This window comes from Rhizobium rosettiformans W3 (assembly GCF_004912135.1).
Classification (GTDB): Bacteria; Pseudomonadota; Alphaproteobacteria; order Rhizobiales; family Rhizobiaceae; genus Allorhizobium; species Allorhizobium rosettiformans.
Genome location: NZ_STGU01000013.1, coordinates 1 through 115,343, shown reverse-complemented (window position 1 = coordinate 115,343; position 115,343 = coordinate 1). Strand labels below are relative to the sequence as shown.

The 115,343-nt window shown below is 61.4% G+C and carries 101 protein-coding genes and 1 pseudogene (1 of these 102 running past the window's edge); 76 read left to right on the top strand and 26 right to left on the bottom strand.

Annotated elements, in window-relative coordinates; translation table 11 throughout:
• The 4 genes in view from FAA86_RS19810 to FAA86_RS19795 are tightly spaced (at most 23 nt apart) and all read right to left on the bottom strand, a layout consistent with a single transcriptional unit that may run on beyond the window.
• Positions 1-1,357, bottom strand: the 5' portion of a protein-coding gene (locus FAA86_RS19810; protein WP_066478977.1) for an ATP-binding protein. It extends 674 nt beyond the left edge of the window; the window shows 1,357 of its 2,031 coding nt (coding positions 1-1,357); it begins with the start codon at positions 1,355-1,357; the stop codon falls past the left edge of the window.
• The gene (locus FAA86_RS19805) at positions 1,354-2,676 is read right to left on the bottom strand and encodes an SIR2 family protein (protein WP_136542781.1); all 1,323 of its coding nucleotides are present in this window, start codon (positions 2,674-2,676) and stop codon (positions 1,354-1,356) included. The genes FAA86_RS19810 and FAA86_RS19805 overlap by 4 nt, the downstream gene beginning before the upstream one ends.
• A 23-nt stretch (positions 2,677-2,699) precedes the next feature.
• Entirely contained in the window at positions 2,700-3,716 is a 1,017-nt protein-coding gene (locus tag FAA86_RS19800; protein WP_136542780.1) for a nucleotidyl transferase AbiEii/AbiGii toxin family protein, read from the bottom strand.
• A complete protein-coding gene (locus FAA86_RS19795; protein ID WP_024898646.1) occupies positions 3,709-4,302 on the bottom strand; it encodes a DUF6088 family protein in 594 nt (197 codons plus the stop codon). Before FAA86_RS19795 ends, FAA86_RS19800 begins: the two co-directional genes overlap by 8 nt.
• A gap of 221 nt (positions 4,303-4,523) precedes the next feature.
• Between FAA86_RS19795 and FAA86_RS19790 the strand changes: the two genes are divergently transcribed.
• The 11 genes and pseudogenes from FAA86_RS19790 to FAA86_RS19745 all read left to right on the top strand — a co-directional run bounded on the left by FAA86_RS19790 (position 4,524) and on the right by FAA86_RS19745 (position 17,749).
• Positions 4,524-5,486: an ArdC family protein gene (locus FAA86_RS19790; RefSeq protein WP_100237024.1), complete on the top strand. Its 963-nt coding sequence runs from the start codon at positions 4,524-4,526 to the stop codon at positions 5,484-5,486.
• Positions 5,483-5,879 (top strand): annotated as a pseudogene (locus FAA86_RS19785) (DUF2958 domain-containing protein). The gene FAA86_RS19790 and the pseudogene FAA86_RS19785 overlap by 4 nt, the downstream one beginning before the upstream one ends.
• A gap of 124 nt (positions 5,880-6,003) precedes the next feature.
• Positions 6,004-8,142, top strand: coding sequence for a ParB/RepB/Spo0J family partition protein (locus FAA86_RS19780; RefSeq protein WP_066704144.1), 2,139 nt, complete (start codon positions 6,004-6,006; stop codon positions 8,140-8,142).
• A 97-nt stretch (positions 8,143-8,239) separates the two neighbouring features.
• Entirely contained in the window at positions 8,240-8,545 is a 306-nt protein-coding gene (locus FAA86_RS19775; RefSeq protein ID WP_009450568.1) for a hypothetical protein, read from the top strand.
• Between the two features lie 417 nt (positions 8,546-8,962).
• Positions 8,963-9,127, top strand: coding sequence for a hypothetical protein (locus FAA86_RS24675; protein ID WP_009450567.1), 165 nt, complete (start codon positions 8,963-8,965; stop codon positions 9,125-9,127).
• 199 nt (positions 9,128-9,326) lie between these two features.
• A complete protein-coding gene (locus tag FAA86_RS19770) occupies positions 9,327-9,875 on the top strand; it encodes a hypothetical protein (protein ID WP_066704141.1) in 549 nt (182 codons plus the stop codon).
• A 65-nt stretch (positions 9,876-9,940) separates the two neighbouring features.
• Complete coding sequence (locus tag FAA86_RS19765) at positions 9,941-10,357, top strand: hypothetical protein (RefSeq protein ID WP_066704139.1); 417 nt, start codon at positions 9,941-9,943, stop codon at positions 10,355-10,357.
• Complete coding sequence (locus tag FAA86_RS19760; RefSeq protein WP_136542779.1) at positions 10,350-10,994, top strand: antitoxin of toxin-antitoxin stability system; 645 nt, start codon at positions 10,350-10,352, stop codon at positions 10,992-10,994. The genes FAA86_RS19765 and FAA86_RS19760 overlap by 8 nt, the downstream gene beginning before the upstream one ends.
• A 161-nt stretch (positions 10,995-11,155) precedes the next feature.
• Entirely contained in the window at positions 11,156-15,478 is a 4,323-nt protein-coding gene (locus FAA86_RS19755) for a strawberry notch-like NTP hydrolase domain-containing protein (protein ID WP_136542778.1), read from the top strand.
• A complete protein-coding gene (locus tag FAA86_RS19750) occupies positions 15,478-16,515 on the top strand; it encodes a DUF7146 domain-containing protein (protein ID WP_136542777.1) in 1,038 nt (345 codons plus the stop codon). The genes FAA86_RS19755 and FAA86_RS19750 overlap by 1 nt, the downstream gene beginning before the upstream one ends.
• A 307-nt stretch (positions 16,516-16,822) precedes the next feature.
• Positions 16,823-17,749, top strand: a complete 927-nt coding sequence (locus FAA86_RS19745) for a DUF2493 domain-containing protein (RefSeq protein ID WP_024899149.1) — start codon at positions 16,823-16,825, stop codon at positions 17,747-17,749.
• Between the two features lie 23 nt (positions 17,750-17,772).
• Here the strand turns inward: FAA86_RS19745 and FAA86_RS19740 are convergent, their stop codons facing one another.
• Positions 17,773-18,273: a hypothetical protein gene (locus tag FAA86_RS19740; RefSeq protein WP_024899150.1), complete on the bottom strand. Its 501-nt coding sequence runs from the start codon at positions 18,271-18,273 to the stop codon at positions 17,773-17,775.
• Positions 18,274-18,502: 229 nt separating this feature from the next.
• Here FAA86_RS19740 and FAA86_RS19735 point away from each other — a divergent pair, with 229 nt between their 5' ends.
• Positions 18,503-18,943, top strand: coding sequence for a hypothetical protein (locus FAA86_RS19735; protein ID WP_024899151.1), 441 nt, complete (start codon positions 18,503-18,505; stop codon positions 18,941-18,943).
• Between the two features lie 567 nt (positions 18,944-19,510).
• Positions 19,511-19,837 (top strand): DUF736 domain-containing protein, encoded by a 327-nt coding sequence (locus tag FAA86_RS19725; protein ID WP_024899152.1) that lies wholly within the window; start codon positions 19,511-19,513, stop codon positions 19,835-19,837.
• Positions 19,838-19,932: 95 nt separating this feature from the next.
• Here the strand turns inward: FAA86_RS19725 and FAA86_RS19720 are convergent, their stop codons facing one another.
• On the bottom strand, positions 19,933-21,174 hold the full coding sequence (locus FAA86_RS19720) for a type II toxin-antitoxin system HipA family toxin (protein ID WP_136542776.1): 1,242 nt from the start codon (positions 21,172-21,174) through the stop codon (positions 19,933-19,935).
• Positions 21,152-21,472 (bottom strand): helix-turn-helix domain-containing protein, encoded by a 321-nt coding sequence (locus FAA86_RS19715; RefSeq protein ID WP_015740146.1) that lies wholly within the window; start codon positions 21,470-21,472, stop codon positions 21,152-21,154. Before FAA86_RS19715 ends, FAA86_RS19720 begins: the two co-directional genes overlap by 23 nt.
• A gap of 329 nt (positions 21,473-21,801) precedes the next feature.
• Between FAA86_RS19715 and FAA86_RS19710 the strand changes: the two genes are divergently transcribed.
• From FAA86_RS19710 to FAA86_RS19585, 26 genes are all read left to right on the top strand, one after another.
• Positions 21,802-22,068, top strand: a complete 267-nt coding sequence (locus FAA86_RS19710) for a helix-turn-helix domain-containing protein (RefSeq protein WP_024899154.1) — start codon at positions 21,802-21,804, stop codon at positions 22,066-22,068.
• A gap of 60 nt (positions 22,069-22,128) precedes the next feature.
• Positions 22,129-22,404 (top strand): DNA -binding domain-containing protein, encoded by a 276-nt coding sequence (locus tag FAA86_RS19705; protein WP_015740148.1) that lies wholly within the window; start codon positions 22,129-22,131, stop codon positions 22,402-22,404.
• 128 nt (positions 22,405-22,532) lie between these two features.
• Positions 22,533-22,865, top strand: a complete 333-nt coding sequence (locus FAA86_RS24985) for a transcriptional regulator domain-containing protein (protein WP_246035132.1) — start codon at positions 22,533-22,535, stop codon at positions 22,863-22,865.
• On the top strand, positions 22,795-23,298 hold the full coding sequence (locus tag FAA86_RS19695; RefSeq protein ID WP_136542774.1) for a DUF2285 domain-containing protein: 504 nt from the start codon (positions 22,795-22,797) through the stop codon (positions 23,296-23,298). The genes FAA86_RS24985 and FAA86_RS19695 overlap by 71 nt, the downstream gene beginning before the upstream one ends.
• Before the next feature lie 136 nt (positions 23,299-23,434).
• Entirely contained in the window at positions 23,435-23,716 is a 282-nt protein-coding gene (locus tag FAA86_RS19690; RefSeq protein WP_010336149.1) for a helix-turn-helix transcriptional regulator, read from the top strand.
• Positions 23,717-23,735: 19 nt separating this feature from the next.
• The gene (locus FAA86_RS19685) at positions 23,736-24,881 is read left to right on the top strand and encodes a replication initiator protein A (protein WP_024899156.1); all 1,146 of its coding nucleotides are present in this window, start codon (positions 23,736-23,738) and stop codon (positions 24,879-24,881) included.
• Positions 24,878-25,531, top strand: a complete 654-nt coding sequence (gene parA / locus FAA86_RS19680; protein WP_136542773.1) for a ParA family partition ATPase — start codon at positions 24,878-24,880, stop codon at positions 25,529-25,531. Before FAA86_RS19685 ends, parA begins: the two co-directional genes overlap by 4 nt.
• Complete coding sequence (locus FAA86_RS19675; RefSeq protein WP_038146356.1) at positions 25,528-25,782, top strand: hypothetical protein; 255 nt, start codon at positions 25,528-25,530, stop codon at positions 25,780-25,782. The genes parA and FAA86_RS19675 overlap by 4 nt, the downstream gene beginning before the upstream one ends.
• Entirely contained in the window at positions 25,779-26,297 is a 519-nt protein-coding gene (locus FAA86_RS19670) for a DUF2840 domain-containing protein (RefSeq protein ID WP_136542772.1), read from the top strand. Before FAA86_RS19675 ends, FAA86_RS19670 begins: the two co-directional genes overlap by 4 nt.
• Positions 26,294-26,839, top strand: coding sequence for a S26 family signal peptidase (locus FAA86_RS19665; RefSeq protein WP_038146346.1), 546 nt, complete (start codon positions 26,294-26,296; stop codon positions 26,837-26,839). The genes FAA86_RS19670 and FAA86_RS19665 overlap by 4 nt, the downstream gene beginning before the upstream one ends.
• A 35-nt stretch (positions 26,840-26,874) precedes the next feature.
• A complete protein-coding gene (locus FAA86_RS19660; protein ID WP_038146343.1) occupies positions 26,875-27,210 on the top strand; it encodes a DUF736 domain-containing protein in 336 nt (111 codons plus the stop codon).
• Positions 27,211-27,214: 4 nt separating this feature from the next.
• Entirely contained in the window at positions 27,215-27,925 is a 711-nt protein-coding gene (locus FAA86_RS19655) for a lytic transglycosylase domain-containing protein (RefSeq protein ID WP_100237036.1), read from the top strand.
• Positions 27,926-28,238: 313 nt separating this feature from the next.
• Positions 28,239-30,311 (top strand): relaxase/mobilization nuclease domain-containing protein, encoded by a 2,073-nt coding sequence (locus FAA86_RS25170; protein ID WP_106754605.1) that lies wholly within the window; start codon positions 28,239-28,241, stop codon positions 30,309-30,311.
• A 175-nt stretch (positions 30,312-30,486) separates the two neighbouring features.
• Positions 30,487-32,475, top strand: coding sequence for a conjugal transfer protein TraG (locus FAA86_RS19645; RefSeq protein WP_136542771.1), 1,989 nt, complete (start codon positions 30,487-30,489; stop codon positions 32,473-32,475).
• Between the two features lie 14 nt (positions 32,476-32,489).
• Complete coding sequence (locus FAA86_RS19640; protein ID WP_100237038.1) at positions 32,490-32,951, top strand: ribbon-helix-helix domain-containing protein; 462 nt, start codon at positions 32,490-32,492, stop codon at positions 32,949-32,951.
• Positions 32,952-33,097: 146 nt separating this feature from the next.
• Positions 33,098-34,090, top strand: a complete 993-nt coding sequence (gene trbB / locus FAA86_RS19635) for a P-type conjugative transfer ATPase TrbB (protein WP_035746328.1) — start codon at positions 33,098-33,100, stop codon at positions 34,088-34,090.
• Positions 34,087-34,419 (top strand): TrbC/VirB2 family type IV secretion system protein, encoded by a 333-nt coding sequence (locus FAA86_RS19630; RefSeq protein WP_009450539.1) that lies wholly within the window; start codon positions 34,087-34,089, stop codon positions 34,417-34,419. The genes trbB and FAA86_RS19630 overlap by 4 nt, the downstream gene beginning before the upstream one ends.
• The gene (locus tag FAA86_RS19625) at positions 34,419-34,700 is read left to right on the top strand and encodes a VirB3 family type IV secretion system protein (protein ID WP_100237039.1); all 282 of its coding nucleotides are present in this window, start codon (positions 34,419-34,421) and stop codon (positions 34,698-34,700) included. Before FAA86_RS19630 ends, FAA86_RS19625 begins: the two co-directional genes overlap by 1 nt.
• Positions 34,701-34,710: 10 nt before the next feature.
• The gene (gene trbE, locus FAA86_RS19620) at positions 34,711-37,218 is read left to right on the top strand and encodes a conjugal transfer protein TrbE (protein WP_100237040.1); all 2,508 of its coding nucleotides are present in this window, start codon (positions 34,711-34,713) and stop codon (positions 37,216-37,218) included.
• Positions 37,215-37,997 (top strand): P-type conjugative transfer protein TrbJ, encoded by a 783-nt coding sequence (gene trbJ / locus FAA86_RS19615; RefSeq protein ID WP_009450535.1) that lies wholly within the window; start codon positions 37,215-37,217, stop codon positions 37,995-37,997. The genes trbE and trbJ overlap by 4 nt, the downstream gene beginning before the upstream one ends.
• A 20-nt stretch (positions 37,998-38,017) precedes the next feature.
• Positions 38,018-38,305, top strand: coding sequence for a putative entry exclusion protein TrbK-alt (trbK-alt, locus tag FAA86_RS19610; protein ID WP_100237041.1), 288 nt, complete (start codon positions 38,018-38,020; stop codon positions 38,303-38,305).
• A 3-nt stretch (positions 38,306-38,308) separates the two neighbouring features.
• Positions 38,309-39,676 carry a P-type conjugative transfer protein TrbL gene (gene trbL / locus FAA86_RS19605; RefSeq protein WP_038148834.1) on the top strand — a complete coding sequence of 456 codons (1,368 nt, stop codon included), beginning with the start codon at positions 38,309-38,311 and terminating at the stop codon, positions 39,674-39,676.
• On the top strand, positions 39,673-40,362 hold the full coding sequence (gene trbF / locus FAA86_RS19600) for a conjugal transfer protein TrbF (RefSeq protein WP_136542770.1): 690 nt from the start codon (positions 39,673-39,675) through the stop codon (positions 40,360-40,362). Before trbL ends, trbF begins: the two co-directional genes overlap by 4 nt.
• The gene (gene trbG, locus FAA86_RS19595) at positions 40,359-41,372 is read left to right on the top strand and encodes a P-type conjugative transfer protein TrbG (RefSeq protein ID WP_136542769.1); all 1,014 of its coding nucleotides are present in this window, start codon (positions 40,359-40,361) and stop codon (positions 41,370-41,372) included. Before trbF ends, trbG begins: the two co-directional genes overlap by 4 nt.
• 29 nt (positions 41,373-41,401) lie before the next feature.
• Complete coding sequence (locus tag FAA86_RS19590; protein WP_425467448.1) at positions 41,402-42,502, top strand: TraB/TrbI/VirB10 family type IV secretion system protein; 1,101 nt, start codon at positions 41,402-41,404, stop codon at positions 42,500-42,502.
• Between the two features lie 2 nt (positions 42,503-42,504).
• The gene (locus FAA86_RS19585) at positions 42,505-42,726 is read left to right on the top strand and encodes a DUF2274 domain-containing protein (protein WP_020818575.1); all 222 of its coding nucleotides are present in this window, start codon (positions 42,505-42,507) and stop codon (positions 42,724-42,726) included.
• On the opposite strand, the gene FAA86_RS19580 is transcribed toward FAA86_RS19585, so the two are convergent.
• The gene (locus FAA86_RS19580) at positions 42,721-43,350 is read right to left on the bottom strand and encodes a TetR/AcrR family transcriptional regulator (RefSeq protein WP_136542767.1); all 630 of its coding nucleotides are present in this window, start codon (positions 43,348-43,350) and stop codon (positions 42,721-42,723) included. The two genes, FAA86_RS19585 and FAA86_RS19580, sit on opposite strands and share 6 nt — an antisense overlap.
• Positions 43,351-43,557: 207 nt before the next feature.
• Between FAA86_RS19580 and FAA86_RS19575 the strand changes: the two genes are divergently transcribed.
• The 13 genes from FAA86_RS19575 to FAA86_RS19515 all read left to right on the top strand — a co-directional run bounded on the left by FAA86_RS19575 (position 43,558) and on the right by FAA86_RS19515 (position 69,934).
• Positions 43,558-44,529, top strand: a complete 972-nt coding sequence (locus tag FAA86_RS19575; RefSeq protein WP_110780663.1) for a LysR family transcriptional regulator — start codon at positions 43,558-43,560, stop codon at positions 44,527-44,529.
• Positions 44,530-44,795: 266 nt separating this feature from the next.
• Entirely contained in the window at positions 44,796-45,698 is a 903-nt protein-coding gene (locus FAA86_RS19570; RefSeq protein ID WP_009450526.1) for a BrxR family helix-turn-helix transcriptional regulator, read from the top strand.
• Complete coding sequence (locus tag FAA86_RS19565; RefSeq protein ID WP_069709526.1) at positions 45,695-46,297, top strand: DUF1819 family protein; 603 nt, start codon at positions 45,695-45,697, stop codon at positions 46,295-46,297. The genes FAA86_RS19570 and FAA86_RS19565 overlap by 4 nt, the downstream gene beginning before the upstream one ends.
• Positions 46,297-46,902, top strand: a complete 606-nt coding sequence (locus FAA86_RS19560; protein WP_010336175.1) for a DUF1788 domain-containing protein — start codon at positions 46,297-46,299, stop codon at positions 46,900-46,902. Before FAA86_RS19565 ends, FAA86_RS19560 begins: the two co-directional genes overlap by 1 nt.
• Positions 46,903-46,905: 3 nt before the next feature.
• Entirely contained in the window at positions 46,906-50,445 is a 3,540-nt protein-coding gene (gene brxC, locus FAA86_RS19555; protein ID WP_136542766.1) for a BREX system P-loop protein BrxC, read from the top strand.
• Entirely contained in the window at positions 50,445-53,897 is a 3,453-nt protein-coding gene (gene pglX / locus FAA86_RS19550) for a BREX-1 system adenine-specific DNA-methyltransferase PglX (protein WP_136542765.1), read from the top strand. The genes brxC and pglX overlap by 1 nt, the downstream gene beginning before the upstream one ends.
• A complete protein-coding gene (gene pglZ / locus FAA86_RS19545; protein WP_136542764.1) occupies positions 53,890-56,397 on the top strand; it encodes a BREX-1 system phosphatase PglZ type A in 2,508 nt (835 codons plus the stop codon). The genes pglX and pglZ overlap by 8 nt, the downstream gene beginning before the upstream one ends.
• A gap of 7 nt (positions 56,398-56,404) precedes the next feature.
• On the top strand, positions 56,405-58,486 hold the full coding sequence (gene brxL / locus FAA86_RS19540; RefSeq protein ID WP_010336179.1) for a BREX system Lon protease-like protein BrxL: 2,082 nt from the start codon (positions 56,405-56,407) through the stop codon (positions 58,484-58,486).
• A 313-nt stretch (positions 58,487-58,799) separates the two neighbouring features.
• On the top strand, positions 58,800-61,157 hold the full coding sequence (locus FAA86_RS19535) for a PD-(D/E)XK nuclease family protein (RefSeq protein WP_246035131.1): 2,358 nt from the start codon (positions 58,800-58,802) through the stop codon (positions 61,155-61,157).
• A 2-nt stretch (positions 61,158-61,159) separates the two neighbouring features.
• A complete protein-coding gene (locus FAA86_RS19530; RefSeq protein WP_205910046.1) occupies positions 61,160-64,360 on the top strand; it encodes a UvrD-helicase domain-containing protein in 3,201 nt (1,066 codons plus the stop codon).
• Positions 64,360-65,574, top strand: a complete 1,215-nt coding sequence (locus tag FAA86_RS19525; protein WP_136542761.1) for a hypothetical protein — start codon at positions 64,360-64,362, stop codon at positions 65,572-65,574. The genes FAA86_RS19530 and FAA86_RS19525 overlap by 1 nt, the downstream gene beginning before the upstream one ends.
• Entirely contained in the window at positions 65,574-67,376 is a 1,803-nt protein-coding gene (locus FAA86_RS19520; RefSeq protein ID WP_136542760.1) for a phospholipase D-like domain-containing protein, read from the top strand. The genes FAA86_RS19525 and FAA86_RS19520 overlap by 1 nt, the downstream gene beginning before the upstream one ends.
• Positions 67,376-69,934, top strand: coding sequence for a DEAD/DEAH box helicase family protein (locus FAA86_RS19515; protein WP_009450515.1), 2,559 nt, complete (start codon positions 67,376-67,378; stop codon positions 69,932-69,934). Before FAA86_RS19520 ends, FAA86_RS19515 begins: the two co-directional genes overlap by 1 nt.
• Here FAA86_RS19515 and arcC read toward each other — a convergent pair.
• From arcC to FAA86_RS19460, 11 genes are all read right to left on the bottom strand, one after another.
• A complete protein-coding gene (gene arcC / locus FAA86_RS19510; protein ID WP_040672458.1) occupies positions 69,918-70,844 on the bottom strand; it encodes a carbamate kinase in 927 nt (308 codons plus the stop codon). The two genes, FAA86_RS19515 and arcC, sit on opposite strands and share 17 nt — an antisense overlap.
• Position 70,845: 1 nt before the next feature.
• Complete coding sequence (gene argF / locus FAA86_RS19505; RefSeq protein ID WP_009450513.1) at positions 70,846-71,847, bottom strand: ornithine carbamoyltransferase; 1,002 nt, start codon at positions 71,845-71,847, stop codon at positions 70,846-70,848.
• A 12-nt stretch (positions 71,848-71,859) separates the two neighbouring features.
• A complete protein-coding gene (gene arcA, locus FAA86_RS19500) occupies positions 71,860-73,086 on the bottom strand; it encodes an arginine deiminase (protein ID WP_136542759.1) in 1,227 nt (408 codons plus the stop codon).
• A gap of 11 nt (positions 73,087-73,097) precedes the next feature.
• Positions 73,098-74,531: a YfcC family protein gene (locus tag FAA86_RS19495; RefSeq protein ID WP_009450511.1), complete on the bottom strand. Its 1,434-nt coding sequence runs from the start codon at positions 74,529-74,531 to the stop codon at positions 73,098-73,100.
• A gap of 361 nt (positions 74,532-74,892) precedes the next feature.
• Positions 74,893-75,543, bottom strand: coding sequence for a CBS domain-containing protein (locus FAA86_RS19490; RefSeq protein ID WP_009450508.1), 651 nt, complete (start codon positions 75,541-75,543; stop codon positions 74,893-74,895).
• 37 nt (positions 75,544-75,580) lie between these two features.
• On the bottom strand, positions 75,581-76,621 hold the full coding sequence (gene adhP, locus FAA86_RS19485; protein WP_040672457.1) for an alcohol dehydrogenase AdhP: 1,041 nt from the start codon (positions 76,619-76,621) through the stop codon (positions 75,581-75,583).
• An 85-nt stretch (positions 76,622-76,706) separates the two neighbouring features.
• Entirely contained in the window at positions 76,707-77,819 is a 1,113-nt protein-coding gene (locus FAA86_RS19480; RefSeq protein WP_136542758.1) for an ABC transporter permease, read from the bottom strand.
• 3 nt (positions 77,820-77,822) lie between these two features.
• A complete protein-coding gene (gene rbbA, locus FAA86_RS19475) occupies positions 77,823-80,606 on the bottom strand; it encodes a ribosome-associated ATPase/putative transporter RbbA (RefSeq protein WP_136542757.1) in 2,784 nt (927 codons plus the stop codon).
• Complete coding sequence (locus FAA86_RS19470; RefSeq protein WP_009450504.1) at positions 80,603-81,670, bottom strand: HlyD family secretion protein; 1,068 nt, start codon at positions 81,668-81,670, stop codon at positions 80,603-80,605. Before FAA86_RS19470 ends, rbbA begins: the two co-directional genes overlap by 4 nt.
• Before the next feature lie 438 nt (positions 81,671-82,108).
• On the bottom strand, positions 82,109-83,143 hold the full coding sequence (locus FAA86_RS19465) for an Lnb N-terminal periplasmic domain-containing protein (protein ID WP_009450503.1): 1,035 nt from the start codon (positions 83,141-83,143) through the stop codon (positions 82,109-82,111).
• A gap of 44 nt (positions 83,144-83,187) precedes the next feature.
• On the bottom strand, positions 83,188-83,580 hold the full coding sequence (locus FAA86_RS19460; protein WP_157174143.1) for an HdeD family acid-resistance protein: 393 nt from the start codon (positions 83,578-83,580) through the stop codon (positions 83,188-83,190).
• A 400-nt stretch (positions 83,581-83,980) separates the two neighbouring features.
• On the opposite strand from FAA86_RS19460, the gene FAA86_RS19455 reads away from it, so the two are divergent.
• The 24 genes from FAA86_RS19455 (at position 83,981) to FAA86_RS19345 (ending at position 106,871) form a co-directional block, all read left to right on the top strand.
• Entirely contained in the window at positions 83,981-84,637 is a 657-nt protein-coding gene (locus FAA86_RS19455; protein ID WP_009450501.1) for a TetR/AcrR family transcriptional regulator, read from the top strand.
• 474 nt (positions 84,638-85,111) lie between these two features.
• A complete protein-coding gene (gene gltS / locus FAA86_RS19450) occupies positions 85,112-86,311 on the top strand; it encodes a sodium/glutamate symporter (RefSeq protein ID WP_009450499.1) in 1,200 nt (399 codons plus the stop codon).
• A 37-nt stretch (positions 86,312-86,348) separates the two neighbouring features.
• Positions 86,349-87,518, top strand: a complete 1,170-nt coding sequence (locus FAA86_RS19445) for an HlyD family secretion protein (protein WP_009450498.1) — start codon at positions 86,349-86,351, stop codon at positions 87,516-87,518.
• Between the two features lie 9 nt (positions 87,519-87,527).
• A complete protein-coding gene (locus FAA86_RS19440) occupies positions 87,528-88,550 on the top strand; it encodes an FUSC family protein (protein ID WP_009450497.1) in 1,023 nt (340 codons plus the stop codon).
• Between the two features lie 145 nt (positions 88,551-88,695).
• Positions 88,696-89,367 carry a TetR/AcrR family transcriptional regulator gene (locus tag FAA86_RS19435; protein ID WP_246035130.1) on the top strand — a complete coding sequence of 224 codons (672 nt, stop codon included), beginning with the start codon at positions 88,696-88,698 and terminating at the stop codon, positions 89,365-89,367.
• A complete protein-coding gene (locus tag FAA86_RS19430) occupies positions 89,364-91,145 on the top strand; it encodes a PHA/PHB synthase family protein (protein WP_136542755.1) in 1,782 nt (593 codons plus the stop codon). The genes FAA86_RS19435 and FAA86_RS19430 overlap by 4 nt, the downstream gene beginning before the upstream one ends.
• Positions 91,146-91,152: 7 nt before the next feature.
• A complete protein-coding gene (locus FAA86_RS19425) occupies positions 91,153-92,568 on the top strand; it encodes a bifunctional enoyl-CoA hydratase/phosphate acetyltransferase (RefSeq protein ID WP_136542753.1) in 1,416 nt (471 codons plus the stop codon).
• On the top strand, positions 92,565-93,740 hold the full coding sequence (locus tag FAA86_RS19420) for an acetate/propionate family kinase (RefSeq protein WP_136542752.1): 1,176 nt from the start codon (positions 92,565-92,567) through the stop codon (positions 93,738-93,740). The genes FAA86_RS19425 and FAA86_RS19420 overlap by 4 nt, the downstream gene beginning before the upstream one ends.
• A gap of 3 nt (positions 93,741-93,743) precedes the next feature.
• Complete coding sequence (fabI, locus tag FAA86_RS19415; protein WP_136542751.1) at positions 93,744-94,517, top strand: enoyl-ACP reductase FabI; 774 nt, start codon at positions 93,744-93,746, stop codon at positions 94,515-94,517.
• 118 nt (positions 94,518-94,635) lie between these two features.
• Positions 94,636-95,754, top strand: coding sequence for an alpha/beta hydrolase (locus tag FAA86_RS19410; RefSeq protein ID WP_009450491.1), 1,119 nt, complete (start codon positions 94,636-94,638; stop codon positions 95,752-95,754).
• Positions 95,755-95,802: 48 nt separating this feature from the next.
• Positions 95,803-96,390 carry an HdeD family acid-resistance protein gene (locus tag FAA86_RS19405; RefSeq protein WP_009450490.1) on the top strand — a complete coding sequence of 196 codons (588 nt, stop codon included), beginning with the start codon at positions 95,803-95,805 and terminating at the stop codon, positions 96,388-96,390.
• Between the two features lie 335 nt (positions 96,391-96,725).
• A complete protein-coding gene (locus FAA86_RS19400; RefSeq protein WP_246035133.1) occupies positions 96,726-97,589 on the top strand; it encodes a universal stress protein in 864 nt (287 codons plus the stop codon).
• A gap of 76 nt (positions 97,590-97,665) precedes the next feature.
• Positions 97,666-98,196, top strand: a complete 531-nt coding sequence (locus FAA86_RS19395; RefSeq protein ID WP_009450488.1) for a DUF1269 domain-containing protein — start codon at positions 97,666-97,668, stop codon at positions 98,194-98,196.
• Between the two features lie 71 nt (positions 98,197-98,267).
• Positions 98,268-99,515, top strand: coding sequence for a Na+-translocating NADH-quinone reductase subunit A (locus FAA86_RS19390; RefSeq protein ID WP_009450487.1), 1,248 nt, complete (start codon positions 98,268-98,270; stop codon positions 99,513-99,515).
• Positions 99,512-100,318 carry an RnfABCDGE type electron transport complex subunit D gene (locus FAA86_RS19385; RefSeq protein ID WP_009450486.1) on the top strand — a complete coding sequence of 269 codons (807 nt, stop codon included), beginning with the start codon at positions 99,512-99,514 and terminating at the stop codon, positions 100,316-100,318. Before FAA86_RS19390 ends, FAA86_RS19385 begins: the two co-directional genes overlap by 4 nt.
• Complete coding sequence (gene nqrC, locus FAA86_RS19380; protein WP_009450485.1) at positions 100,311-101,129, top strand: NADH:ubiquinone reductase (Na(+)-transporting) subunit C; 819 nt, start codon at positions 100,311-100,313, stop codon at positions 101,127-101,129. The genes FAA86_RS19385 and nqrC overlap by 8 nt, the downstream gene beginning before the upstream one ends.
• Positions 101,126-101,785 carry an NADH:ubiquinone reductase (Na(+)-transporting) subunit D gene (locus FAA86_RS19375; RefSeq protein WP_009450484.1) on the top strand — a complete coding sequence of 220 codons (660 nt, stop codon included), beginning with the start codon at positions 101,126-101,128 and terminating at the stop codon, positions 101,783-101,785. Before nqrC ends, FAA86_RS19375 begins: the two co-directional genes overlap by 4 nt.
• Entirely contained in the window at positions 101,782-102,384 is a 603-nt protein-coding gene (gene nqrE, locus FAA86_RS19370) for an NADH:ubiquinone reductase (Na(+)-transporting) subunit E (protein WP_009450483.1), read from the top strand. The genes FAA86_RS19375 and nqrE overlap by 4 nt, the downstream gene beginning before the upstream one ends.
• On the top strand, positions 102,381-103,601 hold the full coding sequence (gene nqrF / locus FAA86_RS19365; protein WP_009450482.1) for an NADH:ubiquinone reductase (Na(+)-transporting) subunit F: 1,221 nt from the start codon (positions 102,381-102,383) through the stop codon (positions 103,599-103,601). Before nqrE ends, nqrF begins: the two co-directional genes overlap by 4 nt.
• 4 nt (positions 103,602-103,605) lie before the next feature.
• Positions 103,606-104,580, top strand: coding sequence for an FAD:protein FMN transferase (locus FAA86_RS19360; protein WP_009450481.1), 975 nt, complete (start codon positions 103,606-103,608; stop codon positions 104,578-104,580).
• 4 nt (positions 104,581-104,584) lie between these two features.
• The gene (locus tag FAA86_RS24670; RefSeq protein ID WP_167495040.1) at positions 104,585-104,746 is read left to right on the top strand and encodes a hypothetical protein; all 162 of its coding nucleotides are present in this window, start codon (positions 104,585-104,587) and stop codon (positions 104,744-104,746) included.
• Positions 104,743-105,138, top strand: coding sequence for a CBS domain-containing protein (locus FAA86_RS19355; RefSeq protein ID WP_009450480.1), 396 nt, complete (start codon positions 104,743-104,745; stop codon positions 105,136-105,138). Before FAA86_RS24670 ends, FAA86_RS19355 begins: the two co-directional genes overlap by 4 nt.
• 31 nt (positions 105,139-105,169) lie before the next feature.
• Positions 105,170-105,832: a nitroreductase family protein gene (locus FAA86_RS19350; RefSeq protein WP_009450479.1), complete on the top strand. Its 663-nt coding sequence runs from the start codon at positions 105,170-105,172 to the stop codon at positions 105,830-105,832.
• 70 nt (positions 105,833-105,902) lie between these two features.
• On the top strand, positions 105,903-106,871 hold the full coding sequence (locus FAA86_RS19345; RefSeq protein WP_009450478.1) for a calcium/sodium antiporter: 969 nt from the start codon (positions 105,903-105,905) through the stop codon (positions 106,869-106,871).
• Between the two features lie 113 nt (positions 106,872-106,984).
• Here FAA86_RS19345 and FAA86_RS19340 read toward each other — a convergent pair whose 3' ends face one another.
• The 7 genes from FAA86_RS19340 to FAA86_RS19310 all read right to left on the bottom strand — a co-directional run bounded on the left by FAA86_RS19340 (position 106,985) and on the right by FAA86_RS19310 (position 114,989).
• Positions 106,985-108,913, bottom strand: a complete 1,929-nt coding sequence (locus FAA86_RS19340) for a recombinase family protein (protein ID WP_136542749.1) — start codon at positions 108,911-108,913, stop codon at positions 106,985-106,987.
• Between the two features lie 184 nt (positions 108,914-109,097).
• A complete protein-coding gene (locus FAA86_RS19335; RefSeq protein WP_136542748.1) occupies positions 109,098-109,436 on the bottom strand; it encodes a hypothetical protein in 339 nt (112 codons plus the stop codon).
• A 185-nt stretch (positions 109,437-109,621) separates the two neighbouring features.
• Positions 109,622-110,434, bottom strand: coding sequence for a hypothetical protein (locus FAA86_RS19330; RefSeq protein WP_136542746.1), 813 nt, complete (start codon positions 110,432-110,434; stop codon positions 109,622-109,624).
• A gap of 433 nt (positions 110,435-110,867) precedes the next feature.
• Positions 110,868-111,641 (bottom strand): FtsH/Yme1/Tma family ATP-dependent metallopeptidase, encoded by a 774-nt coding sequence (locus FAA86_RS19325; protein ID WP_136542745.1) that lies wholly within the window; start codon positions 111,639-111,641, stop codon positions 110,868-110,870.
• Entirely contained in the window at positions 111,628-113,535 is a 1,908-nt protein-coding gene (locus FAA86_RS19320) for an AAA family ATPase (protein WP_136542744.1), read from the bottom strand. The genes FAA86_RS19325 and FAA86_RS19320 overlap by 14 nt, the downstream gene beginning before the upstream one ends.
• Entirely contained in the window at positions 113,525-114,025 is a 501-nt protein-coding gene (locus FAA86_RS19315) for a hypothetical protein (RefSeq protein ID WP_136542743.1), read from the bottom strand. Before FAA86_RS19315 ends, FAA86_RS19320 begins: the two co-directional genes overlap by 11 nt.
• A gap of 67 nt (positions 114,026-114,092) precedes the next feature.
• Positions 114,093-114,989, bottom strand: a complete 897-nt coding sequence (locus FAA86_RS19310; RefSeq protein ID WP_136542742.1) for a hypothetical protein — start codon at positions 114,987-114,989, stop codon at positions 114,093-114,095.
• Between the last annotated feature and the right edge of the window lie 354 nt (positions 114,990-115,343).

The window sequence follows — 115,343 nt, the reverse complement described above, 5'->3', positions numbered from 1 at the left end:
TCAAGAATTCCAGATCGCTTACAGCCGCACCAACGTCAGCTCCTTCGTGACGTAAAAAGGCATATTCGGTCCTCTCCTGGAGAGATCTGAGCCGCGTGACCATGGAAGAGCAGTAATCTCGGATTTGGCGGTTGCCGTGAGCCTCCTCATAAAGGATCGCGAAATCCAGACATTCGTGCAGCTCATCGAAAGAGAACGGCGTCCGATTGTAGGCTGGTAAGGGAGCATCCTCCCGGAGCTTCTTCCTTACTTCATCCAGAAATGCCGATTGGTTGTTGCCAGAAAAATTTCCGTATTGAAAATTCGGATTGAAGCGGTTCAACAACGCCATATTCAGATCGTTCGTCGGATACTTCTGAAGAAGAGAAACGACGCGCTGAAACTTCGACACTGGGGAGTCGCCATCCGCACCTCGAAAGCACTCGATGATGCAAGTGGCGACAAAGTGCTCGCGCAGAGCCAGAGCGTCTGGCGTGTTGGCATGAAAGAGACTTGTCAGACCTAACGCCGTCCGAAGGACCGGCAGTTGCGTTCGCTCGCTCGCCTGCAAAAGCAGTTCCCACTCTGCCATTTCCAGGAACCAATGCGGCATCCGAAAGCCAGCGGTCGTCCCATCAAGGATTACGCGATGGACGCCGATGCCGCCGTCTTTTGCCAAAGGAGAAAGCGCCTCGTGATACTCGCCATTCACGTCGAAGACGATAAACGTCGCTCCGCGAGCGTGATGTTCGTCCGGTTTGCTGAAAAGGGACTGCAAGACCGAGGCGACCGTGCAGGATTTACCGCTGCCGGTATTGCCCAGGACCGCGACATGACCGCCGAAGAACTCGTTCAGACGAACTTTGACGTCGTAGTCCTCGAACACCACCGACTTGCCGATCGGTAGAACCCGATAGCGCGTGGCCCCTTCGGGTTGGCAAGCGCCGCCATCCGGGCCGACTGACGGCTCGACGGCGGTCTCGGTCTCAAAGATGCGATCGAGCTCGCCATCCAGCGCATACAGTGCGTCCGCATACAGAGACGGGAAAACCGACACACCGAAGCGGAACGCGCCGCCGCGCATCGGCAACATGCCGACGGGCACCACGTCCAGATATTTCGAGGAGCCGGCCCGGTCGAAATCGCCCCGCTCGGAAGGCGTGCTCGCATCGCGCTCACGCAGGCCGACAACCTCGACCACGACATATTCCGACTGCGACGGAATCATCAGGAATGATCCCAGTCGCGCCACATAATGCACGTCGTCGAAGCCGACGACCGTGAAGTTATCGGTGCCGACGTGCATCTCGACGACAAAGCGGTCGGCTGCAACCGAGACCACCTTGCCGATCGCCCGCTTGCGATCGTCGTGGCTCATGCTTCGCCATCCTTCGTCTCGTCGTCCCTTTTCGGCGCCAGCTCCGACAACACCTTGCGGACGGCATCATCAATCCTGTCGCTGGGGCGCTGGGGCATGAAATGCTCGACGATCATGTCGAAGTAGTGCGCCCTCGTCCCGTCGGAAGGGCCATTGCCTCCAATGATCCAAATGCGCGGATCGCGCAGCGCCCGCAGCTTGGCGATCTCTCCCTCCGTGTCGGGCGCCGCAAAGATCACCAAGCGGAAGGTCGGGATCGTCAGAGCCTGATAGATGATGTTGTTCAGGTGCTCGTCGCCGAAGGCGTAGCCGGCCGTGATGAGAACGCTCTGCTCGCGCACGATCCGGGACTGAAATTCCCGGAACAGGTCTGCGTAGGGCGAGCCGAGCGAAGAGTTCTGCTTCGCCGGCGTCGGATAGATCAGCATCTGGTTTGAGGATTCCGGCGGCCAGACCTCCTTGATCGGGAACAGGCCATGATCGTCCTCGGTCCAAGTGACCGAACCATGCAATTTGCAGAGATAGACGAAGGCGTCGACGGCGGTCCATTTGCGGCTGGCGACGTCGAGCTGCTCGGCCAGAGCATAGCGGAAGATCGCCGGGTTGAAGCGGCGTTCTACGACGCCGGAAAAACCGTTGGCATAGGGAATGCCCAGGCGATCCATCGCCAATTCGCTGAAATGATCGTAGTTGGTCGTGAACACCCAGGGCCGGGGCAAGGACCGATCGCGTAGGACCAGTTTCTTGTAGAAACGCTCGTAGAGGTCGCGCACGGTCGTGTCGCCCTCCGTGGCGAAGGCCCCTTGGGTGACACGGGTCCATAGGAAGTCCTGGACCTTCTTGATGATGCCGTCGAGAACAGCGCGATAGGGGTGAAGATCGGGATTCTCGCTCTGGCGCAGCACGAACCGTTGCGCGAACAGCACCTCCATCAAGCGTTCCAGGTTACGGCTGTAATCCTTCGCCAGGTCGACTCCGAGCGCGTCGAGATAGTCGAGTTCGTCTTTGGTCAGCCGCCACGGTGCCGGTACAGCGCCGGCTGTTGGCGGATCGCTGTAGAATCCCCCCGCGCGTGCCTTGATGGTTTCGCCGCAAAACTCCTTGGCCAGCGGCGCCATGGTCGCAATGCCGAGTTCCTTTTTGTCCTTCATCAGGGAAGAACATCCGGCGCCGAGCAGAAATGCGATGTTCTTGGCGTTCATGGCCTCGGAAATCGCCTTGCGGGCGCTCTCGATCCCCTTGTTCCAGTCCAGTTCAGATGGCTCGGCATCGCCGTCCCGCAGAAACTGGAATTTTCGCTCTTCTTCGACTTCGCTCATATACCCCCGGTCCTCCCAGTTTCTTACTTGGCTGCTCTGTTCGCGCGCGCGGCTATATCAGCGCACTGCGCCATGAGCGCTTCGAACGGCTCCTCGTCGTCGAAGAGCAGTCCATCCTCAACCATGCGGGCATAGTCATCCTCCAACGCCTTCGCGCCATCGCCGACCGGCACGAGTTGCAAGCCGCCGCTGACAGCCGCTGCATAGTCGATCGGCGTGCGGTCGGCGGCCTTCTCTGCGAAGAACATCGACTTGTGCCGAGCGACAGCGTTGGCCAGGTCGCGATCGGCAAAAGCGGCTTCCGCGAAGCCGGCTTCGTCCAGTCGGACAACATCGTGCCAATGTCGCGCGAAGCGGTCACCGCGCAGCCGCTCCTGGAGGCAGAAGACGTGGATGGCGGTCGCCTTCTCCCAGAACGTCCGCTCCGCGTGCATGACGCGCGGCCGCGCCGTCGGGAAGAGCAGCCCCTCGATCAGGCCGGCCGCGTCGCAGACGACGTCGCGCAAGCTCGCGGGTTCGCCCGTCGAGCGCGCGCCGAACTCCAGCATGACGCTTGGAGCCACATAGCCGGACCCGGCTGCGGTCGCCTCATAGTCGATGAAGAGCTTCTCATCCTCGACGCGGACGGCCGCCGCCAGACCTTCGACGGCCAGTGCGGTCTCGATCACAGGCTGCACGGTTTCCGCGACCCATGCCGGTAACCGCCGACGGACCTCGCTGGACCAGCGCTTTTCCTCGCTTCGTGTCTTCGGCAGACCCTCGCCATTGTCCCCGACCAGATCGGGCGCAATCGCCCGAATGTCGTAGGTCAGATCCACGTCCTCCGAAAACCGGCGAATGACCTGATAGGCTTTCGACAGCGACGTGCCGCCCTTGAACACCAGATGCTCGCCGAGCGGTGCCGCGTAGAGGGTCGCCAGCGCCCACACCACCCACACATCCTTTTCGAGAAGATGGGTGGGGCGACCCGAACGGTCGGCAGCGACGCCCAGTGCATCACGCCGATCCTCGGCCGAAAGCTGGAGGAAAACGTCAGCCATAGGCCGCCTTTCCGACGCTCTGTGCGAGCCATGTCGGAAACTGCGGCGCGGCGGCGACCAGTTCGCCGAACACGCCGGGCGGCATCTTCCGTTTCAATGTCGTGAGCGCGGCCTCCGCCCTTTCGGGGCCGAGCCAAGCCAGCGCCCGCACGGCCTCCCCTGCGGGGCGGTTGGCCAGGGCCAGTTGCCAGCGCGGCGCGTGCCGCAATTCGACGACCTGCTTGCCGAGGTGCATCTTTCGGCTGCGTCCGGAGGTCAGATAGACCGAGCGGACGGGCACCTGCGTCGTCAAGCCAAGCGCGTTCGCCGCGGCGGCTCCGTTCGAGACGATGATCTCCCCTTTTTGGGTCGCGAGGGCCTCGACAGCCTGCTCGACCGAAGGTGCGCGCGTGCCAAACCGACTGGCGATGGGACGCAGATAGACGCCACGACCGGCGCGGATGAGCTGCCCGCGCTCGGACAGACGCGACAATGCCTGATCCACGGCCGCCCGGTTTCCGAGGTGGAGCAAGCCCTTGGCGGACACGGGCATCCCTTCGGGAAGTCCCGTCGCATGTGCCAGAATCTGTTCGGTCAGCCGTGTCATCGTCTTTCTCCTGTTGGAAATATACGCGAGTTTCTGACAGTTTTCAAGGAAGTCCGGATAGGGGAACGCCTTCCCCTGCGGCCGAGCCTTGGTCTCTGCCTACCCCTTCTGCGGGGAGATCCCCGCAACGCCCCCTTCAGAGTGAGAGTACGGACGGATTTTCCGTGACGGGTTGAGGGCTGGAGGAGAGGCTTCCGGCGCCCGTCGCGGAGATCATCCCGATGGCCAGACAGGGTCGTAACCTCGCGGAAGGTGGCGCGCGCAGCAACCTTTACGACGACATCACCAACAAGATCATCGCCGAGCTGGAGCAAGGGCGGTTGCCATGGGTCCAGCCCTGGGGTGCGTCGCCTGATACCGCCCCGCTGGGCCTGCCGAGAAATGCTTCAACCGGCCGATCCTATTCCGGCATCAATATTCTCATCCTCTGGGGCGCTGTCATCCAGCATGGTTTCCCCGCTCAGGCGTGGTTGACGTTCCGCCAGGCGCTTTCGCTTGGCGGCAATGTCAGGAAGGGCGAGCGTGGCACAACTGTCGTTTATGCCGACCGTTTCACCCCCGAGGACGAGAAGCGCCGTGCCCGCGAAACGGGTGAGGATGCGCATGCCATTCCGTTCCTGAAGCGGTTCACGGTCTTTAACGCCGCGCAATGCGATGGCCTACCCGATGAGATCACGGCAGTCGCGCCGCCACCGCCGCCGGGCCTTATCGAACCTCAGGTCGAGGCGTTGATCCGGGCCACCGGCATCGACTTCCGTATTGGCGGCAATCGCGCCTTCTATATGCCGTCGCTCGACTATGTGCAGGTGCCGCCTCCGCAAGCCTATTTCGAGCCGATCAACTGGCACAGGACGGCCCTGCATGAACTGGGGCACGCCAGCGGCCATCACAGCCGCCTCAACCGCGATCTGACCGGCTCGTTCGGTTCGAAGAAATACGCCTTCGAGGAGATGATTGCCGAACAGACCGCAGCTTTCAGTTGCGCCGCGCTCGGGATCGTGCCGACCGTCCGCCATGCCGATTACATCGGATCGTGGCTGGAGGTCATGCGCGAGGATTCCCGCGCCATTGTCCGCGCGGCCTCGCAGGCCAGCAAGGCGGCGGACTGGCTGCTGTCGCATCTGCTTGCCGAAGACACCGGGGAGTCGGATGCGAGCGAAACCGACCGGAGGGCGGCGGCATGATCCTCCTGACAGGCGCACAGCACGACCGCCTGCTGGCCAATGGTCGCCAGCGCGATCAAGATCACATCCCCGGTCGTGAAGTTCTTCAATCCCATCGGTGAAGGCGTCTGGCTCGCTACCGAGCTGGATGAGGATGGCGACATCATGTTCGGCCTGGCGGATCTCGGCCATCCCGAACTGGGTTCGTGGAGCCTTGGCGAGATGCAGTCAGTCCGGCTGCCATTCGGCATGGGCATCGAGTGCGATCTGCTGTTCACCGGCGATTTCCCGATCTCGGTCTGGGCCGAGGCCGCCCGTGAGACCGGCAGCATCCGCGCCGCCGAGCGTTTGCTCTACGGCGTCGGCGCGAGCTTTTCCCGCACATCCGCCGATACAGAAAACCGGAGTGCCTGATTTCCGGGTTTCAGGTTCTGCGGCTGGCGTCGCTCTCTTCAGAGGAAGAGGGCGGCGCTTCGCTTCGTGACGGGCTGATAGCCGGAGAGAGAGGCTCACCGGCGTCCGTCATGGAGTAACTGACATGGCCACTGCCGTTCAGAAGATCACCCTGTCGTCCTCGCGCGACATTCCCTTCAACAAGCTGGTGCTCAGCCAGTCCAACGTCCGGCGCGTCAAGGCCGGCATCTCGGTCGAGGAACTGGCCGAGTCCATCGCCCGCCGCGGCCTGATCCAGTCCCTGCATGTCCGTCCGGTGGTGGATGCCGGGGGCAAGGAAACCGGCATGTTCGAGGTGCCCGCCGGCGGTCGCCGGTTCCGGGCGCTGGAACTGCTGGTCAAGCAGAAGCGCCTCGCCAAAAGTGCGCCGGTCCCGTGCGTGGTGTCGGAGGCCAGCGCCGATGTGCTGATCGACGAGGTATCGCTCGCCGAGAATATCGAGCGCGCTCCGCTGCATCCGCTCGATCAGTTCCGCGCTTTCCAGGCCATGCGCGAAAAGGGCATGACCGAGGAAGCCATCGCCGCCGCCTTCTTTGTGGATGCCAAGGTGGTGAAGCAGCGCCTGCGTCTGGTTTCCGTCTCACCGGCATTGCTCGACGTCTATGCCGAGGACGGCATGACGCTGGAACAACTCATGGCCTTCAGCGTCAGTTCTGACCATGCCCGTCAGGAGCAGGTCTGGGAAGCGATCAGGGATGGCTGGCAGAAGGAACCCTACCACATCCGACGCCTGCTGACCGAAACCACAGTCCGCGCCGCCGACAAACGGGCGGTGTTCGTTGGTATCGATGCCTATGAAGAGGCTGGCGGCTGCGTGCTGCGTGATCTCTTTCAGCAGGACGATGGTGGCTGGCTGCAAGATCCGGTGCTGCTCGACCGGTTGGTGGGCGAAAAACTGAAGGCCGAGGGCGAAGCCATCGCCGCCGAGGGCTGGAAATGGATCGAGGTCGCCATCACCTTCCCCTATGGTCACGACCATGGCCTACGCCAGATTGTCGGCACCACGGTCGATCTGAGCGAGGAGGAACGCGCCACCCGCGAAGCATTGCGCGACGAGTATGACCGGCTTGAAGTCGAATATGGCGAGGCGGACGAGCTGCCTGACGAGATCGACGCCCGCTTGGGTGAGATCGAACTGGCTCTGGAAACCTTCGAGCGCCGTCCGATGACCTTCGAGCCGGACCAGATCAGCATGGCGGGTGTCTTCATCAGCATCGACGCCGATGGCGCATTGCTGATCGAGCGCGGCTATGTTCGCGCCGAAGATGAAACGCCTGCGGAACCGGAAGCTGAAATCGTTGACCCGGAAACCGGCGAGGTGATCCAGCGGTCAGAACCGGAGGTAAGCCGCATGGGTGCAGTTATCACGCTGGGCGGCCAGGCGGTCGAAACTGAGGAGGAAGACGAGGCCGACATCATCAAGCCGCTGCCCGATCGCCTGGTCAGCGAGCTGACCGCGCATCGCACGCTGGCGCTGCGGGATGCGGTGGCAGTAAACCCGCATGTCGCTATGACGGCACTGCTGCACAGGCTGGCCATGGATTGCTTCATGCCGCATTCCAGCAAGGGATGCCTCGAAGCCCAGGTCCGGGAGGTTCATCTGCCCGCACAGGCCGAGGATCTGCGCGACAGCGCGTCGGCCAAGGCTATCGCTGACCGCCACGAACGCTGGTGCGATCATGTCCCGGCAGACGATGCCGCCCTCTGGGATTGGCTGACCGATCTGGACGATGGGTCGCGCATGGAGTTACTCGCCCATTGCGTCAGCTTCGGTGTCAATGCGCTCTATGAGAAGCCGAACCCTTACAGCGGCACGGGCGTCAGCCAGCACGGGCTGGACATCCGCCTGTCGCAGGCTGACCGGCTGGCCCGTTCGACCGGCCTCGACATGGTGGCCGTGGGCTGGCGGCCGACGGTCGGCAATTATCTCGGCCGCGTGACCAAGCCGCGTATCCTTGAAGCTGTACGTGAAGGGGCCGGAGACCGGGCCGCCGAGTTGATCGGACATCTCAAGAAGGGCGACATGGCCAAGGAAGCCGAACGCCTGCTGGCGGAAACCGGCTGGCTGCCTGAGCCGCTGCGCATGGCGGACGAGGGTATCGAAGTCGACCCGGCATCGGGCATTGCGGCGGAAGCCGACAATCTGCCCGATTTCCTCTCCGGCGATGGCGAGGACGACCCCGCTGACGATGAGGAAGAACAGCATATGGTCGCTGCTGAATAGCACTCATGCGGGGCGGCTTCGGTCGCCCCGTTCTAACCGCTCCGTTTCCGTAACTCGCCCGATCCTCGTGATCGGGCTTTTTCTTTGGAGAGCCGCCATGGCTGCCAGCATCGACGTTGATGAAATATTTGCTCAGGATCGGGAAAACCGTCCGCTGGAGCGTACACTGCCCTGGGAGGAAAGCCGCGACGGCATGACCGTTGTTGTGGAGCCAAAGCCCCATTGGGCCGAAGATATGCGCGTTTTCCGGCTCGATGCCCGTGAATACTGCCGCTATGCCGAATGGACTGCCCATGGCGGCCGTGCGCGCTTCTATGGTCACATCGATACATCGGGCGACGATCTGATGATGAAAGCCCGCGCGATGGTTGCCCGCGAAATTGCCGATGGGCTTTGGAGCTGAAGACCCGATCGCAGGGTCTCTGGCCGTGAGGATGGGATGTCTGCACCGGACGGGCCCAATCCGGCTTCACCATGCAATCCGCCATCCCGATCAGGACAAGCGGCAGCCATCTCTGGCCTGAAGGAACACGATCCTGATGCCAGCATGGTGGCAAGGCTGACGCGGCAGAGCATCTGCGACGGGTATCCGGCATCCTGTCAGATGCGAAAAACCACCCCCGCTTCCATTCGCAAACCTTGGTCCGATCCGTCTCTTTGACATTCAACCCCAAAGGGGTCGGCTTACGCGCGCGTGCCGCCCTCGGGGATTCGGGAAAAGTCCGAACGCCCTCGGGTGATTGCAGATCCGGTCAGACACTTCGGGCGCCTGTCGCGCGGGGGATGGTCCCCCGCCTCCCAAAGACAGGAGCCGGAACCCATGTCCTATGCAGATGCCACCGCCTTCGCCGCCAGCCTTGCCGCCACGCTGATGGTTTCGATCGTTGTGTTCCAGGCCGGAGACGGCACCCACGCCGCGTGCCCTGCCGCCGAGTTCGACGGCGACGACGACATGGTGAAGCTGGAGCTGGACCCGTGGGAATAAGGCGCGAAAGCGCCTCATCCCCGACGGCCCGAGCGCGGAAGCCCGCGCTTCGGGCCTTCAGCGCCTCGCGATGGTTCCCATCGCCGGCAGCGGAACCGGGAACGAGCCCGGTCAGAGAGGAAGAGTGCGGGCCGTTCGGCCGTGACGGGTTGAGGGTCGGAGAGAGAGGCTCACCGGCGCCCGTCATGGAGTGATCCCGATGACCTTTGCCCGTTCCGAAACCTTCCGTTCCATCGGCCAGATTCTGGCTGCCGATGTTCTGCCCGCGCTTTATCGGTCGCAAAAGCTGCCGCTGCGTATCTCATGCCTTGGCGTGGCCAGTTATGACGCCAGTGACGCGGCGAACGGTTTTGACCGCGTGATCCCGCTTGGCGAATGCCCGTCACCGGAAGAGGCCATCCAGGCCGCAGCCTTGCGCCTGTCGCGCGGTGATATTCGCACGGGGCCGGACAGCTTTCCGTATTTTCAGCCGCGCATCATGCTCATTCAGGACCGAGATCAGCGCCTGGTCCTCGCCGGTGAAATCCGCGCCGGCATTATCCTCTGGCAACAGCCAGTCGCATCCGATGCCGAGGCACGCAGGATCGTGACCGAGGCCAGCCGCCTGCGCAGTATGGCATTCCGGGCCTCGGACCCCGGTGATGCGAGACGGCTGCGTTACCGCGCCGCTGCGCTGGAGGCCCGATTGGTCGATCCCTTCTGGCGCGAAACCTCGGCCGATCTACTCCGCCTGCCACAGGCCGCCTGAGCTTCACCCATTTCATCCCATTCGGCTCGGCCATACGCCGAGCCATGTCATGTCCGGAGACCGTCATGGCCGACTATTACATGCACTTTTCCTGCCTGCTCGACGTAGGCACCCCCGCAAACGCCGCCCGCGCGCTCGATCTCTACAACGCTCTGGCAGATGACAATGCCGCTGAGGATCCGCCCTCGGATGGCTTCCTGCTCTCCATCCAGCCAGAGCATGGCGGTACGCAACTCTGGATGCGCGATGATGTCACGGGTGACCCTGAGCATGTCATCCAATTCGTCAAACGCTGCGCTGCCGAATTTGGCCTGAGCGGATTGTGGGGTTTCCAGTACGCAAATAGCTGCTCGAAACCGCGCATCGACGGATTTGGTGGTGGGGCGCATGTCCTTGATCTCGCCACCGGCGAGACAGTGGACTGGATCTATACCGATGGCTGGCTTTCCTCGGTTCTGGAAGGGAGAGCCCCCTATGCCTGAGGTCATCGAAACCACCGTCTATCGCCTCAACGAATTGTCTGATGCGGCAAAGGACAAGGCCCGTGCTTGGTATCGTGAGGGCGGCTTCGACTATGACTGGTACGATGCCGTCTATGAGGATTTCCAGCGCATCGCGGAAATCCTCGGGTTGAACCTCAAGACCCGCACCGTCCGATTGATGGGCGGCGGCACCCGGCAGGAACCCTGCATCTGGTTCCGCGGCTTCTGTTCACAAGGTGACGGTGCGTGCTTTGAATCGTGGTATTCCTACCGGAAACATGCTCCGCGCCTTATCCGGGAGCACGCACCGCAGGACACCGAATTGCATCGTATCGCCGATGCCCTTCAGGGGGTCCAGCGCCGCAACTTCTATCAGCTTCGCGCCGATGCCAGCCATCGCGGCCATTATTATCACGAATACTGCATGTCGATCACGGTCGAGCGCGACAGCCCGACCTGGCAGGACATGACGGCGGATGCCGAGGAGGCGGTCATCGAGGCGCTGCGCGATCTGGCCCGCTGGCTCTACCGCCAGCTTGAGCGCGAGTATGATTATCTGTCCTCGGACGAGGCTGTCGATGAAACCATTGCCGCCAATGAATACACCTTCACCGCAGCTGGTCGCCGCTTCGGATGATCCCGAGAAGACACTGACAAGCGCCCCACCGTCCGGTCGGGGCGCTTTTTTTATGCTGCGCTTTGAGAGTCAGAGGCGGGCCGGAAGGGGTTAAGTCCGGGCGGTCGAGAGAGAGAGCGCTGTTCGGACTCTTCCATTTCTGCTCTCCTGAGGTTTCCGACATGAACATGGTGTTTCCCGTGGCCGATCCGGTCACACCACTGGCGGCTGCGCCCGCGATTCTGGCTGCGGCTAATCTTTTGCTTCCGTCTCTCGAACGCGGTGAACGCATCGATGCCGCCACCTTGCGCCGTGCTATGGAAACGGCCTTCGGCGCGTCCGACGCTACTGGCGTCTGGGACTGGAAGCTGGCCTATGAGGCGTGCGAAGTCGCTACCGTCCTTTTCTTACGCAAATACGGAAAGGCGCTTTTCCGTAAAGCCGCGTCTCCGGCGGCACGGCTCTCCGTGCTGGCGAAGATCGCGGCGCTGTTGCCCACGCAGACCCGGCGTTCCGAGGAAAGCCAAAACCTCCAGCAATTTTCGACGCCGATCCCGCTCGGCCTTACCGCTCTGACGGCTGCCGCGATTACGCCCGATGACAGGGTGCTGGAACCATCGGCGGGCACCGGCCTTCTGGCGATCCTGGCGCAGACCATCGGTGGCTCGCTGATCCTCAACGAACTGGCCGAGACCCGCGCCGATCTGCTTGCCCAGATCTTTCCGGCTTTTGCCGTCACCCGCTTCGACGCCGCCCAGATCGATGATCATCTGGCTCCGGATGCTGTCCCGTCCGTGGTGCTGATGAACCCGCCATTCTCGGTCATGGCCAATGTCAGCGGGCGTGTGTCCGATGCGGCCTACCGCCATATTGTCTCGGCGCTGGCCCGTCTTGCCCCCGGGGGCCGCCTTGTGACGATCACCGGCGCAGGCTTTGGTCCCGAAGCTCCGGCATGGCGGGATGCTTTCATCCGCTTGCAGGCCCGTGGTCGTGTGGTGTTCAGCGCCGCCGTCGATGGTGCGGTCTATGCAAAGCACGGCACCACGTTCGACACGCGGCTGACCGTGATCGACAAACGGCCCGCCGACGATCCGGCCAGTTTCCCGGCCTCGCCGGGGATCGCGCCTGATGTTGCCACGCTGACCGAATGGATTGAGGAGCATGTTCCGCAGCGTCTCCCGGTATCATTGCCGAAGATCGTGGTGCCCGCTTCGGCGACCGCGCCGAAAACCGTGCGAGGCTATCTGGCCCGCGCGACAGCCACACGGCCTGCCGCTGCCCCGGCTAACGATCCCGAAGGCGTCGAACTCACCTATGAGACCGTGGACTGGACGCCACCCGAAGGCGCTCGCCTGTCTGACGCGATCTACGAGGAATATGCGATGCAATCGCTGCGTATCGCTGGTGCACAGCCGCATCCGACCAAGCTGGTGCAATCCGCCGCTATGGCCTCGGTCGCACCGCCCAAGCCTTCCTACCGGCCCATGCTGCCGCCCGACATCTGCGCGCGTCTGTCGGACGCCCAGCTTGAAACCGTGATCTATGCCGGTGAAGCCCATGCCGATCATCTCGCCGGCAGCTGGACCGTGGACGAGCATTTCGACACTGTGAGCGCCGCGCCCGAGGATGCTGCCGGATCGATCCGCTTTCGCCGGGGCTTCATGCTCGGTGATGGAACCGGCGCTGGCAAGGGTCGCCAGTCCGCCGCCATCATTCTCGACAACTGGCTTCGCGGTCGGCGCAAAGCGATCTGGATCTCCAAATCCGATAAGCTGATCGAGGACGCGCAGCGCGACTGGTCGGCGCTCGGCATGGAACGGCTGCTGGTCACGCCTCTGTCACGCTTCCCTCAAGGCAAGCCGATCATGCTGTCGGAAGGCATCCTTTTTACCACCTATGCCACGCTACGCTCCGACGACCGGGGCGAGAAGGTTTCCCGCGTCAAGCAGATCGTCGAATGGTTGGGGTCCGATTTCGATGGAGCCATTATCTTCGACGAAAGCCATTCCATGCAGAATGCCGGTGGCGGAAAAGGTGAGCGCGGAGATGTCGCCGCCTCGCAGCAGGGACGTGCGGGCCTTCGGCTCCAGCACGCGCTGCCCGATGCCCGCGTGGTTTATGTCTCGGCGACCGGCGCCACCACCGTCCACAATCTCGCCTATGCGCAGCGCCTCGGCCTCTGGGGCGGTGAGGACTTTCCGTTCCAGACGCGCGCCGAATTTGTCGAGGCGATCGAAGCCGGTGGCGTTGCGGCCATGGAAGTGCTGGCCCGCGACCTGCGATCCCTCGGCCTCTATACCGCCCGCTCACTCTCCTATGATGGCGTCGAATATGAACTGATCGAGCATCAGCTCACGGACGAACAGCGGCACATCTACGACTCATATGCTGCCGCCTTCGCCGTCATTCATGGGAATCTGGACGCGGCGATGGAAGCCGCCAACATCACCGGCAGCGAGGGGACGCTGAACCGGCAGGCGAAGTCTGCTGCCCGTTCGGCCTTTGAAAGCACGAAGCAGCGCTTCTTCGGCCATCTGCTGACCTCCATGAAAACCCCGACCCTGATCCGGTCCATCGAGGCCGATCTGGAAGCGGGCCATGCCGCCGTCATCCAGATCGTCTCGACGGGCGAAGCCCTGATGGAACGGCGGCTGTCCGAGATCCCGACCGAGGAATGGAACGATATTTCCGTCGATGTCACGCCGAGGGAGTATGTCGGCTCGTATTTGCAGCATTCCTTCCCGGTGCAGCTCTATGAACCCTTCACCGATGGCGAGGGCAACCTGTCGTCACGCCCCGTCTTCCGCGATGGTCAGCCGGTGAAATGCCGTGAAGCCGTGGCGCGGCGCGACGAGATGCTGGAGCAGCTGGGTTCGCTTCCGCCTGTCCCCGGAGCGCTCGACCAGATCGTGCAGCGCTTCGGCACGGATATTGTGGCGGAGGTCACGGGCCGCTCACGCCGGATCGTGCGCAAGGGTATTGGAGCAGCGGCCCACCTAGCCGTCGAGAACCGTGCGCCTTCTGCCAACCTTGCCGAGACTTCGGCCTTCATGGATGATCAGAAGCGCATTCTGGTCTTCTCGGATGCCGGTGGCACGGGGCGCAGCTATCACGCCGAACTCTCGGCGCGAAACCAGCGGCTGCGCGTGCATTACCTGCTGGAGCCAGGCTGGAAGGCAGATGCCGCCATTCAGGGGCTGGGCCGCACCAACCGCACCAATCAGGCGCAGCCGCCGCTCTTCCGGCCCATCGCCACGGATGTCAAAGCCGAGAAGCGCTTCCTTTCGACCATCGCCCGCCGCCTCGACACGCTGGGCGCGATTACACGCGGCCAGCGCCAGACAGGCGGTCAGGGGCTGTTCCGTCCCGAGGACAATCTGGAATCCGCCTATGCCCGCGATGCGCTGCGCCAGCTCTATCTGCTGATCGTGCGCGGGAAGGTCGAGGGATGCTCGCTCGAACGGTTTGAATCCGCCACCGGCCTGAAGCTGATGGACAGCACCGGTGTGAAGGACGAACTGCCGCCGATCACCACCTTCCTCAACCGCCTGCTGGCGCTGACCATCGAATTGCAGGGCATCCTGTTCTCGGCCTTCGAGCAGCTTCTGCAGGCACGGATCGACGGAGCAATCGCATCCGGCACCTATGATATGGGGCTGGAGACGCTGAAGGCCGAAAGCTTCATCGTCACAGACCGGCAGGTCATCCACACCCATCCGGGCACCGGCGCGGAAACCCGGCTCCTGACGCTCACCGAGCGCAAACGCAATCAGCCGGTTACGCTCAATGCCGCCCTGGCGGAACTGGATGATCCCCGCGCAAGATTGCTCATCAACGAGCGATCCGGTCGCGCTGCCGTTCAGGTCCCGACCACCAGCGTCATGCTGGATGATGGTGAGATCGAAAGGCGCGTGCGGCTGATCCGGCCGATGGAAGCGATGAACATTCCGGTGCGGGCGATGGGCGAGACCCATTGGATCGAGGCTGACCGTGCCGCCTTCACCACAGCCTGGAAGGCGGAACTGGCCCAGGTGCCGGAGTTCACCGACAGCATCCTGCATATGGTGACAGGGCTGCTTCTGCCGATCTGGAAACGCCTGCCGCAGGACTCCGCCCGCGTCTATCGGCTGCAGACCGACGAGGGCGAACGCATCATCGGTCGCCGGGTATCGCCGGCCTGGGCCGCCAATGCTTCGACCAGTGGCGTCACCAACAGCCTGACACCGGACGCCGCCTATGCAGCGCTGATCGAAGGTCGCACGATCCTTGATCTCGCCGAAGGGCTGCAACTGCGCCGCGTCCGCGTCATGGGCGCCAACCGGATCGAACTGACCGGCTTTACCGATGCGATGCGTGACCGGCTGCGAGCCTATGGCCTCTTCAGTGAGATCATCTCGTGGAAACTGCGCTTCTTCGTGCCCGTCGATGTAACGGGACCGGAGATCATCGGCAAACTGCTTGACCGCTTTTCGGCCCTGCGCATCGGTGAGCGGGAGGCCGCATAATGGCGCGTCTCAATGCTTCGGAACTCGCGCAGCGTCTCAGCCGACAGGCCGAGGCGGTGTGCCGCCACTATCTGTCGAATGGTCGCAAACAGGGCAATTACTGGCAGGTTGGCGATGTCCGAAACACGGCTGGCCGCTCCATGTTCGTCCGGCTGCACGACAGCGTGAAAGGCATTGCCGGTAAATGGCAGGACTCGGCCACGGGGGAATATGGCGATCTGCTGGACGTGATCCGGAACTCGCTCGGCCTGATCGATTTCACAGACGTTGCCGAAGAAGCCCGGCGCTTCCTCAGCCTGCGGCATCCTGAACCGCAGCCGCCATCCCGTCAGTCTCGCCCGCCAGCACCATCGGGATCATCGGAGGCCGCACGCCGACTCTGGCGCATGACACAGCCGCTCATCGGCAGCATTGCAGAAGCGTATTTGCGCGGACGCGGCATTACGGATTTACGCCAAACCGCAAATCTGCGCTTCCATCCCAACTGCTACTGGCGGCCCGAGGACGATGGCCCGACGCAAGCCTGGCCGGCAATGATTGCCGTCGTCACCGACCTCGATGGCAGGATTACCGGCGCACACCGCACATGGCTGGCCCCGGACGGCTTCGGCAAAGCACCTGTCGATCCGCCGAGGAAGGCAATGGGCGACCTGCTCGGACACGCGGTTCGTTTCGGGGATGCGCAGGATGTCATGGCAGCAGGCGAAGGTATCGAAACCATCCTGTCGCTGCGTCAAGCTCTGCTCACCATGCCGATGGTTTCCGCACTCTCGGCCGGGCACCTCTCGGCCATCCAGTTCCCGCCGCATCTGCGCCGTCTCTATGTTGTCCGCGATAACGATCCGGCAGGTGACAGCGCTCGCGATAGTCTGGTGGACCGGGCGGTTGATGCCGGGATCGAGGCCATCACGCTCTCGCCCATGATGGGGGACTTCAACGAAGATCTCACAACGCATGGGCTGGGTGCCGTTCGAGCAGAGATCCGGGTGCAAATCGCTCCCGAGGACGTCAGCCGTTTCATGGCTTCAAGTGCATAGCCGGTACGGGGCCGTGATCGGGCCGTTCCGATCTTCTCATGCGCATAGGCTGCATCCTGTCATCAGCAGAGGACCGCGCCTTGGCCTTCCAAGAGGGCGATCGGCCCACAAACGCTCCGGTCAGGCAATGGCGGCGCCCGACTGATTTCCGTCGACGGGCAAGCCCGTCTTTACAGCGCGAAACAAATCAGCCGGGCTTTGCCATCAAGGCCCTCGCCAGAGGCTCGTGCTGCCAGACCGGAGCGCCCGTGGGCGTGTCTCGCCATGAAGGCCGCGACGGTCGCGGTCCAACTGACGGAAGCATCCCATGTACGCGCACGACGATTTCGAACCCGATCACAGCACGTCCCCGACCGGCCATGCCATCGAAGAACTCGAACTCTACGGCTACCGCCCCTCCGAAGACGAGGCCGATCCCCGGATCACACCCGAAGATCACGTCATCCAGGGCGCAGTCTCAGACATCTTCGACGCCCTGATTTCCACCATGGCCGACACCAGCCTCGATTTCGACCTCGACGAGATCCTCTGGTCCACCGTCAACACCTTCCACCGCGCCGTCGAGCGGATCGAGACCAAACTCGACGATAACGAGCAGGCACAGAAGCATCTCCAGCGTGAACAGGATGGCAGCGAGGTCAAATCCGTCCAGCTCGAAACCCTGATCGGCGCGGGACAAAGCCTGATCGAGCGCCGCGACAGCATGGAAACCTTCCGCGATGCCGCCGCCGACATCTATCTGCGCACCACCGGAACGCCCTGGTCGCAACGCTCCGGTTCACGTGTCAACCATCGCCAGATGACCTCGGCCATGATCGACAGCCGCGACTTCATCGCCGCCAAACGCCGGGCCGACAACGAGGTGCTGTTGCCCGCCGGGCCAAAGATCGCCTTCTCGGGCGGAGACACGACTGATCACCGGACGATCTGGGCCAAGCTCGATCAGGTCCATGCCAAGCACCCGGACATGGTTCTGATGCACGGTGGATCGCCCAAGGGCGCGGAACGCATTGCGGCCACCTGGGCCAGCAATCGCAAAGTCGCGCAGGTCGCCTTCAAACCTGACTGGGCTAAACATGCCAAGGCGGCGCCGTTCAAGCGCAACGACCAGATGCTCGGCATCATGCCGATCGGGGTCATCATCTTCCCCGGCACGGGCATTCAGGACAATCTGGCCGACAAGGCTCGCAAGATGGGTATCCCGGTTTATCGCTTCGGGACCGGCAGCGCGTGAGCGCTGCCTGTTCAGCATAAGCACTACTGCAATAGCGCCAGGTCGTCCCAACGAATTCGGACATAACGGCCTGAGCGCTTTGGCAATTGCTTGCGGCTGACCATTCGCCCGGAGACCTGGAATTCCGCATTAATTTTGACCACGAGCAGCTTGCTGAAATGCCTTGATGTATCCACCATCACCACGTCTTTGCTCTTGAAAGGAGTGATGGTTTTGATCTCGACATGATCATTTTCGAGCCTGCCGTCCGAACCTTGCGCGTAGGTCTTGTTCAACTTGATGCCGTAGGTGATGGCACCGAACAGCTCACCGATGTCGCCATACACAGATAAATGCAGGCCCGTCTCCAGATGGTAGCTCTCAGCGAGTGAGATCAGGTCCTCAAAATACGGGATCATTGATCGGATGGCGTTTGGATACTTCGCTCCCCATTCCTTGTGACGAAGCTGTTCGTCAATGTCTGACCATGTCACCCATTCGCCGTCATCATAAAATGCCCGATCTGACCAATCGACTTCTGCCATAAACTTTAACCCGCATCCTTCCGCCCAACGATATGGTCATTGTAGAGGTGCAGCAGATACTGGTCCACCAGACGCATAAGCTTTCTCATTCAAACTGCGAGTTTTCGGACAGGCCTGGCCTCGAAAGCCATCGCTTCTCGCGCGGTGAGAGGAATGCTGCTATGCTGTGATTGCGCCATGGTGGTGGTGGAAGGCGCAACCGTCCAACCTTTTGCACGGAGACACCACCATGATCGTTCTCGGAATCCTCGTTTCCATTGCAGCCATCGGTACCATGTGCTGGCTGCTGTTCAATCTCGCCGTCTTCGCCCTGCCGTTCTTTATCGGCCTGAACGCAGGCATATGGGCCTATGGCACGGGCGCTGGCTGGCCTGGCGGCATCCTCATCGGTCTTATCGCTGCGGGTCTGACACTGGCGGTCGGTCAGGGCCTGCTCATGCTGGTTCGTCCGATCTGGGCACGGCTGCTGATCGCTTTGGCCTTCGTCGCCCCGGCGGGCACGGCCGGGTTTTACGCTACGCTCGGGATCGTCAAACACATGATGCCGTCCGAGACCTGGCAGATCATCTTCTCGGTGGTCGGTGCGGTCGCGGTGGGCGTGACAGCATTCCTGCGCGTTGCAGGCATGGCGGCAACCGGCCCTGCGGACGGGAACCTTGCACGCACCTGAACTGGAGTGACCCGTTGAGGCAGGACCAGAAGCGGATACGGATCATCTGCCGTCTTCGTCAGGAGGCGGGCGGGTAGATGGCGTGTAAATCTCTGATCAGCGTGAGGCACAGGCACGGCCCATAGGAGCGCAGGACGTTCAGTGCCAGCATGCGAGGACTGACCGAAAACCGGTTGGGGCAATGCCGATAGCACAGGCCGGAGAAAAGGATGTGCACGGCCTGAAACGCGGGGGACCAGACAAGCCGGTGCGCCGGTCTGGTCATCCTGATGGAGCCTCGAGGTTGCCACCGTCCCCGTTCAACCCCCGTGTCTCGACCGCTCCAAACGGCCTCTTCAATGGCCTGATCTGGCCGAAAACCAGCGCGATGCGCTTCGACCGCTCTAGCGCAACAGCGTCGTCACAACTTTCTTCCCCTGCCGGCAAAGCCGACATTCCGCGCGGAACAAGAAAGTTTCTCCTGTGCTGTCCAGCCCCTTTGGGGTGCGCCAGCGTTCGTCTCCGGCCGGTCGATCGCCATCGAGGCCGCAATGGTGCGGGCTCGGAAACGGAAAACGGAGACTTAAAATGGCAACCATCGGCACATTCAAGAAGACCGGCTCGAACGAATTCACCGGCGAAATCGTCACCCTCAGCGTCCAGGCCAAGGGCGTGCGCATCATCCCCGACCTGCGCGCCACCGGCGAGAACGCTCCCAGTCACCGGGTTCTGGTCGGCCGCGCCGAGATCGGCGCCGCCTGGTCCAAGCGCTCCAACGAGGGCCGCGACTATCTGGGCCTCAAGCTGGACGATCCGAGCTTCAACGCTCCGATCTACGCCAACCTCTTCGATGACGAAGAAGGCGAAACCTTCTCCCTCATCTGGTCCCGCCCCAACGGTCGCCGCGGCGACTAAGGCGCGGCACAAAGGCCCCGACCGCAAGGTCGGGGCCTTTCTCATGTCCGCGGGAAAGTCGTCACGCCACCGCGCCCTGTCGTGTCTAGCACGGATCAGGCGCTTAGGATCGGGATGATGGTTTTGACATGGGCGTCGATGCGTTCCAGCACGGGCGGCGGGACCACTTCGCGCTCCGGCAGTGTCCACCATTTCGTATCAATGCGTTTCACCGTCTCGACAACGGCCTTGAGCACGGCTGGCTCGGGAAGCCTTGCCCGATTGGCAAACGTCTTCCAGCGGGCCGGGGCCAAGCCCTTGAAGGCCCGCTCGCCGCCCAGAGACAGCGCCAGCCCATCTGCCGGAATATAGGGCACGGTCGAAAGCATGTCGTAGATCGGTGCTAGAGCGGGCGTGTCGCCGTCGCCCGGATAGATCAGCGACCAGTTCTTGAGGTGCGTGTCGCCATTGCCCATGACCACCGAGAAGGTCAGCCGCCGGACAAACTCCAGCGCGGCGAACGGCGAGATCGCAACATTCAGCACAGAGGCGATGTCGTGGGAGGCGGCGCCATCATATTTGCGCGCCGGGTACAGGCCGAAAACCTGCGCGAAATCCTCGATATGGATGCGCTGCCCGTCTGCCCCGCGATCAAAACGCCGCACGAGCAGGACCAGCCCCTCGGCAAGTGTTTCGAACTCTTCGGGAATCCCCTCGAACTGGTCTCGGCTGACCAGTTCCCGCTCGGGCACGTCCATGCCGATGGCTTCGGCAAGCGCGAGGTTCGCGAACTCGTTTTCCGACACACCCGGAAAGGCGGTCGAGGGGAATTTTGCAATATACTGGCCCTCGTCATCCCCGAGCGGCAAGGTCAGCCCCCCGCCTTTGCCCGTGTTCTTCATTACCGAGAGCTTCATCTGCACGCCCGCCAGCGAGAAGCGGGCTTTGGGCCGCCCTTGGGCGGGCGCCGCCCCGATGCCCGGTTGACCGTCACTGGGCACCACCCGAACGGCACCCGGCAGGTCCGCGCCCAGAGCTGCCAGGAGATCGAAATCATTCCCCGGCCGCACATTGCCCGCATGGTGTTTTTCCATCGCCTCGCGCAGCCGGTCTTCGGGCAGCAGGTTGGCAAAGAAGGGCGGCAGGCTGCCTGCGACAGGTCGCGGATCCTTGCGCAGGCCCCCTGATGCCGCGCGCAGCGACAGGCTCAGAACCGGAATGCCGCCGGTCGCGCGATAGGCTGGATCAAGGCTGAAGGCGTTGAAATCACCCGGCGTCCTGACGATCATGCCAACCTTCGCACTGTTCAGAAACACGTCCAGCGCGGTGATGGTCTCAGCGGTACGGACGGCTGTCATCGTCGCTCTCCGGTTGCGGGCTGAAGGCCGGATGATCATCCTCGGCCTCGGGGCGCAAAAGCGCCTCGATGGCGGGCACCATCGCCTGCGGGACCAGCATCATTTCCAGCCCAAGCGCCCTGGCAATGTTGATCAATGTCGTGGTGCGCGCCGCCGCCGCCCCCGTCTCGATGTCGCGGTAGCGCGGGCGCGAAATGCCCGCAAGATCGGCCACCTGCTCCTGGGTCAACCCCGCTGCAAGACGCGCGCGGCGAAAATGGTCGCCGATCAGCCCCAGTGTTTCTTTTTCCGCCTTCATGTGATGCCTTTACGGATCATTTCTGTCGCTTTGATCTGAATACGTATCCTGGTCTATTGCGAACGTCAAGGATATGATCTCTAAACGAATCATTCAGATGTCGGCTGCATCGTTTGGGGCTCAATCAATCGCGGAGCAACGCCGAACTAATCCAAGGCAGAAGTGCTGCTCTTTCGAGCCATGGCCAGCGAATCGGGCACATCGAACGCTGTGCTGCGCAAATCGCCTCACGGTGTGCCTCAGCGATTTCATGTGGCGGATTGAGCAAGAACGACTAAAATAGCCGTAGTTCTGGAATGCGCGCCGGTCGCGATGGGAGGTGATCATGCATGATCACCGCTCGACAGTCGCGGGCCGCGCGCGCGTTACTGGGTTGGACGCAGGAGACGCTCGCTGACAAGGCCCGAATATCGTTAACTGCCCTGAAGCGCCTCGAGTCCGAGAACCGGCTGGAGGTGTATGAGACAACGCGGGATCAGGTGCGCCGGGCGCTTGAAGCAGCAGGGATCGTTCTCCTGTCCACGGATCGCGGGCAAGGAGTGTTGCTGGTTCATGACCAAGACGAGAAGAGACACCGACAGATCCGCGACGTGTGATCGGCGCAGGCGCCATCATCGATCCGCTGCAGCGGCCTGTGGCTTGTGGCGACCATCGACATGACGTCCGCGGTCGCCCCCTTCGACGACATCGCGCCTGTTAGCGACGAGCTGACCGAATATGACCGCGCGCATATCAAGCTCTATATGCGGCTGCTCGATGCGGCCGATGATGGGGCGGAATGGGCCGAAGTCGTTAATGTTTTGTTCGGAATTGATCCTGTTCGGGAACCTGAACGCGCCCGGCAGGTCCATGACAGCCATCTGGGACGGGCGCGCTGGATGACACAGAGCGGCTATCGTCAGCTGCTGCGTCATCCGACAGATCGGACCTGACCTCGCCGCCGTCGCACCAGTGATGCCTTCAGAGCATCACCCTATGTCCTTGTTCTGGCTTCCATCTCGGTAGAGGCACCGCAATTCTTTCATGCTCCACCTGTGCAGTTTCAACCAGGAGTGGAGCAATGAGGCCGGATACATCCCGCTGGCGAGACCAGGACCAGTATGAATTCTACGATGCGCTGCCCGTTGAGGGCGTCGCCTGGGAATGCCTGCGCCGTAACGCGTCCTATCAGGCCTGTTTCGATGACCTTGTAGCGCAAGGCGCCGGGCATCTTCCCCTTGCGGATCACGTCCAACATCGCTGGGGGTTGCGATTTCCCGGCAGACCCCGGCTTTTCCGCGCTCGACCAACCGGTCATCTGGTCGCCTGTTGCCAATCCGGACATGCTGATGCTCGGGGCAGCGCCCGATTTTCTTCCGCCTTCTCCGTCCGCCTTATCGGTAGATCTTGCTGATGCCATCTGCGGACCAGAGGGGGTATATGGTGTCTGTGACGCCAGAGACGGCGTTCAATATCTGATCCTCGCCGACACCGATACCAATTCGCAGCCGGCGATCATTCTGCCACTTGACGAAAATCTGCCGGATCGGCTCGAAGCCATTCTCAGGCTCTGGCACATGCTGGCCGGGAAACCCGCGCGCCGCGACCCCAGGATGACGCCGTATCAGCGCCGGCGGTTTCGCCTGATGATGCAAGCTGCCGACGGAAACGCCAACCACGCGACCTATCGTGAGATTGCCATCGCCATCTACGGAGAGGCGCGCGTTCGCGCTGAGCCGTGGAAGACATCGGCTTTGCGCGCCTCTGTCATCGCCCTTGTCCGATCTGCCGCCGCGCTGATCGACGGCGGTTATCAGGACCTTTTGCGCCATCGTCGCAAACCCTGACACTGACGTCTGATCGAGGGTGAGGATTCTACCCCTTCGATCTTCCTCATCCCCCTTGCCGCCGCGCCTTCGCCACCGTGCGCATGTCATGCCGTTGATCGTCAGCGGCATCCTGCACAACCACGGAGGCCACCCCATGCGACCTGATCTCGCCGCCTTGCCGCCACGCTACCTGCGCACCAAGGAAGCTGCCGATTTCCTCAGCCTGTCCGCGCGCACGCTGGAAAAGCACAGAACCTACGGAACGGGACCTGCCTATCACAAGCTCGGCGGCCGCGTTGTCTATTCGGTCGAGGATCTCGCAGCCTGGGTTGCACGCGGATCGGTTACCTCCACGTCGGACCCACGCGGACAGGTTCTCCCGGCGAAACCTCTGCCGCCGACCGCATTCACCTCGCCCAAGCGCATTACGCGCTGAACACGGCGGTCAGCCCTCTATGGCAGCGCAGCACCCATCCGCCTCGGAACGCGGGCAACTCGATCTGTTTCGGGCGCTTCCCGGTGAACTCGCGCCACGAGACGCGCAGGATCTCATGGCTTATCCTTTCTTTTCCCTTTCCAAATCGCACCGTATCCGCCCAATTGACTTTGCGCTGGGCAACGTCTCGATCCGTGTCGAAGCTGTTCCCGATCACGGTATGGCGACGATCTGGGACGCCGATATACTGATCTGGGCGGCCAGCCAGATCGTGGAAGCGCGGGACGCCGGTCTGCGCACGTCGCGCCTGATGGCGGCAACGCCTTATGAAATCCTGACATTCACAGGGCGCGGAACCTCCCTGAGGGACTATCAGCGCCTGAAGGCGGCGCTGGACCGGCTGCAATCGACCACGGTTGCAACCTCGATCCGCCAGCGCGCGAATGGACGGCGACATCGTTTTTCGTGGATCAACGAATGGCACGAGCGGACCGATGCCAATGGCCGCCCGGACGGCATCGAGATGATCGTGCCCGACTGGTTCTACAGTGCGGTTCTGGATGACGCCCTGATCCTCACCATCGACCGGGCCTATTTCAATCTGACCGGCGGGTTGGATCGATGGCTCTATCGCCTGGTGCGCAAGCATGGTGGGCGGCAGAAAAACGGTTGGCGGTTCGACTTCCGTCACCTGCACCAGAAATCGGGCAGTCTGTCGCCGTTCAAGCGCTTCGCCTTCGAGCTGCGCGACATTATCCGCCGCCAGCCACTGCCCGGCTACACCCTGTTCGCCGAGGTCGAAACCGGCGGCCGGATGCTGCTCGCTTTCGAGCCTGTCCCGGCCTGTGGAAAACCTGTGGATAGTCTCGTGCTATCGGGAACCCGGACTATCGTGCCATCAGGAACCGGAGGCTCGTGCTATCGGGAACCCAAACACCTCCTATCCTTCGGTAACAAAAGCGAAAATCGCGCCCTTAACTTAGAGTCTAACACAGAATCTAACTTTGAAGAGCGGCAGCGCGATGTGGAAAAGCTCATCGCGAAGGCTGGTGCGGCCCTCAGATCGGGTGCCCATAAAGGCAAGCTGACACCCCCAAAGCAAGGATCGCCCGCGTCAACAAGCACGCCTGAACTTCCTCTCGGCAAACCGGGAGGACGGCGATGATTGTCGCGCTCCTCAATCAGAAAGGCGGCGTGGGCAAGACGACGCTGGCGCTGCATCTCGCCGGAGCCTGGGCCGCGGAAGGCAAGCGCGTCATCCTGATCGATGCCGACCCGCAAGGCTCCGCACTCGACTGGTCGGAGCGGCGCAGCGATGAAGGGCTGCCAAGGCTGTTCACCGTCATCGGACTTACCCGCGATACCCTGCACAGGGAGGCGCCGGAACTGGCGCGTGACGCGGATCATGTCGTCATTGATGGTCCGCCCCGTGTCGCTGGTCTGATGCGCTCTGCGCTGCTTGCAGCCGATCTGGCGCTGATCCCGGTGCAGCCATCGCCCTTCGACGGCTGGGCCTCGGCCGAGATGCTGGCGCTTCTGAGCGAAGCACGCATCTATCGTCCCGAGCTTGCCGCCCGTTTTCTGCTGAACCGATGCGGTGCGCGCACCATCATCGCCCGCGAAACGGCCCAAACACTAGCGGACCACGATCCACCCTTGCTGGCCACGACCATCGGCCAGCGCGTCGCCTTCGCTGAAGCCGCACAGACCGGACGGCTGGTCTCCGAAACCGATGGCGGCGAACGGGCCGCACAGGAGGTCACAGCGCTGGTGGCCGAGATCGATGGCCTCGGTATCAGGAAGATCGTGCCATGACACGTCTGCCCGTCAAATCCGGCTTCGCATCGCGTCCGGGCAATCCCGATAGCTGGGTCAGAGCCGCCGATGCGCCGGCAACACACAAGACGGCGGCGGAGGCGTTCACCGCCCGTCTGACCATCGACATCACGCCCGAACTGCGCGGGCGCATCAAGGTTACCGCTTTCCGGCGCGGCGTCACCGTCGCCGTGATGCTGCGCGAGCTGCTGGCTCGCGAGTTTCCACCCACCGAAGGAGATCAGCCATGACCGGCAAAACCGCGCGCGCTGCGCATGAACACCCGCTGGCGAACGGGCCTGCCCCGTTCACCACAATGGTCGAACTGACCTTCCAGAAGAAGAAGGTCGAGCGCTGGATACGCTTCGGCCGCAAGAGCTTTGAGCAGATCATCGACCGCCGCCGCAGTCTGATCGGTTTTGCGCCCGAAAGCATCTTCGCCTTCGTCCGCTGGGCCTCCAACGATTACGGCACCATCGTTTCGCGGCTCGACATCCTGCGCGCCGCCGGGCGTGGCGAACCGTACCAGACCGTGCCCTTCGTTCGTCCCGGCGGCGAGATTTTGCTGCGTATCGATGGCTGGCCGAAGGTCCAGCGGGTGCTGGCCCTGATTGATGCCGTGGACGCGCTTGGCGTCGATCCGGCGGATGTTGCGCCGGACCATTGGCGGCACGTCCACAACCATTTGAGTGCCGGTCAGGAACCCAATCCCTACACCCCGGAGCGCCATGCCGCATGGGTCAGCCGCGAGAGAATCGCGCCATGAGCCGCCGTCATATACTCGCCGTGTCCATGCTGGCCGTCGGTACGCTTGTCGCCACGGCGGTTGCCGATCAGCCAACCCGGCTGATCTGGAATGCAACCGCCAGCGCGCCCATCGGCTTCTACATAGTTGCTCCCGCCGATGCGCTCGAAGTTCCCGAACTCGTCGTCATCGCGCCGCCCGAACCGCTGCAGCGGTTCATGGTCGAGCGCGGCTATATCGGGCGGGGCGTGCCGCTGCTGAAGCGCGTCCTCGGCTTGCCGGGACAGCGCGTCTGCCGCAGCGGTGCGACGATCACCGTCGATAACGTCGAGATGGGCGATGCGCTGGAGCACGACCGCATGGGCCGCGATCTGCCGGTCTGGCAGGGCTGCCGCATCATCCGCGACGGCGAACTCTTCCTCATGAATTGGGACATCCGGGACAGCCTCGACGGCCGTTACTTCGGACCTGTTCCCGCCAGTTCCGTCATCGGCCGGGCGCTCCCGCTCTGGACCGATGAGGAAGGCGATGGCCGCTACGAATGGCGGGCGGCCACGCATTGAACCCACGCCAAATCCACCAACACAGGAGACACACCATGCCACAGATCGGTCAATTTGCGCGTGACGCATCCGGCTTCGCCGGTCAGCTCGTCACGCTCACCATGAAGCGCGATCTCGTCATCGTGCCCGCTGAACATTCCGATGCGGAGAATGCGCCGGACTATCGCGTCCATTACATTGAACATGACGGGCCGGAGGTCGGCGCTGCATGGAAACGCACCGGCGAAAAGGCTGGCGAATATCTCTCGGTGCTGCTCGACGATCCCGCCTTGCCGCAGCCGATCCGCGCCAATCTGTTCCGCGATGACGACACCGGCTCGTCATGGTCACTGCACTGGAGCCGCCCGCGGCCCCGCGAAGATCGGGACTGAGATCATGCGATCCCGCGCCCTTCTTCTCTTCACGGCCCTGCTGTCGGCTGGCAGCGGCTCGATGCCGGCCATGGCGCAGGTCACGCCGCAACCCGCGCCTGTTACCGCGCATCCCCATGCTGCTTTCATTGCAGAGGCGTCACAGCGTTTCAGCATTCCAGAGCAGTGGATTCGGGCCGTGCTGCGTGTGGAAAGCGCGGGCGATGTGCGCGCCATTTCATCGGCAGGCGCGATGGGACTGATGCAGGTCATGCCCGATACCTGGGCGGGCCTGCGCAGCCGCCATGGCCTCGGGCGCGATCCTTACGATCCGCGTGACAACATCCTCGCAGGTACGGCGTATCTGCGGGAGATGTGGGACCGCTATGGCAATGTCGCGGCCATGCTTGCCGCCTACAATGCCGGTCCCGGTCGCTATGACGAGCATCTGGCGACAGGTCGCACTTTGCCCGCAGAAACACGCGCCTATGTCGCCACGCTCGCACCTGTTCTCGGCAGTGCGACTGCGCCTGATGTGCCGACGATCGTGCCGCCGCCGCCACCGGATTGGCGCGAAGCCCCGCTCTTCGTTGCGCAATCCGGCGGCATTTCAGCGGCGGTTAATCAGCCATCGAGCGACATCCACGCAACCGCTTCTCTGCGCGATCCCGCCGTTCAGGAGCCGCAGGACAGCGGCATATTCGTGGCCCTTGCGAGCGATGGCGACAAGCCATGAGCATGGCGTTTACGCGCTCGTTCGGTCCATTTCCGGTGTGCAGTCAGGCTTGGGTGCGCCTGGCAGCATTCCCGGCAGGAAGGGCAAAAAGGGAAGGAAAGGCGGAGGGCAAGATAAAGGAAACCGGCACCCTGTCGGGGCGGTTTCTGGGCAAGCCCTTGTCTGCACACTGTTTTGGGACGCGGCGCACGGCACCATGCTTTTGGGCCTCGCGTGCCGCGATATGGCGCAAAGCCATGGCGTTGCTGGGTTTTGACCGGCACTCTAACCGAATATCGGCCGATTTTCCGCCGTCACGGCTTCGGATACGACGATGAGTGGCGACGACGAGAACCGCTTTCTCCCGAAGCCTGGCCGCATCAGGTCGGACGTGCCGAAGGCGGGCAAGGCGAAGAGCTTTCTGACGCAGGCAAAGAAGCTGGCGCGTCAGCATAGCAACCGCCCCGGCAGATCATCATCATTCGCATCACGGACCTACTCGTCGCCTTCATCTGGTTCGGCTGGAAAGAGTGGGAAGGCATCGCGGGCCGGCAAAGGTCCGGGCGTCAAGCGTGGCCGTGGTGCGGCCTTTGTCCGCGTCCGAACGCTGTCGGGCGGCTGGCGGCACAGTGCGGCCGGCGTGCGCCGCGTCGTCGTCAAGACCCGTTATGCCCAGAGCGCGTGGAAGAATGGCAAAGGGGCTGCCCATCTGCGCTACATCCAGCGCGACGGCACCTCGCGCGATGGCGAACGTGGCCAGCTCTATTCGGCGACCGAGGACCGCGCTGATGGAGATGCCTTCCTTGATCGCGGCAAGGATGATCGCCACCAGTTCCGCTTCATCGTCTCGCCCGAGGATGCCGCCGATCTTTCCGATCTCACCGACCACACCCGCGATCTGATGAGCCGCATCGAGGCCGACCTTGGCACGAAACTCGATTGGGTGGCGGTCAATCACCACAATACCGGCCATCCCCATGTCCATGTCATTGTTCGGGGGAAGGACGATCTGGGCGAGAACCTGGTTATCAATGGCGACTATCTCGCCAATGGTATTCGTGAGCGGGCGAGCGAACTGACCACGCTGGAACTCGGCCCCGTGACCGAGATCGAGCAGAGCCGCAAGCTGTCTGCCGAAATCGATCAGGACCGCTTCACGCGCATCGACCGCGCCATGACCGAGGAAGCCGAAGAAAGGTTCCTCGATCTGCGCCACGAACCGGCAGATGCACGCCGCCAGTTCAACCGCACACTTCGCCTGCGCCGTCTCGCCAAGCTGGAAAAGATGGGGCTGGCTACGGAACATGCACCCGGCGTCTGGGAGCTTGGCGCGAAGATGGAACCGGCGCTGCGTGAACTCGGTGAGCGCGGTGACATCATCCGCAACATGCACAAGGCGCTGAAGGCCGATGGGCAGGAACGTGATCCGATGACCTTCCAGCTTCACGATGCCGCACCCGCGGCGCCCATCACCGGCCGCGTCGTGGACAAATATCCCACCGACGAGATGGGCGAGAACCTGACGCTCGTGGTGGACGGCATCGACGGGCGAACACACCATCTTCCCGGCATTGATCCGGCCCGCGTCGAAGATGCCCGGATCGGCAGCATCGTGGAAGTCGGTCCCGCCGATACAGCACAACGTCCCTCTGATCGCACCATCGCTGCGATCTCGGAAAATGGTATCTACCGACCGAGCCGCCACCTCGAACAGGCGAAGTTCGAGGGACGTGTGCCGGGTGGCGATTATGAGGGCTATGTCGATGCCCATGTCCGGCGATTGGAATCGCTACGCCGGGCCGGGATTGCCGAGCGGATCGACGCCGACCAGTGGCACATCCCCGAAGACTTCGAGAGCCGCGCCACCGCCTATGATGCCGGTCGCAACCGGCAGGCCAGCATCCGTGTCGTCTCGACCTTCGATCTGGAAAAGCAGATTGGGTCCGATGGCGCGACCTGGCTCGACCGGCGATTGGTCACACCGGACGCCTCGGACCTTACCCCGGCAGGGTTCGGCCAGCAGGTGCGCGAGGCTATGGACCAGCGGCGTGAACACCATATCGCACAGGGCGATGCCACGCGGCAGCAGAATGGACGCATCCTCTATCGGCGCAACCTGCTCGCCAATCTGCGAGAAAGGGAAGTGGCCCGCGTCGGTGCGGAAATGGCCAGCAGCAAAGGCTTGCCGTTCCGGGCGGCTGCCGATGGCGAAAATATCAGCGGCAAGTTCACCGGGACCGCACATCTATCGAGCGGCAAGTTCGCCATTGTCGAAAAGAGCCACGAGTTCACTCTTGTCCCATGGCGGCCAGTGATCGACCGCCAGCTCGGCCGCGAGATTGCGGGCATCGTGCAGGGTGGATCGGTATCGTGGCAAATGGGGCGAACACGAGGGCTCGGGATTTGAGCCTTTGCCGATCTGGCACCTCGCAAATTGTTCTGTCGACATCGGCATCTGAAAGGGCCTGTCCGATGTGCCGCCGATAGTATCCGGCAACACGGCACCCCTGCTTTTCCTATTGCCGCTTTCGAAAACGTCTATTCTTTGATCGGCTCCGACTCTCTTGCCGATTGGAGCCTGTATGCGTGGTGGCCGAATACTCTGGGGCCAGATCATTGTCGTATTCACCATTGTCCTGGTGATGGTCTGGACTTCGACACAATGGGTGGCCTTCCGCCTTGGCTTTCAGCCCCAGCTCGGCAATCCATGGTTCGATGTTGCGGGATGGCCGGTCTATTATCCTCCGGCCTTCTTCTGGTGGTGGTTTTCCTATGACGCCTATGCGCCCGGTATTTTCACCGAGGGCGCGTTCATCGCCACGTCCGGGGCGTTGTTCGCTATCGCCGCCGCTTTTTTCATGTCGATCATCCGGGCGCGCGAGGCGCGCAACGTCGCCACCTACGGTTCGGCGCGATGGGCCGAAGACAAGGAAATCCATGCTGCCGGACTGCTCGGTCCCGATGGCGTGGTCCTTGGCAGGCACAGCAAGGACTATCTCCGGCACGACGGCCCCGAGCATGTCCTTTGTTTCGCGCCCACCCGATCAGGCAAAGGCGTCGGTCTCGTTGTGCCGACGCTGCTGACCTGGCCGGGAAGTTGCATCGTGCACGACATCAAGGGTGAGAACTGGAATCTGACGGCCGGCTTCCGGTCCCATCACGGCCGCGTCCTGCTGTTCGATCCGACCAATGTGCATTCCGCAGCTTACAACCCGCTGCTGGAAGTCCGTCAGGGGGAGTGGGAAGTCCGCGATGTCCAGAACATCGCGGATATTCTGGTCGATCCCGAGGGCAGTCTCGACAAGCGCAACCACTGGGAAAAGACCAGCCATTCGCTACTGGTCGGCGCCATCCTGCATGTACTCTATGCCGAGAAGGACAAGACGCTGGCCGGCGTCGCGAGTTTTCTGTCCGATCCCCGCCGTCCGGTCGAGGCAACCTTGCGCGCCATGATGGACACACCGCATCTGGGCGAAGCCGGTGTGCATCCCGTCATCGCTTCGTCGGCACGCGAGCTGTTGAACAAATCCGAGAACGAACGCTCCGGTGTGCTGTCCACGGCGATGTCCTTTCTCGGCCTCTACCGAGATCCGGTCGTGGCCCGCGTGACGGCCCGCTGCGACTGGCGCATTGCTGATCTGGTCGGAGCAAAAAAAACCGTCAGCCTCTACCTCGTCGTACCGCCCTCGGACATCAACCGGACCAAGCCGCTGATCCGTCTGATCCTCAATCAGGTCGGGCGGCGGCTGACCGAGGAGCTGGAAACCACCGGAAAACGCCATCGTCTCCTGTTGATGCTGGACGAGTTCCCCGCGCTCGGGCGGCTTGATTTCTTTGAATCGGCGCTTGCCTTCATGGCCGGCTACGGCCTCAAAGCGTTCCTGATCGCGCAGTCGCTCAACCAGATCGAGCGCGCCTATGGGCAGAACAACGCCATTCTCGACAACTGCCATGTGCGTGTCGCCTTTGCTGCCAATGATGAACGCACCGCCAAACGGATCAGTGATGCGCTCGGCACGGCGACAGAAATGCGCGATTCCACCAACTATGCCGGTCATCGCCTCGCGCCATGGCTCGGGCATCTCATGGTTTCACGGCAGGAAACGGCGCGGCCACTCCTGACGCCCGGCGAAATCATGCAGCTTCCGCCAACCGACGAGATCGTCATGGTGGCGGGCGTGCCGCCGATCCGCGCGGCTAAGGCGCGCTATTACGCCGATACGCGGTTTCAGGAACGGGTGTTGCCGCCGCCCGATCTGCGCAAGCCGTCGGTGAAGATGGTAACATCGGCGCCAGACGACTGGACGAGCCGTGTTGTTGCGGCAGCGGCCGGCCACGGACCCGCGTCGAACAGGTCCGACGAAGATCCTGCCAATGCCGGTATCCGTCTTGAGCCGGAGCTTCCCGAGCATGAGGAAATCATCCCGGCACCACCGCCGCCATCGCAGGAGCTCGACTTTCTCGATGATGAGCCCGACGTCGATGCCGCCAAGGCCCGCGCCATGCGTCAGCGGATGCGCATGGTCGCGCGGCAGGCATCTCTCGACCCCAATGACGGCATCGACCTTTGAGAAGGAAGACAGGCATGACGAGCCGCACCCGCATGAACGTCTACTTCTCCCCGGATCTGCTGAAGCAGGTCGAAGGCCTGGCGCTGCGCCGCAATGTTTCCAAATCCGCAGTGATCGAGGCGGCGGTCGCATCCTTCCTGTCCGGTGACACGACCGAACGGCTGGAAGCCGCAATGTCGCGACGCCTGGACAAGCTTGGCCGCCAGTTCGACATGCTGGACGAAGATGTCGCCATCCTCGGCGAGACGCTTTCGCTGTTCGTACAATTCTGGCTCACCATGACGCCGCCGCTGTCAGATAGCGCGAAACAGTCGGCACGCATCAAGGGCAACGAGCGCTTCGAAGGCTTCATGCAGACGCTGGGCAAGCGCTTGGCTTCCGGCGATAGATTCCTGAAAGAGTTGTCGCGGGATATCGATTCGCTTCACGATTTTTCGTCACAAGGCCAGTCCGAAGCGGATGGAAACCAGCTCTGAACTTTCGATCCATCCTATTTACCGTCCTGCGCCGCCGATGCCCGCACACGCGTAAACATCTGTTGAAACGGCCCTAAATCAGGTTCTTTTAATCGACCCCAATCCGGGGTCCGTCTTTTGCGCGTCCCGCCATGAACGGGGCCGCCATGACCGCATCACATCAGAAACCCGAGACGATTGCGCGTGGTGCGCGGATGCTGCGCACCGCGCTCGGTACATCGATTGCCCGGTTTCTGGAAGATCCAGCTGTGGTCGAGGTGATGCTGAATCCCGATGGCCGCATCTGGGTGGATCGGCTCTCCGAAGGGCTGGCCGATACGGGGGAGAGGCTGTCGGCTGCCGATGGCGAGCGGATCGTCAGGCTGGTCGCCCATCATGTCGGCGCCGAGGTTCATGCCCGCAATCCGCGTGTGTCGGCTGAACTGCCCGAGACCGGAGAGCGCTTCGAAGGGTTGCTGCCGCCTGTCGTCACGGCGCCGACCTTTGCCATCCGCAAGCCTGCCGTCGCGGTGTTCACGCTCGACGACTATGTAAACGCCGGGATCATGACCAGTGCTCAGGCCGAGGTGCTGCGCCTGAACGTCGCCACGCGCGCCAATATCCTTGTCGCGGGCGGCACCTCGACCGGAAAAACCACGCTGACCAACGCGCTGCTGGCAGAAGTCGCCAAGACTTCGGACCGCGTCGTGATCATTGAAGACACGCGCGAACTGCAATGCGCCGCGCCCAATCTGGTCGCGATGCGCACCAAAGATGGCGTGGCGACGCTCTCCGATCTGGTGCGTTCGTCGCTACGCCTGCGCCCGGATCGCATCCCGGTCGGCGAGGTGCGCGGGTCCGAAGCTCTCGACCTCCTTAAAGCCTGGGGCACCGGCCATCCGGGCGGGATCGGCACCATCCATGCCGGTTCCGGCATTGGCGCGCTGCGACGCCTCGAACAGCTCATCCAGGAAGCCGTCATCACCGTCCCGCGCGCCCTGATTGCCGAGACAATCGACCTCGTCGCCGTTCTTGCCGGACGCGGCTCTTCCCGCCGGCTGGTCGAACTCGCCCGCGTCGATGGGCTGGGGCCGGACGGCGATTACGCCATCACGCATCCCATCACTTTGGCAACCACCCCGAAAGGAAACCCTTCATGATCCGCACGATTTCACGCGGCTGCCGCATCATGGCAACCGCCGCTGCCACTGTTTCCATCAGTCTGATGCTGGCGCCTGCCGCACACGCCTCCGGCTCCTCCATGCCCTGGGAGGCCCCGCTTCAGTCGATCCTCCAGTCGATCGAGGGTCCTGTCGCCAAGATCATCGCCGTCATCGTCATCATCGCCACCGGCCTGGCGCTGGCCTTCGGTGATACCTCCGGCGGCTTCCGCCGCCTGATCCAGATCGTCTTCGGCCTGTCCATCGCCTTCGCCGCGTCGAGCTTCTTCCTTTCGTTCTTCTCGTTCGGCGGCGGGGCGCTCATCTGATGGCGGGTGGCCTCGAACAGCTCGACGCGGTGCCGGGCTTCTCCATCCCGGTTCACCGGGCGCTGACCGAGCATATCCTGCTCGGCGGCGCACCGCGCTCCATCGCCATCGTCAACGGAACGCTGGCCGGGGCCGTCGGCCTCGGCCTTCGTCTCTGGCTGGTTGGCCTTGCGATCTGGGCAGTCGGTCATTTCCTCGCGGTATGGGCTGCCAAACGCGATCCGCTTTTTGTCGAGGTGGGCCGCAGGCACCTGCGCATACCCGGTCATCTGTCAGTGTGAGGGCGCGGCCATGATGAACCTCACCGAATATCGCCGCACCTCCGCTCGGCTTTCCGACTATCTGCCATGGGCAGCCCTGGTCGGCCCCGGCATTGTTCTGAACAAGGATGGCAGCTTCCAGAGGACGGCAAAGTTTCGTGGGCCGGATCTGGATTCTGCTGTCGCCGCCGAACTTGTCGCGGTCGCCGGTCGGATCAACAACGCCGTCCGCCGTCTGGGTTCGGGCTGGTCGATCTTCGTCGAGGCACAACGCTCCGAGGCTGCGACCTATCCCGATAGCAAGTTTCCAGATGCGGCTTCCGCACTAGTCGATGCTGAGCGCAAAGCCGGGTTCGAGGAAGCGGGCACACATTTCGTGTCAGGCTACTTCCTGACCTTCCTCTGGCTGCCACCCGCCGAAGATGCGGCTCGCGCCGAGACCTGGCTCTACGAGGGCCGTGAGCAATCCGGCGTCAATCCATGGGAGCTGATGCGCGGCTTCATCGACCGCACCGACCGCGTGCTGGCGCTGCTCGACGGCTTCATGCCCGAATGCCACTGGATCGATGACGCGGGCACGCTGACCTATCTCCATTCCACGATTTCCACGAACCGCCATCGTGTTCGCGTGCCCGAAGTGCCCATGCACCTCGATGCGCTGCTGGCCGATCAGCCGCTGACTGGCGGGTTGGAACCGCGCCTTGGTGACAAGCATCTGCGCGTCCTGACCATTATCGGCTTTCCGACAGCGACCACGCCCGGCCTGCTCGACGAGATGAACCGGCTCGCGTTCCCGTATCGCTGGTCCACCCGCGCCATCCTGATGGACAAGACGGACGCGACGAAACTCCTCACCAAAATCCGCCGTCAATGGTTCGCCAAGAGAAAATCCATCGCCGCGATCCTCAAGGAGGTGATGACCAACGAGCAATCGGCGCTGGTGGACACCGATGCGTCCAACAAGGCGCTCGATGCCGACATGGCCTTGCAGGAACTGGGCGCTGACGTCGCCGGCATGGCCTATGTCACAGCAACCGTCACCGTCTGGGACGCCGACCCCCGTATCGCCGACGAGAAGCTGCGTCTGGTCGAGAAGATCATTCAGGGCCGTGACTTCACGGCCATGCCGGAAACTGTCAATGCCGTCGATGCCTGGCTAGGCTCGATCCCCGGACATGCCTACGCCAATGTCCGGCAGCCGCCGATCTCGACGCTCAACCTCGCCCACATGATCCCTCTATCGGCCGTGTGGGCGGGGCCGGAACGGAACGAACATCTCGGAGCGCCCCCCTTGCTGTACGGCAAGACCGAAGGTTCGACTCCGTTCCGGCTTTCCCTTCATGTCGGCGACGTGGGCCATACCCTCGTCGTCGGCCCGACCGGCGCGGGCAAGTCCGTGCTGCTGGCGCTGATGGCGCTGCAATTTCGCCGCTATGATCGCAGCCAGATTTTCGCTTTCGATTTCGGGGGATCGATCCGGGCATCCGCGCTCGCCATGGGTGGCGACTGGCATGATCTCGGCGGTGGATTGACCGAGGGATCGGAGGTTTCCGTTTCCCTGCAACCGCTGGCGCGGATCGATGATGCCTATGAACGGTCATGGGCCGCTGACTGGATCGCCGCGATCCTGATGCGTGAAGGCATGATCATCACGCCGGAGGTGAAGGAGCACATCTGGACGGCGCTGACATCGCTGGCATCCGCCCCGGCGGGGGAACGGACCATCACCGGCCTTGCCGTGCTGCTGCAATCCAACGATCTGAAACAGGCGTTGCGCCCTTACTGCATTGGCGGCGCCTATGGCCGGTTGCTCGACGCCGAGGCCGAACATCTCGGATCAGCCGATGTACAGGCCTTCGAGATCGAGGGGCTGGTCGGCACTGGGGCTGCGCCTGCCGTCCTGTCCTATCTGTTTCATCGGATCGGCGACCGGCTCGACGGTCGGCCAACCCTGCTCATCATCGACGAAGGCTGGCTGGCGCTCGATGACGAGGGGTTCGCCAACCAGCTGCGCGAATGGCTGAAGACACTCAGGAAGAAGAACGCTTCCGTCATCTTCGCCACGCAATCGCTCTCGGACATTGACGGCAGCAATATCGCGCCCGCCATCATCGAAAGCTGCCCGACGCGGCTGCTTCTCCCGAATGAACGCGCCATCGAGCCGCAGATCACGGCAATCTACCGCCGCTTCGGCCTCAATGACCGGCAAATCGAGATCCTCGCGCGGGCCACGCCAAAGCGGGACTATTACTGCCAATCGCGGCGCGGCAATCGCCTGTTCGAGCTTGGCCTCAGCGAAGTCGGCCTCGCGCTCTGCGCCGCATCATCCAAATCCGATCAGACCCGTATCGCCGAACTCGTCGCCGAGCATGGGCAGGACGGTTTTCTCGCGGCCTGGCTGCGCCATCGCGGCGTCGAATGGGCCGTCGATCTGATCCCGAACCTCACAAATCTTGTCGAACGGACAGAGCCCGCTCGGCCGGTCGCGCCAGACCAAATCCATCCAGATGACAGCCAAGAAAAGGAGACCCTGCCATGATCCGTATCCCCGTTTCCCGATATGTCAGTGCATCCGTGCTGGCGCTGACGCTCGCCATGCCTGTTGCACTGTCGCCCATGCTGGCAAGCCCCGCTCACGCTTTTGGCTTCGGCCGCATCGTCTATGATCCGACCAACTATGCGCAGAACCTTCTGACTGCCGCACGTACGCTGGAGCAGATCAACCACCAGATCACCTCGCTTCAGAATGAAGCGCAGATGCTCATCAATCAGGCGAAGAATCTCGCCAGTCTGCCATATTCCTCGCTCCAGACTTTGCAGCAGAATGTCCAGCGCACGCAGCAGCTTCTGGCCCAGGCGCAGAACATTGCCTTCGACGTGCAGAACGTCGATCAAATGTTCCAACAGAAATACGGCAAGGTTTCGCTGTCCGCGACCGACGCCCAGCTCGTCGCCGATGCGCGGTCCCGCTGGCAGAATACGGTCGGCGGTTTGCAGGACGCCATGCGCGTGCAGGCTGGTGTCGTCGGAAATATCGACACCAACCGCGCTGAAATGTCCGCCCTTGTCGGGCAGAGCCAGAACGCCACCGGCGCGTTACAGGCGACACAGGCGGGCAATCAGCTTCTCGCGCTCCAGTCGCAGCAGCTTTCCGACCTGATCGCGCTGATGTCCGCCAATGGTCGCTCCGAAGCCCTGATCGAAGCCGAGCGTGCCACCGCCGCCGAACAAGGCCGCATCCAGCGCGAGCGCTTTCTGACGCCGGGATCGGGCTATCAGCCCGGCAATGCCCGGATGTTCGGCAACGGCAACAACTGACCGGACAGGAGGGGCGCGACATGGACGGCAAGATGCTGGCACGGCTGGGCGCGATCATATTCGTGGCCATCGCCATCACCGCCACGGTGATCGAAATGACCCGCGAGGATGAACCGGCGCAGAACCGTCCGGCGCCATCGCTTCAGCCCTCTGCCGATCCGCTGCGCCAGAGCCTGCGCCACTGCCAGCAGTTAGGCGAGGCCGCCGTGAACGATCCCGGCTGCCTCGCCACCTGGGCCGAGAACCGCGACCGGTTCCTCGGCCGGACGCCGGTGCCCGCCGCTCCGCATCAGAACGGGGGACAGTGAACCATGGGCGGCACCGGCGTCATCGACAATTTCCTGGGCGTCTTCACCAGCTATATCGACAGCGGCTTCGGCCTGCTCGGTGGCGAGGTCGCCTTCATCGCCACCACGCTAATCGTCATCGACGTGACGCTGGCCGCACTCTTCTGGTCCTGGGGCGCCGATGACGACATCATCGCACGCCTCGTCAAGAAGACGCTCTTCGTCGGCGTCTTCGCATACCTGATCGGCAACTGGAACAATCTCGCCCAGATCATCTTCGACAGCTTCGCCGGTCTTGGCCTGAAAGGTTCGGGCACCAGCTTTTCCGCCGCTGATCTGCTGCGGCCCGGCAAGGTGGCGCAGACCGGCCTCGATGCCGGTCGCCCGCTGCTCGAATCCATCTCGGATATGATGGGCTACTGGTCCTTCTTCGAGAACTTCATCCAGATCGCCTGCCTGATGTTCGCCTGGGCGCTGGTGCTGCTCGCCTTCTTCATTCTCGCCGTGCAGCTCTTTGTCACCCTGATTGAGTTCAAGCTGACCACGCTGGCCGGTTTTGTGCTGATCCCCTTTGGTCTCTTCGGCAAGACTGCCTTCATTGCCGAGCGCGTTCTTGGCAATGTTGTTTCCTCCGGCATCAAGGTGCTGGTCCTGGCCGTCATCATCGGCATCGGATCAACCCTATTTAGCCAATTCACGGCAGGCTTCGGCGGCGTGACGCCGACCATCGACGACGCCATGGCGATCGTGCTGGCCGCCCTTTCCCTTCTCGGCCTCGGCATCTTCGGTCCTGGCATCGCGTCCGGTCTGGTTTCTGGCGGCCCGCAGCTTGGCGCAGGTGCGGCTGTTGGAACCGGCCTTGCCGCTGGCGGCATGATGCTTGCCGGCGGCGCTGCCGCAGGCATGGCCGCGAAGGGAGGGACAGCGGCGCTGTCGGGTGGAGCTGCGGCTGTCCGTGGTGGTGCTGCCGCCGCAGGTGCGGCGAGCGCCGCCTACAGTGTCGGCTCGCTTGGCCAGTCCGGCGCTGCCGGTGTTGCCTCCGGTCTGGGCGGTGTTGCCCGTGCCGCAGGCTCTGCTGCCGCATCGCCCCTGAAGCGCGCCGCCTCGAAGGCATCGGAAAGCGTCACGTCCAGCTTTTCCGATGGAGCGCGTGCCGGCTTCGGCGTCACTGGTGGCTCTTCCACGGCTGGAACTGTCGGAGGTGCCAGCGAGGCCGCGAGTGCTGGCCCATCGCCCGCCGCGCAGGCTGGCGGCTCTCCGGCATGGGCAAAGCAGATGCAGCGCAAGCAGACACTCAGTCACGGCACGTCGATGGCCGCCCATGCCGTGCGCGCTGGCGACAGCCATGGCGGCGGCTCCTCCATCAATCTTTCTGAAAGTGACCGCTCATGAACATCTTCAAACGTCCATCGGCCCATTACGGCAAATCGCCCGAACCCGAGACGCCCTATCAGAAAGCTGCCCAGGCCTGGGACGAGCGTATCGGTTCGGCTCGCGTGCAGGCTAAGAACTGGCGCATCATGGCCTTCGGCTCACTGATCCTCTCGGCCGGTTTCGCCTCTGCTCTGGTCTGGCAATCGGCGCGCGGGACGGTCGTGCCCTGGGTGGTGCAGGTCGATAATCTCGGCCAGGCCCAGGCCATCACCGCAGCCACGGCCGATTACCGCCCGACCGATCCGCAGATCGCCTTCCATCTTGGCCGTTTCATCGAGCAGACGCGCTCGATCCCGGCGGATGCCATCATCGTGCGCCAGAACTGGCTGCGCGCCTATGAGTTCACCACAGATAGGGGAGCGGCCGCGCTCAACGACTATGCCCGCGCCAACGATCCGTTCACCCGTGTCGGCCGCCAGCAGATCGCAGTCGAAGTTTCCAGCGTCATCCGCGCCTCGAACGACAGTTTCCGCGTCGCCTGGACCGAGCGCCATTACGAGAACGGGCAGCTTTCCACGACCGAGCGCTGGACCGCGATCCTGACCATCGTGCTCCAGACCCCGCGCGATGCCGAGCGTCTGCGCGCCAATCCGCTCGGCATCTACGTCAATGCAATTTCATGGTCGCGGGAGATGAGCCAATGACCATCGCGTCTTCCCGCAATTCCGCCTTGCCGGTTTTCGGTAAACCCGCGTTCGCGGCTTTGTTGCTTTCGGCCACCATGCTGGCAGGCTGCGCCACCAACAAAGCGCCGCAGTTCAGCTATGATGCCGATGTGCCGGCGTTGCCTGTTGTGTCGACCGCTGTCACCGATGACCGGCCTCGGCCGCTTCATACGCCGCCGGCCTGGACGGTCGCACGCGGCGGAACTGCTGCCGGAACACCGGCAGGCCGCGTCGAGAACGCCAATGCCGCCGCCCGCGTCGAGCCGCGCCGCGAGGGTTACTATAACGCCATCCAGATCTATCCCTGGTCGGAAGGTGCGCTCTATCAGGTCTATGCAGCACCAGGACAGATCACCAATATCGCGCTGGAGCCGGGCGAAAGCCTGACCGGTGCGGGACCGATCGCGGCGGGAGACACCGCCCGCTGGATCATTGGCGATACTGAGAGCGGGAGCGGTACGTCGCGCCGGGTCCATATTCTCGTCAAACCATCTCGATCCGACATCTCAACCAATCTCGTGGTGACGACCGATCGGCGCACCTACATGATCGAGCTGCGCGCCCGTGAGGCGCTCTACATGCCGTCCGTATCCTGGTCTTATCCGGCGCTGCCTGCCGGTCAACGCCAGACCGTTCCCGCAGCACCCATCATCCCGGTCGAGGCGGCACGCAACTATCGTTACGGCCTGACCGGAGATACGCCGCCATGGCGGCCGATTTCCGTCTTCGACGATGGCCGCCGTGTCTATGTCGTTTTCCCGCGCGGCATCGTGCAGGGAGAGATGCCACCGATTTTCGTCATCGGTTCCGAGGGCGAGACCCAGATCGTCAATTCCCGTGTTCACCAGAACATCTTGATAGTCGATCGGCTGTTCGGAGCGGCTGAGCTGCGTCTTGGTAGCGGTAAGCAGCAGCAGACGGTCAGGATCGTTCGCATCGAGCAAAGGCAAGCTGCCCAGCCCGCCAAAACCGGGGAGCAACCGTCATGAGTGAAGAGGCTACCACCAACCCAACGCCGATGCGTCTGCGTGCCGAGCCGCCGCGCGTCACGCGCCTGTCGCGCAAGATGCTGGCCGGTGCCGGGGCTGTTGCGCTCCTCGGCATCGGCGGGGTGCTGATCTATGCGCTCCAGACGCACGATATGAGCGGAAACGGTGAAGAACTCTATTCGACCGAGAACCGCGCCACGGCAGATGGACTGGCGGGTCTGCCGAAGGATTATACCGGGCCGGTCCTGGGGCCGGCATTGCCGGGCGATCTCGGTGGCCCGATCCTGGATGCCCAGAACCGGGGTCAGCCCGTCACGCCGCCCGCCATGGCGACGCCTGCCCGCGATCCTGCCGAAGAGCGCCGGCTTGCCGAGGAAGAAGCCGCACGTCTTAGCACCGTGTTCTTCCAGTCGGGGCAGAGATCAGCGACGACGCCTGGCTCCAATATGCCGGGCCTTGCTGGCCTTGACCTTGGTGGCCAGCCCGCAACACAGGACCGCCACACGGCATTTCTGAATGGGCCGGTGGAACGGCAGACCGTTGCCATGGATCGGATCATGGCGCCAGCCTCGCCCTACATCCTTCAGGCAGGGGCCGTAATCCCGGCGGCGATGATTACCGGCATCCGCTCGGACCTTCCCGGCCAGATCACCGCGCAGGTCACGGAAAATGTCTATGACAGCCCGACCGGCAGCCTGCTCCTGATCCCGCAGGGAACGCGCATCATCGGTCAGTATGACGCCGGTGTGCAGTTCGGTCAGCGCCGCGTGCTGCTGGTCTGGAACCGCCTGATTCTGCCCAACGGCCGCTCCATCGTGCTGGAGCGCCAGCCCGGTGCGGACGCTTCCGGCTATGCCGGGCTGGAAGATGGCGTTGACTATCACTGGTGGGATCTGATGAAGGCGGCGGGGCTGTCCACGTTGCTCGGCATCGGCACGGAACTGGCGGCCGACGACGAGGATCGTCTGATCCGTGCCATCCGCGACGGAGCGCAGGATACCATCAATCAGGCCGGGCAGCAGATCGTCCAGCGCCAGTTGCAGGTCGCGCCGACCCTGACGATCCGGCCGGGCTACCCGGTCAGGGTCATCGTTACCCGCGATCTCGTACTCGAACCTTACAGGAACTGACCATGACGAAGCTGAAACTCGGCCCCCTCATCGAAGACAAGCCCGTGAAGGTGACGGTGGAACTGCCGGGGCCGCTGCACCGCGATCTTGTCGCCTATGCCGAAGTGCTGGCTCGCGAAACCGGCCAGCCCGCTGCCGATCCTGTCAGGCTGATTGTGCCGATGCTGGAGCGGTTCATTGCGACAGATCGGGGCTTTGCCAGCGCCCGAAGGTCTCGCTCATGAGGTGCCGAGCGAGTCATGGCGCGTCGCGGCGATGATTTCCATCAACGTATCGACGGCCTTTCGTGTCGCATCCCATTTGGTGGTCTGATCCATTTCCCGGTTCTGAAGGGTGAGGCTCACCGCGCCGTGTACCGTTGACCAGAACATGAAGCTGTAACGGCTCAGATCCATGCCGGGCAAAAAGCCTTGGTCCTGAGAGCAGCGAAGTCCCGTCAGCAATAGATTTAGTATCTGTCTTCCAGCTTCGCCCGACCATGGATCATCGCTGGCTCCGAGCCGTGGCGGCGGTGTGAACATCAGTCGGTACAGCGTGGGGTTTTCGAGGGCAAAGCGGACATAGGCATAGCTGCCATCACGCAAATAGCCGAATGGATTGCCGCGCATCTGCTGGAAGACGGCCAGCTTTTCTCTGTAGAGCTGGTTGAAACCTTCGTCCCGAACGGCGCGCAACAAGGCGCTTTTGTTGCGGAAATGGCCGTAAAGCGCTGGCGCTGTGCAACCGATGGCGTGCGCGACCGCAGTCAGCGGTACGTCGAGGTCGCCACGTTCTGACAGCAGCCGGATCGTTTCGTCGATCGCGCGACGAGCAATATCAAGTTCTTGCTCTTTCCGAGGACGGGCCATGCGGATGCCTGTTGCAACTTGTCGTGAAAACTAAACGACATTTACTTTTTTCGTTGACGGGGCGGAAGTCAAGAAGCAGCATTCGGTAACTGAACGTCGTTTAGTTTGAGGATGTGCGGAGAGCCGATGAACGCACACAGATCGATTTTCGCGTTGATGATGGCGGGGTGCCCGTCAGAAACCGAACGCTGTTTCGGATGATGCACCATGGCTGTGATCGGGAACAATCAGACCTCGCCTGATGATAGCCTCACAAAAGTCGTTGAGGGGAGACCCGGCACATCTGCGGTCCGGCTGAACCAGTTGCGATATTTTGTGGCCGCCGTCGATTATGGGAGTTTTCGCAAGGCTGCTGCCGCGCTTTCTGTGCAGGAATCCTCCATCAGCCGACGAATCCGTGATCTCGAAGATGAACTCGGGGCGTCGCTTTTCATGCGCCATGCTGGCGGGGTGCGGTTGACCGTTGCCGGGCGGGAATTCCTGCGCAACGCTCGCCATGCTCTTCGCCAGATCGACATTGGGGTGACCAAGGTGGCGGCGGTTGGCCGGGCGGAGCAAGGGCTGATCAAGGTCGGGATATTTTCGTCCCTTGCGTCAGGATTTCTGTTCGATCTGTTGCGTGCCTTCGGCACGCGCCACCCGAACGTGCAGGTCGACCTTATTGACGGCAATCCGCCCGAGCACATCGCGGCTGTCCGGAAACTTTGTCTGGACGTCGCATTCATCACGGGAACCGCGGCATGGGATGGCTGTGAGGCAGAGCATTTATGGTGCGAGAAGGTTTTCGTGGTGCTGCCCGATAACCACCCTTTGACGGGCAAGCCGGAACTTGGATGGGGCGATTTGGTCTCCGAGCGGTTCATTGTGAGTGACGTTGCGCCGGGTCAGGAGATCCACGACTATTTGGTTGCTCACCTTGCCGGTCTCGGCCGCCATCTCGATATTCAGTCTCAGCAGGTCGGCCGCGACAATATCCTATCGCTGGTCGCTCTCGGTCGCGGCCTCACTCTGACGAGCGAAGCAACAACCGTCGCCCAGTTTCCAGGGATCACCTACCGGGAACTTGCGGATGAGGTGCTGCCGTTCAGCATGGTCTGGTCCGCGCAAAACGACAATCCGGCGTCTCGGCGGTTGTTGAGCCTGGCACGATCGCTGACAGGGCTGGCCCGGCGAAAATAGGGTTTGACGGCACTGTACGATCACGCCGTAGCATTGGCTGCAATCGACATCGACCGTGTCGGCATCGAAGATGTCGTGGCCCTGCCCAAGTCCAGGCTGACCGACTTCGATAGCGTTTTTGCCCCGCCGTGTTTGTGCACGGTGACACGGTGCGCATCCGGCCTTGCTCGGGCTTGACAGTTTGAGGTTTGTTAGAATAGAAAATATACGGACATCGCAAGGTGTCCCATATACTTTTTATCCTTTCAAGTGCGGCGGGACGAGCAATGCTGAAATGGGGTGTCGAGAGGCGGTTGGAGTTCATCGAATTCCGCCTGTTCTGGGAGGGGGGTGTTAATCGCTCTGACCTGATCGATACGTTTGGCGTCTCCGTTCCGCAGGCGTCAAAGGACTTGACCCATTATCAGGAGCGTGCGCCGCAGAATGCGGTCTATGACAAAAGCGCTCGCCGCTACGTAGCCGGCCCGGAATTTCAGCCGGTGTTTCTAGATCCGGACCCGGACGCCTATCTCATGCGGCTTCGATCGATGGCGGAAGGTTTCGCCGACGCGGGGGCGAACTGGCTCGCTGCCCCGCCTGACATGGATATCGCTCTGACTTTGCGCCGTAAGGTCGATACCGAAGTTCTGCGTTCAGTTCTGGCGGCAGTGCGGGAGGAAAGGTCGCTGGACCTTCACTACCAATCCATGAACCGCGATCGGCCCGATCCGGCATGGCGGCGTATTACCCCGCATGCCTTCGGCTTTGATGGTCTGCGCTGGCATGTGCGGGCCTGGTGCCATGAAACGGAGCGCTTCAAGGATTTCCTGCTCTCGCGTGTCCTTGGATTCGGCGAGTTCGGCGAGCCAGGTGCTGCTGCGGCACAGGACCGGCTGTGGCAGGAAACCTTCGATATCACCCTTGTGCCGCATCCTGATCTGTCGGTCGGTCAGCAGGCGGTGGTCGCAAAGGATTACAACATGGCGGACGGGCGCGCTGTGCTGACAGTTCGCTACGCCATGCTGTTCTATGTGCTCAAGCGGCTAGGACTCCTTGATGGGGCTAGGCTGCGTGATCCCCGGACCCAGCATATCGTTGCGGCTGACGAAGACGAGGTTGCCGCCGCCCTTGAGCGTGCACAGCATGAGTTCGATGAGGCTGACACAGCAAGCGGGGCGGTACCTAAATGATGGTGGCCGCAGCGAAATATCGGATGTCCTTTGGCGTGGGCGGGCTGATGCTCAATGAGAGCATCGTGATTGCTCAAGCTTATCAACCCGGTGAGAACTGGGCATCTGCTCGTGAGCGTTTGCTGGCCCAGGGCGCGTCATCCTTACCCAAACTGGCCTCGCAAACCCGCGCGCTTCGTGAAGTGTACGACCGGATAGGCCATCTCTCTGATGCCGAACGTCATTACCTGTCGGTAGAGGCTGACCGCGCCGAGCAGCAGGCGATGATGTGGCTGGCGGTCTGCCGGACCTATCGTTTTGTCCACGAATTCGCAGTCGAGGTGATCAGCGAACGCTACCAATCATGGCGGCTCGACCTGGGCCATGAGGTTTTTGACCGCTTTCTCGCGGAGAAGGCTGAAAGCGATCCCGGCCTCGCCGCTCTTTCAGCTTCAACCTGCGCAAAATTGCGTCAGGTCTTGTTTCGGATACTACGTGAAGTTGGTTTGATAAGCGTCGAGGGTAGAATTCAGCCGATTTGGTTATCGGGGCGCATGAAGCGGCTGATTGAGGAGAGTAATCCGGCGGACTTGCAGGTCTTTCCCGGAAATGGGGGGTAATGGTGGGCACGAAAACTGATCGGCGCGCCCGCGCCGAGCACCTATTCAGGGTAGTTTCCAGCGATCGGTTCTTGCAAAAGCAAGGGCTGGGAAACGAGGTTCCCTTTTTTATCTGCGCTTTTGATGCCGAAGACGGACTGAGCCTGGGCGAGGATCGCGAGGATCTGATCGCCCGGCTGAGCCACGCTGGTGTGCGCGTACTTGATATTGATCTCTATGATCTTTCGATCAGGATCCTCGAAGACCGGGGTATCTTCGAGCAGATCCTTGAGGTTGAAGCCGAAACGGAAAAGGCGGAGCTCAAGGAACTGTTGCAGGGGGTTCTGGACCCGCAGGCACACCTCATTCCAGAGATTGCGCGGCACATCGAAGAAGTCCCGCACGACGTGATCTTCCTGTCAGGCGTAGGCGAGGTTTACCCCTACCTACGGTCGCACAACGTACTCAACAACCTGCAAAGCACCGCGAAAGATCGCCCGACGGTCATGTTCTTTCCGGGAAAATACACGCACGCGCTGGCGACAGGAGCATCGCTGGAATTGTTCGGCTTGCTGCATGACGACAAATACTACCGCGCGTTCAATATCATGAATTACGAGGTCTGACCGATGGCTACTTTTCTGCGTGATATCTTTGCCAAGCCGGTCGACCGTTCGATCGATGGAGTGATCAAGGCTGACGACAAGGCCAGCCTCCTGACCGAGCTCGATGAATATGTCATCACCAATGAGATCGGCGCTCGGCTGGAGCAATTCCTCGACGCCTACAACAATTATGATACCGCGAACGGCGTGTGGATTTCTGGCTTCTTCGGGTCAGGTAAGTCTCACCTGCTGAAGATGCTCGCCCTTCTGCTGGAGAATGACGAGGTCGAAGGGCAGCGTGCCGTCGAAATCTTTGAGCGGAAGCTTGCGGGCAACCCGATGCTGGCGGGCGCTTTGCGCAAGGCAGTGTCGATTCCATCCCGGTCGGTCTTGTTCAATATCGACCAGAAGGCGGATGTGATCTCGAAGGCGGATGTCGATGCGCTTCTCGCCGTCTTCCAGAAGGTCTTTGACGAGATGTGCGGCTACTATGGCAAGCTCCCGCATATCGCGCAGTTCGAGCGTGATCTGGACAGTCGCGGCAAGCTCGATGCCTTCAAGGCTGCCTTTGCGCAATCTTCCGGAAAGCCTTGGGAGCGCGGACGCGAACAGGCTCTGATGGAAGGTAAGCACATTGCCGCCGCCTTTGCCGAGGTCACGGGCGATGAGGTCAAGGATATTCTTGGCCAGTATCGTAAGGATACGAAGGTTTCGATCGAGGATTTCGCCAATATGGTGAAGTCGTGGATCGATGCGCAGGGGCCGAGGTTCCGGCTGAATTTCTTCGTCGATGAGGTGGGGCAGTATATCGCCGACAACGTCAAGCTCATGACGAACCTGCAAACCATTGCCGAAAGCCTGAACACGAAGTGCAAGGGGCAGGCCTGGATTGTCGTCACCGCCCAGCAGGACATGGGTTCGGTCATCGGGGATCTGACGGCGCAGCAAGAAAATGACTTCTCGAAAATCCAGGCGCGCTTTGCCAACCGGATGCCGCTGAACTCTCAGGATGTGGCCGAAGTTATCCAGCGCCGTCTGCTGGCCAAGACCGAGGCTGGTCAGATCACCCTTGGCAATCTTTATGATGCTGAGGAAAATAACCTGCGCACTTTGTTCGATTTCGGCGATAATTCTTTCAAGTTCAGGAACTTCTCCGGAAAAGACCAGTTCGTCGCGAGCTACCCGTTCCCGAACTACCAGTATGACCTGTTCCAGCGCGCGATCATGGGCCTCTCGCAGCATAACGCGTTTGAGGGTAAGCACAGCTCGGTCGGCGAACGCTCTATGCTGGGGGTGTTTCAGGAGGTGGCCAAAAAGCTGGCCGACACGCCGGTTGGGGGGCTGGCGACCTTTGACCTGATGTTTGAGGGGATTCGCACCGCCCTGAAATCATCGGTTCAGCAGTCAATCCAACTGGCTGAAAAGAACCTTGGCGATGATTTTGCCGTGCGGGTGCTGAAGGTGTTGTTCCTTGTCAAATACGTCAAGGAATTCAAACCGACTGCCCGCAACATATCGATCCTCCTGCTGTCCCGGTTCGAGGCGGACCAGACGGAGCAGCGTCGCAATATTGAAGAGGCTTTGTCGCTTCTAGAACGCCAGACGCTGATTCAGCGCAACGGTGAGGTCTATGAATTCCTCACCAATGAGGAAAAGGACGTCGAGGCCGAGATCAAGGCAATCGCCGTCGATCCCGCCGAGATAGAACGGCAGCTCGATGAACTGGCGTTCGGCGCGATCCTCCGTCACGGCAAGATCAAGCATGTCGGCACGGGCGTCGATTACGCTTTCACCCGCAAGCTTGACGGCCACAGCCTGAACCGGGAACATGAGCTTTCCGTCAATATCATCTCGCCGTTCAGCGACGATTCCGACGCACCGGATGTGGTTCGTTCGAACAGCATGGCAAGCGATGAGATGATTGTCCTACTCGGGCGTGATGTGCGTTTTACGCGCGATCTCGTCCTCTGGCTCCAGACCGTAAAATTTGCGCGTCAGGTCACCAGCGGCGACGCCCAACCCGGTCGTGATCGTATCATTGCGGAGAAGCGTGACCAGAATACGCGGCGCGAAAAGGAACTGGTGCAGCGGCTGCGCGGCCTGATCGCGGATGCTCGACTCTTCGTGCGCGGTGCCGAGCTGGAGATCGGCGGCGAAGATCCACAGGATCGGCTGGTCAAAGGTTTCCAGGTCTTGGTGGACAAGGTCTATACCAGCCTGCCTGTCCTGCGCGGCGCCACTTACACCGAAGCAGATCTTGGGCGAGCCGGACGCGTCGATGGCGGGCTTTTCGGCGGCGAAGGCAGCGGTCTGACCGAAGCCGAGCAGGACGTGCTGAATCATGCTCAGGCTCAGATGCGCCTTGGGACGCGGGTCTCGGTCAAAGCTTTGGTCGAGAAGTTCGGAGCAAAACCTTATGGCTGGCCCGCCATCGCGGTTCTCTGCCTGACCGCGAGCCTTGTCGCGCGCGGCAAGCTTGAGGCTCGGGCCGACAGTGCTTTGCTGGAAGGGGATGCGCTGGTGCAGGGGCTGCGCAACAGTCATGCCCTTGGCAATATTCTGCTTTCCCCGCAGATCGAGTTCACTGCTACCCAGATCCGCAAATCCCGCGAACTGTTTCAGGAACTGTTCGATCTTCCAGCCTCTGGCAATGACGCGCGCAGTCTGGGTGCGGAGTGGCAGACGCAACTGCGCAAGCTGCTCGGCGATGTCGAGCAGGAGAGTCGCGCCATTGCAGCCTATCCCTTTGCCGCCGCCCTCGATCCCCTGCGCACCATGCTGGATGGGATGCGCGACCAGTCGGCGACCTGGTTCATCACCGGCCCGATCGGGCAGGAAGACCAGCTTCTTGATGCAAAAGAGGATGTCTTCGACAAAGTCCGCAGCTTCATGCGCGGGCCGCAAAAAGCCATCTGCGATGAAGTGCGCTCTTTCCTGACCAAGCAGGATCAGAACCTTGGCTATTCCGAAGGTGCTGCCGCCGACAAACTGCGTCAGGTTCTTGAGGATCCGCAGTGCTACAAGGGCACCGCAATTCAGGAACTGAAAGCGGATTTTTACGCCCTGAAGGAGCGTATCGAGCAAACCGTTCTGGCTGAGCGCACCGCTGTCATCACAGCGATTGACGAGGTTGCTGAAAAAGTCGCCCAGACTTCGGAGTTTGGCGCTCTGCCGCCCGAACAGCAGGCGCGCATCCGCGAAGAGCTTGTATCGCGGAAATCAGGCCTTGCCGCACAGAGCCTGATCCCGGCCTTGCGCCATCTGGTGACTGAAGTGCGTTCCAATCTTCTGGCAGACACGCTGACGCGCATTGCTGAACTGACACCTGCACCAGCTCCGACGCCTGCGCCCCAGCCCGAACCTTCCGGTGGCGTGGCTGAAGCTCCATCCGCGCCATATGTGCAGCCGGCACCGGCCAAGCCTCAATATATCAAGGCGCAGTCGATCACCGTCCCCTTCGCGAAAACCTATCTCGAAGATGAGGACGATGTGACCTGCTACCTCGACGAGATGAAAAAGACCCTGTTGGCCGAGATCGGCGCGGGTAAGAAAGTGATTGTCTGATGGATACCAACGCCCTGAAGAAATTCGCGCAAAGCGCGCGCAACCTGCTGATCGATCAAGTCACTGCCCGGCTGGACATGGTGCTGGCCGAGGGCGCGGCAGCTCGCCGCGAGCATCCCAAGGCGATTGCCAGGCTGGAAGCGGCCGCCAACAGCAACCGCGCCCAGGTGATCGAACAGTCCGCTTATACATGGTTCAACCGCTTCACCGCGCTGCGCTTCATGGATGCGACAGGCCTGACCAACCCGCGCGTCGTATCGCCCGCCGATGGCGCTACCCGGCCCGAGATTCTGGCGGAGGCGATGGCTGGCAATCTACCGGATCGCGCCCGACCGGAGATCGCCGAATATCTGAACGGCACGCGTCCCGCCCATGACGGGCAGGCGGAGGCCTATCGGCTGCTGCTGATCCATGCCTGCAACGAATGGCATGGCGCCATGCCCTATATGTTCGAGCGCGCCGATATGCTCGACCGGGCCGAGGATTATACCGAACTACTGATGCCCGACGATCTTCTGTCGCCGGACAGCATCCTTGCCCGCCTGCGCGAGGTGATGACTGAAGATGCCTGCCAGGATGTCGAAATCATCGGTTGGCTTTACCAGTTCTATATCAGCGAAAAGAAGGATCAGGTTTTTGCGGGCCTGAAGAAAAACCAGAAGATCACGGCCGAGAATATCCCCGCCGCGACGCAGCTGTTCACCCCGCACTGGATCGTCCGCTATCTGGTGGAAAATTCGTTGGGGCGGCTGTGGCTGCTGAATCGCCCGCAATCCAAGCTGGCGGCGAAGATGGACTATTACATCGCGCCGGAAGAGCCGGAGACGGATTTCCTGAAGATCGCGCGGGCCGAAGATATCCGCATCTGCGATCCCGCCTGTGGCTCGGGCCATATGCTGACCTATGCGTTTGACCTGCTCTACGAAATCTATGCCGAGGAAGGCCATGACCCGGCCGAGATTCCCGGCCTGATCCTGACGCACAACCTGACCGGAATCGAGATTGACGACCGCGCCGGAGCGCTGGCGGCCTTTGCGCTGTCGATGAAGGCGGCGGCGAAGCTGGGGCGGCGGCGGTTCCTGCGGATGGAGGCAAAGCCCGGCATCGTCGTGCTGCAGGACGTGCGCTTCACCCCTGCCGAGATGCAAGACGTGGCCGCCGTGGTTGGCAAAGATCTGTTCACGGATGAACTGCGCGAAACGCTGGGGCAGTTCGAGCAGGCAAAGAACTTCGGCTCGCTGATCGTGCCGAAGCTGCGCGATCCGGCCGAGACGCTGAGGGTGGTCGAGGCGCGGGAGTTTGGTTCCGACCTGCTGCTGAAGGAGGTGCAGGAGCGTGTCGTAGCCGTACTGCGCATGGCCGAGGCGCTGTCGCCGAAGTATCACGTCGTGGTCGCCAACCCGCCGTATATGGGCGGGAAAGGGATGAATGGTCTTCTCAGCAGTTTCCTTTCCGACCACTATGAATTCGTTTCTTCGGATCTTTTTTCGGCTTTTGTTGTTCGAAACTGCGCCATGGCTTTACCGGCTGGACAACTCGGCTTTATGACGCCGTTTGTATGGATGTTCATATCCTCTTACGAAGGCATGAGGAGGTTTCTGTTGGGCAGAAAGACGATCTCAAGCCTAATCCAACTCGAATATTCAGGCTTCGATGGCGCAACAGTGCCAATCTGCACGTTCACGATTGAAAACCACCATCGCCCAAAGTTTCGCGGGGCGTACGTGCGACTGTCTGAGTTCAGGGGGGCAAGTGTTCAAGGTCCTCGCGCGCTGCAGGCAATACAAGACCAAGATTGTGGATGGTTCTACAGAACGCCTTCGACTACGTTTGATGCAATTCCTGGTAGTCCGATTCTTTATCAACTTTCCGATACAGCGGTAGAGAGTTTCGGTAAGTCAGTCACTGTATCAGAGCTCGGAGGTTTCAAGCGGGGAACAAGCACTGCAGACAATAATCGTTTCCTCAGAAACTGGTTCGAAGTCACTAACAGCGCCCGCAACACTAAGTGGCGCCCCTATAACAAGGGGGGTGAATGGCGCCGATGGTATGGCAATCAACAATTCACCGTAAACTGGGGAACTTCAGGAGATGAACTGAAGTCCTTCAAAGGCGCATATGTGCGGAACACCCAACATGCCTTCAAGCCTGCCATATCGTACAGTTCGCTAACTTCGGGCGCACCATCTTTCCGTTTCTATGAGGATCACCTGCATGACCAAGCTGGTAACTTCATGCCGCATGAAGCAAAGAAAGATGCATTCGCGACGCTTGCTTCTTTGAACTCGAAGTTTGGTATTTTTCTCGCTCAAACTTTGTCGCCGACACTGAATATTTTGATTGAGGACCTTGGCAAAGTTCCTGTCCTAAAGACAGCGCAGGCGGAGGAAATCGCAACCCGCTGCGTTTGTATAGCCAAATCCGACTGGGACGCCTACGAAACCTCCTGGGATTTTACCGCGCTCCCGCTGCTCTCACCCGACCACCGGGCCGGAACGCTGGAGGCCACCTTTTCCCGCCTCCGCGCCCATTGGCAGGGCATGACGGACGAGATGCAGCGGCTGGAGGAAGAGAACAACCGCATCTTCATCGACGCCTACGGGTTGCAAGACGAACTGACCCCCGAAGTGCCGCTGGAAGAAATCACCCTGACCTGCAACCCGGCCTATCGCTATGGCGTGAAGAGCACGGAAGAAGAACGCGAAGCGCGGCTGCGCGAGGATACTGTGGCCGAATTCCTCCACTATGCCGTGGGTTGCATGTTCGGGCGCTATAGCCTCGACGCGCCCGGCCTGATCCTCGCCAATCAGGGCGAAGGGATTGAGGAATATCTGGCGCGCGTGCCGGAGCCGACGTTTGCCCTTGACCGCGACAATGTCATCCCGGTGCTGGATGCTGACTGGTTCGCCGATGACATCGTCACCCGCGCCCGCGACTTCCTGCGCGTCACCTTTGGCGAGGCAAAGTTCCGCGAAAACCTCGCCTTCATCGAAGCCGCCCTCGGCAAGGATCTGCGCAAATGGTTCACCAAGGATTTCTTCGACTATCATGTGCGCCGCTTCAAGAAGCGCCCGATCTACTGGATGTTCTCCAGCCCCAAGGGCAGCTTCAACGCGCTGATCTATATGCACCGCTACCGGCCTGACACGGTTTCGGTCGTGCTGAACCAATATGTGCGCGAGTTCATCCAGAAGCTTGAAGTCGAGCGCGCTCGACTGGAAAAGCTGGCTGTCGATCCTGCCGCTACGCCCACCCAACAAACAAAGGCGCAGAAGGAGACGGCCACGGTCATCAAGCAGATCGCCGAGCTGACCGAATGGGAACGCGAAGTCGTCTATCCGATGGCGCAGAAGAAGATCGCCATCGATCTGGATGACGGGGTGAAGCGAAACTATCCGCTGTTCGCCGGTGCGTTGAAGCCGATCAAGGGACTGGAGGCTGCGGATGACTGACCGCATCACCACCGGCCTGATGCGGCTCTATGAAGATCAGGGCCACCGCATCGTCTTCTGGTATGACGCCGCCCGCGATCTGCGCACGGCGTTCGATGCGGTGGACCTGCCCGGCGTGACCAAGGTGGAGATCGCCAACAACGAGTTCGGCCTGAAATACCGCATGCTGCGGCAGGAGCCGAAGGGGCGGTTTCTGCTCTACAAGGACGGCCCCGAGCCGCCGATGCCCGAGAACTGGTTGCTGGATGTGCAACTGGCCAGCGCCGTGTTCCGCGCCGATCAGGCGGCGATCTGGGTGGCTGATCTCGGCATTCCGGCGAAGTATGAAGCCGCCGTGCGCGATCACGCCGAATTTTACCGTTCCGGCAAGCGGCTGGAAGCGCTTCGCGCGATCGAGCGCGAGCGGCCATCGCAAAGCGCCAACGATGTCCGCCGCAAGATGCTGGCGGTCTGCGCTGGTGCGGATGGCGATCTCGATACGGTGATTGAGGCGTTGCTGGCCGAGCTGGCTGAAGGCCGTGATGAGGCGCTGAAGCTGGTGGATCGGGTCGGGCTGGCGGAGTTCTTCTGGAAGGAAGTTTCTGCGCGTTATGGCTATGAGGCGGATGCGCCGGATTTTCAGGATTTCGCCATCACGCTGTTTTCCAGCGCCTGGGCGCGGGCCATGGGAGAAGCTGCCTCCCTGAACACCGATGCCGCGCTGATGTTCCGTCGCTGGAGCGCTTCGCGCCGGTGGGGTGAGGCGTTCGAGAAGCTGTCGGGTGACTATCAGGATGTGCTGAAGATCAGGGACGATCTGGCCTCGCGCGATTTCCGCGTCCTGATCCCGCATGACCATTTCGAGGAAGTGGATCGGCGGATCGTTGTCGCCATCGTCGAAGGGCTGGCCGAACAAAGCCTGCCGGCGACAGATGTGCTGAAATGGGTGCGCGATCGCCGCCAGAGCCATTGGTATAGCCGTTACGCGGATGTCTATCAGGCCATTGGCTATGCGACCGAGTTTCAGCAGGCGCTGGCCGAGGCTGATCTGACGATGACCAGCCTGTCCGATGGTGTGAAGCGCTATTCCGCAAGCTGGTTTCGACTGGACCAGCTCTATCGCAAGTTCATCTATCACATGCAGAAAAGCGGTCAGTCGGGGCTGCTGTCGGCGCTCTATGAGGCGGTTGAGAACCGCTACACCACGAATTTCGTGCTGAAGCTGAACGATGCCTGGCAGGATCAGGTGGCTCGCCTCACGGACTGGGCGGTCCCGGGCTTTCCACGTCAGGTGGATTTCTACCGGGGGCAGGCTGCTGAATACCGGCGCAAGGATCAGAAGGTCGTTGTCATTATCTCGGATGCGCTGCGCTATGAGGTGGCCGAAGAGGCACTGCGCGAGATACGCAAGCTCAATCGGTTCGATGCTGAACTGAAGCCGATGATCGGGGTTTTGCCGAGCTACACGCAGCTTGGCATGGCGGCGCTGTTGCCGCACCGACAACTGGCGATCCGCGACGACAATGATCTGGTGCTGCTGGACGGTGAAAGCACCATGGGGGCCGCTGCGCGTGAAAAGGCGCTTGCTGCGGGCCGGGCTGGAGACCGGGTAAAGGTTCTCGCGGCTAAGGATTTCATGAATCTGGGATCATCGGAGGGCAAAGACCTCTTCCGGGATCATGATGTCCTCTATCTGTATCACAACCAGATCGACGCGATTGGCGACAAGCTCACCACCGAGGAAAATGTCCCAGCTGCGGCAGAGGCTGCCATCGAGGATCTGGTGAAGCTGGTGCGGAAGCTGACTTCGGCCAATTTCTCGAACATCCTGATCACCGCCGATCACGGCTTCTTGTGGCAGCACAAGGCTCTGGAAGAGAGCGGCTTCGCGCTGAGCGAGCCGGAGGGCGAGATCGTTACACGAAACCGGCGCTTCGTGATCGGCCGGGGCCTTAACAGCAGTGGCGGCATGAAGAAGTTCTCTGCTGCACAGCTTGGGCTGGAAGGTGAGCAGGACATTCTGATCCCGAACTCGATCAACCGCCTGCGCGTCAAAGGATCGGGCAGCCGCTTTGTCCATGGCGGGGCGAGCCTGCAGGAGATCGTCCTGCCGGTCCTGCGTGTCGGCAAGCAGCGCAAGGAGGATGTCGGACAGGTTTCGGTGCAGATCATTCCGCCACCCCGTGCTCAGATCACCACGGGCCAGATCCAGGTCACCTTCTATCAGGCGGAGCCAGTGACCGACAAGCAGCAGCCCCGGCAGGTGCATGCAGCCATCTTTGCCGACGATAAAACACTCATCTCAGATGAAGCCGAGTTGGAATTCGATTTCACGTCTGAGAACCCGCGCGAGCGCGAGTTGTCGCGGAGCTTCCTGCTGTCCAAGGCGGCAGACGCCTATAACAATCAGACAGTCTTCCTGAAGCTGCGAACGCGCATCGGAAAGACCAGCCATTTCGAAGATCACGCTTCGCAGCCGCTGCTGCTGAAACGCGGGATCAGTACAGATTTCGATTTCTGAGGTGCCGATGTCGACCCTTGATGACAAGATCAATGAGCATTTTGCCGGTTTCGTGGTCCGTAAGGACCTGGTGAAGGCCGTGAAAGGGAACGCCATTGTCCCCACTTATGTGCTCGAATACCTTCTCGGCCAGTATTGCGCGACCGATGACGAAGCCTCGATTGCGACAGGCATTGAAACGGTCAAGGACATTCTGCGCAAGCACTACGTCCATCGTTCCGAAGCTGGGTTGGTACAATCAACGATCAAGGAGCGTGGCCGCTACAAGGTCATCGATCAGGTTAGCGTGGCGCTGAATGAAAAGACCGATGCCTATGAGGCGGTCTTTGAAAACCTCGGTATCAAGCGGGTTGCCATCGACAGCGCCACGGTAAAGGCGCACCCGAAACTGCTGGTTACGGGTATTTGGTGCATCGCCGATGTGCAGTACGAATTCTCGGAAGACAGCCGGATCTCTCCTTGGATCATCGACACGCTGAAGCCGATCCAGATCGCCCGTGTCGACTATGATGGTTATCGCGAGACGCGGGACAAGTTCACCACCGAGGAATGGATCGATCTCCTGATGCAGAGCATCGGCTTTGACCCGTCACTGTTCGGGCGCCGGTCAAAACTTCTGCAACTGTTGCGCTTGGTCCCATTTGTTGAGCGCAACTACAACCTCATCGAGCTTGGTCCCAAGGGGACGGGAAAATCTCATATCTATTCCGAGTTTTCGCCACATGGTCAGCTGATCTCGGGCGGTGAAATCACGGTTCCCAAGCTTTTCGTGAACAATTCCAATGGCCGGATCGGATTGGTCGGGTTTTGGGATGTCGTGGCCTTTGACGAATTTGCCGGCCGCGAGAAGACGGCCAACAAGGCGCTTGTCGATATCATGAAGAACTACATGGCGAACAAGCAGTTCTCTCGTGGTGTAAATCCGATGGGCGCTGAGGCCAGCTTCGCCTTTGTCGGCAACACGGACCATAACGTGCCTTGGATGCTGAAGAATACGGACCTGTTCGAGGCTCTGCCGCCGCAGTTTCACGACAGCGCCTTTATTGATCGATTGCATGCCTATCTGCCCGGATGGGAGGTCGACATCATCCGGGGTGAGATGTTCACATCTGGCTATGGGTTCATTGTCGACTATCTCGCCGAAATCCTGCGCCATCTGCGTGCGGAGGACTTCTCGCACCGGCCAGATCGCTATTTCACCATTCCGGTTCAGACCCATATCCGGGACCGCGCCGCGATCAACAAGACCATGTCAGGCCTGCTGAAGCTGATCTTCCCGAATGGAGGCGAGACAGAAGCCGAAGTTGAAGAGCTGCTGCGGTTTGCGATTGAATGCCGCAAGCGGGTGAAGGACCAGCTCCTGCGGATCGACAGCACCTTTGAGGCAGCAGATTTCCATTACATCGCCTCTGATGGCGCAAAGCGCGCCGTAACCACGCTCGAGGAAGAGGAGTTCCCCCAGTTCTACCACCGTCGATCAACCGACGATGGAAGTGACGGTGTGAATCAACAAGAGATTGGGTCGGTACCGGCAGAGCCGGTCTCAACGGCGGCTGCTTCCGCAGCGCCTACCGTTACCGCTGCCCCGCACTTCCCCCCAACTCCCGGACATGTCGTTTTCACAGAAAACCGCAAGGGCATCAGTTTCGACAAGATCTTTGGTCCTTGGACGGATGGCGCGACGCGGATCATCATCACAGACCCCTATATCCGGAAGTTCCATCAGGCGCGCAACGTGATGGAACTGATCGAGATGCTGATCAGGCGCAAACAGCCTGAAGATCAGATCGCTGTGCATCTTGTCACGGCTCCGGACGATGGGAACATTCAGGAGCAGCGAGAGTGCCTGGACGGGATTGCTGAAGCCTGCACAGGCACGGGCGTCGATTTCACATGGGCCTTCGATGGGAGCGGCACTCTCCATGCACGCGACATCACGACGGATACTGGCTGGAAGATGGTTCTGGATCGCGGATTGGATATTTTCCAGCCAACGCCTCGCAAGATGAACGGTTTCTCGCTGGGAGAACGGATGCAGGAGCACCGGATGGTCCGTGGTTTCTACGTGACTTATGTCGAGAACCTTTAGCTTCGTCGACCGTGTTGGCGGTGCAGGTTCGGCTACGCGCTCGGCCGGAAGCAAGAAGTAGACCTCGATGCCCAAGCCCTCATCCTCGTTACAGTTTTCCTGATCCGCAGATTGCAGGCCATTCATGCACTACCCGTTCCTCGTCACTGATCCGCGCTCCGGCCTGCAATACCGCCTGACCGATACCGGTCTTGCCGAATTGTCCCTTGCCCCCATTTCTGCCGAATGGGCGCCGGGGCGTGCCATTGCCGAGGCGCCTGACCCGGTCTGGGCCGAAAGTCTTGCCAATGCGCCTGTCGAGACGATCTCGGCGGTGACCGCCGCGCTGACGGATCTTGTGCTGGCCACGCCGGATCTGAAGGTGCCGAACGTCGATCACCTGCCAGACAGCCGCGCCAAGCGGCATCTCTTGGCGCTGGTCGCGCTGTGGCAAAGGTTGGGGGATGCGCTGCCAGAGGGGCTGGCACCGATTTCCCATGTGCTGGCCCTGCCGCATGGGTCGTTCCTGGGCTCGTTGCCGGTGGTTGAAGGTTCGCTGGATCCTCTAGCTCCTGCGGCGCTGCAGGCGCTTTTTGCCCGGTTGCGGGACGAGTTCGGCACTGTTCCCGCAAGCGCCTATACGCCCCGGGCCGCAATCGGCAGCCGCCTGCACGCGCTGCAGGGCGGTGTTTCAGCGCAGGATATCGAGGCCGGGGTTCTGGATGACAGCCTCGCGTTCTATGGTCTGCGCGATCCCGCCGCCTGCGCCGATTTCGCCGCCGCCCAAGCCCGGGCGCTGATTGAGTCCGGCGTTTCGGCCTGTGAAATTGCCGTGCTGTCGGGCGATGATCTGCGCCAGATCGCGCGCGCTTTCTCAGCCCAGGGAGTGCCGCTCTCGGGCCTTCCGGGCCAATTACCCGAGCGAGATGTCATTGGCGAGACCGCGCTACATCTGGCGCTGGCCAAGCGACCGCCAACTCCGGCCATGGTCTTGGCGAGCCTCGCGCTTTCTCCCTTGATGCCCTGGGCGGCACAGACCGGGCGCGATCTTGCCGAAAGCCTCATGGGTGGCGATTTCCGAGGCGCCATCCTCACGGGCACGCCCGCACATAAGGAACTGTGGGACGATATCCGCGCCTCGGCCAGCAGCTTGCCGCAGCTGCGATTCCTGCTGGACCGGATCTGCGAGCGGATCGGAAAAGGCGATCAGGTCCGCGCGCGGCTGACTGTCCCCCCCGGCGAAGGCACGCCGGATTGGGAGATAATCCTGCGTGGCATTCAGATCGCGCCGCCCATGGTTGCGGACCCCGACCGCAATCTTGAAGGCGTCAGCCTCTGGTCCGCGCATGAAAGCCCGTGGCGCCCATGCCGCCATCTGATCGTCAGCGATTTCACCGACGGGCTTTACCCGACTCGCCCGCGTGCCAATCCGCTGTTTCTTGACAGCGAGATCGCTGCGATACACGCGGGAACCGGCGTTCACCTTCGCGGTCGGGCCGATGGGCTGGCGCAAAGCCTCGCGTTACTTGATCAACAGCTTCAGGCGGTTTCCGGCAGCGTCACCTTCCTCATCCCATGGCGCGATCTGGCGGGCGGGCGCTTGCAACCGTCGGCCGGGTTGTCGCTGGTGGCGCGGGCGGTGGCGGGCGTTGAGGATGCCAGCGATCTGATCACCGATCTGTCGCGTCAGAGCCCTGCGGAATGGCCGATTGCGTATCACCATCTGATGCCGGTGCCGGAACCCGCGGAATTGCCTGAGGAGCTTGCTTTCCCGGGGCATGACCTTCTGTCCCTTCGTCGGCGCGATGACGGCACCGCCAAACCGCAATCGCCCTCACGGCTCGAGACGCTGCTTGTCAGCCCGCTCGCTTGGCTTCTGGCGGAGGTTGGGGCCGAGGATATGTCTTGGGCGACCGAAGAACTCGACGTGATGGCAAGGGGCAATATCGCCCATGATGTCTTTGAGCATGTCTTCCTGAAGGATCAGCCGTTCCCGGAAACCGAGGCGCTGGCAGAACTGATCCCCGAGGCCTATGACCGCGCGCTCACCCGTCACGCGGGCTATCTGCGCAGCCCGTCATGGGAGATGGAGCGCCGCGGTTTGGAGCGTGAGATCATGGCGGCGGCCCAGCGCTGGCGCGACCACTTGCTGGCGCTCAATGCCAAGATCATCGGCAATGAAATCTGGCTGGCCGGTGAGGCGCATGGCATCAATCTGCATGGCAAGGCCGACGCGATCCTTGAACTGCCTGATGGTGCGCTCTTGATCATCGATCACAAGAAAAGCGGCACCAAGGGCCGACGGCAGCGGATGGAGGCGGGCTGGGATCTGCAGGCAGGGCTTTACGCCGATATGATAGCGCGGCCCATGCGGCGGGAGGGTGACGGCATGGACCCGCTGATCGGCCGCAAGGTGGCGGTCGCCTATCACCTGATGAATGATGGCGGGTTGCTGACTTCGGGTCTGGTCTTGCCCGAGGGCTCGCCCGCCCGCGACATGGGCGATGCGGTGAATGCCGGGGCGGTAGCCAAGCTGGCGGAACGCTTGGCCGAACTTGGTGCAGGCCGGGTCGTGCTGAACACCTCTGAGGATGCGGCCTTCTTCAAGAAAGAAGCCGGCTTCACCCCCTATGCGCTGACCGATGGCTCGGCCCTGGTCACCGCCTTCATCCGCACGCTCGAGGAGGAATGACCATGGCCCCCGTCAATGCAGATCAAGGTCTGGTCATCGTTCCCGCGGGTGCCGGCGCGGGCAAGACCCACCGTATCAAGACCCAGCTGTCCGATTGGGTGAAACGCGGCATTGTCCGGCCCGAACGTATCCTTGCCGTCACCTTTACCGAGGCCGCGGCTGGCGAGTTGCGCGAAAGGATCCGTGCCGGCCTTCTGGCCGATGGACTGGTCGCCGAGGCGATGGCGGTCGAGCGCGCCTATGTCTCGACCATACATGGACTGGGCCTGCGGCTTTTGACCGAACATGCTCTGGCGGCTGGCGCCTCGCCGCAGCCGCGCCATCTGGGCGATGCCGAGCGGGATCTGCTGATCCGTCAGGCACTGGCACATGCCAAGGCGCTGGACCCGATCAAGGCCGCGCCCGAGCGGTTCGGTTACGCCCCGAACTTCGTGAAGGGCGAGACGGTCGAAGACAGTTTGCGCGCCCGGGTGCTATCGATGATCGACCTCTTGCGCGGCCTTGGGGACAAGGGGCGTGACGCTGGCCTGATCGCTCCGGCACTGACGCGGCTGGATGCGGTTTACGGGCCGGTTCTGGATGACCCTATCGCCGCGACCACCGCGTTGCAGACGGCCGTGCAGGTCATGATCGCAGCCTTTCCCGAGGGAGGCATGGCCGGGATCACCGCCAAAACCAATGTCGAGAAGCTGGAGAAAAACCTCGCGCTTTTCAAACGTGTTGATCGCGCGCCCGATCTTCTGGATCGGGATTGGCAGGTCTGGAACGATCTGCGCAGCCTGTTCATCTCTAACCGCTCCAGCAAGACGCCTGCGGGATATGACGACCTTGCCACGGCGATCATGGCGGCGGCGGATGTGCTGCCCTGCCATCCCGGCCCGCTGGCCGATGCTAAGCTGCACCTGTCCTGCCTAATCGCCTGCGCGCAAGAGGTGATGGCGGCCTATGAGACCCGCAAGAAGGCGCTCGGCCTGATCGACTTTGCTGACATGATCACCGGGGCTGAGCACCTGCTCCGCACCGACCTCGCCGTGCGGCAAGCGGTGCTGGACGAGATCGACTGCGTCATTATCGACGAATTCCAGGACACCAACCCCGTGCAATTCGCGCTTTTGTGGCAGTTGGGCCAACACGCGCCGCGCACACTGCTGGTGGGCGATGTCAAACAGTCGATCATGGGGTTTCAGGGCGCCGATCCGCGCCTATCGACAGCGCTGGCGGCGGCAAATCCCGATGCGACCCAGCCTTTGGACCGCAACTGGCGCTCGACCCCAGCCATCATGCAATTCGTCAATGCGATGGGGGCTGGCCTCTTTGGGCAGGCCTATAACCCGCTGGTGCCGACCCGCGATGCGGTCGCAGGTCCCGCGATCGAGGTGCTGAACGCTACGCAGGGACGGCGCTCACAAAAGTATTCGCAGCCCCCAGAACACATCGCCGAGCGCATCGCCCGTATCCTGACTGATACTGAGACTATCACCGACCGCCACACGAAGGCCGCCCGACCGGCTCGGCCCTCGGATATCGCGCTGTTGGTCTGTCGCCACACCACCGCCGCCCGCTATGCCGAGGAACTGCGCGCGCGCGGCGTTCCGGTGCGGATCGCCGAGGATGGCTGGGCGAAAAGTCCGGTGATTGTTGCCGCCCGCGCCGCGCTGGCCTTTGCCGCCAATCCGGCGGATATCCATGCCGGGCTGCTCTTGCGCACCCTTGGCCCGGACCCGCTGCCCTTGCAGGAGGCGCTATCCGCCCAAATGGAAGGGCGGTTGGTGGATGACCCGGTGCTGATGCGGCTCGCCGCTCTGTCGAACCTTTTGGCCCGCCTGCCGGCGGGTGCGGCCCTTGATCTGGTGTTGGATGCCGCCGGCCTGCGCCTCTGGGCCGAACGTCAGCCTGACGCCGCCCAATCCCGCGCCGATCTTTTGCGGCTAGAGGCTGAGGCGGGTGAGTTCGAAGCCGCGCATCGCGATCTCAAATCCGCCTCGGGGTTCCACGGCGAGACTGCCAAGGTCTTTCTCGGCTGGCTCGACGCCCGTGGAGGCGAGCGCGATTTCGACCGTCATCCCGATCCTTCCGCCAACAGCGCCGAGGCCGTGGAGATCGTCACCTGGCATGCCTCCAAAGGGCGGGAATGGCCGATCACTGTCGTCGCAGAGTTCGACTATGGTATCGAGGAACGTGCGGGGGCCACTGCGACCCGTTTCGATGCCTTGGACCGCATCGACGATATGGCGGTGGTGCTGGGGTCCGCAAGCCTGATCCACACGCCCGGCTTTGCCGCGCCCGAGGCGACCCGCCGTTTCATCGAAGACCGTCGCGCCGATTTTGAAGCCAATGCGAAAAACCTTCTCTATGTCGCCCTGACCCGTGCCCGTGACCGGCTGGTGCTGGAATGGCCGGGTTTTCTGAAGGACCGCGAAGAAGACGCGCCCGAGGCTACGAACCTGTTTCATATCCTGTCCGATACTTGCGCGCCGCAGATCGGGGCGGGCAGCCTGCGTATCAATGGCGTGGATTGCCCGGCGCTGATCACGCAACTGCCTGAAGAGGCGGGATTTACCGAGTACGCAGGCGGTGCGGCAGCCTCAGCGCTGCGATTCGGTGCCGCTGCGCCGTTGCCCGTGACACCGCTGACGCCCTGGCGGCTGCAGCCCTCGCAAACCCGTAGTGCGGGGGTGCCGCCCGTGTCCCGCCGTATCAACATCGGAGCACCCTGGCCAAAGGCACTGAACGATGCCTACCGCGGCACAGCACTGCATCTGGCGCTGCGCACATACCTGACCCGGCCCGATCTGGCCCCGGCTTTGGCTCTCGCGACCGGGCTTGACGACGCCACTCTTGCGCTAGTGGCCGAGCGCGCCACGGCGCTGAAAGCCTGGCTTGCCGATCAGGGCTATACGGACCTGCGCGCCGAGATTCCGGTGCTTGGCCACACGCCCGAGGGTGCAGAGATCCCCGGTGCCCTCGACCTTCTCGCCATCGGCCCGGCAGGCGCGATGCTGATCGACCATAAATCCGGCGGCGGCGGTGACGGGTTTGGCCCCTATTGGCCACAGCTTTCCAGCTATGCCGGACTGTTGGCCGGACTATACCCGCAGCATCCGCTGCAGGGCGTGGCGGTGTTCTGGGTCGATCACGGTTGGCTGGAACTGGCAGATGAGGGCGCGTCAGCGGGAGCTTTCGCACAGGCCAGAGTTAACTGATGCCCTGGGGAATACTTGCGCCCGATACCGTGGTTTCGCAACGGCGCCAGCAGAACCTCGGGCTTGCGGCGGCGGTTCGTCATTTCAATGATCGGGCGGTCCCCGGAATCGGCGGCATGTGGTTTCCCATGCCCATCCTTTGGTCGGTTCTGGCGATCTCTATCGCCGAGGAACTTGGTGTGCCGGCACTGCCTGTCGGCAACGCGGTCGAAGCGCGCGTCATGCTTGAAGTCATCGCGGGTCCGCAGGATCGCCGCGTGCGAGGGGCGCGGAAGATGCAGGGCTTGAAGGATAGCAGTTTCCACAATCTCAGGCGTCGCGGAACTTATGTGGTTCAGCCGATCCGCATGGCGATGGTGCAGCCTCTGGTCGCACTCGGGTTCGTGCAGGGCAGCCGCTACGGCGCGTTTCGCATACATAGCGCTGGCAGAGAGCTGTTGGAGCTGAATGCGATGAAAGAACCGCGCCGTTTGCTTGGTGCCTGGGCGCATGGCAGGCAGCCACATGGCCTGAAGGAGGCCCTGACAGTGCTTTCCCCGGTTGGGGCTGTCCCGGAAGCGGTGCGTAAACTGATCCTTGCCCGATTGCTCGACGGAAATGATCCCGGCTCGACCCGGCGCCGGGCCCTGGCGCGCCTCGGCACTGGCCCCAGCTCCGCGCATTTGGACCAGGAAACCGCATTGGCGGGGCTGGCGCCGGATCATTGGTCGGATTTGCGCGCAGGAGCGGCTTTTATGGATATTCGCGATGCTGCGTTGTCGGTGTTGGACCAGTTGGAACAGCACTTGCTGAAGCTTCGCGACGATAATCAGCCTGTGCGCCTGTCAGAAGCGGACGCAGCTGAAGTCGCCGCCGAGCCACTGAAACAATTGCGCGATCTGGCCTCGGCAAAAGGCGCGCTTGTCGATCAGGGCAATGTGGAGACTAGCCGCAGATTTATCGCGGAAATCCGAAATCTGTCCGATCAGCAGCTGATCCAGAGGCTGGCCGAGCGCGATTCTACCGTGATTTGTCAGCGCGAAGGCCACATTTTTCTCGGGCCGGCCGCGAGCGAGTTGCGGGGCAGCTCGGAGACCCAGGACGAGAACCGGCCCCCTCAGGACGAGGCCTTCGCGCCGCAGCTTTTCCGGCTGCACAATCTTCATTGTCTGGTGACGGAGCTGTCCGGAAAGGTGAACCCGGGCAGCCGTGACGCGGGATCGGAGGCCGTCTGATGCAGAACACGACGCTCTACTCCCTCTTCATGCCGCCCGAAGATTGTTATGGCGACTTTGGCCTTATGTGCGGCTTCACCGCGACGCGGCAGGTCCTGGGGCAGATCCGCCGAACATTCACAGGCGAGATGGCGCGCCCGGTGCTGGCCGCCTTCATCCATCCAACCGTGAATGCGATCTCGGACGTTCCGGGACTTGCCTGGATGTGGATGCGCCTCGTGGGACGCGGCTACAACCTTCTCCATGCCAAGGTGGCGCTTCTGGGTTTTCGCAAGCGCGGCGGAGATGGCTATGTCATTCGCCTCGCTGTCAGCACGGGGAACTGGACACAGGATCCGCTTACTCGCAGCATCGACCTGTTCTGGTCGATCGATCTGGACTCTGCTGTGCCTGACGCACAGGACATTGCCGATATCCGCGCTGCGCATGAGATGTTTGGATGGCTGCGCGAGCGGGCAGATTGCGCCCTGATCGAACGCAGTTTTGACGGGCACCGGCCAGACGCCCTGCTGGAGGCCGCGATCACAGCCTTGCCCACGTCATCCGCGCGTCCCCGCTTCATCGACAGCCGCAATCAGGCGCTGTTTCCTCAGGTGGTCGAGCGCCTGGGTACCAAAAAGAAGGCCGACCGTCTCATCCTCGGGTCTGGCTATTTCGAGAGCGACGGCGATGGTGCTGCTGGCCTGCCGGAGCGGCTGCGCCGCGCATTGGTGCAGGAGAAATCCCTGACGAAAACAGCGGCTCTCGACCTGTTTCTTAACCCGTCCTCCTGTCAGGGGCTTGCTGCCCGGGCCGGTGTCTTGATTGACGCAGGCTGGAACTTGCGCCCTCCGCGCTCTGTCTTGCATGGAACTGATGGGTGCCTGCATGCAAAATTTGTGGTGCTGGCGTCGGGCGAGACCGAGGCCTCGGGACGGGCTTATCTTGGATCCGGCAATCTGAGCATGAACGGGTTTGAGCGTGCCGCAAGCGTCGGGGGAAACCTTGAGGCAGGTGTGATCGTCGATCTGCCGGGAGGACTGAAATGGCCGCGACGCAGAGACACGCGGAACGGTATCGCCGCTGTTTTGCCGATCCAGTTCACTGATGTGGTGACGCCCGAGGCCCTGCAGCAAGGAGAAGGCTTTGTGCGCCCCGATGAGCCAGAAACCCAGCCGCCAGTTGCGTGGCTTATATGGCAAGACGGGGTGCTCTCGGCCCCCGAAGACAAATCGGTGATGGTGATTGGTGTCGATGCGGCTCAGGCCCAGACACCTTGTCCATGGCCTGCACCGGCTCCAGCGATTGTGACACTCGCGGAGGGCGGCTGGCGGCTGCCTGTCATTTCTTCCGAAGCACTTGTTGTCGCTCGCCCCTCCGATATGTCGGTCGAAGATATCCTTGCCAGCCTTGGCTCATTTCCCGAGCCAGGTGATGCTGACAGCGAAGATGAGGGTGAGGAAGGCGAAGAGCCGCTCACCGACGCCTCAGATACCACCGAAGCTCCGCCAGCTGCCTATCCCATTCGCAGGATGATGGAACTTCTGGTGCGTCTTTGTGAGACACAGGCAAGGTTGGACCCGCGGGACTGGCAAAGGTGGTGTCGGGAGTTGCAACAGAACCTTTGCGCTATCGCGTCTCGCGAAAAAACGATGCTCGAGTTCTTCCGGAACGCCAGGGCAAATCCTCTGCCTGCTCTGGCAGATCCGCGTATGCGCCCGGAAGGGGTTTCGCCAGACCTATTGAGAGATGCGCTTTTGGCGGTGTCCGTCGCGTGGGAGCTCAGCGCTTACCCATCGCTCTGGGAACGGGAGGCCGCGTGATGGTGGACTGGAACGAGGTCGCGAGCATTCTGGATCGTATCGCAGGGACGTCTGATGATACCCTGCTAGATCATGGCCAGAAGGCGAGCGTCACAGAACTAGCGTGCCGTATCCGGGCGGGCCAACGCTCGGCCCTGCTGGCTGATGAGGTGGGTATGGGCAAGACCCGCATTGCGGCGGCGCTGATCGCAGCGGTGCGGGAGGCGGGCGGACGCAGCGCCATTGTTCTGCCCGCGGGCCTTGGGGCACAATGGCAACAGGAACTGAAACGGTTCAACGCCGACGACAAGACATTGCTGCCGCTGCGCAGCTATGATGGTTTCATCTCCGGTTTCTTGCACGATACCGATGCGGAGGGGAGCGCAAGACGGATACACAGCCATAAGGAGTGGCTTTCGGATCGCCGCAAGCAGCGTGAGTTGCCGGAGAACGGCTGGGCCGCCGAAGAGATCATAATGATCTCTCATTCCTTCGCGAACATGCAGTTTCCCAATCGTGGAGAAGGCCCCGCTGGAGGCTGGCGCCGGGAACTCTTACCCAACGTCGCCCGCCTGATTGACGGCCGACGGCGCAACTTCATGCGCGAAAATTTCCATTCGGGTGAGGTGGGCTATGTATATGCCAGTCGCCGTGCGGCGCGGCACATTGCCCAAACGATTCTGGACCACGAACTGCCGCGCGATGCCATTAACGGCGATCAGAAATGGCTTTCGGCGGACGATTACAAGAACAGGATCCTGCCGCTGATCGGCTATGGCCTGGGTCAGTTTGATCTCATAGTCGTTGACGAAGCCCACAAGGCGCGCGGCGCAGATTCAAGCCTTTCGCGCATTCTCGGCCCGGTAAGCTGGGAAGCGGATGATCCTTTTCGTCTGGGCATGACCGCAACCCCGGTCGAGCTGGACTCCAGCCAGTGGATCGACACGCTGGAGCGGCTCAATGGTCGCGATGGCAATCAGGATATGACTGCGCTCGCAGCGCTGACGGAATGGATCACCGGCTATGTGGATGTTGTTCGTCGGATTCAAACCGAAGAACTGGACGAGACGCTGACCGGGGAATTCGAGACCTCCGCCCGGCAGTTCTGCGCAGCATTGCGACCATACGTCCTGCGCCGGGACAAACGCAGTGACCCCGAATTCTGCGTCTTCAAAGACAGTCATGGTGATTATCGTGAGGTCACCGATATCCCGGTTTCACCGGAGGCAGAGGGTTTTACCCGTGACTGGTTGCGCCGCTTTTGTGCGGCTGAGGCGCTGTCGTTACTCCCTCAGGATGATCCGCGTGTGAAACGGGTCAGGCTCGCCGTTGCCCAGGGGTATGGGTTCGGCTTTGGAGAGGATGAGGAAGACAGCCCTTCTGGCATGACAGATGCAAAACTCGTTGGTCCGGCGGGGTTTTGGACGGAAGCTTTCACCGCTGAGAGCAACGACATCTATAGCCACCCTGCGATCCTGGCGGCTGTGAGACAAATCGAGGCCTATACACGGGCCGGCGAGAAAGTGCTCGTCTTCGGCAGGTTCCTGACGCCGATGAATGTGCTGACCAGACTGCTGGACGCGCGTGAGATGCTGCGTCGTTTGCGAGACGGACAGCACTGGCCTGCCAGTGGGATCGGGGAAAGCAATATAGCAGCCGTCATTGCGGCGATGAGGGATCCTGATCTTGCGGTGGCGGGTGGGGTCGACGAAATCGATGTGATGTTGAAAACCCGCTATCAGGAGTGGGCGAGCGAGCGCCGGGCTGAACTCGCACGGCTTCATCGGGAGTTGGAAGACCTTGCGCTGGAGGGAGGAGCTGCTGCATTTCTGTCAGAGATTCTGCGCCATGAGGACGGCAAACAAGACCTTCAATTCGGGGCATTGCTCGAGGCACTTGGTGGCAGGCGGGAAGTTGCGGGCGCTTCCTGGACGGGGCGGGAAATGCTCGGGCTGTTCGAAAAACTGCTCATGGAGCTTGCCGGGGATGATGAAGCAGAGAACAACGATACGCAGAAAGCCAGGCTGGATGCCTGGCTGAACGATTATTCCGGGCGCGAGGGCAACTTCGCCAGGATGATGTCAGGCGCAACCGCACCGCAAACGCGGCGTATGCTGCAATCTGCATTCAACCGGTCGTCCAGTTGGCCGATGGTGCTACTCGCGCAATCCCGCGTCGGGCGTGAGGGCCTGAATCTGCATGAGGCCTGTCGCACAGTGATTCTACTGCACGCGGAGTGGAATCCCGGCATTGTCGAGCAGCAGATTGGGCGTGTGGATCGCAAGAACAGTCTTTGGCTTCGCGAATGGCGGAAATGGAGGGATCATGGTGATGGTCTCCCGCCCCGCATTCGGGTTCACCCTGTTGTCGTTAGTGGCACATACGACGATCACAACTGGCAGGTTCTCAAGGCGCGTTGGCTGGAACTGAGGGCGCAGTTGCATGGCGATGTCCTGCGTCCCGTTCCAGGTCGGTCAGAGGTGATAGATGACAAACGAACCTGCGCTGACCGCGTTCGGCGCGCAGTGCCGGATTTTTCGCCGCCGCTCTCAGCTTGCGATATCAGCTCGCTGGATTGATCGCCTGAAGCGTCACCAACGTGCCTTGCCGCCCTTCTAGAATCCCGCGCGCATCTTCAAGCCGGCCTATTCCAGCAATCCCGCCCGCGTTCGCAAAATCGCACGCCGCTTCGACTTTCGGTCGCATGGACCCGGCCGCGAACATATCGCTGGTCAATTCGGCAGGCGTTACTTTGCGGATCGGCCGCCTATCCACCGTTCCCCACCCCTCATAAACGGCGTCCACGTCGGTCAGCATCAGGAAAGCGTCGGCCCCGAGCGCCCTGGCGAGAAGCCCGGCTGCTTTGTCCTTGTCGATCACCGCTTCCAGTCCCCGAAGCGTCCCATCGGCTTCGCGCATGACCGGGATACCTCCACCGCCGGCGCAGATGACAGTGACGCCAGCCTCCACAAGGAGCCTGATCGTCTCGATCTGGGTAATATGCTGAGGTAGTGGTGACGGGACGACCCGGCGCCAGCGGCCCTGCGCTTCTTCTACCATCGGCCAGCCATATGCCTCTTTCGCCTTTAGCGCCTCGTTCTGCGTGTAGACCGGACCTATCGGCTTTTCCGCGCGAGCGAAGGCGGGATCGTCCCGGTCCACCTCGATCTGGGTCAGCAGTGTCGCGATCCTTGAACCCGCAGGCATCGCATTGGTCAGCTCCTGCTCGACCAGATAGCCGATCATGCCGACGCTCTCTGCACCCAGGACATCGAGCGGATAGGGGTCGACGTCTTTGTAGGCCGCCGCCTGCAAGGCGAGGAGACCGACCTGTGGTCCGTTTCCATGGGCGACCACGATGTCATGGTCGCGCGCCAGATCGGCCATCGCTGCGGCCGCCTTGCGAACGTTGGTGCGTTGCGCATCGGCCGTCATTGGCTCGCCGCGCTTGAGGAGCGCATTACCGCCCAGTGCTATCACGACCCTCATGTCACGACCCCAAGGTTGCGACCAGCAGGGCCTTGATCGTGTGCATTCGGTTTTCCGCCTGGTCGAAGACGATGGACGCTTCGGACTCGAAGACCTCTTCGGTCACTTCCATGCTGTCGATGCCGTATTGCTGGAAGATCTTCTCGCCGACCTCGGTCTCGCGATTGTGGAACGCGGGCAGGCAGTGCATGAATTTCGCATGCGGATTGCCCGTCGCCGCCATGATGCCAGCGGTGACACGATAGGGTGTGAGCAGTTCAATGCGTTCCTTCCAGACCGAGTCCGGCTCCCCCATTGACACCCACACATCGGTGTAGACGAAATCGCAGCCGTTGACGGCCTCGTAAGGATCTTCGGTCAGGGCGATCTTCGCACCGGTCCTGGCTGCGATCTCCTGGCACTGACGCACCAAATGGTCCTCAGGCCAGCAGGCTTTCGGCGCGCCGAGGCGCACATCCATGCCGATCTGCGCGGCGCCTGCCAGCAGCGAGTTGCCCATGTTGTTTCCGGCGTCACCGAGGAAGGCGAAACTTACCTGGGACAGGTGCTTGCGCGTGTATTCCCGCATGGTCAGGAAATCGGCGAGAATCTGCGTCGGATGGAACTCGTCGGTCAGTCCGTTGTAGACCGGAACGCCGGCATAGGCCGCCAAGGTTTCCGCCTGTTCCTGTCCGAAGCCGCGATACTCGATGCCGTCATACATCCGCCCGAGAACGCGGGCGGTATCCTTCATCGACTCCTTCTTGCCGATCTGGGTGCCGGTTGGCCCGAGATAGGTAACGTGGGCGCCCTGGTCATAGGCGGCCACCTCGAAACCCGTGCGTGTGCGCGTCGAATCCTTCTCGAAGATCAGCGCGACGTTCTTGCCTTTCAGGCGTTGCTCCTCGTAGCCGCCATATTTCGCCTGCTTGAGCGAAGCTGACAGTTTGAGCAGGAAACGGATCTCGTCCGGCGTGAAATCGAGCAGCTTCAGGACACTGCGACCTCTCAGGTTAACGGGCATGATAGACCTCCTTTAAACCGGATCCCGGATGAGGGGGCACGTCATGCAATGACCGCCACCCCTGCCGCGGCCGAGTTCGGCGCCCGGCACGGTGATGACCTCTACGCCTGCCTTGCGCAGTTGGGTGTTGGTGTAGGTGTTGCGGTCGTAAGCGACGACGACGCCAGGCTCGAGCGCCACGACGTTGTTGCCGTCATCCCATTGCTCGCGTTCAGCGACATAGGCATCGCCGCCCGTCTCGACCACGCGCAACTGCTTCAGCCCCAGCACCTCGGCCGCGACCTCTACGAGCGGCCGCTCTTCCTTGCGTACATCGATCGTGCCTTCGCGCTCGCCCGGACGAATGGAATAGGGCTCGATCTTGTGGGCGACATCCGCAAACAGCGTCACGAGATCGCGGTCGCAGAAGCTGAAGACGGTGTCGAGGTGCATGGAGGCGCGCTCGATAGGCAGTTTGCAGGCGATCACTCTTTCCGCGCCGCCCTGTGCGAACAGCGACCGCGCGAGCTGACCGACGGCCTGTGGTGTCGTCCGCTCGCCCATGCCCACAAGAACCGTTCCGTTGCCGATCGGCATGACGTCGCCCCCCTCGAGAGTGGCAAGGCCGTGGTCCTTGTCGGGATCGCCCCACCAGACCGGGAAGCCCATGTCGCGGAAATCCGGGTGGAAGCGATAGATGGCGGCGATGTTGACGGTCTCGAGCTTGCGCGCGTTCCAGCGCATCGGATTGAGCGTGACGCCGCCATAGATCCAGCAGGTCGTGTCACGGGTAAAGAGGTGATTGGGAAGCGGCGGCAGGACAAAATCCTCCGGCCGCAGCGTTTCGGCGAGAAGGCCGGCGCTTTTGATCGGTAACTCCGTCTTGCTCAGTCCGCCCAGCAGGATCAGGGAAAGGGCGTCCGCCTCGATCCCCATCAGATGCGCCCTGAGATCATCGGCGAAGCCGACGCCAACCGTGTCGTCATTGACCCGCCGTTCAAGAAGCCATCGGCGAGCCTCGGGAATCTGTAGCGTTTCTACCAGCATCTCGCGCAGAAACACGACCTCGACGCCGCGATGGCGCATGGCGTCCACGAAGGTCAGATGCTCGACGCGGGCCTGCTTGACCCAGATGACGTCGTCGAAGAGCAGTTCGTGGCAATTCGACGGGGTGAGCCGGGCAAGCGCTGCCCCAGGTCGATGGACCAGAACGCGCCGAAGCTTGCCGACCTCGGAATGGACTCCGTAGGCGTGGGGCATGACAATCTCCTTCAGACGATGATGGCGGCGATGCTGAGGCTCGCCATGATGATGACGGTGAGGATCACGAGAAGCGGCCACATGAAGCGCAGCCACCGTTCGTATGGGATGCGACCTATGGCGAGCGCACCCATGACCACGGCGAAGGTCGGATTAATGAGATTCACGATGCCATTCGCCGACTGATAGGCAGTGACCACCAGATCGCGGCCCACGCCGGCAAAATCGGCGACCGGGGCCATGATCGGCATCGACAGGACTGCAAGACCCGACGACGACGGCACGAAGAACGACAGCAGGATCTGAAGCCAGTACATCACGTTGATAAAGGCGACCTTGCCGAGGCCTGCGACCGAACCTTCGGCCCAATGCAGTATGGTGTCGGTAATCTTGCCCTCATCCATGATGACAACGATGCCGCGCGCCAGACCTATGATCAGGGCAACACCGAGAAGGTCGCGTGCTCCGTTAACGAAGGCATCCGTGAAGTTCTTCTCACCCGTTCGCGCAATGACGCCTATGACAATGGCGGAGGCGAGGAAGAGACCGCTCATCTCGCCCATCCACCAGCCGCCCTTGAGCACACCCCAGATCATCACCACGAAGGTGATGCCGAAGACCGCAAGCACGACCTTGTGTACCAGGGTGAAGTCGATCGTCCCCTCGTGATGAGCGCTGAGGAAAAGCTTCTCGTTGTCGGCTTTCATGTCGTAGACGAGCGATTTGCTCGGATCGAGCCGAACCCGTTCCGCATAGCGCATGACGTAGGCAACGCAGGCGAGCCAGCTCAGCCCGAGAATGACGACGCGCAAAACCAGCCCTTGCGTGAACGGCACGCCGGCCGCGTCAGAGGCGATAACGGTGGCAAATGCGTTGACCGTGGACCCCAAGACACCAACGCCTGCTCCAAGGAGGATGATGGCGACGGCGGTAACCGCGTCATATCGCGCGGCGATCATAATCGGGATCAGCAGCATATAGAAAGCGAGCGTTTCTTCGGCCATTCCATAGGTGGTGCCGCCGAAGGCAAACAGCGCCATCAGGAACGGGATCATCCACTTTTCCCGTCCCTTGAGCTTGGCCATAGCGCGCTCGATTCCGGCATTTATCGCGCCTGTCGAGGTGACGACCCCGATGAACCCGCCAATCACCAGGACGAAAAGAGCGACATCGATGGCGTTTGCGGTGCCGGCTGCGGGGTCGTAGAACCCGCGGATTGGCGCCATGATGATGTCGACTATCCCCTGCGGCGCCGGCTCAGCGACCGCATAGGTCCCGGCGACGGGCACTTGCTTGTTCAGGGCCGCATTCTGAACACGGTCGTACTGCCCGGCCGGTATGATCCATGTGAGTGCGGCGACTAGAACGATCAAGCCAAAGAGGATGGTGAATGCGGTTGGGAACTGAAAACGTCGTTCCTCCGGTGCTTCAGAAACAGTGCTCATACCCCCTCCCAGGAAATAGTTGACAAGCTAAGCTGGCATCTGACCGCAAGCGAATGCTCCGGAACAGAGAAAGGCTTCTCCATCGAGCCAAAGTGACCATTGCTTATTTTCTAGGCCAGGGAATTGATCTGAGTCAACAGATGATGACTAGTAGAATTCAACGCTATGGCACTTTCCCGAAGGCTGATTCCTGGGCTGTTGTGTTCAACCAAAGCGTCGGTCAACGATCTCGCGCTGCATTGTCTGCTTGCTGACCGAATTCTGGGAAAGGAGCCGCGCTTCGATATCCGGCGCAGTCAGGTAAGGTATACCGGATGCCAAGCGTAGATATCGATCAACATCGGTTTGGGCGAAGACAATATCAAGTCGGTTTGCCGGAGAAGCTCGCACCCGGTATGCCCTCGATGACACATTTCACGGCCCGGAGTTGAAGATCTGTCAAATGTACTCCGGTGACCGCGACCGTCCCGCCGTGCACGTCGATCTTCAGCCTTTCCGGATCAAATCCGAGGTCATTGCGGATACGCGCCGAAGCTGCAAGCCTGATACCTTCGTCTCCACGCGCAATGTGTTCGATACCCGAAAAGGAGGTCGCCTTTAAAAGGTCGCGGCGGCTGACGATCCCGATAACCGCACGGTCGGACGTTACCGGAATACGCTTGATGTTGCGGCTCAGCATCATCTCGGTCACCGTCGCCAAGGAGGTGGTATCAGCTACTGTCACAACTTCCGGGGACATGACATCACCAACGCGCCAGCTGTTGCAATGAATGTAATTTTTAAGATCGTTCTCATCGGTCATCGGATGGTCCTGCCGATCGAGCAAAGACCTTCCGATCTCCTTGCGGGACATCAGATCGCCTTCCGTAATGATCCCAACGAGCTTTCCGTCGCTATCCGTCACCGGCAGACCGCTGACGCCACGCTCCAGCATGACTGAAACAGCGTGACGCACATGAGCATCCACACTGATCGTGGCAACGTCCCGCGTCATGATGTCGGATGTGATCATGTCTAACCCCTTTTCAAAAACCGCAGCGCCAAACTGATCAGGCTGCCTTGCCTGTCATGTCGAGAACCACACGGCCGTCGACGCGGCCGGCTTTCAGCTCCTGAAATATCCGGTTGATGTCCTCAAGCGGCGCCGGCGTGACCTGAGCCTTGATTTTGCCTTCGGCAAAAAAGGCGATGGCCTCGTCAAGATCCCGGCGCGTGCCGACGATTGAGCCCCGCACGGTTATGCGCTTCAGGACGACATCGAAAATAGGGGTCGCGAATTCGCCTGGCGGCAATCCGACCAAAGCAACGGTGCCTTTTCGTCGAACGAGCTGGAGCGCCTGCGAGAACGCCGGAGGCGATACCGCGGTGACGAGCACTCCGTGTGCTCCGCCGCCTGTTGCTTCGAGGGCCTCGGCGATGGCGTCCGGGGACCGCGCGTCAAGCGCCAGATCGGCTCCGGTTCTTCTGGCCAATGTGAGCTTCTCAGACGCCAAATCCAGTGCAACGACCTTCAGTCCCATTGCTTTGGCGTATTGGATGGCTACCTGGCCCAGGCCGCCGATGCCGGAGATTGCGACCCATTGCCCGGGTCGCGCTTCGGTTTCCTTGAGCCCTTTGTAAGTCGTGACCCCGGCGCAGAGAATAGGCGCGACCGCCGCGAAATCAACGTCGTCAGGCAGTCTTGCGGCGAATGCAGCATTGGCAATCGCGTATTCCGCGAAGCCTCCATCGCAGCTGTAGCCCGTATTGTGTTGATGCTTGCAAAGCGTCTCCCAGCCGGTTTCGCAATGTTCGCACCGCATGCAGGCGTCATGGAGCCATGCGATGCCGACGGCATCGCCGATTACAAAGTCCGTGACACCTGGACCGAGTGCCGCGACGGTGCCTGCTACCTCATGGCCGGGAATGAAGGGCAGGGATGGCTTGACCGGCCAGTCGCCGGAGGCGGCATGCAGATCGGTGTGGCACACGCCACAGGCGGCCACTTTCACCAGCAGTTCGCCCGGGCCGGGTACGGGTATCGGAACGTTTTCGATCAACAGTGGCTTTCCGAATTCATGAACAATTGCAGCTTTCATAAGTCCTTGCATGACGACAAACCTCCCGTTCGAATAAATCGCTGCTGTATTTCGATCGATTACCTGGATAAGGCTGCGCGGATCACCGCGGCCTCACTTATTGCAAGAAGGTTCGGAAGCGGCGGAGCGCAAACACAAAGAGCGCCGCGCCGATCAGCACGAGAGCCAGCAGCTGTGGCCAGACCACATCGAGGCCCGCGCCGCGAAACAGGATCGATTGTGCAAGGATCACGAAGTGGGTGTTTGGCGCCGCGAGCATGATGTCCTGAATGATCTGCGGCATGCTTTCGCGCGGTGTGAGGCTGCCCGAAAGGACCTGAAGAGGAAGCAGGACCAGCATCAGCAGCAGGCCGAACTGCGGCATCGAGCCGGCGATGGTGGCAAGGAAAATTCCCATGCATGTGGTGGCGATGAGCTGCAACGCTGCACCCGCCAGAAAAAGGCCGACGGAACCCTGGATCGGCACCTGAAGAACCCCCTGCACGACGAACACGATCGACACGGCGCAGGCAACAAGCACGACCAGCCCCATCGACCATATTTTGCTCAGCATGATCTCTGTCGGCGTCACCGGCATCACGAGAAGATGCTCGATGGTGCCATGCTCGCGTTCACGTATGAGCGCCGCGCCCGTGAGCACGATCGAAAGCATCGTGATCGATGAGATCACTTTGGAAATGGCGCCGAACCAACCCTTGTTGAGCTCCTGGTTGAAGCGAGAACGCAGAGCGAGATCCACAGGAACCTCGGTGGTTCCACGGTAGCGGTCGAGATACTCGTTGACTTCGCTGGAAACGATGGACTGGATATAGCCGCCGCCGCTGAAGGCCTGCGACATGCGGGTGGCGTCGACATTGAGCTGGATCGTCGGCGTTCGACCGGCAAGCAGATCACGCTGGAAATTCGGGGGAATGTCGAGGGCGAAGGTGTCGAGCCCCGCATCCATGCGACTGTCCATCTCATGCTGCGATATGATCTTGGGAATGGAAAAATAAGGCGGATAGAACGCGGTCAGGATCCGGGAGGAGACAGGCGACTGGTCCTCGTCGACGACGGCGATGGCTGCCTTGTTGAGCGTCTCGGGCATCGAGGTCGAGGCCGTGTAGATCGACAGGGTGAAGGCATAGAGGATAAGGACGACAAGCATAGGGTCCCGGGCGAGACCGCGTAGCTCCTTGACGCCGAGTTGAAGGATATTGGCCAAGCGCATGGATCACCCCGCCTGTTTCTTGAGGAGCGCCGCGCTGCTGGCGAGAAGAACCGGGACAGCGATCAGGAGCGGGATGAAGGACGCTGCGAGATCGCGGAACTCCAGCGCTTTGGAGAACGTACCGCGGGCGATTGTGACGAAGTAGGTCGCCGGATAGATCTGGCCGATATAGGCGCCTGCTCCCTGAAGGGACGACACCGGATCGATCATGCCGGAATATTGGACGGCCGGAATGAGCGTGATCAGCGCGGTTGCGAAAATCGCGGCGATCTGGCTGCTCATGAAGGTGGAGATCAGCAGTCCGAGCCCGGTCGCCGCCGTGACGTACAGAAGAGCCGCACCCGTCAGCGTCAGGAAGCTGCCGGTCAGCGGTACATCGAAGATGAAGACTGCGAATGCCGTCAACATGAAGAAGTTGAGCATGGCGAGCGCGATATAAGGCAACTGCTTGCCGAGCAGGAACTCGATGCGGGTGACGGGCGTCACGTAGAAGTTGATGATCGACCCCAGTTCCTTTTCGCGCACCACGCTCAAAACCGCGAGCATGGCCGGGATCATCATCAAAAGCAGCGGAATGACGGCCGGCACCATGGCTTTGAGGCTCTCGACACTCGGATTGTAGCGGTAGCGAAGGGCGATCTGGAAGTTGCCGGTCGTTGCCGCGTCTCCGTAGAGTTCACGCGCCTTCTGGGTCAGCCATGTCTGATGCATGCCTTGCACATAACCCCGCACCGTTTCGGCTCGTGAAGGCATCGCGCCGTCGATCCAGGCGCCGATCTCGACCTTGCTGCCGCGCGCGACATCGCGCCCGAAGCCTGGCGGTATCTCCAAGGCGAGGCTGAGTTCGCCGTTGCGCATGCGCCGGTCGAGGTCGTTGTAATCGACGATCGGCGCCTTCTCCGTGAAATAGCGGGATCCGGCGATCTGGAGTGTGTAGTCGCGGCTGATCGTGGTGTCGTCCCGGTCGAGCACGGCAAAGGACAGGTTCTCGATATCCATGTTGATGCCGAAGCCCACGACGAACATCAAAATGACGCTGCCGAGAATGGCGAGCGTCGCGCGGATCGGATCCCGGCGCAATTCGAGCGATTCCCGCCGCGTATAGGCGAGCATACGGCGTAGGTTGAAAGTCGAGCTGGCGGATGAAGCCGGCGGGGGCGCGGCGGCTTCATCCGCCTCTTCACGCTGCGCGATTGGGGCGGGCGCAGCTGAAGCCTCACCGATGGCCTCTTCCAGGTAGGAAATGAAGGCCTCTTCCAATGTCCCGGCGGACCGCTTTTCGACAATGGCGCGCGGCGTATCGCTGACGAGAACCTTGCCGGCATGCATGAGCGAGATACGGTCGCAAAGCTCGGCTTCGTTCATGAAATGGGTCGAAACGAAGATGGTGACGCCGTCCTTGCGCGACAGGTCGGAGAGGATCTGCCAGAACCCGTCCCGCGCCACCGGATCGACCCCCGATGTCGGTTCGTCGAGGATCAGAATGTCGGGCGCGTGGATCATCGCTACGGCGAGCGACAATCTCTGCCGGATGCCGAGCGGCAACGCATCCGGCAACGTATCCATGATTTCATCGAGGTCGAAACGTTCGGCCATGTCTGCAATGCGCGCCGGGATTTTATCGGGCGGCAGGTTGAAGAGCCTGGCGTGCAAGTCGAGGTTCTGGCGAACCGTAAGCTCGGTGTAGAGCGAGAAGGCCTGGCTCATATAGCCGACCTTCCGCCTGACCTCGATATCTTTCGGATCGACCTCGTGGCCGAACAGCTTTGCGGTTCCCTCGCTCGCCGGCAGGAGGCCGGTGAGCATCTTCATGGTCGTGGTCTTGCCGCAGCCGTTCGAGCCGAGGAACCCGAAGATTTCGCCGCGCGGAATCTGGAAGCTGACATTGTCGACGGCGGTGAAGTCGCCGAAACGCATGGTCAGGTGTTCGGCTTCGATGGCGAAGTCCGACCCTCCCTCATCGGATCGGGGCGGTATGACCACCTCGTGGTGACCGGAACGCCTTTCTTCAGGAAGAAGGGCGACGAAGGCGGCATCGAGATTGGCCGCTCCGGTGCGGGCGAGCAACTCCTGCGGCGTACCCGTGGCAAGGATCTTGCCGTCATCCATGGCAACCAGCCAATCGAAGCGCTGCGCCTCTTCCATATAGGCGGTCGCGACGACGACGCTCATCGACGGGCGGTCGCGGCGGATATCGTCGATCAGCTCCCAGAATTGCCTGCGTGACAGGGGATCCACGCCTGTCGTCGGTTCGTCGAGGATCAGCAGATCCGGGTCGTGGATCAGGGCGCAGCAAAGTCCGACCTTCTGCTTCATACCGCCCGACAGTTTGCCGGCCGGGCGGTCGGGGAAGGGGGCCAACCCGGTACGCCGGAGCAGGTCGTCGATGCGGAGTTCACGCTCGCGCTTGTCCTGGCCGAACAGGCGCGCGAAAAACTCGATGTTCTCGAACACCGACAGTGTCGGGTAGAGGTTCTTTCCGAGACCCTGGGGCATGTAAGCGATCTGCGGGCAGGTCCGGTCGCGGTGCTTCTTGTCGGCGATGTCGCCGCCTAGCACATCAATATGGCCGTCCTGGATCTTGTGGGCGCCCGCAATCAGGCTGAGCAGACTGGATTTTCCGACGCCGTCCGGGCCTATCAGCCCGACCATGATGCCGGCGGGAATGTCTAGGCTGACAGCATCAAGGGCGCGCGTCTTGCCGTAAGACAGGCTGACGTCCTTAATTCTTACCACTGCGGCAGAGGGCTCCTGCGCGTCGTGCACTCCCGACGACAGGCTGCTCATTTCACCAGGGCCTCGGTGAGATGTGCAGGCCATTCGGCATCCTGCGCAATGCGGACATAGGCCATCCCGGGGAGCCCCGTCTTGACGTACTGAATGTGCTCGCGCAGCAGTTCCGGCGATATTTTCGCCCTGATGCGGAACATCAGCTTCTGGCGTTCCTCCTCGGTCTCGACGGTCTTGGGGGTGAATTGCGCGACGTCCGCCACAAAGCTTGCGGTGGCGGGTATGACGTATTGAGGAGCGGCGTCGAGAACCAGACGAACCTCAGATCCCATCTGAATGCGGCCCGCTTGCTCGGTTGGCAGGAAGAAAGTCATGTAAACGTCGCTCAGGTCGACAATGTTGAGGACGCGGCCTCCCGACGACAGCACTTCGCCCGGCTGGGCTACGCGGTACTGTACGCGCCCTTCGCGGGGTGATCTCAGCGTGCTGTCATTGATATCCGCAACGATGCTTTCGATGGCCGCCTGGGCGGCCACGACAGAAGCTTCTGCATCAGTGATCTGGGCCTTGGCGGCACCGATGGCAGCATCGGAGGCGGAAAGTGAAGCCTTCGCAGCCGCGACGGCTGCCCGTGCTCTCTGTGCCGATGCCCTGTCGTCATCAAGTGTTTGCAGCGATGTCGTATTGGTTCTGATCAGTTGCTCGGTGCGTGCGAGTTTCCGCTCGGCAGCATCCTGCTCGGCTTCGTGTTGGCCGATCACCGCAGCGGCAGCTTCACGCTCCGCCTCGCGCTGCGACAGAAGGCTTCTTGCCGTATCGACGCTGATGACGGCGCGCTGCAGCGAGGCTTCTGCCTGTTTTTTCTGCGCCTCCAGCTGCTGTGTGTCCATGGTAGCGAGCACCTGGCCGGCTGTTACGAATGAGCCTTCCTCAACCAGGATCTCCTTGATCCGGCCCGCGGTCTTCGTGGAGATATCGATTTCCGTGGCCTCGATCCGACCGTTTCCGCCGGCGATCCCGGCCGGCAGCCCCGATGCATCATAAATGCGCAAGCCGTAATAGGCTCCGGCGACCACGGCAATGACGACGATCGCGACTATCCAGTTCTTGAGCGATTTCACGCGCGGACCTCCCCTTGCGGAGCGGCCGCACGAGCGTACCGCGGATGGCTATGGAGACTATCTGAGGTCATCATGCGAAATTTCATTGTCATGGAAAAGACCCTGTGTTGGTCATGGAAAGCGGCGCTCGGGCAAACACGAGACGGTCCCGCTTCCTTTCCCGGGTGCGAACGAGCGATTGATTGCGCGCGATAATCGAGAGAGCGTGGAAGTCGGGTGAGAATGAGCCGTCGCGGCGCTCTGCTGCCTTCGCACGGCCTGCAACTAATCTGCCTTGTGGTCTCGAGATTCAAACCTAATAGAAAGCTCGTCGTAGACGGGTTTTTTTGCACGTTCTTCATGGCACCAGAGTGTTTGCGTGAAGAACTGCTACTCGCCCCAGCCTCATCAACGCTTGTCTTGAAATCGCGAGCATATCATCACTCGATAACTCGAATGTCAACGGTGGACGCCGATTTGTCGTGAGCGGATGGTTTGGGAGTAGTCGGCCAAGGAAGAGGTCTGCCGGGCGATGTCGCTGATCACGGCCTCCCGTTTCAGTTCCTGTAGCGGACGATCTGTCCGGATGACCCCGAGATCATGGAGATAGTCGGGAAGATAGCCCGAGAAAAGGATGCGCCAGTCCGTGGGAATGCGCGGCTCCAGAAGCTGTGCCAGCTGGAAGATCACCGTCGTGCAGTTGGTCGTGATCGTGTGGTAGAATCGTGGTTCGGCGGCCAGTTCATTCGCCTTTCCGAGATAGGACAGGAACAGCGCCCTGGCCTGCTCGGGTGTCACCTCGAGAGGGAAAAGGGAAACCTCGTCCTTGCGGATATTGGTGCGCAAGCGGACGATGTCGTTCTCCTCTGCCGCGATCATGACCAGTTCGAACTCGCGGAAAAATCCGCCGATTTCGGAAAACGACTCATGCTCTTCCCGCCGGATCTCGGCAGAGAACACCAGATGCCGGCCGTCGGAAAAGCCGAAGCTGATCAGGGTGTGCGCGATGGCGGGGTTCGCCCATACGGAGCTGATCAGATCAACTTGGCCGATTTCGTTAAGGTCGTAGCGGCGCGTCTCCCAGCGCGGCATGAAGTCCTCGGCGCTACGCCATTCGAAGTTCCGGACGTTGCGGAGCGTCACCTGCGATCCGCTGATTTCGCCGGTCACGCCATGAGCCACATCGGCCGCCCAGTTGCGATCATTCGATGGCGTGATCGAACTCCACCAGACCGCGATGATGAAGACTTCGAGGACGAGCAGGAGCCAGGGCGACAGCCGCCGGCGCCTTCCAACGACAAGGATGGCGAGCGCTGCCGCCGCAGCGGCTGCTAGGGAGGGCCAGGTGAATGGTGGCTCAACCTGATGCCAGATCGCCAGCATCGTCCAGATCGATACCGACATGACGGCGAGGGCCAGCAAGGCACGGCCGACACGCGAGCGTGAGCGGCTTTCGGTCGTGAGGGCGAGGTCTGGCCTGACGCGGTCGCTCATTGTCTCTCCATGGCACGCGCCCTCCCAAAGGTGGCGAAAGAAACTCAAGCGGGTGACTGTGGTCGCCGCCTCAGCGCAAAGGCAAAAATGATCATGGCCAAGCCGTTGAAAAGGAGATCGAACCCCAGCAGCGCCCCGATCAGCCACAGGCTATTGACAGGCCATCCGGCAATCACGATCGCCCCGGCGACGAATGCAATAATACCCGCCGGCACTAGCCAGCCCCATCCTTGCGCGGGTCGCAACGCAAAGCCGGTAACGATACGCATAGCGCCCGCCGTGATGATGCTCAGAGAAAAAAGCAGCGTCAGGATCGTCGAGGCGAGAAGCGGGTTGGCAAATGCGAACAGACCGGCGACGATGTAAAAGGCACCGATCAGCAGCCAGCCGGCGAACTGTCTCCAACCTTTGACGTTGAAGGCGCAGATGACCTGCACGGAGCCTCCGACGAGCATCATCGCACCGACGAAGAAAACTGGCCGTGAGGACATTGGCGAGCGCCAGTACTCCAACTGCCGCAAGGGCGATGCCTGCGCCGCTCAGCACCTCCCATCTCGATCGCAGACGTTCGAGATCGTCCCGAGTGAGCTTCAATGAGTTCAATGCTGCCATGCAGCTCTCCTTATGTCTGTGCGGCGCAGAGCGATTCGCGATCGCCGCACCCAAGCCGTAAACCCCGGATGCAAAACGGTTGAAATTCTATATAAACAAAGTAAACGAAACCGTATCGTTTAACTAGCCAGCTCGTCAAGGAGCGGCATCTGGAGGAATGTTCCGTCTCCGGAGGCATTCCCTGCCAATCCCTGTTCATAAGGCAACGTAGCAAAAAGCGCTTCAATGACGCCGACCGACAAGATCAATCATGCGCGTGTGGCGAGCCACCACGGCGGACGGCCGACACCGGCGGAGTCTGAACGCATATCGGCCCGGATCATGGCGGCTGCGCGCAAGCTGTTCCTGCGAGACGGGTTTGCGCAGACGAGCATGGACGCGATCGCCGCGGAAATTGGAATTTCCAAGCGGACTCTTTATTCGCGCCATCCAGGCAAGGCCGCACTTTTCGAAGCGATTGTCCTCGATGTTGTAAACACGGGCCTATCGAATATCGTCACGGAGCAGTTGTCGGGCAAGACTCCGCGGGACAAGCTGCTGGCTTTGTCGTTGCGCATTCTAGAAGTAGCGACTGATCCGCTCATCATTTCCCTGGAAAGAGTTGTTGTTGGCGAGTCGTGGCAGTTTCCGAAGTTGGCGAGTCTCGTCGGCCAGTATGGAATGCCGCCGATCCGCGAGGAGGTAATGGCCGTGCTGCGCGACCACGGTGCAAGTGAACCCGGTCTGGCCCGTGATGCGGAGATATTCCTGTCCATCACGATGATACCGCAACTGCGGCAGGCCGTTCTTCAGCGGACGCCGCCGGGGATCGCGGGGATAGACCGGGCCGCCCTTGAACGCACCATCGATATCTTCGTCCGAGGAATTGAGATGGAACTATGAGTGGCATCCACACGATCGGAAAACGCCGCGCAATAACACGCTGGCTGCCTGTTTCGGACTGTGCTTCCCGATCTCAGGACACAATGGTTCCGAGCAGAGCCACGGTTGAAGGCGTCACGCAGGTGGGTGCGCTGGGGGCGGCGACGAGACACGCGAGCATCGATGCCGACGTTGGTCTGGGGGACCACCTCGGGGCGGGGGCGATGCAAGCAGCGCAGACCGTCGGCGTAGCGGCGAGCGTGGCCGTCAGTGCGCCGATCACTGTTTTCGAATCGACTATGCGGCGCAGCATCGGCGAGCAGGTCGAAAGACTTGGCCGCGCGGCAGGTAACGCGCTCGGATCGGCAGTAAGCCGATGACCCGAGCCTCTTCTGCAAACGCATGGAATCGAAAGGCCACCACTGGAATGGGTTGTCTGCGCACGCTTAGGGATGGTCCCGCCAGAAATCAATCAATGGAAGTCCGCCGAAAAAGATGATTCAAGTTAGCCCCTTTCTATCTTTCACGATTGCGGTCCTGCTCCTCATCGTGGGCAAGATCTTGACGATGAACATCGCGGTGCTGCGAAAGTACTCGATACCGGAGCCTGTTGTCGGCGGCATTTTGTGCGCCTTGCTAGTGGCTTTGGCCTACTGGATTGCGGGCTGGAGAATCCAGTTCGAACTCGGCGTGCGTGACCACCTGCTGCTGCTGTTCTTCGCCAGCATCGGTCTGAAGTCGGATACGGCCACCCTTTTGCAGGGCGGCAGGCCGCTCATCGTGCTGCTCGCGCTCGCAACCGCGTTCATGCTCATCCAGAACGTCACGGGGATGGGGATCGCCGCATTGTTCGGGCTCGATCCGAAGGCCGGCCTGATGGTCGGGTCCGTCTCGCTGACGGGCGGGGTCGGCACCACGGTCGCCTGGGCGCCGATCTTCGTCGGGGACCTCGGGATCGCCAACGCGATGGAGCTCGGCATCGCCAGCAACACGGTCGGGCTGATCGCGGCATGTGTGATCGGCGGCCCCATGGCCGCCCTGCTGATCCGCCGCAATGGAATCGTCACCTCGGGCGACGCAGATATCGACGTCGGCGCCGCCCATGAGGAGCCGGAGCCGAAGATGGACTATTTCTGCCTGCTCTGGGCGATCCTGGCGCTCAATGTCGCGGTCATGCTCGGCATGGCGCTCGACTCCCTGATCGCGCTGACGGGCTTCAGACTCCCGACCTTCGTCAGTTGCCTGCTGGCCGGCATTGCAATCCGCAATCTGATGCCGCTGGCAGCCGGGGCGGCCATCACCCGCATCTGGCCCGGCGTGCGACAAGGATTGTCGCTTCTGTCCGACCTCTCTCTCGGCCTGTTCCTGACGATGGCGCTGATGGGCCTGCAACTGTGGCAGTTGAGCGGCGTCTTCACCTTTGTCGTCGCCGCGCTCGCGGTGCAGATCGCGCTCACGATCGTCTACACGGTTTTCATCGTCTTTCCCGCCATGGGGCGTGACTACGAAGCGGCCGTGATATCTGCCAGCTTCGGAGGCATCACGCTCGGATCCACTGCCACTGCCATCGCCAACATGACGGCCGTCACCCAGCAATATGGCGCGGCGCACAGGGCCTTCATCGTCGTGCCGCTCGTCTGCGGCTTCTTCATCGACCTCGTCAATGCGGTCGTGATCGCCATATTCGCAGGATAGCGCCGGCTACGTTTCGTCCGAACCCCAAGAGAAAAAAATGGATGATAAGAACCAACATGACCTGCCGACAGGCTCTTCTGAGGACAGGCCCGCCGACCGTGCCCCCGAAGCGTTGGCTGACGCTCCGGTCGAGGCGGGGCCGACCAGGACGGGAGTCCGGGTCGGCGTGCTCGTTATCGGGCTCATGGTCGCCTTCGTAGCCTGGTACGCCGTTTCCGACAAGCTCGCCCCCTATACCGACCGCGGCACGGTCAGCGGCTACATTGCCCGACTAGCGCCCCGTGTTTCAGGCCCGGTAATCAGCGTCCACGTTGAGGACAATACGATTGTCCAGGAGGGCGATCTTCTTTACGTGGTCGACCCGCGCCCGTTCGAGATCGCGGTCCAGCAGGCGGAAGTCGAACTCGAACAGGCGACCCAGTCAATCAACGCCTCGTCGGCGGCGCTGATCGCTGCACAGGCCAAGGTGTCGCAGGCCAGGGCCAAATTCGAAAACGCCAAGACCTCGAACGCCAGGACGCAAAGCCTTGTACAGCGTGGTGTTGCCGCGCGGAAGCAGGAGGAAGCATCTCGCGCGGAACTCGAGGTCGCGCAGGCGGAGGTCGATGCGGCGGAGGCTGATCTGTCTAGCGCGGAAGCCGAGTTGGGGGCGGCGGGCGCCAGCAATCCGCGCATCAAGGCCGCTCGACTCAAGCTGGAAAGGGCGCAGCTCGACCTGATCTACACACGGGTCGTGGCACCGACGCTCGGCGTGGTCACGAATCTCGATCTAGCAGTCGGCCAGTACGTGAGCGCGGGTTCGGCCGCTCTCACCTTCATCGACGGAAGGGGAGCCTGGATCACGGCCGATATGCGCGAGAACCAGCTCGCCAATATCGAGCCGGGCAACAAGGTGGGCCTGCTTTTCGATGCCTTGCCGGGGCAGATTTTTACCGGGACCGTACACAGCGTCGGCTGGGGCATCGATACCGGACGGACCGCATCCAGCGGTCTGGTGCAGAACGAGCCGGAAACGCGCTGGTTCGAGCCGGCCCGCCGGTTTCCCGTGCGCATTGAACTCGATCGAGCGCTTTCGGAATGGCCTCGCACCGTCAGGGTGGGCGCGAAGGCCACCGTCGTGGTCTACGCCGCAGGCGAAAGCAATCCGTCAGCGTGGATCGCAATGGCCCTGCACCGCGCCCAGTCGCTTCTGTCCTATCTGTATTGAGGTGGGGCCATGTATGTTTCGCCCCGGCCGAGCTTTCGCGACGACCCAAATTTTCCTTTGCGCATGGCGCTGCTTGCGGTGATCTCGGTGGGCGCGATACCCTTTGTCATGCCCTCTATGCCGGCGCTGATGGCGGCCCTGCCGTTTGGCCTGATGGCCGGCATGCGCAAGGCCTTCGATCCGAAGAAAGCCATAGGAGGTCCTCTGGCGCTCATCATGATGATTTGGTTGGCAAGCGGCGTGCTCACCCTTCTCATGTCTTGGCCGGTGGCGTTCCTGATCGCGGTCGGCAGCCTCTATTTCGTCGCGTTCTATCTCATCCAGAGCACCGGCAACCCGATGGGGATGCTGATACTGGTGTCCGTTGGCCTCGCCTCTATCCTGGGTATGAACTCCATCACTGCGCTCGACGCCCTAAGTGATTCGGTGGTCGAGGCGGGCATCCTCGCATTGATCGCGATTCCGGTCCTTTACCTCCTCATTCCGCCGGCTACCCAGGAGAAAATGATCGACGAATATACGCCCGCACCGGGCAATCACGTGCGATCGGCGCTCATCCGGGCGGTCGTCCTGCTCGGGCTCAGCTTCTGGCTCTACAGCTTCATCGATATGTCCAACATGATGATGGCGATCGCCGCGATATTCGTGCTGTGTTTCCCGACACGCGAGCAGTTGTTTGCAGAGGCCCGGGAACGGATCTTTGCGACGGTTCTAGGTGCATCCGCAGCGGGTGTCGCCCTGTTCCTGATGACCCTGAACGCCCATTTCTTCATGCTGGTCGGTCTGGTCTTTCTCACCGTGCTATATTTCGCCACCATGATGATGATCGGCCGCCATCCTCCGATGGTCTACCAGTTCAGCGCATCGGCCGCTCTGTCACTGATCGTTGGTGCCCTTACCACGCAGGAACCTTCCTATGCAGCGTTAACCCGCCTGGCACTGACCTTCGTCGGAACCGCAGTCGCAGCGCTGATGACGGCGACGCTCGAAAGCATGGCCAATGCGTGGGAACGACCAACCCTGCGGCGCTGAACGAAAGCAAGGGTTTGAACATTTTAAATGACTCGCGATCAAGCGCTCCTCTCTCAAGGTAATTTGGCGCGATTACTCCGAGTTTGTGAAAAAACGCGAAACGAAGAGCACATCACAGCGTCGGGCGAAAGTCGGTCATCGGCTGTTGACTGCCTTTCGTTGCGCCGATAGACTGGACAGCCGTTTATTTGGAGAAATTATGCCTAATCGACTGATCTTTCCCGCCCCGGAAGACGCCACCCGTGATCGCATCCTGAAAGCCGCGATACTTCGCTTCTCCAGCCACTCCTATGAGGAAACCGGGTTGCGAGACATTGCATCCGATGTCGGCGTCGACATGGCCTATGTTCATCGTTCCTTCGGATCGAAGGAGAAGCTGTTCCGGGAGGCTGTCAAGGCAATCGTTCGTCCCGAGGTCTGGCTGGTCGGCGAGGCGAGTGAGTTACACGTAACGTTGGCAAAAGAGGTTCTAGCCGAGAAGGGCGCCAACGAGATCCGATCTTTTGACGTCCTCGCTAGATCTTTTTCCAGTCCCGAGGCTTCGCGTGTTTTTCGCGAACTCATTGACGAGGGGCTCGTCAAGCCAATGGCTTCCAAATGTCCGGTTGTGTCCGAACAGCGCGCCTCCATGGTCGCCGCGTTCCTGGCCGGCGTCAGCATCCTTCGTGACGTCATCGGTACGCCAGCGCTGCAGAGTGGTGGAAATGATCGTGAACTGATGGCTCTGGTCTCCCAGGTCGTCGAGTTCATCATGAACGAAGACAAGGGATGTCAAACCATGACGACCGCCGTGCCGATCAGTCGGGAGCCGCAATGAATGATTTGAGCCGGCGAGACATCAAGGCGGCGGAGGCCCGCCACGACACTTTCGACACGGAAACCTACCGCGCAATCGATCGGATGCGCGAGGCGCTGAGCGCGCGGATGACTGGCGGGCTTTCTCCGGCGGCACTGGCGCTGGCCTTGTTCGACTGGTCGATCCATCTGGCCTCGGCGCCTGGAAAGCGTCTGGAACTTACCGACAAGGCCGTGCGGAAAAGCGCCCGGCTGTCGGGTTATCTCTGCGCCGCCAGTCTCGATGACGACACTCCATGCTGCATCGAGCCCTTGCCGGGCGACTACCGCTTCACCGGGGAGGCGTGGAAGGAACTCCCCTATGCGGCCTATGCTCAGGCGTTCCTGCTCGCCCAGCAGTGGTGGCACAATGCGACACGGGAGGTGCCAGGCGTCGCTCCTCACCACGAGGACGTGGTCTCCTTCGCCGCGCGGCAAGTGCTCGACATGTTCTCGCCATCCAACAATCCGTTCACCAATCCCGAGGTGATCAACAAAACCATCGCCACTGGTGGGGCAAACTTCCTCGCGGGGTTTCAGAACTGGTTCGAAGATATCAACAGGCTTGCGGGCGGTCGCCCGCCCGCGGGCACGGAAGGGTTCGTACCGGGGCGGGATGTCGCGGTCACTCCCGGAAAGGTCATCTTCCGAAACCATCTGATCGAACTGATCCAGTACAGTCCCACAACCGACACCGTTATGGCGGAGCCGGTGCTGATCGTGCCTGCCTGGATCATGAAATACTACATCCTCGACCTCTCTCCGGAGAACTCCCTGGTACGCTATCTGGTCGGGCAGGGACACACGGTCTTTGCCGTTTCCTGGCGAAACCCTGGGGCAGAGGATCGCGATCTCACGCTGGACGATTATCGCCGAATGGGCATCATGGCCGCGCTCGATGCGATCGCGGCGATCGTTCCCGACAGCAAGATCCACGCGACGGGCTATTGCCTGGGTGGCACGCTTCTCGCGATCGCGGCGGCTGCGATGGCGCGCGCCGGCGACGACAGGCTGGCCACGCTCACCCTTTTCGCGGCCCAGACGGATTTTTCCGAACCCGGCGAACTGGCGCTCTTCATCGACCCGAGCCAGATGCATTTCCTCGAAAGCATGATGTGGGATCGCGGATATCTGTCGGCTGACCAGATGGCGGGGGCCTTTCAGATCCTGAAGAGCAACGACCTCGTCTGGTCGCGACTGGTCCACGACTATCTCATGGGCGAACGCACACCGATGAACGACCTTATGGCGTGGAATGCCGACTCCACGCGCATGCCCTACCGGATGCATGCCGAATATCTTCAACGCCTCTACCTCGACAACGAGCTTGCAGCCGGCCGCTTCATGGTCGATGGCCGCCCGGCGGCGCTGCAGAACATCCGTGTGCCGATGTTCGTCGTGGGAACGGAACGCGATCATGTCGCACCATGGAGATCGGTCTACAAGATCCACCAGCTAGCCGATACCGATGTTACCTTCGTTCTGACCAGCGGCGGGCACAACGCAGGCATCGTCAGCGAGCCAGGCCATCGCGGCCGCCGCTATCGCATCGCGACCAGGCTGGCAATCGACATCTGCCTTGGCCCCGACGAATGGGCAGCAGAGACTGAGACCCGGGACGGTTCCTGGTGGGAGGCCTGGCTGCCGTGGCTTGCCGCGCACTCAGGCAAGGATCGTGTTGCCCCGCCTTCACTCGGCGTCGCCGACAAGGGCTTTCCTGCCATCGCCGAGGCGCCCGGCGCCTACGTATTCCAGAAGTGAGAGGGTGATGACCGACAGCTTGCTGACAAATCATACCTTCGCCGACTTGCAGGTCGGCGATACCGCAAGCCTCACACGGGTCGCAGGTGATAAAGACATCGATCTGCTGGCGGCGATGGCCGGCGGCAACAGGCTGGCTCCGGGTGGCGCGACAGCGAAGGCAACGACCCTCTTCAACGATATCGTTGCCAACGGGCTTTGGACAGGAGCGCTGGTCTCGCGCGTGATCGGCACAAGGCTTCCGGGGCCCGGGACGATCTATCTGGGGCAGGATTTCCGCTTCGTGAAGCCGGTCGTCGACGGCGACACGATCACGGCAACCGTGCGGGTGGTGCAGAAATACCCGGATAATCGCACGGTTGCACTGGAGACGATCTGCTCCAATCAAAAAGCCGAATATGTCCTGACCGGCACGGCCATGGTGATCGCGCCCGACAAGTCGATCGAATGGACCGAGGGCGCGCCCTCCGTCTCATTGCCGGATACGAAACGTGCAAGCCGCTATGAAGGCTTTGTCGCGGAAGCCCGCAGCCTCCCCCCGGTTCGGGCGGCCATCGTTCACCCATGCTCTGCCGGAGCAATCCAGGCTGCGGTCGAGGTGCGCCAGAAGGGCCTGTTCGAGCCGCTGCTGGTCGGGCCGGAAGCGAAGATCCGCGCCGCCGCCGAAGCCGCGGGGATCGATCTCGGCGACATGGCGATCGAGGACGTTCCCCATAGTCATGCCGCAGCCGCGCGCGCTGTCGAACTTGCGGTCGGCGGCGCGGTATCGGTTCTGGTCAAGGGCAGCCTCCATACCGACGAGCTTCTAGGCGCCGTCCTCGCCACCGGGTCCGGTCTCAAGACGGAGCGGCGCATCAGCCATGTCTTCGCGTTCGACGTCCCGGCCTATGGTAAGCCGCTTATCGTCACGGATGCCGCGATCAACATCCAGCCGACACTCGACCAGAAACGCGACATCTGCCAGAACGCGATCGACCTTCTTCGCGCTCTCGGCGTCGATGAGCCCCGAGTGGCGGTGCTCGCAGCGGTCGAAACCGTCAACGCGAAGATGCCGTCCACTCTTGATGCGGCCGCGCTGACGGTCATGGCGGCGCGCGGTCAGATCACGGGCGGGCGTGTGGATGGCCCGCTTGCCTTCGACAATGCCATCGACTTGGATGCGGCGAAGACGAAGGGCATCGTCTCCCCGGTCGCGGGTGAGGCCGACATCCTGCTCGTGCCGGACCTCGAGGCCGGCAACATGCTGGCCAAGCAACTGATCTATTTCGCGGGGGCGACCGCGGCCGGCATCGTGCTCGGCGCGCGCGTGCCGATCGTGCTGACCAGCCGCTCCGATCCGCTGTCGGCGCGCATCGCCTCGGCAACGCTCGCAAGGCTGCTCGTCGCCCGCAACCAGGTGCCTGGAACGGGGTCCACGATATGAGCCAGCAATTGCTTGTCACCTTCAATGCCGGCTCGTCCACGGTCAAGATAGGTCTGTTCGCCGTTGAAGACGGGGGGCTCACACGCATCGGCAAGGGAATGATCGATTTCCGCAAGGCGCCATTGCGCTTCGAGCTTTCCGAAGGCCCGGACCGCTTCGATGTCGAACTGGAAGCCGAAGCAGAAGAAGAGCTGGACGAGGTTTTGCGCGAAGCTTTCGACCGGCTGTCCTGGCACTATGATTTGTCCGGCATCGCCGCTATCGGCCACCGCGTTGTGCACGGCGGTGACTTGTTTGACGGACCGGTGCTCATCAACGATCAGGCGATGTCGCAGATGGAAGCGCTGATAACGCTTGCGCCGCTCCATCAACCCCAGGCGCTGCGCCTTGTCCGGGCGATCACGCGCCTTCGTCCGGAAATCAGACAGACCGCCTCCTTCGACACGGCATTCCATCGCACGCAAGACGAGACCGTACGCCGCTTCGCCCTGCCGCGGCAGCTCTACAAAAAGGGCATCAAACGCTACGGCTTCCACGGCCTTTCCTATCGATCGATTGCCGACCAGCTTCTCAAGAACTGGCCAGAGCAGGCTTCGGGCAAGGTCGTCGTCGCCCATCTCGGCTCCGGCGCCAGCCTTTGCGCGATGGACAACTGCGTCAGCCGTGACACCAGTATGGGTTTTTCGACGCTGGACGGCGTGCCGATGGCGACGCGCTGCGGGGCGCTCGATGCCGGCGTGGTCATACACCTTTTAAAGGCCGGTCGCGATCCCGACGAAATCGAGGATCTCCTTTATCACCGCTCCGGTCTCTTGGGCGTGTCCGGCATCAGCGCCGACAGCCGCGTGCTCCTGGAAAGCGATGAGGGCCAGGCGAAGGAAGCAATCGAGCTGTTCACCTTCAGGATCGCCGGCGAGATCGCCCGGCTTGGCACGACGCTCGGCGGTCTCGACACGCTGGTGTTCACGGCCGGCATCGGCGAGCACCAGCCGGCAATCAGGGCCGATATCTGCACGCGGCTGATGTGGCTGGGCATCGACCTTGACCCTGAAGCAAACGCCGACAACCGGACGGTCATCAGCAGTCCTGCCAGCCGTCTGACCGTCCTCGTGATTCCGACCGATGAGGAGCAGGTGATCGCCACCGAAGCCCTAAGAATCGCGGGAGGCTGAGCGATGGCGGCAATCGTCGATCTGTTCGGAAACCGTGGCCTCGTGGTTGGCATCGCCAACGATTCCTCTATCGCAGCTGGCTGTGCAGCCGCGTTCAAGGCCGCCGGCGCGGATCTGGCGGTCACCTATCTCAACGACAAGGCGGTTCCGTTCGTGCGCCCGGTCGCCGATGCCCTGGGCGCGTCGCTGTTCATGCCCTGCGACGTTCGCATTGAGGGGCAGCTCGAGGCGGTGTTCGACACGATAGGAGTTGAATGGGGCGGTCTCGATTTTCTGCTTCACTCGATCGCTTTCGCGCCGCGAGAGGACTTGCGGACGAGCATCGTCAACTGCTCGGCCGAAGGCTTTGCCCAGGCCATGGATATATCGTGCCATTCCTTCATCCGGATGGCTCGCCTCGCCGTCCCGCTGATGAAGGAAGGCGGGTCGCTGATAACCGTCAGCTTTTTCGGAGCTGAGCGCGTCGTCGACAACTACAATCTGATGGGACCGGTGAAGGCCGCGCTGGAAGCAAGCGTACGCTACCTGGCCGCGGATCTCGCAGCGCAGGACATCCGCGCCCATTGCCTGTCCACCGGGCCGATCGCCACCAGGGCAGCTTCCGGAATCGAGCGTTTCGATGAGCTCATCGACACGGTGCGTGAGAGAACACCATCGCGACGCCTCGTGAGCATCGCTGAGGTTGGGCGTATCGCCGCATTCCTGGCAAGCGAGGCGGCAACGCCTCTGTCGGGGTCGGTGGTATACGCCGACAACGGTTTCCACATCACGGCCTAGCCAGAAGGCGGGCTGATGCAAACTAAGTCGGGGTCGCCGCTCGCGCGGCGACAGGGTGAACTCTGTCATATCGAGAGCGCGATGCTTCGAATGCATAAGTAAGAAATCGGTTCAGTCAATGCGTGAATTCAGTCTACGCCTTACGCTACTTCTTCTCACAAGCCTGCTTGCAGCCTGTGCCGGCCGCCCCGGCCCGGAACTGCTCGCCCAGAGGGCCGAAGCCGTTCCGGGGGCCAAGCTCACGACGGTTTATGTGGCGACCACGCGCAAGCGTGATGAGAACGGTATCTACACGTCGGGTCGTAGCCGCGAGGTTAGCTATATCCGCTACAGGGTCTCCATCCCGCCAGGTCACAAGACGGGCAATGTCGAATGGCCGAAATCGAAGCCGAACCCGAAGACGGATTTTGTCACCGTCGACCAGCACATTCTCGACGCGGCGACATTCGAGGCGGAAGTCACGCGTAAACACAACGGCAAACCGCCGAGTGTCGGCGTGTTCGTGCATGGCTACAACACCAATTTCACCGAGGCCGTGTATCGCATAGCCCAGATGACAGCTGACGCCGGCGTCGATGCCGCCCCGATCCTGTTTGCCTGGCCGTCCGAAGGCGCTTTGAGCGGCTACGTCGCCGACAAGGACGCGGTGACGTTCTCGCGGGACCAGTTGGCGGATCTGCTCAGCACCCTGGCGCGCAAACAGACCCAGGGTCCCATCACGCTCGTCGGCCACAGCATGGGGGGATGGCTGACGACGGAAGCCGTGCGCCAACTGCGGCTTACCGGCAAGGACGCGGCGATCCGTCGACTGCAGGTCGTGCTTGCGGCGCCCGATATCGATGTCGACGTGTTCCAGGCACAGCTTGCGACGATCGGGACACTGAACCCGCCGATGACAATCCTTGTTTCCAAGGATGACAGGGCGCTGAAGGTCTCGGAATTTCTATCCACAGAACGTCAGCGCCTGGGCAGGATTGACGTGACGGATCCGAAAATCGAGGAGGCGGCGCGCAGGGCGAATGTGCAGGTGATCGATATATCGGATATCGAGGCCTCAGACAGCTTCCGCCACAATCGTTTCGTCGGTCTCGCTGCCTACTATCCGAAGCTTTCGGGCCGGGATGGAACGAGCGACCCCCGAAATCTCAGGCAAGCCGGAGCGTTTGTATTCAATTCGGCTGGCGCGGTCCTTTCCAGCCCGTTTGTCCTTGCCGGCAAGATCGTCGGCGGAAACTGACACGACGCGAAGCAGCTTTCTTCACGCAACTATCGCAGGAGAATACTTATGATATTCAATTACACCGCAAGCCTCGACGCCGCCGACCTGCAACTGTTGCGATCGCGATGGCGATGGCTGCTGGTCGCCGGCATCGTGCTCGTGTTGATAGCTCTTGTCGCCCTCTCCAACCTGTTGCTGGCCACGGTCGTTTCCGTCCTCTTTGTCGGTGTCACGATGCTACTGGCGGGTGCGGCGCATATCGTCTTCGCATTTCAGATGAAGCGATGGGGCCAAACTGTCGGTTTGCTCGTTGTCGGTGTGCTTTATGTCGCGGCCGGTGTGATGACATTCTGGAACCCGGTCCTGGCATCCACTTTCCTGACACTACTGATGGCTCTCAGCATGCTCGTCGCAGGCATTGTCAGGACTGCCGCCGGTCTGGCGATCCGCCCGGCTTCCGGTTGGCTATGGCTCGCGGCGGCCGGCGCCGCGACGGTGCTTGTTGCACTTGTCATCCTTGCGGGCTGGCCGGTCAACAGTTTGTGGATCATCGGCGCACTGCTGGCGATCGACGTCATGGTGACCGGCTGTGCCCTGAGCGCATTGGCGCTCGCGCTGCGACGGTCCCTCAGGATCGACCGCAATCACGAATAAGAACCGGAGGTTGGAAACGACAATGAAGCAAACAACACCGTTCACCGTGGAGGTCCGAAAGAAACGCCGGATGCAACAGCACGAACTCTCTCCAAGCCGCGCCCTGAAAAAGACAGACGAGACCAGATCCGCGCCGGAAGGGGAAAACACAGCCCCGAATGAAATCACGCCTCAGAACGACCCTGCGGCCCACCGTCCCCGCACACGGTAAGGCTGAACGCTGGCCCGCCGGACTCCCTGACACAATCGTGAGGCACAAGAAAAAGGATTTTCGCCCTCTCAATCATCAGCTGTTGACTCACGGAGTATGTTCATTAGGGTAAAGCTGATGTTTGGTGACGAGGGGGGGAATGAAGACGCCAAAAGATATTGTCGTTTATATCGATACAGCCGATGTTTCTGTTTGTCGGGTTTATATTGATTATGCTGTCTCACTCGCAAGCGCATGGGATGCGCATGTCGTTGTGGCCTTCGTGCCGGAAGATTTAATCGCCACTCCCTCCCATGGCTTCGCCCGAGGGCAGGCGATCAACAGCATGATAACCTCCTTCGAAGGGCGCCGGCATGACGCCGAAGAGCAGCTGCGGGGGCTCCTTTCGGATGTAGCGTCCGCTACCGGCGTGAATTGCGAGCTTCGCATATGTTCCGGTGAAACGGGCGAGGCGCTGATGCTGCACGCCCGCCACGCAGCCTTGGCGATCGTCGGAACGGGGCGTGACCCGGACCGCGCTGAGACGGCTCTCACCGTCTCGGAGGATATCATCTTCGCCTCCGGTCGCCCTTCGATCCTTTTGCCCACATTCTGGCAAAGCGATGGCGCCGTGCCCGAGACGATCGTGGTTGGATGGAATGCCAGCCGGGAAGCGGCCCGCGCCATTGCCGATTCGATGGCGTTCCTGGCCACCGCTCGCGCCGTCCACGTCGTCGTTGTTCCCGAGCCCAAGGTCGCGCGGCTTCTGGGGGAGGACCCCGGAAGCGATATCTCTCTCCATCTCGCGCGCCATGGGATCAGGGTGACGCTTGACCGCCTGGAAGGCAGCAATGCCGGTGATCTGATCCTGTCGCGCGCGGAAGAGGTTGGCGCCGACCTGGTGGTCATGGGCGCCTATGGGCAGTCCCGGATCACCGAGTTCGTTTTCGGCAGCGCAACACGCACCATTCTGGCCAATCCGAAAATCCCGATCTTTCTTTCGCGATAAGACGTGATCGTCCAACAGGGTGGGTGGGCCCCGCAGGCCGTCGGCAAAAAGAGATTACAACACAGGAGAAGAAAACATGTCCGATCTGGTCGTCGTCGGTTTCGATACGGTTGATGAAGCCGACAAGGTGCTTCTCAAGCTCGCTGCTCTCAGAAAAGAATATCTGGTCGATCTGGAAGATGCCGTCGTCGTCGTTCGTGACGGCGAAGGCAAGGTCCATCTCAAGCAGAGCCTTAACCTGGCGGCTCTCGGCGCCACATCGGGCCTTCTCTCGGGAACGATCTGGGGCGGCCTTGTGGGCCTGCTCTTTCTCAATCCGCTTGCCGGCATCGCCATTGGCGGCCTGACGGGAGCGGGTGTCGGCGCCTTGTCCGGCTCCCTTGCCGACTATGGCATCGACGATACGTTCATCAAGTCTCTGGGCGAGACCATTCCAAGCAATTCGTCTGCGCTGTTCGTTCTTGTCCGCAAGGTCCAGCCGGAAAAGGTGCTGGCGGAGTTCGAAGGCCTGCGTGGTCGAGTTCTCAAGACGTCCCTGTCGCCAGAGCAGGAAGAGAAGCTGAGGATCGCCTTGTCCGAAAATGTAACCGGGTCAGGCAACGCCTAGGTGGCCACGCCCGGTTGATGTCCGATCGGGAAGGGAAACGTCCAGCATCGCTTACGTGGGAGGGGTATTTTTTGCAGGTACATATCAGGGGCGGGATCGATCTTCGATGGGAAGGCAAGCCGATAGACACGATTGAAGATGCGGTCGTGGCTCGCTCGGTTGCGCTTATGGGAGAAGATTACCCGCGCCTGCGCCCGGTTATCGATGTCGCGATCGGACAAGCCGTGCGAGCCGGCGAGCGGCTGTTTACGGATCGTCACCGCCCTCATCTGACGTTTACAGCCCCTGTTGCTGGAACAATCCGCGCAATCTCGCGCGGCGCGCGTAGAAGCCTCGATTCCATTATTATCGACGTCGAGGACGAAGCCGCCGTCGAATTCGACAGGCCCTCACGGCCAGATCGCATGACCATGCAGTCGCTCCTGCTCCAAAGCGGTTGCTGGCAGTCATTTCGCACCCGGCCATTCGGTCGGCTCGCCGATCCCCGGCAGGCTCCTGATGCGATTTTCGTAACAGCCACCGATACCGCGCCGCTCGCAGGTGATCCGGCCCCCGTCATAAGGCGCTTCGAATCATGGTTTCGTCTCGGCGCGGAGGCGCTGCGTCACCTGACCGACGGTCCCGTTTACGTCTGTCACGGGGCCGATGCCTCCCCGGCCGTTCCCGAAGCCGTCAAGGCTGTCTGTTTCGCGGGCAGGCATCCGGCGGGTCTGGTTGGAACCCATATCCATCATCTCAATCCTGTCGGTGTAAACAGGATGGTTTGGCACATCGGCTATCAGGACGTAATCGCGCTGGGATGCCTGCTCGATACGGGCCGGATATGGACACGGCGCGTCGTTGCGCTGACCGGACCGGGGACGTGCAGTCCGCGCCTCGTTGTCGCTCCCGCAGGCGCGAATCTGAAAGATCTTTTCGGCGCCTCGCTCACCGGTCCCTCGGTTCAGTTGCTTTCGGGCTCTCCGCTCGGCGGAACGGTCGAGCATTTCCTGCGGCGTTATGACGTGCAGGCCACCGCCATCCCACACAGGCATCCGCTCCGGCGCTCCTTTCTCATGCGCTACCTGACCTCATTCAACGAGCAATTTCCGGCGCCGCTCATTCCCAATGCCGTTCATGAACGGGCCGCGCCTTGCGGGATCCTGCCCGCGCCGTTCCTGCGCGCCATCAGCACGGGCGATGTGGAAACCGCCGCGAAACTTGGTGCGCTGGAACTTGTGGAAGAGGATCTGGCGCTCCTGAGCCATGTCGACGGGTCGGGCACGGATTATGGCGCCCTGTTGCGTGCGACGCTCGATGAGTTGGAGGAAGCGATATGATCGCCTTCTTCCATGACCTGCAGGCGGGCCGCGTCGGCCGCACCTTGTTGTCCGACAGCGCCACGCCCGCGCTGCTCGGCGTGATCGTCCCGGTCGTGTCCGCGCTTGTCGCAGATACGGAACAGTTCGCAGCGCGGCTGCTGATCTCTGTCAGCCTGACCCTTGCGTGGCAGCATGTCTTCACACGTGTCCGGGGTCTCAGGCCGGGACTTGACGGTATTGTCGCCGCCACGCTGATCGCCCTTCTTGTCCCGGCCGATGCGCCGCTCTGGCAGCTCGCTTTGGGCGTCAGCTTCGGCGTGGTGATCGCCGAACAGGTGTTCGGTGGGCGCGGGCGCAATTTCGTGCATCCTGCCGTCGCCGCCCTTGCCTTCGTGATGTTCTCCTTCACTGAAATCGACTATCGAGCCGGGCCAAACATTCCTCTGGCGGCATTGCTTCCGGCTTTGGTTCTCCTGCTCCTCAGCGGCCAGGCGTCATGGCGATTGCTGCTTGCGGCCTACTGCACGATGGCCCTCATGGTTTGGGCGCAGGGAAGCGATCCGTCGGTCAACCTGCTTTCGGGTGCGATCGGCTGCGCGATCCTCTTTCTGGCGGCAGATCCTGTATGTTCCTGCACGACAAATCCAGGTCGTTTTGCACAGGGCATTCTGACCGGCGTGCTCATCGGCCTGTTCTCGCAGGCCGGATCGACTTTTGGAGCCGCGATCTTCGCGATCCTGATGAGCAGCATTTTCGCACCATTGATCGATTACGTGGTCGTGGCGATCCATGTAAGGCGGAGGGCAAGGCGACATGGCTGACGCTCGTCCTCCCAGCCCGCGCCCGGGCATGTGGCGCCGCTTTCTGAACCGTCCGAACACCGATGGCGTCAAGACGATCGGCATGTCGCTTCTGGTGGCCATTGGCTGCGGCTTTACCGTCTCCATCGCAGCGGTCGTCCTGCGGCCGATCCAGCAGGCCAATATCGTCGCCCAGCAACAGGGCCGCATGGTGCAGATGCTGGAAAACGTTCCGGGCATCGGGGAGATATTGAAGGAATCTGGCGCAAGCGGCGTCGAAACGCTCGTCATCGACCTCGCAAGCGGAACGGTCGCCGCCGATGTCGATCCGGGAAGCTTCGATCAACGAGCGGCGGCGGCGGACGCAGAGCGAAGTTCGGCCCTGCCGCGCGCTGACGACCTCGCTGGTCTCAGCCGCCGCGAAAACCACGCGCTTGTCTATCTTCTGCGCCGCGGCGAGGAACTGGCGCTCGTTGTGCTTCCGGTCCGCGGCGCCGGCTACCAGTCGACCATCCGGGCCTATCTGGCGCTGGAGGCCGATCTCGACACCGTTGCCGCCTTCACGGTTTATGAGCAGGGTGAGACGCCCGGCCTCGGCGCCCGCGTCGCCGAGGACGGTTGGCAGGCGCAATGGGCAGGCAAGCGCATCTTCGACGATGGCGATTTCGCCATTTCCGTGGTGCGCGGCAATGCCAGCGGCCCCAATGAAGTCGACGGCATCTCCGGCGCCAGCGTCACGAGCTATGCGATCTCGGACATGCTCGAATTCTGGATGGGCGAGCACGGCTTCGGGCCGTTTCTCGACAGGCTGAAGAAAGGCGAGATCGAATGACTATCCCTTTCCGCAACCTGACAGATCCGCTCATCGACAAGAACCCCGTCACCGTCCATATCCTCGGCATCTGCTCGGCACTGGCGGTCACGACATCGATGTCCACCGCTCTCACCATGTCGATCGCCCTGACCGTCGTGCTCGGCCTGTCGGCAGGCGTCATCAGCGCCATCCGCCGACACATCCCGTCCTCCGTGCGCATCATCCTGCAGATCACCATCATCGCCTCGCTGGTCATCGTCGCCGACCAGATGTTGCAGGCTTTTGCCTATGAGATGAGCCAGCGGCTGACGGTGTTTGTCTCGTTGATTGCCACGAACTGCATCGTGCTCGGGCGCACCGAAGCCTATGCGCTGCACAATCCGGTCGTTCCCAGCATCGTGGATGGCGTCGGCAATGCACTCGGCTACAGCCTGGTGCTGCTCACTGTCGCCGCCATCCGCGAGTTGTTCGGCGCCGGAAGCCTGTTCGGCGTCGGCCTGCTGCCACTCGTGGCCGACGGTGGCTGGTACCAGCCACTCCGTCTTATGCTGCTCGCGCCGAGCGCATTCATCATCCTTGGCCTTCTGGTCTGGGCTGTTCGCAGCCTGCGCCGGGGCCAGAGGGAAGCGCCTGAATTCGAGTTGCGCGAGCAGCAAAGGACGACTGAGACATGATCGAACTGTTCCAGCGCTCCATTTTCGAAGAAAACCTCGCGCTGTCCTTCTTCCTCGGCATGTGCACCTTCCTCGCCGTCTCCAAGCGCGTGGAAACAGCCTTCGGCGTGGGTGTTGCGATGATCGTCGTGCAATCGCTCAGCGTGCCGGTGAACTACCTGCTGCACGCCTATATCCTGAGTGCCGGGGCGCTCGCGTGGATGGGGCTGCCGGATGTCGATCTCGGTTTCATGCGGCTGATCACCTTCATCGGCATCGTCGCGGCGATGGTGCAGATCATCGAGATGCTGCTCGATCGTTACGTGCCCGCCCTCTACGGCGCGCTTGGCATCTACCTGCCGCTGCTCGCCATCAACTGCGCCATTATCGGCGGCAGTCTGTTCATGGTCGAGCGGCAATATGATCTCACTGAAAGCACGGTCTATGGGATCGGCACCGGGATCGGCTGGGCGCTGGCCATCGTCGCGCTCGCGGCGATCCGCGAGAGGCTGCGCTATGCCAATGTCCCCGAAGGATTGCAGGGCCTCGGCATTGCTTTCATCGTCACCGGTCTCCTGTCCATGGCGTTCTCCGCCTTTGTGGGAGTGCGCGTGCTATGACGGAGATCCTGCTCGGCATCGGCTTCATTTCCTTGCTGCTCGTCGCGCTGGCAGCCGTTGTCCATAAGGTTCGGGAGTATCTGCTGCCGTCGCGACCCGTGGCGGTCACCGTTAACGGCGGGCGTGAGATTGGCGCTCTGGCGAATTTCAAGCTTCTCGATATTTTGAATTCCAACGGCATCGCCGTGCCCTCGGGCTGCGCCGGCGCGGGAACGTGCGGCCTGTGCCGCGTCAGCGGCGTCACGGGTACGGGAGAGCCGTTGCCGACGGAACGCGCCCGGCTTTCTCCTGCCGACGTTCGGGCTGGAATGCGGCTCGCCTGCCAGATCGTGGTGCGAAACGACCTCGCCGTCACCGTCCCGGACGAGGTGCTCGGCATCACCACGATGAACTGCCGCGTGGCATCGTCGCGCAGTGTCACGCCTTTGATCAAGGAAATCGTGCTCGCCTTGCCGGAGGGCGCGGAATTCGACTTTCGTGCGGGCAATTTCGTGCAGGTCACCGCACCGGCCTATCGTCTCGACTTCTCCGGCATCGCGCTTGAACCGCAGCATGCCGCCGAATGGAAAAAACTCGGAATTGACAAGCTCTCGTCGCAAAGCCCTCAGCCCGTCTCTCGCGCCTATTCGGTTGCCAGCCGACCCAAGGATGTCGGCATGATCGTGCTCAACATCCGTCTGGCCACGCCACCGCCAGCCAAACCGCATGCACCTCCCGGCATCGTCTCGTCATGGCTGTTCGGTCTGCGCGAGGGCGACCCGATCGAAGTGGCGGGCCCGTATGGTCACTTCGGGGCGCAGGATACCGGGCGCGAGATGGTGTTTATCGGCGGCGGCGTCGGCATGGCGCCCTTGCGCGCCATCATAACGGACATGCTCGAGCGTCAGGGAAGCCGCCGCAAGATCAGCTTCTGGTACGGCGCGCGAAGCCGTGGCGAACTGTTCTACGCCGACGAATTCGACGAGCTTGCCCGGCGTCATGAGAACTTCCGCTGGGTGCCAGCCCTCTCCGAACCAGCCAGAAACGACCCCTGGGACGGTGAGTTAGGCTTTGTCCATGATGTCGTCTTCCGCGCCTATCTGAAGGATCACCCGGCGCCGGAGGACTGCGAATATTATCTGTGCGGCCCTCCGCTCATGATCGAGGCCATCTACGCGATGCTCGATGAATGCGGTGTGGAGAGCGAGAGCATCTTCAATGACGATTTCGGGATCTAGGAGCATGACGACAAGGCGCGAGATCGTATTTGGACTGGGAGCCCTGGCCGGACTGATGTCCTTGCCGTCTTTGGCCCGAGCCGGTGCCGATGATCTCACGCGCATCTCCGGGCGCGCTTTCGGCACACGATGGCAGGTCACCGTTCCGGCCGATGCCGATGCCCGCAAGATTGGCGCGGATCTCCGGCACTTACTGGCCGGGATCGATCATTCGATGAGCCCGTTTCGTGCGGGTTCGGAGCTTTCGCGCTTCAACAGCCGTTCGGAAATCACACCGTTCGCAGCCTCCGAGCCGCTTCGGACGGTTGCTAGCAAGGCACTCGAGATTGCGCGATTGACCGGCGGCGCGTTCGATCCGGCCGTCGGGCCCGCTGTCCATCGTTACGGTTTCGGGCCGATCGCTGCCGGGCGGTCCGGTCGCTACACCGCTTTTGCCGTCAGTGCCGAAGGCCTCTCCAAAGCAGAGCCGGAACTTTCGCTCGATCTGTGCGGCATAGCCAAGGGCTACGCCGTCGACCGGCTTGCAGGACACCTGAGAGATCAAGGGCTGCCGAGTTTCCTGATCGAGGTGGGTGGCGAAGTCTATGGTTTCGGTGCGCGCCCTGACGGCCGTCCATGGCGCGTCGGCATTGCGGACCCGCTTCGCACCGGTGTCCACACGACGCTTCCCCTGACAGGCGTGGCGATGGCGACCTCGGGCGATGCGATCAATGCCTATGAGATCGCGGGCCGCCGCTACAGTCATACGATCGATCCCGCAACCGGAGAGCCGGTTCGCAACAGCGTCGCCTCGGTTTCCGTTCTGGCCCCGACAGCGCTGGAGGCCGACGCGTTTGCGACCGCCCTTCTGGTAATGGGTCCTGAAGGCGGCCTTGCATTCGCCTCCGCCAACCGTCTGCCCGCGCTTTATCTGCTTCGCGAGGCGGGAGGTCTTAAGGCCAGAGCCAACAGGTTGTTCATCGACCAGGGGAGGGCATAAAGCCATGCAGACCATTTTCGCCGCTGTTCTTCTGACCGGGCTTGCCATGCTCGCGCTGGCCGCCGGCCTTTTTGCCGGCCGCGCACCGCTCAAGGGATCGTGCGGCGGCGCGGCCTGCGGCGGCAAATGCCATGCTTGCGAACGATCCGAAGGAAGCGGGACATGAAACTCGACACGGTCGCCGATCATATGCGCACGGACCTGATCACGCTAACGCCGGACATGGAGATAGTACGGGCCGTGTCCGTGCTCATGCAAAACGGCGTGTCGGGTGCATGCGTCATCGACGGCGCCGGCGATCTCGTCGGCGTTCTGTCCAAACGCGATTGCCTGAAGGCCGCACTCAACGCCTCCTACTACAAACAATGGGGTGGCAGTGTCGCCGACTATATGAGCACCGAACTCGAGACGCTCGATGCGGGTATCGACATCGTCGAAGCGTGTGAGCGCTTTGTCGCAAGCTCGTACCGGCGGTTCCCCGTCACCCGCCATGGCCGACTTGTCGGCCAGATCAGCCGTACCGACGTCCTCAACGCCCTTTCACGGCAGTGGACATAACAAAGCCCCGGAAAAGAAAAGGACCGATATCATGACACGACAGCTCTCCAGAAGATTGTTTCTCGCAGGAACCAGTGCGGCAGCGTCCGCAGGTATCGTCGGGACAGCCAATGCGCAGGTGGCCTCCGGCGGCGCTGCAACCGTCTCCGTGCAGGAAGCCCTGAAACAGCGCCGCTCTACCAAGCGCTTCGGGCGTGGTGACGTTGCGCGCGAAAAGGTGCTCGAAGCACTGTGGGCGGCCAATGGTGTCAACCGCGCGGACGGTGATGGACGCACAGCGCCCGCCTGGCACGGTGCGAAGAACGTCGATATCTACGTCGCGCTGGAAGATGGCGTCAGTCTCTACGACCCCGTGGCAAACGCTCTCAACAAAGTGGCCGATACAGATATTCGCGCGGATGTCAGCCCCACGGCTTTCGTACGCAGGGCGCCCGTGGTGCTGATCTATGTCTCTGATGCCGAGAAACTTGCCGCTGCCGCCGGTGACCTGGCCAAGTCTGCGCCCGAAGAACTGGTTATCGCCGCACGCGTCAACTCAGCCATCATGGCCCAGAACGTCTATCTGTTCTGCGCTGCCGAAGGGCTCGGCACATGCCTCCTCGGTACGGTGGACCGCGAAGCTATTAAAACAGCGCTGAAGTTCCCGGATCATCTTTCGGTGACATATATCCAGCCCTTAGGCGAAATCGGCTGATCCGGAGCGTGGTCATAGAGCGGCATGCAGGCCTTGCCGCATATCCGGTGCTTCTGCAGAGACACAAGCCTTGACGGCCGCAATTCTCTGGTGCGCGCTTGGCCTCCTCGCTTTGGTCGGCGGAGCGGATATACTGGTGCGCAGCGGGTCGACGCTCGCGCGCCGGCTGAGCATATCCCCGCTCGTCATCGGGCTCACATTTGTTGCGATCGGGACAAGCACACCTGAGCTGGCGGTGGGCATCAATGCCGCGTTGACGGGAGAAGGAGGGTTGGTCGTCGGGAACATCGCCGGCACCAACACCTTCGGTCTGCTGTTCATCCTTGGACTATGTGCTATCGCTCGGCCCGTTGTTTTGGAACCGGTCTCCGTTGGGCTTGAACTCCCTGCAATGATAGCCGCCGCACTGGCGTTCTGGGTGTTTGCAGCTGATGGTTATCTGTCGAGAGCCGAGGGCCTTGTGTTCCTGCTTGGTGGTATCGGCTATATCGTCCTGGTCGTTCGAAGCGCGCGCTTAAGAAGTTCGCCACCCGACAAAGAGTTGCCAGTCCTGCCACGCCCGATGCGCGACGCTCCGCGGAGCGGATGGTTGAACGTCGCCGTCATGATTGGTGGTATTGCGGTCATCACAATAGGCGCGGATTGGCTCGTATGGGGATCCTCCGATCTTGCTCGCAGGTTGGAGGTCTCCGAAGCTCTTATCGGACTGACCATAGTTGCAATCGGCACATCGAGCCCTGAACTGATCACGACAATCGTCTCGACCGTACGCAATGAGCGCGAGATCGCGGTAGGCAATCTTTTGGGCAGCAGTGTCTATAATATTGCAGTCATTCTTGGGCTGACGATGCTGGTTCCGAGCGAAGCGATCACCGTGGAAAGAACGCTCATCGCCGTCGACATTCCTGTTATGGCTGCGGCAACTGTGCTTTGCGTTCCAGCCTTCCTCACGGGCAGAACTCTGTCGCGGGCCGAAGGGGCAGCATTTGTCGGTTGCTACATAGCTTACTTCGCCTACCTTATGCTCGCTCGGACTTAACTCTGGCGCAGGCAGGGTAATGAAACTGGACGCATCGATTTGCTCCGCGAAGGTTGTCGCTTCCGTTCGAAAAATTGACGGATACAGCGCGCAATAGGTCACCCACGAGTAGGTTATGCAGCTGTTTCGAAGAGCAAGTTATGATGGCTGCCCGTCCCCGCAACCATCTTTACTTGCTCGGGCAGCAAGTAAAGATTAGATCCTGCCCCCGCAACCACTGAGACTTGAATCTGCTGCCATTCAAGTCGCTTCCTTGAAAGCTCCTCTGCGTAACCCGCGAGGAGCTTTTGTTTTTTGTCCTCCGTGTCGAGTTCCCCGGACAGCTGACGCGCCAGCACATCCTGATCCACCATTGCCTTGAACTTTGCTTCCATGATTTGCGCGGTCTCCATGGCGGCCAGGATGGATGCGATGCGGCCATGCACCTCCAGCGCCGGCGGTTGACGGCCCGGTGTACTGGCAATGACGACTTTCTGTATGAGCTGGCGGATGATGCCGATCAGCGGCTGCTTGGTCTGGGGATCAGCGTGATCGCGCATCATGTAAAGCATGGCGTGTATCACGGTGCGGACTGTGTCTTCGTTGATCTCGTCGCGTAGAGCTGCAAGGCGTTCTGCATCGCTGACGGGCTTATCCATCGATGGCGCGCTTGCCAGCTGCCGCTCCAGTGCTTCCCGTTCGTCGTCGAGCCTGTCGAGCCGGTCGTCTAAGGCAGCGTTGGGCCGTCGGCCTTCAGCCGCTCGTTGAGACATCTGGGCGACGATGCCTTCTTGCTCGCGCCTGTTGCGCTCGAGAGCGGCGGCGATGTCCTGGGTTTGATGGGCTGCAGTCTTCTGCTCCGCGAGTTCACTTTGCAGGACCTTGTCCACGGTCCGGCGAAACACGTCCATGTGTACTAAAGCGGCAGGGATGGATGTGAGGATACGGTCCTCGAGTTCCCTGCGGAGGATCGTCTTGTGATTGCTGCAACAGGCTCCGCCAAGAACATCCAGGGGGATCTTCTTTTTATGGTTGGTACAGCCATACCGACCTGTAGCCATGACGGCATAAGGTCCGCCGCACTCGGCACATTCGAGCAGTCCACTCAGGAGATAGCTCGGACGGTGAGTGCGGTTTAGGGGATTAGAGAGTGTCCGTTCAAACTCGCCGCGGACGCCTAACTGCCGCCGCTTGACGGCGGACCAAAGATCGTCGGGGATAATGCGCAGTTCCGGGCGTTCGTCTACGACCCAATCGTCGCTATCGTTATGGCGAGCGATCCTGCGTTCCGTGTCCGGATTCTTACGATACTCGCGGCGGTTCCATATAGCCCTGCCGAGGTAGAGCTCATTGTTCAGGATGCCGGTCCCGCGGTCCACATGGCCACGGATCGCGGTGTCACGCCACGCAGCCGCGCGCGGGCCCGGAATGCCTCTACGGTTCAGTTCGACTGCGATAGCACTCGGAGATACGCCGTCGGCATATAAACTGAAAATCTCCTGTACGACCTCGGCTTGTACAGGGTCGACTTCGCGAAGACCCGGAATGCGCTCTCCGTGCGCATCATATTCGAGTTTGATCCGGTACCCATAGGCAAGACATGTCGTTGCCTTGCCTCGGCGGACCGCGGTCTTCATGCCCTCCCGCGTCCTATACCGAATTTGCTCGACAAGTTCCTGGCTCAGCGTCGCGCGAAGGCCCATCTCAATGTCGGTGACTGAAGAGCCGCCGTGCACCGTCCAAAGTTCGGTGCTGTTGTAGCGAAGGCGCTTGAGGAATCCATTGCCGTGCTCAGCGTCGCGGGAGACACGGTCGACAGTAACGCACAGAACGACATCCACTTTGCTACTCTTGATGCGGTTCAGAACGCGCTGGATGCCCGGTCTGGTCAGATAGTTGGAGCCGCTGATCGCTCTGTCAGAGTAAGTGTCGAGCAACTGCCACCCACGGTCTGCGATGAAGTTTTGACACAGTTCGACCTGGGTCTCGATGGACACATCTGTCTGTCGATCCGTCGAGTAGCGTGCGTAGATAATAGCGGTTTTGGCGTTTTTTGCGGTCATGGTACCCCCAATGATCCTCGCCAGTTAGTGAATGGCACCTACTGCCACAAGGGGCCCGCTTCCCACGATTCTGGTGCAAACGGCGTTTTATGAAGTAATGGGGGGATAGGGCACTTAGACTGCAGACGGCGTTTGCGATGCGCCAGTTGCCTGCCGCATCGCCTGTGACCGCCAAAGGTACCGATTACCTGTCCGTTTCGGTCCCGGTGCTGAGATGAACCTTGCGCCTGAAATCCCATTTGCCGTCGACGTATCTGTCGATGAGGTCGCCAAGCGCTGCATCCGAGGCAGACCTGTCAAAGCCCTGCTCGACCAAGGCTTCCAAGATATCGGTCTCGACCTTGTTCATGCGCGCGGGATTGCCTTCCCGCTCGGCGAGTTTGGCCGTTCCGAGGATGAGCCATCGAAGCGCGACGCGGGCGATGTCGTCGCGGCCCGGTCGCCGGAGCCGTCGCTGCTCATCCCGGTAAGCCTGCTGGCGCTCTCGCTGGTCTCGCAAGCGCTGAGTGCGTGATCTCGCCATCTCAGCCTCCTCTCGCAAACGCCGTTTGTCCCGGAATCGAAGATATCGAATGTGGAATCGGAGACGGCGTTGGCAGTGAGTGTGATCGACAGACGGAGATCGCTTGTGAGCCGAAATCGCAGACCCGGCGATCCCACTCGGCAGCCCGACTGTCTGTGGGGGGTGTAGGTAGTGCGTCGAGCATCTCAGTCACCTAGCCCTCGCATGTAGAAGACATTGCCAACCTTGCCGTGAACCAGATCGCTGCTGAGCGCACAGGCCTCAAGTTCTGAGAATCGCGCCGGATCATACTCCTTGAAAACGGACGGTCGATAACGGTCAGCGCGGAAGGGCAGCCACAAAAAACCTTGAATACGGACAGGTTCCGCGTCGTCGAGAACGTTCGCCCGGATCATTGCTGAGGTCCAATCCTGGGTCAGTCTGTCCGTCTCCTCGACAGAATTGATAGACGTGACCAAGCGCGGGACATGCCCGTAGTCCTCCTCGAAAATCTGCTCCTGATATGGTCGCTCGAACAGGAGCCGCCCCCGATCAAGAAGCACAATCCGATGGATGTCGATGAAGCTCGGCAGCTCCGCATGCAGCTGCACCATTCGGCCGTCGAGCCTGACTTCATCGCCGCCGTATCGTGCCGTCAGTTTGATATAGGCGTGATGAAGCTTCAACCCGTAAGTCTTGCAAATCTGCTTCAAGCGCCGTTGATCGCTGGCAACCGAATCGATTGCCCCTCGGATCATTCCCCGGGTCAAATCGATCGCGATGGCTTTACCGTGAAAGACCGGTTGGCTGACGTAGAGGCTACCGAGTTCGACAGACGGGTCAATCTCGGCGAAGGACGGGTGGATTGCAGGCGTCAGGGTGCTGGCCGCTGATTGCCCGGCCCATGTTTTTAGTGACGGGCTCAGTGCGCCATCATTGATGATGTGACGCTTGGCGAGGAGGCAAGAGTGGGCCACATTCGGCTCAGTGAATGGGGGCGTCCGTTTATCAGTTGTCATGGATTTTAGTTACTGCGTTGTACCTGACCCTAGGCTCAGACGGTTTTTTGTCGGCGTCAATGACCGAGTGGATCTGATGGTGGTATCTCTGGCACGGCGTTTGCTGCAAGCGCCGAAACCGTGAGCCAGGATAGCCAGTCAAGGGAGCATGCGGTCCACGACTGCCTGGGGGCATCTAGCCCCCACAATTGTGAAAACGCCGTTCGAATGTGAATCGGCTGAGCCGCAGTCTGAATCGATGGTATCAAACCCTGAATCGGTAATGTGCAATGTATTTTAAGGCATCTTACCGGTTCCGCGGTCTGTCCTGCTGGTATACGGCTTTGCCAGCATACCGAGATGTACTGACCCGCATCCTTCCCAATGTGAAACGCCGCAATACGCCGCCCGGACGAACTTAGACCATTCGCCCGGGGGAGGCGGCTAACGCCGTTTATCCGGATCTGCCCAGATCAAGCGCTAGGATCTCGCGGACCGTCGCGCCGTCTAGGTAACGCCGTTGATCCAGCTCCCGGGCCAGTCGGAGCAACGCTTCTTGATGCTGGGTGACTATGGACACCGCCGTACCGAGTGCTTGTTCGAGACGTTTGTTGACCCGCACTGCCAGCCCCCGATCGTAGCGAAGGTCGTGCGGTGGGCGTTCGCTCGGCATGTACAGGAGTGGCAAATCCCCGGAGCATCCGAGCACTGTCTCAAGACGAACCGCGTTTGTGGTCGCAATCTCAAGGTCGCTGCCATCGGAGCCGCCGTGACCGATCAGCGTCTCATTAAAGATGAGGCTCTCGGCCGCACGTCCTGCAAGATAGCAAGTCATCACCTGCATCACGCCGTTCTCTGTCTGGGGCATCACCTCAGGCCATCGCACCGATGTGGCACCGCCATCGCCACGTCCAGTGGATACCGATTGGACCTCTGCAATGCCCAGCGACGTGAAGACAAGTGCGTGACCCGCCTCATGCACCGAGATTTGCCATCTTACATCTGACGGCACTGACCCAATCTGCTGGTCTAGCACCTCCAAAACATCGCCGTAACGCAGTTTGCGTCTTGCGCGACGAGCAATCCCGCGTGCGTCGCGGATCAGACGCGCGATATCAGCGCCTGTCATCCCCTGGGCGGCGAGAGCAAGATGTTTTAGGGCTGCTGCCTGCCGATCTTTGCGTTGGGAGGAGCGCTTGTCGTTCGCTGTTCGGTCAACGTGTAGCATGGTCAGCTCCCGACTGATTACTGAGCTTTGGGTTGGTTATGCGTGCACTCGCCAGTACCCCGTTGAGATCTGGCCCCAGGTGATGGCGGATGATGCCCTCCAGCGCATCGATGTCGGGAGGCGGGATCTCTATATGCCGCTCCAGTCGCCCTGACCGGCGGATTGCCGGGTCAATCACCGACGGTCTGTTGGTTGCTCCGACCATTACGATACCTTCTGACCTCACCGCGCCGTCGAGGAGTTCCAGCATCCTGTTAATGACTGTGATCCAATAGTCATCGTAGCTGCGCCCTGAACCGCTGTCTCGTCGACCAATCCCGTCGATCTCGTCAACGAATAGGATCACCGGCGTGTGCTCTCTGGCTAGATCGAAAAAAGCGGTCATGCGTTTAAGCACGTCACCCAGGTATCCGGGTTCTAGCCATTGGCCGACGGACGTCGCGATCAGTGGGATCTCAAGCGAGTTGCACAGGGCACGAGCAAACGTCGTTTTGCCGGTCCCAGGCGGACCGCTTAGCAGGAGCTTGGTGCTCATATCGGCCCACGCCAGCTTTTTGGCACGCCAGATGGCAAGATCTGTTTTGAGATCGAGTGCCCACTGGCGTGCCTCGCCGTAACCTGCGAGTTGCTCGATGCAGAGATGCGGTGCGGCTCCTTTGCCGTTTACCTTTGCTGGCCGTTGTGCTGGCTGGATGATGTCAATCGACAGCGTTTTGTCGGCACGGCGGCCGCGTTCTGAATTGCTCAAGGTACGGCTTCGCTCCCCGCTAGCAGCAGTCTGCTTGGCGCTTCCAGCTCCCTCTTCATCGCCCCGGACGTCCGCTTGCTCACGCGCAAAAGTCTCAAGACGACTTAGGATACTGCAAATGGTCCGTCCGGGCTTGATCGCAAGTGCGAGATCGTCCAGACCGAGACGCGCCAACTCTATGGTATATTCACGTGCGGCTTCGTCGACTTTGGCGCGTAAGTGGCCCGTTGCAATCTCGATTGCATGGGTCAGCAGTTGCCAATCTAACTGTGGGGCATCGAGGATCAGATCCGCGCTTGATGTCACGCGATCAGGCCAGGGTTCGTCATCCTCGGCAGCCACCAGGATGGGGCGGCCAGTCGAAAGTGCTTTTGACAGGAGCACACGCCGTTTCTCGGAGTTCTCATGTGTTAGGTCACCATTCCGAAACGTTACAATGGTGCGCGAGTCGTATGGCTCCTGCCCCGAATACACACGCCTGCTCAGCGAGTATCCGCCTCCGCCGTCCCGCAGCCGCATGGCGGGCCCAATGAAGCCATGCTCGATCATGAGCCCAAGCGCTTGTTCAAATCCGCGGATGGGCACTCGCAGCAACAAGACTGGTGCCGGTTTGGACAGGATCTCAAGGACTTTTGCAGCTGTCAGATGTGATCGCCGCACAGCTTCGATGATGCTGAGGACAATGACCGTCTCGGTGATTGCTGGCGGATGTGCTACTGCTCGCAAGAGGCTGGCAAGCTGCTTTAGGTATTGACCATGATCTCCACGATCGTCGTGGAGTAGCGGCCGTTCTACGGCTTCCGCGGGAGTCGCCTCAGTCTCAGCGCCGGTCACAGATGCGTCGATGTCGCCGACGATATCCTCGATGATTAGGTCGATGTCATGTCTTCGGACTGTCACCGGTGGCAAGACAGGCAGCAATGCATTGCTTGATAGAACCCGAAGCAGAGTGCGTCGGTCTGCAGCGATAGCTCCGGTCAATGGCACAGCCCTTGCCCCAGGCGCATATGTCGTAACTGTATATATCCCGATGGCGCGCTGGTGCGCGCGCAGGATATCGGCCGCAACTGCCGCCCGATATGCGATCCGCAGCGACCGGCGGTAGAGGCGGCCTAGAAAGTAGCGCTTTAGACGATCAACGGTCATGACGCATCTCCTCTTCCAGGAGCGACTGCAGCTGCAATAGCCGACGACGGTCAAGCTCGGCGAGACGCGGACTATCTGGCTGCCAGAAACGGTGATGGCGATAGACGCGTGTAGGTCTGCTCCCCATGTGCGACTTGCCGCGCCATCTATCAGGTAGGCGCGCCGCCTCGAAGATCGCCTCGTCGGTGTCCGGCTCACGATCAAGCCACTGGAACAGCAAGCGTGCAGTGGGGTCGTTCTGCGCTACCAAGTCGCACAGGGCGTCACGGACTGTGCCCGGCAGCGCGATGAGTGAGCGCCCGCGCCGTCTGGCTATCCTGAGCACGAGTGCCGTGACGAGCGCGGTGGTGTCGTTGGATAGCGCCGCGTTCGTGTCCTGGGCTGAGCGCGGTCGAAGTAAGCTGCTAGGTCGGCTCGCGCAGCGAAGCCTCAGCGTGCCGAATTGGCGACGTAAGCGGTACACGTTGAAAATAATCACTGGGTAAATCATGGCAAAGCTCTTCCGTGGCCGGATCGCGTCCGGCAAATCTGATAGGATGAAAATTGATGTGTGCCGCTTAGTGCGGTCGCAGTCCGGGCCCGAGCAAGCCGACCTGAATTGACGGCCGAGCTTTCGGGGGACGGCCACGTCGTCTTGCGGGCATCTCCGCGATGCGCTGCTGGGAGGGGTGTGCTTTAGTTGGTGCCACTGCACCCTCCGAAGGGCACGCTGACTTGGCTGTTGCCTCTGCGATTGCCGCTTGCCACTGCTTACGTAGGCCGCAGCGGAAGGCCTCCATGCTTTCAATAGCCAGCTGCGACGCACCCTCTATCTGCAGCAGGTCATCGAGGCGAGACAACGGCCAAACGCCATCTGATACATCCGTCGATGTCTTCGATCCGTCAATGATGGCTGTACCGACGGTCTCGACAGCCAGCCTTTGATGGTCGCGCCAGAGTACATCGGGCAACACCAATCCGGAGGCCGTCATTCGCTGCTGTAGTTCCAGCAGTTTGCTCCCGCCGAGGTAACCAGATAGGCTCCGCTTCACGTCGATGATGACCGCGCAGCGGCCAGTGGCGTCAACGACGACTAAGTCGGGATGGTACGTTCCTGCGGAGGGGTTGGAATGCGCCTCAAAGCTTATTCCTTCATAGAGCTTGCGACGATTGCGCTTGATGACCTCGACCGCAGCGGGAAGGACCGGTAGGCGGAGGTCGGTCAGTGTCACCCTCGAGGGATGCGTCGAGGCAAGGGCTATGATGACAGCTTCTAGCAGATGTCCTTCCTGGACAGCGATACTTCGTCCTAAACATGCCAGGCTCTCAGCATCACCTTCAACCGCGGATCGGGCTATCTCGGGTGGCATCGTTGCAGCAATGGCCTGCTCGATCAGCTTGGCAACAGCTTCGGGCGCTGTCGTTAAGACATGCGGGTGCGTGTCGGCGGATGAGCCGAAATGGATTTTGTGCATGGATGGTGTCCTGTCTGATCAACCGCGGATAGCGATGGGCGTTATGTCGAGGGGCGTAGATGCCGCGACGCCGGATTCAGACAGGAGTTCAGGAGATTCAATACGGGGCTTGCCCGTCAGCACGATTTGAATATTACACATGATAGCCCAAGGCCTTTCACGACAAGGTTGAGGGTTAGGCTCTCACCGGTGTTACCAGCACTGGTGGGAGCCGCCTTTGCGTGACATTCGCTCGCCACGCCGGGTACCTATAGATCAGGAGGAGTAACATTGGCAATCTCTGGCCGATTTACTTCTGAAAACATGGTTAACTGAAGATGCGGTTGCCTGGACTCATATAGTCCAAGCTTTTTT

Coding starts and splice junctions, on each gene's coding strand:
- fabI (WP_136542751.1), top strand. CDS start 93,744: ATGGCGGCAATCGTCGATCTGTTCGGAAACCGTGGCCTCGTGGTTGGC.
- FAA86_RS19325 (WP_136542745.1), bottom strand. CDS start 111,641: ATGCTACACGTTGACCGAACAGCGAACGACAAGCGCTCCTCCCAACGC.
- FAA86_RS19725 (WP_024899152.1), top strand. CDS start 19,511: ATGGCAACCATCGGCACATTCAAGAAGACCGGCTCGAACGAATTCACC.
- FAA86_RS19455 (WP_009450501.1), top strand. CDS start 83,981: ATGACGCCGACCGACAAGATCAATCATGCGCGTGTGGCGAGCCACCAC.
- FAA86_RS19625 (WP_100237039.1), top strand. CDS start 34,419: ATGGCGGGTGGCCTCGAACAGCTCGACGCGGTGCCGGGCTTCTCCATC.
- FAA86_RS19760 (WP_136542779.1), top strand. CDS start 10,350: ATGCCTGAGGTCATCGAAACCACCGTCTATCGCCTCAACGAATTGTCT.
- FAA86_RS19645 (WP_136542771.1), top strand. CDS start 30,487: ATGCGTGGTGGCCGAATACTCTGGGGCCAGATCATTGTCGTATTCACC.
- FAA86_RS19690 (WP_010336149.1), top strand. CDS start 23,435: ATGCGACCTGATCTCGCCGCCTTGCCGCCACGCTACCTGCGCACCAAG.
- FAA86_RS19350 (WP_009450479.1), top strand. CDS start 105,170: ATGACACGACAGCTCTCCAGAAGATTGTTTCTCGCAGGAACCAGTGCG.
- gltS (WP_009450499.1), top strand. CDS start 85,112: ATGATTCAAGTTAGCCCCTTTCTATCTTTCACGATTGCGGTCCTGCTC.
- FAA86_RS19525 (WP_136542761.1), top strand. CDS start 64,360: ATGCCCTGGGGAATACTTGCGCCCGATACCGTGGTTTCGCAACGGCGC.
- FAA86_RS19660 (WP_038146343.1), top strand. CDS start 26,875: ATGCCACAGATCGGTCAATTTGCGCGTGACGCATCCGGCTTCGCCGGT.
- FAA86_RS25170 (WP_106754605.1), top strand. CDS start 28,239: ATGAGTGGCGACGACGAGAACCGCTTTCTCCCGAAGCCTGGCCGCATC.
- FAA86_RS19310 (WP_136542742.1), bottom strand. CDS start 114,989: ATGCACAAAATCCATTTCGGCTCATCCGCCGACACGCACCCGCATGTC.
- FAA86_RS24670 (WP_167495040.1), top strand. CDS start 104,585: ATGCAGACCATTTTCGCCGCTGTTCTTCTGACCGGGCTTGCCATGCTC.
- adhP (WP_040672457.1), bottom strand. CDS start 76,621: ATGCAAGGACTTATGAAAGCTGCAATTGTTCATGAATTCGGAAAGCCA.
- FAA86_RS19430 (WP_136542755.1), top strand. CDS start 89,364: ATGAATGATTTGAGCCGGCGAGACATCAAGGCGGCGGAGGCCCGCCAC.
- FAA86_RS19385 (WP_009450486.1), top strand. CDS start 99,512: ATGATCGCCTTCTTCCATGACCTGCAGGCGGGCCGCGTCGGCCGCACC.
- arcC (WP_040672458.1), bottom strand. CDS start 70,844: ATGAGGGTCGTGATAGCACTGGGCGGTAATGCGCTCCTCAAGCGCGGC.
- FAA86_RS19780 (WP_066704144.1), top strand. CDS start 6,004: ATGGCCACTGCCGTTCAGAAGATCACCCTGTCGTCCTCGCGCGACATT.
- FAA86_RS19580 (WP_136542767.1), bottom strand. CDS start 43,350: ATGGCCCGTCCTCGGAAAGAGCAAGAACTTGATATTGCTCGTCGCGCG.
- FAA86_RS19590 (WP_425467448.1), top strand. CDS start 41,402: ATGCGTCTGCGTGCCGAGCCGCCGCGCGTCACGCGCCTGTCGCGCAAG.
- FAA86_RS24675 (WP_009450567.1), top strand. CDS start 8,963: ATGTCCTATGCAGATGCCACCGCCTTCGCCGCCAGCCTTGCCGCCACG.
- FAA86_RS19715 (WP_015740146.1), bottom strand. CDS start 21,472: ATGAAGGCGGAAAAAGAAACACTGGGGCTGATCGGCGACCATTTTCGC.
- FAA86_RS24985 (WP_246035132.1), top strand. CDS start 22,533: ATGAGGCCGGATACATCCCGCTGGCGAGACCAGGACCAGTATGAATTC.
- FAA86_RS19355 (WP_009450480.1), top strand. CDS start 104,743: ATGAAACTCGACACGGTCGCCGATCATATGCGCACGGACCTGATCACG.
- FAA86_RS19375 (WP_009450484.1), top strand. CDS start 101,126: ATGACTATCCCTTTCCGCAACCTGACAGATCCGCTCATCGACAAGAAC.
- FAA86_RS19735 (WP_024899151.1), top strand. CDS start 18,503: ATGATCGTTCTCGGAATCCTCGTTTCCATTGCAGCCATCGGTACCATG.
- FAA86_RS19755 (WP_136542778.1), top strand. CDS start 11,156: ATGAACATGGTGTTTCCCGTGGCCGATCCGGTCACACCACTGGCGGCT.
- FAA86_RS19315 (WP_136542743.1), bottom strand. CDS start 114,025: ATGATTTACCCAGTGATTATTTTCAACGTGTACCGCTTACGTCGCCAA.
- FAA86_RS19340 (WP_136542749.1), bottom strand. CDS start 108,913: ATGACCGCAAAAAACGCCAAAACCGCTATTATCTACGCACGCTACTCG.
- FAA86_RS19490 (WP_009450508.1), bottom strand. CDS start 75,543: ATGATCACATCCGACATCATGACGCGGGACGTTGCCACGATCAGTGTG.
- nqrF (WP_009450482.1), top strand. CDS start 102,381: ATGACGGAGATCCTGCTCGGCATCGGCTTCATTTCCTTGCTGCTCGTC.
- FAA86_RS19750 (WP_136542777.1), top strand. CDS start 15,478: ATGGCGCGTCTCAATGCTTCGGAACTCGCGCAGCGTCTCAGCCGACAG.
- FAA86_RS19640 (WP_100237038.1), top strand. CDS start 32,490: ATGACGAGCCGCACCCGCATGAACGTCTACTTCTCCCCGGATCTGCTG.
- FAA86_RS19800 (WP_136542780.1), bottom strand. CDS start 3,716: ATGGCTGACGTTTTCCTCCAGCTTTCGGCCGAGGATCGGCGTGATGCA.
- FAA86_RS19360 (WP_009450481.1), top strand. CDS start 103,606: ATGACGACAAGGCGCGAGATCGTATTTGGACTGGGAGCCCTGGCCGGA.
- FAA86_RS19770 (WP_066704141.1), top strand. CDS start 9,327: ATGACCTTTGCCCGTTCCGAAACCTTCCGTTCCATCGGCCAGATTCTG.
- nqrE (WP_009450483.1), top strand. CDS start 101,782: ATGATCGAACTGTTCCAGCGCTCCATTTTCGAAGAAAACCTCGCGCTG.
- FAA86_RS19395 (WP_009450488.1), top strand. CDS start 97,666: ATGTCCGATCTGGTCGTCGTCGGTTTCGATACGGTTGATGAAGCCGAC.
- FAA86_RS19705 (WP_015740148.1), top strand. CDS start 22,129: ATGACGTCCGCGGTCGCCCCCTTCGACGACATCGCGCCTGTTAGCGAC.
- FAA86_RS19405 (WP_009450490.1), top strand. CDS start 95,803: ATGATATTCAATTACACCGCAAGCCTCGACGCCGCCGACCTGCAACTG.
- FAA86_RS19335 (WP_136542748.1), bottom strand. CDS start 109,436: ATGGCGAGATCACGCACTCAGCGCTTGCGAGACCAGCGAGAGCGCCAG.
- nqrC (WP_009450485.1), top strand. CDS start 100,311: ATGGCTGACGCTCGTCCTCCCAGCCCGCGCCCGGGCATGTGGCGCCGC.
- FAA86_RS19765 (WP_066704139.1), top strand. CDS start 9,941: ATGGCCGACTATTACATGCACTTTTCCTGCCTGCTCGACGTAGGCACC.
- FAA86_RS19745 (WP_024899149.1), top strand. CDS start 16,823: ATGTACGCGCACGACGATTTCGAACCCGATCACAGCACGTCCCCGACC.
- FAA86_RS19570 (WP_009450526.1), top strand. CDS start 44,796: ATGCTGAAATGGGGTGTCGAGAGGCGGTTGGAGTTCATCGAATTCCGC.
- FAA86_RS19675 (WP_038146356.1), top strand. CDS start 25,528: ATGACACGTCTGCCCGTCAAATCCGGCTTCGCATCGCGTCCGGGCAAT.
- FAA86_RS19515 (WP_009450515.1), top strand. CDS start 67,376: ATGGTGGACTGGAACGAGGTCGCGAGCATTCTGGATCGTATCGCAGGG.
- brxL (WP_010336179.1), top strand. CDS start 56,405: ATGTCGACCCTTGATGACAAGATCAATGAGCATTTTGCCGGTTTCGTG.
- FAA86_RS19480 (WP_136542758.1), bottom strand. CDS start 77,819: ATGCGCTTGGCCAATATCCTTCAACTCGGCGTCAAGGAGCTACGCGGT.
- pglX (WP_136542765.1), top strand. CDS start 50,445: ATGGATACCAACGCCCTGAAGAAATTCGCGCAAAGCGCGCGCAACCTG.
- FAA86_RS19575 (WP_110780663.1), top strand. CDS start 43,558: ATGGCTGTGATCGGGAACAATCAGACCTCGCCTGATGATAGCCTCACA.
- trbB (WP_035746328.1), top strand. CDS start 33,098: ATGACCGCATCACATCAGAAACCCGAGACGATTGCGCGTGGTGCGCGG.
- FAA86_RS19685 (WP_024899156.1), top strand. CDS start 23,736: ATGGCAGCGCAGCACCCATCCGCCTCGGAACGCGGGCAACTCGATCTG.
- FAA86_RS19740 (WP_024899150.1), bottom strand. CDS start 18,273: ATGGCAGAAGTCGATTGGTCAGATCGGGCATTTTATGATGACGGCGAA.
- FAA86_RS19655 (WP_100237036.1), top strand. CDS start 27,215: ATGCGATCCCGCGCCCTTCTTCTCTTCACGGCCCTGCTGTCGGCTGGC.
- FAA86_RS19520 (WP_136542760.1), top strand. CDS start 65,574: ATGCAGAACACGACGCTCTACTCCCTCTTCATGCCGCCCGAAGATTGT.
- trbE (WP_100237040.1), top strand. CDS start 34,711: ATGATGAACCTCACCGAATATCGCCGCACCTCCGCTCGGCTTTCCGAC.
- brxC (WP_136542766.1), top strand. CDS start 46,906: ATGGCTACTTTTCTGCGTGATATCTTTGCCAAGCCGGTCGACCGTTCG.
- arcA (WP_136542759.1), bottom strand. CDS start 73,086: ATGCCCCACGCCTACGGAGTCCATTCCGAGGTCGGCAAGCTTCGGCGC.
- FAA86_RS19630 (WP_009450539.1), top strand. CDS start 34,087: ATGATCCGCACGATTTCACGCGGCTGCCGCATCATGGCAACCGCCGCT.
- FAA86_RS19565 (WP_069709526.1), top strand. CDS start 45,695: ATGATGGTGGCCGCAGCGAAATATCGGATGTCCTTTGGCGTGGGCGGG.
- FAA86_RS19585 (WP_020818575.1), top strand. CDS start 42,505: ATGACGAAGCTGAAACTCGGCCCCCTCATCGAAGACAAGCCCGTGAAG.
- FAA86_RS19420 (WP_136542752.1), top strand. CDS start 92,565: ATGAGCCAGCAATTGCTTGTCACCTTCAATGCCGGCTCGTCCACGGTC.
- pglZ (WP_136542764.1), top strand. CDS start 53,890: ATGACTGACCGCATCACCACCGGCCTGATGCGGCTCTATGAAGATCAG.
- FAA86_RS19665 (WP_038146346.1), top strand. CDS start 26,294: ATGAGCCGCCGTCATATACTCGCCGTGTCCATGCTGGCCGTCGGTACG.
- FAA86_RS19330 (WP_136542746.1), bottom strand. CDS start 110,434: ATGACAACTGATAAACGGACGCCCCCATTCACTGAGCCGAATGTGGCC.
- FAA86_RS19790 (WP_100237024.1), top strand. CDS start 4,524: ATGGCCAGACAGGGTCGTAACCTCGCGGAAGGTGGCGCGCGCAGCAAC.
- trbF (WP_136542770.1), top strand. CDS start 39,673: ATGAACATCTTCAAACGTCCATCGGCCCATTACGGCAAATCGCCCGAA.
- FAA86_RS19445 (WP_009450498.1), top strand. CDS start 86,349: ATGGATGATAAGAACCAACATGACCTGCCGACAGGCTCTTCTGAGGAC.
- FAA86_RS19775 (WP_009450568.1), top strand. CDS start 8,240: ATGGCTGCCAGCATCGACGTTGATGAAATATTTGCTCAGGATCGGGAA.
- FAA86_RS19710 (WP_024899154.1), top strand. CDS start 21,802: ATGATCACCGCTCGACAGTCGCGGGCCGCGCGCGCGTTACTGGGTTGG.
- FAA86_RS19530 (WP_205910046.1), top strand. CDS start 61,160: ATGGCCCCCGTCAATGCAGATCAAGGTCTGGTCATCGTTCCCGCGGGT.
- FAA86_RS19425 (WP_136542753.1), top strand. CDS start 91,153: ATGACCGACAGCTTGCTGACAAATCATACCTTCGCCGACTTGCAGGTC.
- FAA86_RS19320 (WP_136542744.1), bottom strand. CDS start 113,535: ATGACCGTTGATCGTCTAAAGCGCTACTTTCTAGGCCGCCTCTACCGC.
- FAA86_RS19720 (WP_136542776.1), bottom strand. CDS start 21,174: ATGACAGCCGTCCGTACCGCTGAGACCATCACCGCGCTGGACGTGTTT.
- rbbA (WP_136542757.1), bottom strand. CDS start 80,606: ATGAGCAGCCTGTCGTCGGGAGTGCACGACGCGCAGGAGCCCTCTGCC.
- trbJ (WP_009450535.1), top strand. CDS start 37,215: ATGATCCGTATCCCCGTTTCCCGATATGTCAGTGCATCCGTGCTGGCG.
- FAA86_RS19695 (WP_136542774.1), top strand. CDS start 22,795: ATGCTGATGCTCGGGGCAGCGCCCGATTTTCTTCCGCCTTCTCCGTCC.
- FAA86_RS19465 (WP_009450503.1), bottom strand. CDS start 83,143: ATGAGCGACCGCGTCAGGCCAGACCTCGCCCTCACGACCGAAAGCCGC.
- trbG (WP_136542769.1), top strand. CDS start 40,359: ATGACCATCGCGTCTTCCCGCAATTCCGCCTTGCCGGTTTTCGGTAAA.
- FAA86_RS19440 (WP_009450497.1), top strand. CDS start 87,528: ATGTATGTTTCGCCCCGGCCGAGCTTTCGCGACGACCCAAATTTTCCT.
- FAA86_RS19795 (WP_024898646.1), bottom strand. CDS start 4,302: ATGACACGGCTGACCGAACAGATTCTGGCACATGCGACGGGACTTCCC.
- argF (WP_009450513.1), bottom strand. CDS start 71,847: ATGCCCGTTAACCTGAGAGGTCGCAGTGTCCTGAAGCTGCTCGATTTC.
- FAA86_RS19495 (WP_009450511.1), bottom strand. CDS start 74,531: ATGAGCACTGTTTCTGAAGCACCGGAGGAACGACGTTTTCAGTTCCCA.
- FAA86_RS19560 (WP_010336175.1), top strand. CDS start 46,297: ATGGTGGGCACGAAAACTGATCGGCGCGCCCGCGCCGAGCACCTATTC.
- FAA86_RS19805 (WP_136542781.1), bottom strand. CDS start 2,676: ATGAGCGAAGTCGAAGAAGAGCGAAAATTCCAGTTTCTGCGGGACGGC.
- FAA86_RS19410 (WP_009450491.1), top strand. CDS start 94,636: ATGCGTGAATTCAGTCTACGCCTTACGCTACTTCTTCTCACAAGCCTG.
- parA (WP_136542773.1), top strand. CDS start 24,878: ATGATTGTCGCGCTCCTCAATCAGAAAGGCGGCGTGGGCAAGACGACG.
- trbL (WP_038148834.1), top strand. CDS start 38,309: ATGGGCGGCACCGGCGTCATCGACAATTTCCTGGGCGTCTTCACCAGC.
- trbK-alt (WP_100237041.1), top strand. CDS start 38,018: ATGGACGGCAAGATGCTGGCACGGCTGGGCGCGATCATATTCGTGGCC.
- FAA86_RS19670 (WP_136542772.1), top strand. CDS start 25,779: ATGACCGGCAAAACCGCGCGCGCTGCGCATGAACACCCGCTGGCGAAC.